Origin of the sequence: Mesorhizobium sp. B3-2-1, from assembly GCF_006439515.1 — a bacterium.
GTDB lineage: Bacteria > Pseudomonadota > Alphaproteobacteria > Rhizobiales > Rhizobiaceae > Mesorhizobium.
On record NZ_VFTI01000008.1, the window covers coordinates 57,672 to 172,230 of the forward strand.

A 114,559-nucleotide genomic window follows, 5' to 3' on the forward strand; every position below is an offset into this window, starting at 1 on the left:
CTCGACGAGGCGAAAATCGAGCTTCTCCATGCTGGCATAGATCGGCAGCACCATCAGCGGCAGGTAGACATAGGCCATGCCGATGAGGATCGCCGTGTCGGTGTAGAGGATCTGGACCGGTGCCGAGACGATGCCGAGCTTGAGCAGGATCGTGTTGACGATGCCTTCGTTGCGAATGATCTGCAGCACGGCGAAGGTGCGGATCAACAGGTTCGTCCAGAACGGGATGGTGATCAGGAACAGCCAGAGATCCCTGGTCTTTTCGCTGCGCGTCGCCATGAAATAGGCCGTCGGGAAACCGAGCGCCAAGGTGGCGAGCGTCGTCACCACCGCGAGCTTGATCGAGCGCCAGACGATGGTGACGTGCGCCGCCGCGAGCGACAGCGTGTCGTCGAAAATATCGCGTTCCAGGAAGACCGATGTCCAGGCGTCGGATGAGAACTGCCATTTCACGTCGCCATAGGCGCCGGGGGTGAGGAACGAATAGACCAGCACGATCAGCAGCGGGCCGGTCGCGGCAAACAGAATGACCAGCAGCGCGGGCGCTGACAAAAGCCAGCGGTCACGGACATCGCGCCGTTCCGCTGCCTTGGCGACTTCTTCCGCGGTCGCCATCAGTCCCTCAGCACTTGCGCGGCGTCGTTGCCGATCATGATGCCGACCTTGTCGCCGCGGTCGAAACCGCAGCCGGCGCTGCGCGTGTTCTGCTGGCGCACGGTGAAGGCCTCGCCGCTGTCGAGATGGACGTGGATATGCGTGTCGGTGCCGAAATAGACGATGTTCTCGACCGTGCCCGACAGGTCGCCCTTGTCCTTCGTCAGCTTGGCATGCTCGGGCCTCACCACCACGGTAGCATTGTCTTTCGGCTGGAAGCCTTCTGCGACGGTCGCCTCGATGATCGCACCGGATTTGAGCGTCGCGCGCGCCTTGCCCTTGCCGGCGCCTGAGATGGCGGCGGTGAGGAAATTGGTTTCGCCGATGAAGTCGGCGACGAAGCGTTCCGCCGGCTTGTCGTAGATGTCCCATGGCGAGCCGACCTGCAGGATCTTGCCCGACGACATCACCGCGATGCGGTCCGACATCGTCAGCGCTTCTTCCTGGTCATGGGTGACGAAGATGAAGGTGATGCCGGTCTCGTTCTGCAGCCGCTTCAGTTCGATCTGCATCTCCTTGCGCAGCTTGTAGTCGAGCGCCGAGAGCGGTTCGTCGAGCAACAGCACTTTCGGCTGCGGCGCGAGTGCCCGGGCCAGTGCCACGCGCTGCTGCTGACCACCCGAAATCTGACCGGTGCGACGGCCGGCCAGCGCTTCCATCTTGACCAGCTTCAGCATCTCGGCGACACGCGCCTTGATCTCGCCCTTCGGCTTGCCCAGCATTTCCAGGCCAAAGCCGATATTGTCCGCGACCGTCATATGCGGGAACAGCGCGTAGGACTGGAAGACGGTGTTGACCGGCCGCTTGAAGGGCGGCAATGGCGCGATGTCCTGGCCGTAGAGCAGGATCTCGCCGGCGGTTGGAAAGTCGAAGCCGGCGATCAGCCGCAGCAAGGTGGTCTTGCCGCAGCCGGACGGTCCCAGCAGCGTGAAGAACTCGTTCTCGCGGATGGATACCGAGACCTTGTCGAGGGCAGCGACCTGCCCCTCACCCGATCCGAAAATTTTGCTGACGTTTACTACTTCAATCGCATTCCGATCCGGTTTGTCCGGCACGATTACGCCTCACTGTTGACCCCGCTCTTGCTGGCGGAGCTTGTCCCCTGTTGGATGTGACCACATGGCCGGTAGGTTGGCAAGCCCGGCATTGAATCACAGTTCAGTCAGTCTTTTAGCCAGCAAGCCTCATGCCATTATCAGGCCTGATAGGTGACCTTGCCGCCGCAGATCGTCGTCACCGGCCGCAGCTTGTGCAGATCGGCCGGCGCCGTCTTCTCGATATCGGCCGACAGCACCACCAGATCCGCCATGTAGCCTGATTTCAGCATGCCCTTGCGGTGCTCGGCGAATTCGGCATAGGCGCCCTCGACCGTGTAGGCGGCGATCGACTCTTGCAGCGAGAAGCTCTGGTCGGGATCGCTTTCTGCCCAGGGTTTGCGCAGTACTGCCGCCTGGATGCCCAGGATCGGGTCGATCGGCGAAACCGGCCAGTCCGAGGCGAACACGACATGGGCGCCGGCGTTCTTCAAGGTCCGCCAGGCATAGCTCAGCGGCCAGCGGTCCGGGCCGATGCGCGACACGGTCGGCTCCAGCGGAAAATCCATGGCGCCCGGCGGATGCGGCGGCTGCATGGAAGCGATGACGCCGAGTTCGGCAAACCGCGGCACATCAGCGGTGGTGGTGACCTCGATATGCTCGACGCGATGCCGGCTGTCACGCTTGCCATTGGCTTTTTGCGCCGCCTCGTAGCCGTCGAGCACGGCACGCACCGCGCCGTCGCCGATCGAGTGCACCGCGATCTGCAGCCCGCGCCTGTCGACGGCGACTGCCAGATCGATGAACTGCTGCGGCGTGAACAGCGGCTCGCCGACCCAGTCGGGCCGATCGGCATAGGGCTCGACCATCACCGCCGTCCAGGAATCGAGCACGCCGTCATAAAACACCTTGACCATGCCCGACGACAGCCACTCGCTGTCGTAGCGCGCTGCCATGACGGACGCCTTGTCGAGCATGTCGAGCGTCATGAAATTCTTGTAGTGGAAGGGGATCTGCACCCGACAGGGCAGGCCTTCCTCGGCCTCGATCTCGGCCAAGAGTTCGAGCTGGTAGAGATTGCCGTCCATGTTCTGGATCGAGGTGATGCCGTGGCGCGCGCACCAGGCGAGCCCACGACGCATGATGTCGCGGTCGCCAGCGCGTTCGGCGGCCGACGGCATCGGATCGGGCTCGCCGCCGGTAGCCAGGCCCAATCGCACACGGCCTTCGCCGGCAAGGTCGAGAACCGGGCCGAAGGCCTCGCCCTCGCGCAATTCGCCATTGGCCAGGCCATCGTCGCCCATGACGATCTCGTTGCCCGGCCCAAGCGTGCGCCCGTTGAGGATGCCGGCCAGTTCTAGCGCCTTGGTGTTGGCCCACATCGTATGATGGTCGGGGGCGGCCATGACGAAAGGCCGGTCCGGCAGGATCGCGTCGAGATGGTGGCGCGTCACCCGCTCGTCGTCGAGCACGGTATAGTCGACGCTCTGCCCGACCAGCATCCGCGCGTCGGGGTGCGTCGCTGCATAGCCGCGGATCGCCTTCTGCAGCGCCTCGAACCCGTGCACCCCGGCCAGTTGCAGATGGGCAAGCTCGGCGGCGCCCGAAAACAGATGCATGTGGGCTTCGATGAAGCCGGGCAGGACCGATCCGCCAAGCGCGTCGATCACCTTGGTGCCCGATCCCTTGAACTCTTCGATGGAGGTGCTGCTGCCGATGGCGATGATGGCGCCGTCCTTGACGGCAACGGCCTCGGCGGCGGGATTGTCACCGTCCATGGTCAGCACACGACCGTTGATGACAATCAGATCCGCACTATCACCCGCACCCGTGACCGACATCGCGACTCCGCGCTTTTGACGACTGACTGAGACCGGCAAAGCTCGCGTCCAACGACCCGCCACACCACGGAGCGGGACCGTCGGATAACGAATGATGCCGGCGCGCTGTCTTCGAAATTCCCCTTGTTATCCCAAGAGACAGCGTGGATAAAGAATGCGACTGATTATTCGCGTTTGTCAACATGCCGGATTTAGAATGTATTGTGGACAGCACGCTCCGCCCGTGTTGGGACCAGGCGGGGTACGAGGGCATCAAGCAGTGAAGCGCAGTCTCGACCGCAAAACCAGGATAGCGCTCGAACCGCGCAAGCAGCCTCGGCAACAGCGATCCAGCAAGGTGGTCGACAGGATTCTCGACGCCGCGCTTATCCTGACGCGGGAGCAAGGAACCAAGACGCCGACGACGCTCGCCATCGCGCAGCGCGCGGGCCTGTCGGTCGGTTCGGTCTACCAGTACTTTCCCAACAAGGAAGCCATTCTTCTGGACCTAGCACGGCGCTGGCTGTCGTCCTTTCCCGAGGTGATCGCTAGGCGCATCAAGGTCGCCGCGCCCACCAACCGCGAAGAGTTTCGGCGCGAAGTGCGCAAGCTCTTCATCGACACGTCGAAGCTCTATCTCGAAAACGCCACCCTGATGCCGGTGATCGAGGCCATCTCAGGCAATGCCGACCTGCGGCCGATCCAGAACGAATATGACGACCAGATCATCGCCCTCTATGCGGCATGGCTGCAGCATGTAAACCCGGCGCTCGAGGGCAAGATCGCCAGCCGGCTCGGCGTGGTGATGATGGAGGTCGGGCATGCCTGCCGGCTCGTGGGGCTGAAGAAGGACCGCAGGACATTCGACCTCATCGAGGACGATGTCGAAACCATGTGGCTCGCGCTGCTGAGCCCCTATCTCAATCTTGGTTGATTTCGCGCTTCGAGAGGAACTTCATGAAGACTGTCTATTCGCCGCTTCACGCCGGCCACGCCGGCCAGATGGAACTGGTTACCTCTGCCATCGTGCCCGGCTTTGAAAAGCCCTCGCGCGCGGAGTTCATCAAGGCGCGCGTCGAAACGGAGAAGCTCGGTCCGATCATCGCGCCGGTCGAGCACGACCTTGCCGCCGCCAAGCGCGTCCACAGGGCCGACTACATCGACTTCCTGCCGACGGTCTGGCCGCAATGGGTGGAATCCGGCTTTACGGGTTCGGCCATGCCCTTCACCTGGCCAACGCGTGGCCTGCGCGGCGACGTGCCGCCCAAGCGCATCGATGCCCTGCTCGGCTACTATTCCTTCGACGGCGGCGCCACTTTCGTCGAGGGCACCTGGGCCGCGATCAAATCATCCTACGACGTCGCGCTGACCGCGGCCGGCCTGGTCAAGGACGGCGAGAGATCGGCCTTCGCGCTCTGCCGTCCGCCCGGCCACCATGCCGGCGCCGGCTTCATGGGCGGCTATTGCTACATCAACAACGCAGCGGTGGCCGCGCAATGGTTCCGTGACCAGGGCGCCAAACGTGTCTCGATCCTCGACGTCGATTATCACCACGGCAACGGCACGCAGGAGATCTTCTATGACCGCGCCGACGTGCAGGTCCTCAACCTGCACGGCGATCCGATGGTCGAATACCCCTTCTTCCTCGGCCATGCCGATGAGCGCGGCGCGGGCGCGGGCGAAGGTTTCAACATCAACTATCCCATGCCCTTCGGCACCAGCTGGGAGGCCTGGAATGCGTCACTGGAAGATGCCTGCGCCAGGCTCGCCGCCTACGCGCCCGACATCGTCGTCGTCTCGCTCGGCGTCGACACCTTCGAGAAGGACCCGATCAGCCAGTTCAAGCTGAAAAGCCCCGACTATCCCAAGATCGGCCGGCGCGTCGCCAAACTCGGCCTGCCGACGCTGTTCGTTCAGGAAGGCGGCTATGCCGTCGAGGAGATCGGCATCAATGCCGTCGGGGTGCTGACCGGCTTCGAGGATCGGTAGATTCGTCGTCCAGAGGAACCAACGGTCCGCACGGAAGACAGACAAGGAAGGGTGGCGTCAGCCGCCCTTTTTTTGCGTCGACCTGGCATTGCATGCGCCCATCGCAAACGCGATGACCGGCCTGCCCGGCTCGACGTCCCGCCCATGGAAAGGCACGGAGATCGGCCCCTGAGTCGCAGGCCGAGTCCATCGGATTCGATTTTGTCAAATCGCGTTTGATGTCGGATTCATCTGCGGGTAGATTAGACCCGAATCAGCCGGTCCTCGGGGGGCGTGGCAACCACCCAAAGTCTCACGTTCCGGACTTCTCCGGCGCCAGACGCGGATGTCTTCGCGTGCCCTGAATGGATTCCGTCTGGTTGGGCGCGGCCCCGCGCCTTGTGTGTGTCTCGTAAAAGTAACGCGTTTTCGGGTTCGGCGGCTGGCTCTCCAGCAACCGGACATCAGCATCGATTCCGGCCAAAAGCAGCAGATGAGCAGTCCCGCCGCGCCTCTTCAATCCGACACATTGGGCTCGCGCCTGACGTCGCGCGGTGATCTCACCAGCTTCTTCATGGAGCTGACCGCCGAGATCGGCGCCGACAGCTACATGCTGGTCGCCATCGTCCATGACCAGGACCGCAACGATGCGCATATCGTCTCGTCGAATTGGATCTTCGACGCCATCGAGTTGATCGGCAAGCGGCTGATCGCAAGCCTTGCCCAAGGACCGCTCACCGCCGCACCCGGTATCCGACCGACACCATTCGTGGCGGCCGAGGCGCCGGATGCCGAGGGGCTGGTCTCGGGCGAAGAGGCCCGGCTCCTCGACGTGCTCGGCCATGCCGAAATCTATTCACTGCGGCTGAATGTCGGCCGTCGGCGCCTGTTCGCCTTGTTCTCGGCGGCGGCGGCCGGCCAGATCGACCAGCCGGCGCTGATGAAGGCGCAACTGAAATGCTGCTACGCGCTCTCGCACATTCCGCAGTTGATCGCCGCCGCGGCCATGCAGGATCCGCTCTCGGACCGTGAGCGCGAATGCCTGTTCTGGGTCTCGGAAGGCAAGACCACCGACGAGGTGGCGGTCATCCTTGGCGTCTCCTCAAACACCGTCAACAGCTACATCACCCACGCCATCCAGAAATTCGCGGCCAGCAACCGCGCGATGGCCATCGCCACGGCGATCAGGAGTGGCATCATTTGAAACACGCCGACATCAAGGATGCCGCGGAAGCCCTTTTCAACGAGCAGCGCAGCCCCTTCGGCGCCTTCTCGCTGGGATCCGAAACACATCACGCCGTCACCATTCCCGATGCGGTGCGCCGCTGCCGCTGGATATCGGTCGACATCAACGCCTCGGCCTTCGGCCTGTTCTTCGTCAGCCCGTCGCCGGAGCGCGACCGGCTGGTCCCGTGCTTTGATTCCGATTATCCCGGCATCGCGGTGGCGACGAAGTTCATTTCAGGCGCCAATGGCGAGGACATCGTTCGCCATAGCCGGATTTCGACCGAGCCGCGCTGGTGGACGGATGATGGCGTGTCGGCCATGGCCGACATGTTCGGCAGTCTCGCCTGGACCGGACAGATGGCGCCGCTGACACCCGGATCGAGCGGCATTGCCTTTCCCGTCCATGCCGATCGCGGTCAATGCGGCCTCGTCGTCTTCCAGGGATCGGAGATCGCGCTGCCGCAGGATGCGCTCTACGAAATCCACGCTCGCTGCTTCTCGCTTTTTGCCGCGGTCGCGCGCATGCGTCCCGGCGATGCCGGCAGAATGCGCTCGATCTCCAAGCGAGAGCTCGAATGCCTGAAGCTGACCGCCAACGGCAACACCAGCGAGGAGATCGCGCGGCTCCTGAAACTGTCGGTGCACACCGCCAACCAGTACCTCACCCAGTCGACCCAGAAGCTCAATGCCGTCAACCGCAATCAGGCAGTCGCCAAGGCGCTGCGGCTGGGGCTTATCGAATAGTAGATGTCGGCTGACGGGAGCGTTTTAAAACGCCAACGGTTCGACTTTGCGGATGCGGGCCTGTTCGATCACAGCCTCCAGCAGCGCCGTATTGTGCTCGGGGTCTTCGCCCGGTTTTTCAAACGACACGTAATTGACCACGACCGTGTTGCCGGCCTCGCTCAGCGTCAGCTGGAAATAGACGGTCACGCCGGGTGGCCTGAGCTCCAGGTCGAGCACGATGCGCGGGCTGCCGCTCCAGTCGACATGCGCCTCGCCGCCATGGCCGAGCCTCAGCGTACCCGGCATGAAGAACAGCTCCACCGCCGAATCGACCAAGTCCGACAGGCAGGCGAAATGCTCCAGCCGAATGAAGGCGATATAGTCGGCGACATCGATCAACCTCAGTTCGCCGACCACCTGTTCGATGGCGCTGGCGACGATGATCTCACGGGATTTTGCGTGCGGTTGCCGGTTCATGAAATCTGTCTGCGCTCAGCCTTTTTCGAGTAGACGATCCGCACCAGTTCGGCGACGGCCTGGTAGAATTGCGACGGGATCACGTTATCGACCGAAACTTGCTTGTACATGGAGCGGGCGAGCGCCACGTCCTCGAAGATCGGGATGTTGTGTTCCTTGGCGATCTCGCGGATTTTCAGCGCCACGATGTCCTGCCCTTTCGCCACCACGAGCGGCGCCGAATCCTCGTCGCGCACATATTTCAACGCGATCGAGAAGTGGGTCGGGTTGGCGATGACAAGCGTCGCGCGCGGCACCGCCGTCATCATCCGCTTGCGCGCCCGGTCTCGCGCCAGCGAGCGCAGCCGCGACTTGACGATCGGGTCGCCCTCGGCCTGCTTGAACTCGTCCTTGACCTCCTGCTTGCTCATGCGCAGGTCCTGCTTCCAGTGGAAGCGCGACCAGACGACGTCGATCGCCGCGATCAGTCCCATGACGAAGACGATCGCCACCAGTATGTCGACGGCGATGCCGCGGATGACGAGACCGAAAGCGACCGGATTGGTGATCATCCCGGCAAGCAGCTTGCGGTGATCCTCCGACAGCGTGAAGGTGAGCACGGCGATGGCAAAACCGACTTTTGCAAGGGACTTCAGGAATTCGACCCAGCCCTGGGCGCCGAACATCCGGTTCCAGCCCTTGACGATCGAGATACGAGACATCTGCGGCCTGATCCGCTCGCCGACGAATTGCGGCATGTTCTGCAGCACCGAGGCACCGATGCCGGCAACGGTCAGCAGCACCAGCAGGCTGAGTACGGCGCGGCCCACTTCCAGCATGACAATCTTGTAGAGCTCGATGACATCGGTCTCGGTGTCCATCGGCCAGGCCTCGGGCTTCTCCAGAAACATCGACAGGAACATGCCGAGCTCGACGATGGCGTCCTTGGCATAGAAGACGGTGAACACCAATATGGCGACAAAGGAGGCCAGGATCGCGGTCTCCCTCGAATGGGGCAACTTGCCCTGTTCGATTGTGTCGCGGATCTTCTTTTCCGTCGCCTCTTCGGTTTTCGAATCCTTGTCGGCGGCGTCGGACATGCCTTAGGCGGCGTTCTGCGTCGAGGGAAGTTCGAAAGCGCCTTCGCGCGACAGCCGGATGGTGGTCGTCACGATCGTCTTGCGTGCCGTCATGATGTCGGCGGCGGGGACACCGTCCGATCCTTGCCCGAGTTCGGCCTCGATCATGCGCCGGGAGCGGGCGCCGATTGCCGACAGCACCGCTTCGGCCAGTGCCGCCGACGTGCCGCGCAGCGCCAGCGTGACAAGCTCGGTCGACAGCCCGTCGAACAAAAGCACGCGCGCCTTCTGGGTCAGCAGCGGCAGGTCGTCGAAAGCGAACAGCCGGGCCCGAACGCCGTCGAGGTCGGGCGTGCCGGCGGCTTCGAGATCCTGCATGACCTCGTCGAGCAGGGGCTTTTCCAGCTCGTTGAGCACGCTGGCGACGCGCGCCTGCCCGGCCGAAGTGTCCTTGGTCGAGGTGTCCGACAGCACGCTGGCGCGCAGCCGGTTCTCGACGATCCTGCTGGCGGCGGCCGGAACATTGGCCATCGTCACCATACGCTTGATGATTTCACCGCGCATCGGCTTCGTCAGCGTCAAGAGCACGCTCGCCGCCGTCTGCGGCGCCAGTTTCGACAGCACCATGGCCGCCGTCTGCGGATGTTCGCCCGCGAGGAAGGCACCCAGCCGCGAGGGTTCGAGCTTTTCGAGATCGGGCCAGATCGGCGGCGGCCCTTCGGGCGCCGCCTCCGGCTTCTTGTTGCCCATGATGGCGCTCATCTCTTCGGGCGAGAGCGACTCGTTGAGGATCGTGTCCATCCTGTCGGCGGAATCGAGCAGGCCCGCGCCCTCGGTGAATTCGGCCTCGAATTCGGCGACGATGCGCTCGAGATCGCTTTGCGGAATGGTCCTGAGCAGCCGGGCGCCCTCGATCAGCGCCTTCAGCTCTTCCTGCTTGAAGAATTTCAACAGGCGGCTGGCGGACGGCTTGCCCATCGCCACCAGTATGGCGGCCGCCTTCTGTGCGCGTGTCAGGGTCGTCAGCGGCGTTGTCATGCCTTTCGCCTCCGCTGCCATCGGCAAGCCCTGCCAGCCATGTCTAGGCGCCCTTCGTGCCGGCGATGATTTCGGTCAGCCTGATGCCGAAGCGCGAAGGGTCGCTTTCGAGCACGGTGATCTCGCCGCGCGCTATTTTGCGGCCGTTCACCACGACATCGACCGGTTCGCCGATGCGGCGGTTGAGCGCGACCGTCGAACCCTTCTGCAGCGCCATCAGATCGGCAACCGCCATCTCGGTGCTGCCGAGGATGATCTGGACATCGACGGGGATGTTCATGATGACGCTTGAATTGGCCGATGCCGCGGCCCTTGCCGCCATCTCGGGGCGCTGCTCTTCTTCGTGCAGGACCCCGCGCAATTCCTCGATGGCACGATCGAGCCGCTCGTCCGGCTGGTCGAGCTCTGGTTCTACCTTGGTCTTGGCCATGCGTCGTCTCCAAAAGCTCAGGCGCGCCCGGCACCAGCCGGCATGAGCCCATCGATGAAATCCTGCCCGGCATCGAAAGGATGCTTGATTCGGACGGTGTAATTCTGTCCCAGTTTGCCGAACTCGCATACGAACAGCGTCTGGCCGCGCGCGCCGAGGCGAGCCCGTGATTGCGCCGTTTCGTCGAAGTCGATCACCTGGCCCACTTCGAGATTGGCGAGGTCTCCGAGCGTCAGCCGCGCCAGCGGCATGGTGGCTTCGAGCGCCACGGTCGAGCGCATCACCTCTTCCGAAAAGCGTGCCCGCCAGCTGGTGCCGTGATCATCCTCGCTGACGCTGGCCGTGCCGTCGCGGCCGGCCAGCACGATACGCTGCGGCATCGTCACCGTGATCGAGCCGCTGTCGACCGGCGTCGAGATGCCGAGGACGATGCGGATCGCGGCGCCGTCGCGCAACACGTGCCGCCTGGCCTCGATGCCCGACATGGCGCGCGGCGCGGGCAGCCGCAATTCGAGCGAGCGCCGTCCCGATCCGTTCAGCGCCTGCGCCACCTCCTGGAACACCATGGTCGAGACATCGGCCTCGATCGGCGACAGGTCGCGCTCGATCGGCGACACCGGCATATCCGGGTCGCCGCCGAACAGCGTCGAGACGATGATTGCGATCGCCGGAGCGTCGATGACGAGGGTCATCGCGTCCGAGGATGCCGGCGAGCCGATAACGGTCATGGCGAAGGTATCGCCGGCGCGCGAACGCGCCTCGGGAACACGGCTGACCTCCACGGCCCTGAGATCAACGGTCACGGGAGCGCCCAGCTCGCTCGAGAGCGCCTTCTGCAGCAGCGGTACGGCCCGTTCGGCCATGGCGCGGCCGGCGTCGATGACCTGGTCGGCCTCGCCGCTGTCGCCGACCAGACGCTCGATGATCAACGAACGCGCTTGCGAGGGGCTGCCCGGACTGGTCATGACAGTTTTGGCACCGGTCTGTCGCGCATCGCTCAGGCGGCCTTCTTCTCGGCGCCGCCGGTGTTCATCGTGCTCTGCTCGACGGCGTCGATAGTCGGCCGTTCATAGGAGGAGATGGTTTTGCGGCCGAACTCGATCGCCACCTGCGGCAGCGCACCGTTCATGTAGGCGAGTAGCGTCTGCTTGACGATGATGTAGAGGCGGTTCTTCTTCTCGCGCACCGTCTTGATCTTGGTGGCGACAGGCCCGACCACCGCGTAGGACAGGAAGATGCCGAGGAAGGTGCCGACCAACGCCGCGCCGATCAGGCCGCCGAGGATTTCCGGCGACTGGTCAAGCGCACCCATCGCCTTGACCACGCCGAGCACGGCGGCGACGATGCCGAGCGCCGGCAGGCCGTCGCCGACCGCGACCAGCGCGTGATAGGCTTTCATCTTGTCGGACTTGATGGTCTGGATTTCCTCGTCCATCAGCGCCTCGATCTCGTGCGAGCGGGCATTGCCGATGATGATGATGCGGCAGTAGTCGCAGATGAAATTCATCAAATCGTGGTTCTTGAGCACGGTCGGAAAGGCCTGGAAGATCGCCGACTCCTCCGGATTGTCGATATGCGCCTCGACCTCGCTGCGCGACTTGGAGCGCAGCTCGCGCATCAGGCTGTGCAGCACGCCGAGCGTTTCCAGATAGTCCTGCTCCTTCGGCACAGCCTGCTTGAAAGCTTCGAGAATGCCCTTGCCGGTATCCTTGACCGTCTTCATCGGATTGGCGACCAGGAAGGTGCCGAGCGCCGCGCCGCAGATGACCACGGCTTCCCATGGCTGGACCAGCACGTGCAGATGCCCGCCCATGGCCATGAAGCCGCCAAGGACGCAGCCGAGCGTCACCACAAGTCCAATCAGAATGCCCACGACCGGTCCTTCCGCATTTCACGTCGGACAAGGGATAGTCCCCGTGCCTTGTGTGAGGCTTGAATCCGAGCCGCCATGGGACCGAAAATTGGCGATTCAGCTTCGCGCAAGGAAGTGAGCTTATTGTGCTGGCATAGCTTCGGCCGGAGGCGCGTCCTTGCTCAGTACCTATACCAGCTACCAGTTGATCACCAAAGACATCAACAAGTCGATCGACCGCATCGAGCAACAGCCGACGGTCGATCGCGATACCCAATATTATCTCGCCAACATCACCAAGGTGAAATCGATCGACGATTTCGTCAACAATGACCGGCTGTTCAAATATGCCATGAAGGCCTACGGTCTCGAGGATATGGACTACGCCAAGGCGTTCATGGTCAAGGCGCTCAAGGAAGGCGTTTCCGATTCCAACAGTTTCGCCAACAAGCTGACCGACAAGCGCTACGCCGCCTTCGTCAACGCCTTCAACTTCGCTGCCAACGGCGCCGATGCGACGATCTACAACAAGGCCCAGCAACTGGTGACGAAGAACTACGCCATACAGGCGCAAATCGCCGGTCTCGATCCGAATTCGGACTATGTGAAGGGCGAGACGACTTACTATCTCGCCAACATCACCAAGGTGAAGTCGGTCGACGACCTTATGTCGAACAGCCGGCTCTACACCTACGCGCTGGCCGCGTACGGCCTCGATTCGGCGACGGAGGACAAGGATCTTATCAAGCAGGTTCTGCAGGGTGGCGTGCGCGACCCCAACAGTGTCGCCAACAAGCAGACGAACCCGGCTTACGCGGGACTGGCCACGGCTCTCAACTTCGAACAGTACGGCGAGAATGCCACCACCATCAATCCAGCGCAGCAGCCGACCGTCGACAAATACATGCGCCAGACGCTGGAAGAGGATGCCGGCCAGACCAATGAGGGCGTGCGGCTGGCACTCTATTTCCAGCGCAAGGCACCCGACATCACCAGTTGGTACGACGTGCTGGCCGACACCGCGCTTGCCAGCGTGGTGCGCACCGCGCTGGGTCTGCCCGATTCCTTCGCCACCGCCGACATCGACAAGCAGGCGCAATTGTTCGGGCAGAAGCTCGACATCTCGGATTTCACGGATCCCGTGAAACTGAACAAGTTCCTGACCCGCTTCACCAGCATGTACGAGATCAACAACCCGACCTCGCCGGCCGTGACATCGATCAGCGTGCTTTTCGCCCAACCGGTCGCATCGGGCATCTCCACCGACCTGATGATGGCCATGCAGAAACTGAAGTTCTGATCATGCGAGACAGTCTCTACGTCGCCCTCTCCGCGCAGATGGCCCTCGAGCGCCGACTCGACACGATCGCCGACAATGTCGCCAACGCCAACACCGTCGGCTTTCGCGCCACGGGGGTGAAGTTCGCGGACGTGGTGTCGGGTGCCGGGCAGAAGTCGGTTTCGTTCGCATCCTCCGGCAAAACCTTTCTGTCGGGAGCTCATGGCTCCATGACGGAGACCGGCAATCCATTCGATTTCGCCATCCAGGGCAATGCCTGGTTCGCCATCGACACGCCGGCCGGCACCGTCATGACCCGCGACGGTCGTTTCTCGATGAACGAGAATGGCGAGCTGATGTCGGTCGAGGGCCATCCGGTGCTCGACGCCGGCGGCGCGCCGATCCAGCTCGATCCCCGCAACGGTCCGCCCAAGGCCGGCGCCGACGGCTCGCTGCGCCAGAACGAACAGCTCGTCGGCTCGATCGGCCTCTACAATTTCGACCCGGGCGAGAATTTCGTGCGCTACGGCAATTCCGGCATTGTGCCCGCACGCACGCCCGAACCGGTCACTGACCGCTCCGACATCGGCGTCGCGCAGGGTTTCGTCGAGGAATCCAACGTCAATCCGGTGCTGGAAATGACCCGGCTGATCATGGTCCAGCGCGCCTTCGAGAACACCGCCGCGCTGATGCGGCAGACCGATTCCTCCACCGACGAGGCGATAAAGACGCTCGGCTCGAAGTCATAGCATGTCGTCAGAGCAGCCATCCATCCGCGCACCCGAAAGACAGCTCCAGCCGGCGCCGCGGGATAGGCTTGCCGCTTTGGAGCGGATTGTCAGGCGCTTCGGCGACAGCGACGGGCTGGTCAAGCGCGGAGGCCTCGTCACGGAAGTCACGCCCACGCACTACAAGGTGCACGGCCTTTCCGATTTCACCAGGCTGGGTGACATTGTCGAGCAGCGCGGCCAGGCCGGCGCGCGCCGCGGCGAGATCGTCAAAATCAGCCGTGACGAGGTTGTGATCGCCCCCTTCGAACGCAGCGCCGACACCGGCATCGGCGATGCCGTGTTCGGCAGGGGTCCACTCGCGGTGGCGCCGCATGCCTCGTGGCGCGGTCGCGCCATCGATGCGCTCACCCGGACGATCGATGGGGGTCCGCCTTTGGTAAGGGGCGACGACATGTCGGCGGCGGCCGCGACACCCGGCGCCATGGCTCGGCAGCGTGTCGGCACCGCCTTCATGACGGGCGTCAAGGTCATCGATATCTTCACGCCGCTCTGCTTCGGGCAGCGCATGGGTGTCTTCGCCGGCTCCGGCGTCGGCAAGTCGACGCTGCTTGCCATGCTCGCCGGCGCCGACGCGTTCGACACCGTCGTCGTGGCGCTGATCGGTGAACGCGGCCGCGAGGTCCGCGAATTCCTCGAGGACACGATCGGCGACAGCATGGCCAAGACCGTCGCCGTCGTCGCCACCAGCGACGAGAGCGCCATGATGCGCCGGCGCGCGCCCGACACCGCCATGCGCGTGGCCGAACACTTCCGCGACCAGGGCCACCGTGTCCTGCTGGTGCTGGATTCGATCACCCGCTTCGCTCATGCGCTGCGCGAGGTGGCGACGGGAACCGGCGAGCCGCCGGTCGCCCGCGGCTACCCCGCCTCGGTCTTCACCGAATTGCCCAAGCTGCTCGAGCGTGCCGGGCCTGGAGCCGAAGGTAAAGGCTCGATCACCGCCATCATTTCCGTGCTGGTCGACGGCGACGATCACAATGATCCGGTCGCAGATTCCGTGCGCGGCATCCTCGACGGCCATGTCGTGCTCGACCGCGCGATCGCCGAACAGGGCCGCTATCCGCCCGTCAATCCACTGTCGTCCATATCGCGACTTGCAGGCAAAGCCTGGAGCGTCGAGCAGCGAGCCCTGGTGACGCGGCTGAAGTCGATGATCTCCCGCTTCGAGGACACGCGCGACATCCGGCTGCTCGGCGCCTATCAGGGCGGCGTCGACGCCGAACTCGACATGGCCGTGCGCCAGGTGCCCCTGATCTATGAGGCGCTGACGCAATCGCCCAGGGACCGTCCGTCCGCCGATTCGTTCTCCGACCTTGCCCGCCACCTCAAGGGAAAGCAGAATGCCGAACCAGGAGACTGAACGCCAGTACACCGAGCGCCTCCTGAACGAGATGATCGCCGAGGCGAACGCCGCGGAGCAGGCTCGAGCGGAGGAGGCCAGGGTCGCCAAGGCAAACGCCGTGGGCGCCATGGCTGCCAGGACCGCGGCTGTTCTGGCCAGGGCCGTCAAACCGGCTCTCCCCAGATCCGAACCTGTTCTTGGTCGGACCGCCCTTTCCTCAACGCATGTGGTTCCCGGCGTCGATGCTCCCGAGATGACGCAGGCAAGCCGCGAATCGCTGATCGATGGCCTGTTCGCCGCCACCGAATGGCCGCAGCCGCCAAAGCCGCAATTCCCCAGACTGGGCAAGAAGAAGGCGGACCGTCGCGCCGACGTCGTCATCGCCGCGCTCGGCATCACGCTCGGCCTGACCTGCGCCCTGTTTCCCTGGTACATTTTCTTCAATCAGGACCAGTTCGGCGTGCAGGCGATCAAGTTCGGCGGCACAGGCACCAATTCGGGACGTGCGGGCGGCGGCGTGGTTGCCGCGCGCAGCGCGCCACTGACAGCCAAGGACGTTCCCAACACCAACGTCGACCTGCTTGCCACCGGCACGGTGCAGGACGATTCCAGAACGGAGCCGCCCGGCGATCAGCCCTTTCCCGCTGACATCGCGAAGTTCCGCATGGTCCATGTCGCCAACGGCCGCGCCATGATCGAGGACGACACCGGCCTGTGGATGGTCCAGCGGGGTTCGACGCTACCGGATTCCAGCAAGGTATCGGCGATCGAACAGCGCAATGGCAAATGGGTCATGCTCACCAGCGCCAACCAGGTGATCGAGCTTTCCAGATAAGGCTGTTTCGGCTTTGCCCCGAGCCGGATCCAAGTCCAAAAAGACGGAGCAAGATGCCGTCCGAAAACCGCCTCATATTTTTCGCTGTCATACTCTAGCGACCGTCCGCAAGGTCCGCGCAAGACTGGCGGCCTAGTCTTTGGGCACATGCCCGGAGATTCCCATGGAGCCCGTTTCCCTTTTCGATCTCGCCGCCAAGCAAGCGCAGTGGCTGTCTGTGCGTCAGTCGGCGGTCGCCGGCAACATCGCAAATGCCAACACGCCGGGCTACACGGCAAACGATGTCGAGCCGTTCGAGAAGGTGCTCGACCGCACCGCGGTGTCGCTCCAGATCACCGAGCCCGGCCATCTCGGCAGTGCTGCCACCAATGCCGGCTTCACCATCAAGCCGCAGGAAGACGATGGCGTGATCATGCCGTCCAAGAACACGGTCGTGCTTGAAGATCAGCTTCTCAAGGCCGGCGAAGTACGCCGCTCCTTCGAGCTCAACACGGCCATCGTCAAGGCATTCCACTCAATGATGATGATGGCGGTGAAGAGCTGACCATGGACGCACTGACCGCAGCCCTCAAAGTCGCAGCATCAGGCCTCGGCGCTCAGTCCGAGCGCCTGCGCGTAGTTTCGGAAAACCTCGCCAACGCCCAGTCGACAGGCACCACGCCGGGTGCCGACCCGTATCGCCGCAAGACCATCAGCTTCGTTTCCGAACTCGACCGGGCCTCCGGCAGCTCGACGGTGGAGGTGAACTCGATCGACCGCGACCCCAGCGACTTTCCCGTCGAATTCCAGCCTGGCAACGAGGCCGCCGACGACAAGGGCTACGTCAAGATGCCCAATGTCAACGTGCTGATCGAAATGGCCGACATGACCGAGGCCAACCGCTCCTACGAGGCCAACCTGCAAGTCGTGAAGCAGGCGCGCGACCTCATTTCAATGACCATCGACCTGATGAGGAACCAATGATCGTCAACGGCATCGGCGCGCTGAACCTGAAGCCTGGGCTGGGCGATACAGCCACCGACCTGCTGCAGGGCGGTGTTGCGTCGGCGGCATCGGGCAACCTCGGCACCTCCTTCGCCGAAGCGGTGAGCCAGGCGGCCTCCAAGACTGTCAGCACCATGCAGAATGCCGAGCAGGTATCGATGCAGGCGCTCAAGGGCGACGCCGACACCCGCCAGGTGGTCGATGCCGTGATGAGCGCCCAGCAGGCGCTGCAGACCGCCGTCGCCATCCGCGACAAGGTCGTCTCGGCCTATCTCGAAGTCAGTCGCATGGGCATCTGAGGAGCAGGCCATGAAAGCACTCGCCATCGCCGCCACCGGCATGAATGCCCAGCAGACCAATCTGGAAGTCATCGCCAACAACATCGCCAACATCAACACCACCGGCTACAAGCGCGCGCGCGCCGAATTCTCCGACCTGCTTTACCAGGTCGACCGCACGCAAGGTGTGCCGAACCGTTCCAACGCCTCGCTGGTGCCGGAAGGCGTTTCGATCGGCCTCGGCGTCAAGACGACCGCCGTGCGCAACGTGCACACCCAGGGCGAGCTGACCAGCACCGGCAACAGTTTCGACATGGCGTTGACCGGCAGGGGCTGGTTCCAGATCGAAGGCGCCGACGGCGGCACGCTCTACAGCCGCGCCGGTGCCTTCAACACCAACGCCACCGGCCAGTTGGTGACCGTGGACGGCGCCAGTGTCATTCCGGCCATCACCGTGCCCGTCAATGCCGTCGAGGTCATCGTCAACAAGACCGGTCAGGTCTTCGCCCGCATCGACGGCCAGACCAACCTGCAGACGCTCGGCCAACTTCAGATCGCCAACTTCGCCAACGAGGCCGGCCTCGCGCCGCTTGGCGACAATCTGTTCCAGGAAACGACGGCTTCCGGCCCGGCCAATGTCGGCGTGCCCGGCGATCCCGGCTTCGCCACCATCCAGCAAGGCTATCTCGAGGCTTCCAATGTCGACCCGGTCAAGGAAATCACCGAGCTGATCTCGGCGCAGCGCGCCTATGAGATGAACTCCAAGGTCATCCAGGCCGCCGACGACATGGCCTCCGTCGTCTCCAAGAACATCAGGTAACGGATGATGGCCATGCCGATCTCCTGCTCCGCATTCCGCCGCGCCGCGCTGACCCTTGCGCTGGTGGCCGGCGGCATGCCGGCTTTCGCCCAGGAATCGGCAGGCCAATCGACGGGTCAGTCGGCCACGCAGATCGCCAGCAACCAGCCTGCCGGCGAGGTCGTGCTGATCCCCAACCGCGTCATCTATCCTGGCGAGACCATCGAACTCGGCGCTCTGAAGCAGGTCACCCTCATCCCGGGCAAGCACAAGCCCGACGCGGTGGCGACCCACGCCGAGGAACTCCAGGGCAAGATCGCCAAGCGCACGCTGCTGCCGGGCCGCTATATTCCTTCCGCCGCCATCCGCGAGGCCTGGCTGGTCGAACAGGGTGCCGCCGTGCAGGTCTTCTTCGTCGCCGGCGGGCTGACGATAACGGCCACCGCCGTGACCTTGCAGCCGGGCTCGGCCGGCGACTTCATCAAGGTTCGCAACAGCGACAGCGGCAAGATCCTCTCCGGCACGGTGATGGCCGACGGCACCATCCAGGTCGGCGCTTCATGATGCGCCCATTTGCCCTTCTGCTCGCGGCGGCACTTGGCCTGCAGCCGGCGCTGGCCGATGGCTTGACGCCCAAGGCCAAGCGCGAAATCGCCGCCAGGAGTGGCGGTGTCTACGACGATCCGGAATATGATCCGGCCACCACTACGCGCATGTTCCGCGTTTCGCCCGGACCGAGTTCGCTGCCGCCAGGCCAGGTCGCCTCGCGCATCAAGGACATCGCGCAACTACAGAGCTCGCGCGACAACCAGCTCGTCGGCTACGGACTTGTGATCGGGCTGGCCGGATCCGGCGACAGCCTGCGCAATTCGCCGTTCACCGAACAGTCGATCCGTGCCATGCTCGAAAATCTCGGCATCGCCACCGAAGGCGGCAGCGCACGCGCCAAGAATGTCGCCGCCGTCATCGTCACCGCCAACATGCCGCCCTATGTGCAATCGGGCGCCCGCATCGACATCGATGTTTCGTCGATGGGCGACGCCACCTCGCTTGCCGGCGGCACGCTGATCATGACGCCGCTGAAGGCGGCGGACGGCGAGATATACGCCGTCGGCCAAGGCGCGGTCATCGTTTCCGGTTTCACCGCCCAGGGTCAGGCCCAGCAATTGACGCAAGGCGTGCCGACCGCCGGCCGCGTGCCGAACGGGGCCATAGTCGAGCGGCAGGTGAAGGCCGAGTTCGACGACCAGTCGACGCTGACGCTGCAATTGCGCAATCCCGATTTTTCGACCGCCATCCGCATCGCCGACGCGATCAACGACTACACCGCCCAGCGCTTCGGCATGCGCGTGGCGGCAGAGCGCGATTCCCGAACCGTGCAGATCAGGCGGCCGAAGAGCGTTTCGGCTGCCCGCTTCTATGCCGAGATCGAGAATCTGGTGGTCGAATCCGACACGCCGGCCCGCGTCGTCATCGACGAGCGCACCGGCACCATCGTCATCGGCAACGACGTCAAGATCTCACGTGTCGCCATCAGCCACGGCACGTTGACGGTGCGCATCACGGAAGCCCCGCGCGTCGTGCAGCCCGAACCCTTCTCCAAGGGCGAAACCGCCGTCGAGCCGTTCACCGCTATCGATGCCAGCCGGCCCGACGCCCGCGTCGCCGTGCTCGACGGACCCGACCTGCAAACCCTCGTTTCCGGCCTCAACCGTCTTGGCGTCAAGCCGGACGGCATCATTGCCATCCTGCAAGGCATCAAGTCGGCCGGCGCCCTGCAAGCCGATCTGGTTCTCCAATAGGCGATGCCGATGATCTCCTCCCTCTCATCCCGTGAAAGACGCAGCTCCCGCACCTTTCTGTTTGCGGCCGCCCTCGCGGCCATGCCTGTCTTTGGCGGCGCACACGCCGACGATACCGTGCGCCAGGTCCTGCCCGGTGCGCAGCCCACGGTCGCGCCGCGGCAATTGACGCGGGAGAAAGCGCCGGACCAGAGCGAGATCGAGCGCTTCTGCTCCAACATCGCCGACGCCGCTCGCGACCGCCGCTATGCCTTGCAGGCGGAGGAGTTGAAACAGCTCCAGGCCGGCATCGACGAACGCATGAAGGCGCTGGATGCAAAGAAGGCCGAATACGAGACCTGGCTGAAGCGGCGTGAAGTGTTCCTGGCCCGGGCCGAGGACGGCGTCGTCAAGATCTATGCCGGCATGAAGCCCGATGCGGCGGCCGAACGCCTGGCGATCGTCAACGCCGACCTCGCCGCGGCCATCCTGATGAAGCTCGATGCACGCAAGGCCGGCGTCATCCTCAACGAAATGGACCAGAAGGCGGCGGCGACGCTCACCGGCATCATGGCCAGCGCAGCCCGAAGGGTAGATCCGTCATGATCCGCAGAATGCTCATCCTGTGCGCGGTCGCAGCACTGTCCGGCTGCGGAACCAACCTCAAGGAGGTCGGCAAGGAACCGGCATTGTCCCCGGTCGGCTCCGGCATAGATGTCGGCAACACCGGCTCGCTGTATAAATACCCGGAAACGCCGCGGCAGCCGGTAAAGAAGTTCTCGCTGTGGAACGACCGCCAGAGCCGACTGTTCACCGACCCGCGGGCGCTGTCGCAAGGCGACATCCTGACCGTCAAAATCAGCATCAACGACCGCGCCAACTTCAAGAACCAGAATGACAGAAGCCGCACCGCCAGTCGGCAACTCGGCTATGACATCAGCGCGCAATGGGACAAGCTCAGCACCGCCGGCAAGGGCTCTGGAGCGCTCAACTCCCAGACGGACACGACTGCCGACGGTGAGATCAAGCGGTCGGAAACACTTGAGCTCAATGTGGCAGCCATCGTCACCGATGTCTTGCCCAACGGCAATCTGATGATCACCGGGTCGCAGGAAGTGCGCGTCAATGCCGAGCTTCGGGTGCTGACCATCGCCGGCATCGTGCGCCCAGCCGATATCGGCGCCGAGAACACGATCCCTTACGAACGTATCGCCGAAGCGCGCATTTCGTATGGCGGACGCGGCCGCATCACCGAGATCCAGCAACCGGCCTATGGCCAGCAGGTCCTCGACCAGGTTCTTCCGTTCTAGTTCTTGGCCTTGTGGGGATTGGAGAGCAAAACACCGTGGCCAATGTCGAACAGGTTCAGCCTCGCAAGGGTCCTTCCCTTGCCATCCAAGGCGCCATGCTGCTCGTGGTGACGGCCGCCGCCATCGGCATGGGCTGGATGTCAGGCGGCTATCTCAAAGGCGTCGATGCACCACCATCGGTGCCGGTTGCGCCTGAAAATGAGGGCAAGGTCGCCCAGGCCGCCGCACAACAGCCGGGCACGGGCCCGACGCTGGTCGCACTGGCGCCGATCACCACCAATATCGCCTCGCCTGCGGATACATGGATCAGGATGGAAGTATCCGTGGTCTATGACACGCCGCAGCCGCCGACCATGGCGGAGGACATTCAACAGGATCTTCTGGCTTTCGTGCGTACCCTGAAGATGCACCAGATCGAAGGTGCCAGCGGCTACCAGCATCTGAAGGCCGACCTCGACGAACGCGCCTCGATCCGCAGTCAGGGGCACGTCAAACAGATTCTTATCAGGACATTGCTGCTCGAATGAGAAAATTCCTTCTTGCCGCGGTACTGATCGGTGCCGCCACCTCCGTCACGGCGGCCCAGCAACTGGACCTTGGCGGCATCGGCAAAGCCGATGGCACCACCGTCGGCTACATCATTCAGATGTTCGGCCTGCTTACCGTCCTGTCGGTGGCGCCGGGCCTGCTGATCATGGTGACCAGCTTCACCCGTTTCGTCATCGCTTTCTCGATCCTGCGCGCCGGCATCGGCCTGCAGTCGACGCCGGCGAACCTCATCCTCATTTCGCTGTCGCTGTTCATGACCTTCTATGTCATGGCACCGACCTTCGATCAGGCGTGGAACACCGGCGTCAAGCCGCTGATGGACAACCAGATCAGCCAGACCGAGGCCTTCGAGAAGATTTCCGATCCGTTCCGGACCTTCATGCTGCACAATGTGCGCGACAAGGACTTCGATCTTTTCGCCGACCTCGCCCGCGAGCGCGGCCAGGTTGTTGCCAAGGAGACGGTCGACCTGCGCATCCTGGTGCCTGCCTTCATGATCTCCGAAATCCGGCGCGGTTTCGAGATCGGCTTCCTGATCGTGCTGCCATTCCTGGTCATCGACCTGATCGTGGCCACCATCACCATGGCGATGGGCATGATGATGCTGCCGCCCACGGTCGTGTCGCTGCCGTTCAAAATCCTGTTCTTCGTCCTGATCGACGGCTGGAACCTGCTCGTCGGGAGCCTGGTGCGCTCTTTCACCTGATCTCCCACGCTCGACATCAGGCACCGCTCGCCCGAGAAACCGGGTGGCGCGAGCATCATCGAATTTTCTCCGAATTATTTTCGATTAACCGTCCAGTTTAGTCCTTTGGTAGGGACTCGCCGCCATAGTCGCTCGCAGATGGCGGGTGACCCAAACGCAACGGTCATTGGCATGATGCCGCTCCGTCATACCGGACAAACCGGTATGCAAAAAACACCTGTAAAAACAAGGTACGAGTAGCTATGGCCAGTATCATGACCAACACCGCCGCGTTGACGGCGCTGCAGAGCCTTAATGCCACGCAGAACAGCCTCGCCACCACCCAGTCCCGCATTTCGACGGGCTATCGCGTCTCCCAGGCTTCGGACAACGCCGCCTACTGGTCGATCGCGACCACGATGCGCTCCGACAACCAGGCCATGTCCACCGTTTCGGACTCGCTCGGCCTCGGCGCCTCGAAGGTCGACACCGCCTACACCGGCATGAGCAGCGCGATCACCACCATCAACTCGATCCAGCAGAAGCTGACCGCATCCTACGGCCAGACCGACGCCTCCAAGGAAAAGACCCAGGTCGAAATCAAGGCGCTTCAGGATCAGTTGAAGGCCTACGCCGATGGCGCGACCTTCTCGGGCACCAACATGCTTTCGGTGTCGACGGCTTCGGGCACGGCAGCCGACGTCAAAGTCGTTTCGGCTTTCAACCGTAGCGCCGCCGGCGCTGTTTCGATTTCGACGATCGACGTCAATGTCGAAAGCATCAAGCTCTATGACGCCGGCGCCGCACCGACCGCCAAGGGCATTCTGGACACAGACCGCCTCGGCGCCACTGGCGCAGCGGTTACATCGGCCTCGGCCCCGACCCTGGGCGCTGCCGCAGCCGGCACCGACACCTATTCGGTCGCCAGCTTGGCCATCTTCTCGGGCACCACGGCCGCCAGCGACAGCCAGATCTCGCAGATGATGACGGTTGTCGACGCCGCGCTCAAGGACATGACGACCGCCGCCACCAAGCTCGGCGCCGCCAAGAGCTCCATCGACCTGCAGAAGACCTTCACCTCGAGCCTGATGGACTCCATCGATCGCGGCGTCGGCCAGCTCGTCGATGCCGACATGAACAAGGAATCGACCCGCCTCCAGGCGCTGCAGGTTCAGCAGCAGCTCGGCGTCCAGGCGCTGTCGATCGCCAACGGCTCCTCGCAGTCGATCCTGTCGCTCTTCCGCGGCTGATCACACTCAACCGGCTACATTAGACCGACGGGCCGCGCCAAAAGCGCGGCCCGTTTTTTTTGCGTTTGCTCCAGCCCCGCGCAACCCTCGTTCCTTAACCCTCCAAAGTCAGCTTTTAACAGGCCGTTAACCATAACGCGCTAGTCATGGTTAACCAATGACTTACAACGGATTGCCGAATCGGCCCGATCGGGGCGGCGGCAATCCACGGGCGGGTCGAGCGGCTCGCGAGGGCAACGCCGGTTTTTGAGAAGACCGGTCTGGAAAAAGGAGCGAGTTTCTTGGCGAGCATCATGACGAACGCTGCGGCGTTGACCGCACTTCAAAGCCTCAACGCCACCAACAAGTCGCTCGAGCAGACACAGGCCCGCATCTCGACGGGTTACCGCGTCTCTCAGGCCTCCGACAACGCCGCCTACTGGTCGATCGCGACGACGATGCGCTCGGACAACCAGGCGCTCTCGACCGTGCAGGACGCCCTCGGCCTCGGCGCCTCGAAAGTCGACACCGCCTATACCGGCATGAACAATGTTCTGACGTCGATCGGCCAGATCAAGACCAAGCTGCTTTCCACCGTCGGCCAGACGGACGCCGCCAAGGCAAAGACGCAGACCGAGATCACGGCGCTCCAGGCGCAGATGAAGTCCTTTGCCGATGCCGCCACCTTTTCGGGTTCGAATTACCTTTCGGTGACGTCCAAGCAGGTCGCCGCGCCGAATGATGGCGTCCAGGCCGACGCCAAGATCGTCTCGTCCTTCAACCGCTCATCCTCGGGCGCCATTTCGCTTGGAACGATCGACATCAATGTCGAGAGCACCAAGCTGTTCGATTCCGGCCTCGCCACCGACGTCAAGAACCAGGGCACGCTCGATCGCCAAACCTCTGTCTACTCGACAGCGGCGGCACAGAGCCAATATGACACCGCTTATGCGACCGCGCTCGCTGGCGGCGCCACGGACATTGCCGCCAACACCGCGGGCCAGGCCGCGGTAAGCCCGGCTGCCACGAAGATCGACAATGTCTCCGCCTACAATCTCGACATCACCGCGGCGGGCGTGACCGACGACATCATCACCCAGATGATCGGCAAGATCGACAAGGTCATGGCCCAGTTGACCGACCAGGCCACCATCCTCGGTTCGGCCAAAAGCAGCATCGACCTGCAGAAGACCTTCACGCAGAGCCTGATGGACTCCATCGACCGCGGCGTCGGCCAACTCGTCGATGCAGACATGAACAAGGAATCGACCCGTCTCCAGGCGCTGCAGGTGCAGCAGCAGCTCGGCATCCAGGCGCTGTCGATCGCCAACAGCTCCTCGCAGTCGATCCTGTCGCTGTTCAAGAACGGCTAGTCCAGCCTTAGCTGACGGGTTACTTCTACTTCCAATTCACGGGCCGCGCCGCAAGCGCGGCCCGATTTCATTTTCGCACAAGCTTCGAGGGCTAGTGTTCCGGCGGACAGTCATGCTGGGAGTCGCTCAATCGTGCCGGAACAGATCCAGAGCATCATCTCGAATCTCCGCGGCTTTGGCGTCAGGCGCCTGGCCATGCTGGCGGGCATCGCCGTCCTGGTGATGGGTGTCATCGGCATTGCCTCGGTCTACCTCAACCGACCGGCCTACGACACGCTCTATGTCGGACTCGACCGCTCCGACGTGAACCAGATCGGCCTGGTGCTGGGCGAGGCCGGCATCGGCTTCGACGTCGGCGCCGACGGAACCTCCGTGCTGGTGCCGGCCGGGACCACGGCGCAGGCACGCATGCTGCTTGCCGAGAAGGGCCTGCCGACCAGCGCCAATGCCGGCTACGAGCTGTTCGACAATGTCGGTGCGATGGGCCTCACCTCCTTCATGCAGCAGATCACCCGCGTGCGTGCGCTCGAAGGCGAGATCGCCCGCACCATCCAGTCCATAGCAGGCATCAAGGCGGCACGCGTCCACATCGTCATGTCCGAGCGCGCCAATTTCCGCCGTGACGAACAACAGCCTTCCGCCTCGGTCGTCATCCGTTACGCCGGCATCGACGCGGAGAAAAGCGCCATGTCGATCCGCCACCTCGTCGCCGCCGCCGTCCCCGGCCTGTCGGCCGACAAGGTGACGGTGCTCGATTCCAACGGCAACCTCTTGGCCGCGGGCGATGATCCCTCCAACACCAGTGCCGCCCGCACGCTCGGCGTCGAGCAGACCGTCGAAGCGCAGATCGGCGACAACATCCGCCGCGCGCTGACGCCCTATCTCGGTCCCGACAATTTCCGTGCCAGCGTCAAGGCCGATGTCAACACGGACACCCGTCAAACGGAGGAGACCATCTTCGATCCGAATTCCCGCGTCGAACGCTCCGTGCAGTCGGTGCGCGCCAATGAGAACAGCAACCAGAAACAGGCTTCGACCCCCGCCAGTGTCGAGCAGAATCTGCCGGAGACCCAGGCTACCGCGACCGAGGGCCCGCAAACCTCGTCGGCGAACGACCGCAAGGAAGAGATCACCAACTACGAGATCAACTCCAAGAAGATAGCCACCGTCTCCAACGGCTATACCGTGACCAAGATGTCGATCGCCGTCGTCGTTAACCAGGACCGGCTGAAGACGATCCTGGGCAAGGACGCGACACCGGAACAGATCGCCAAGCGTGTCGCCGACATCCAGAAGATGGTGAGCTCCGCCACCGGCTTCGACGACAAGCGCGGCGACGTCATCGACGTCTCGGCCGTCGAGTTCATAGACGGGCTGGACGGCGAGGCGGTGCCCCAGGCGGGAATGCTCGATTCCATCGGCCAGCATGCCGGCACGCTGATCAATGCCGGCGCCTTCATCGTCGTGGTGTTCCTGGTCGCCTTCTTCGGCTTGCGGCCGATGGCGGCCGCGTTGACGGCAAAGGCGACGCCCGCCATAGCAGGCCCCAATTTCGATGAAGTCCAGCGCTCTCTGCCGACGCCGGAGGCAGCCGCTTCCGCCGATGCGGGTGCCGCCATCGGTGCCCTGCCCGGCACCCGTGCCGGCGCCACCCCGCTCGACGATCTGCGCCAGAAGATCAGGCCGGCCCCGCAGGAGCGGCTTGCCCGCATGGTCGACATCAACGAGGAACGCACCGCGCAGATCCTGCGCAAATGGGCGGCCCAGGAAGTCGCGGCCTAGACCATGCCCTCAGCAGCCCTCTTCGATCTTCTCCCGGATTTCGGCACCCGCGCGCAACGTGCCCGCCAGCCCCAGGCCGCCGCCGAGCAAAAGCCCGACGCGGCTGCACCGCCGGCCGATATCGGTACGCTGATCGCCGAAGCGGTTGCCCAGGCGGAGGCAACGCTCGGCGAACGGCTTGCCGCGGCCCATGAGGCAGCGCTGGAAGCGGAACGCCAGGCAAATGTCGAGGAAGCGAAGGCCTTTCTCGACAGCTTCGGTGGCGATGTCGGCAAGGCGGTGTCGTCGCGGCTCGACGCCATGGAGGCGCGCGTGACGGATCTTGTCGGCGCCACGGTCGCCCGCATCATCGGCGGCGTTGTCAGCGATGATCTGCGGAAGCGCTCGCTTGAAGCGCTCGCCGGCGCGGTCCGCGACGCCGTTGGAGATGGCGAAGCCGTGCGCATCGCCGTCCGCGGGCCGCTCCCGCTGTTCGAAACGCTGAAGGCATCGCTTCGGCCGCGCGCCGAAAATCTCGACTTCATCGAGGCGCCCGGCTTCGACCTGACGGTCACCATCGACGAAGCCGTGTTCGAGACGCGCATGGCCGAATGGTCGGCAGCACTTTCCGAGGTGTTGTCATGAGCGTCGCCGATGCCGATCATGGTAGGCACGAGATCATCATCGTGCGGCGCGGGCATGACGACCACGACGAAGGTCACCATGGCGGCGTCTGGAAGATCGCCTTCGCCGACTTCATGACCGCCATGATGTGCTTCTTCCTGGTCATGTGGCTGATCAATGCCGCCAACGAACAGACCAAGGCGGCCGTCGCCAGCTACTTCAACCCCGTCAAGCTGGTCGACCGCAATTCGAGCCGCAAAGGTCTGGAGGACCTTGGCGACGGGCCGCACGCGATCGGCACGACGGCGCAAAACCCGCAACAGGCGAAAGACAAGGCCGATCAGGGCGGCAATGGTGAGGCGGGTTCATCTGATCGCAAGCAGGACAAGCAAGAGCCAGAGCAGTCCCAACAGTCAGACGATCATCTGTTCGCCGACCCTTATGCGGTGCTCTCCGAGATTGCCACTGACACCGGCGTCATGCAAAATGTCAGCCAGAAAGGCGATGGCGGCGCGCAGAATTCCGGCCCGGCGACGGGCGCCTCGGGCGGCGCGTCCTACCGCGATCCCTTCGAGCCTGACTTCTGGTCGCAGCAGGTCGCCGTGCCGGGCGCCGAGGCCAGCGCCCAGCGTCCCCGGATCGAGGGCGATCCGCTCAAGTCCGGCGACAAGGCGGCCGAGACACAGGTCGCCAAGGTCAAGGCCGTGCCGCCGGCACCACCCATCAAGGACGCACCGCTCGAGCCCCTGGCCGGGGATGGCAAGGACGCCGCCGCGACAATGGTCAAGACCGGCGATGCCAAGACTGGCGATGCCAAGGCCGGCAACGCCGACGCTGGAGACGACAAGGCCGCGGATACGGCCAAGGCTGGCACGGCCGTCGCGAAGCAGGAGACCACAAAACCCGAGGCGGCGGACAAGGCTCCGACCGCCGCCGCTGTGAAGGCGGCAGCCAACGTCAAGCAGCAGCTCGCCGATGCCTTCAAGCCCGGTGACAAGCTGCATGACGGTGTCTCGGTCGAAGCCACCGACAAGGGTGTCGTCATCTCCATCACCGATCAGCTCGACTTCGGCATGTTCGAGGTCGGGTCGGCGGTGCCGAGCCGTGAACTGGTGTTGGCGATGGAAAAGATCGGCCGCATCGTCAACGGCCAGAAAGGCACCATCAGCATCAACGGCCACACCGATGCGCGACCTTTCCGCAGCGCCAGCTACGACAATTGGCGGCTGTCGACGGCGCGCGCGCACTCCGCCTACTACATGCTCGTGCGTGGCGGTGTCGATGAACGCCGCATCACCGAGGTTGCCGGCTTCGCGGATCGCCAGCCCAAGGATCCGGCAGACCCAATGTCGGCGGCCAACCGCCGCATCGAAATCCTGATGGCGACCGGCGGATGAAGCGGGCGGCGCTGACCAGCCGCCTGACAGGCCTGTTGCTGCTGCTGGCCGCGGCGTATCCGTCGGCGGGCCTCGCCCAGGATACGCTGCAGCCTTATCAGCTGGTACGTTCGTTGCAGCTTGTCCAGGACCGCATCGCGGCCGGCGACCACGCCGCGATGCCGATGCAGGCCAAGCTGCTCGAGATGACCGATGCGCGCTTGCGCGCGGCGGATGCCGACGATTTCAAGGATCCCAGGAATTTTCGCGCGCTCCTGGTCTACGGCATGAGCGGCGGCAATCCGGTGACCGTCGAGGCGGCCGTATCGCGCGCCGCCTCCGATCCGCGGAACCTTGCCATAGCCAAGGGTGTGATCGACTATCTGAACGGCCGGCCCGGCGAGGCGATCGAAGCCCTGAGGCCGATCGACCCGATGGCCCTGCCAGGCGATCTCGGCGCGTTCCTCGCCTTGGTCAAAGGGTCGCTGCTTGCCACGGACCAGCCGGCGCTTGCGCTCACGCTGCTCGATGATGCCAGGCTGCTCAGCCCCGGCACTCTGGTCGAGGAGGCGGCTTTGCGGCGCTCGGTCGGCATTGCCGTGACGCAAGGCGACGCGGCACGGTTCGCGCTTGCCTCCACCCAATATGTCGAGCGCTATCTCTATTCGCCCTATGCAAGCCAGTTCGCCGACTCCTTCGTCTCCGGCGTCATCGCACTGCATATGTCGATCAGCCAGGACAAGCTCGCCGACATCACCTCTATGATGGATCCCGAGCGCGAGAAGGTGATCTATCTGCGCATCGCTCGCCGCGCCGCGATTGACGGCATGACCGACTTGTCGGCCTTCGCCTCGACACGGGCCGAACAGGGTCGCGACGGCAACACCAACCAGGGCGATCCGCGCGCCCTGCTCTATTCCAGCCTGTCCACGGTGACCTCCGATACCATCGAGGATGTGCGCGCCAAACTGGGCAAGATCGACCGCAGCAAATTGTCGGATGGCGACCGCGCCTTGCTCGACGCGGCCCAGACCATCGCCGGCGAAGTGGTGGCGCCGCCTGCCTCCCCTCCGGCCGCAGATCCGGCGCCCGCCCCGGTCGCGCCATCGCCCGAACCCGAGATTGCGGCCGCGTCGCCCACCGATGCCGCCGGATTGCCGCCTGTCGAGGGCGCCGTCTCCGAACAGCCGGCCGTCGCGCCATCCCTGGAAGCGGCAGCGGCTGCGCCGAGCGCACCCACGCCCGCAACCGACGCGGCAACCGTCCTGCCGGCATCTGCACCGGCGACCTCGGCCAGCGCCGACACCACAGACCCGACCGACGCCGCCATGACGAAAACCCGTCGACAGCTAGACCTGATCGACCAGATGCTTGGAGCCGCCCCGAAATGACCCCCAGCCTCGGCCCGGCCCTGCCAGGATTTACCGCCGCGCGCACGGCCGAGCAGCCGGCCGCGTCTGGAAAGAAGGACGACGCCAGCTTCGGCGAGATGGTGCACGGCGGTGCGAACCCTACTCATTCGGAAAAGCAGCCACCGGCCGAGGCAGGCTCTCGCGATCCGCGTTGGAGCAGACTTGCTGCGGACCTTGCTGCAAAGGAAGGTAAGGACGAGCCGATGCCCACGGGCAAGACAAGGACCACGCCAAGCGGATCGTCTGCCGCGAAATCCATGAAGGACGGCAAGGACGCCAGGGCGGACAAGGATGCCGATGCCGACGCGCCGGTCGCCGAACCGGGCGCGACGGCGCTCGACGAGCATCTGTCGCTGCTGATGGCGTTTCATGACCTGCGCCATTTCTCGACATCGGCCAAATCGGCCGACCCGAGCGAAGCAGGACAGGGCGCGGCTGTCGTTGGACAGCTTCCGCCGAAGGCCTATCGGCAGAAATCCGCCGCTGACGGTCTCGAACCCATATCCAAGCCTGAGCGGGTATCGCTCGTCGACGGACCGTTGACCAAACTCGACGGTCAGTTCGTCCGCGACACCCCCGTCGCGCCGAAACACGACAATACCATCGCGGCCGGCCCCCTGCCCGAGGCGCCCGCGGAGGTGCCGGGCGTGAAGACGGAACACGCGCCGCCGCAGCTGAAATCCATCGCCGACCTTCAGTCCTCATTGCGGTCCGAGCCGGGAAGACAACAGTCGGCGGCGGCACGCATCGACGTGGTTTCCGAACGCAGCTTTCCCGCGCCGCCGCAGGCGCCGATGAGCCAGGCAGCCCTCAACGTGATCGGCGCCATTTCAGCCGATGGCGGCCCGAACCAGCCGCTTTCCACGGCTTCCGCGACCGCTCAACTGACGGCCTCTGTTGCCGTTCCGACACATGTGTTGAAGATCGAACTTCACCCGGCCGAACTGGGTATGGTCACCGCCCATCTTCGGCTCTCTGGAGAACAACTGTCGATTGAATTGAAGCCCGAAACACACGATGCCTATCGCCGGCTTTCCAGCGACAGCGAGGCGATCGGCAAGTCGCTGCGCGGACTGGGCTTCGAGGTTGATAAGGTCACCATCCTGCAACCTTCGGTAGCAGCTCCCTCTGCAACCCGGACGGATACAATCGCCTCCGTCAGCGCTGCACCGGGCCGCGATCCATCATCCTTCCAGCCTGGAAATTCCGGCGGCGGCAATAGCGGAGCCGGCGGCCAGCAGTCGGGTCAGCAATCCGCAAGGGGTAACCATCATGAAGCGCAAGCACACGGCCGCGCCGCTTCGCCTTCTCGCGAGCGCGCTGGCGGCGATATCTTTATCTAGCCTCGCGAGCAGCGCTGGCGCCGCCACCAATCCTTGCGAACCCGAGATCCTGCGTGCCGCCGACCGCTATGGCGTGCCCGCCGGTATCCTCTATGCCGTCGGGTTGACGGAAACCGGCAACAAAGGCAGTCTTCAGCCCAACGCATTGAATATAGAGGGGAAAGCAGTCTTCCCGACAAGCCGGACCGAAGCCCTTGCCGCCTTCGCCAACGCCCAGCGCGAGGGTAAGACGCTGATCGATCTCGGCTGCATGCAGATCAACCATCACTACCATGCCTCGCATTTCCGCAGCGTCGAGGACATGCTCGACCCACGCCAGAACGTCGACTACGCGGCCCGCTTCCTGGCCAGCCTCCATGCCCGCCACGAGACGTGGTCGATGGCCGTCGCCCGCTATCATGCCGGTCCCGACAACGATCCGGCGCAGAAGGTCTATGTCTGCAGGGTGATCGCCAACATGGTGGCCACCGGCTTTGGCAAATGGACCGCGAACGCCCGCGCCTTCTGCAACCCCTAAGCGCATTTTCTCCTGCTAATACATCGATCCCCTGACACGAAGCGGGTAGTACGACTTCGTCACGAGTTGGACCGGTAAGCATATCTGGCGGCATGCTAATGCAACCGATGCGATTCCAGACTCCCAAGAAACTAGTTACAAGAAATGATGGTTGTTCAGGATTCCCGCCAGCGGATACGCCTTTCCCCACGGGGCAGATGTGCTGATTCGGAGGCGGGGCCGATGATCGTTATCGTTGACGAGCGAGAGCTCGTGACAGAGGGCTATAATTCACTTTTCGACCGCGAGGGGATCGCCTGCGCCGGTTTCGCGCCGGGCGAATTCGGCGAGTGGGTCAACTCGGCCGCCGACACCGATCTGCGTTCGGTCCGGGCCTTCCTGATCGGCGACTGCCGTGACGGCGCGATCTCGCCGCGCCAGATCCGCGACCGCACCGGAGCTCCGGTCATTGCGCTCAGCGAGCAGCATTCGCTGGAAAACACGCTGCGGTTGTTCGAGAGCGGCGTCGACGATGTCATCCGCAAGCCGGTGCACATCCGCGAAATCCTGGCCCGCATCACCGCCATCCGCAGACGCGCCAGCGAGGACGTCGCCTACACCGAGATCGGGGCCATGCGCATCTTCATGGACGGCCGCGATCCCGAGATCGACGGCCAGCCGCTGCCCTTGCCGCGCCGCGAGCGCCGTATCCTGGAATATCTGGCGAGCAATCGCGGCCGCCGCGTCACCAAGACCCAGGTGTTCAACGCCATCTACGGCATCTTCGACGAAGAGGTCGAGGAGAACGTGGTGGAAAGCCACATCAGCAAGTTGCGCAAGAAACTGCGCGAGAAGCTGGGCACTGACCCGATCGATTCCAAGCGCTTCCTCGGCTACCGGCTCGTGTTCTGATGCGGCACCGCGCCAGCCTCGCGCAAGACAGGACGCGTAGCCTCGAAGCCAGCGGCATGGATATTGCGGAGACATCTCGATGAGCCTCTACGGAATGATGCGGACCGGCGTTTCCGGCATGAATGCCCAGGCAAACCGCCTGTCGACGACGGCCGACAACATCGCCAACTCCGACACCACCGGCTACAAGCGGTCTTCGGCCGAATTTTCGACGCTGATCATGCCGTCGACCGGCGGCGCCTATAATTCCGGCGGCGTCACCACGACGATCCGCCAGGCGGTGAGCGATCCGGGCGTGCTTCAATACACGACCTCGGTCTCCGACCTTGCCGTCAGCGGCGATGGCTTCTTTGTGGTCCAGGACCCGAGCGGCACGCCTTTCCTGACCCGCGCCGGCGCCTTCGTTCCCGATGCCCAGGGCCGGCTGGTCAATGCCGCCGGTTTCCAGCTGATGGCCTACAGCTATGCCAACGGCACGCCGGCGGCGACGGTCAACGGCTTCGAAGGTCTCGAGCCGGTTGTCATCTCCGACCAGGGACTGACCGCGACGCCGAGCACCCAGGGTAATTTCAGCGGCAATCTGCCGGCAGGTGCGACGCCGGTCGCCGCCGGCAACCTGCCCAGCACGAACTCGGCGGGCGCGCAGTACACTTCGAAATCGTCGATGGTCGCCTATGACAATCTCGGCAACAAGAAGCTGCTCGACGTCTATTTCACCAATACCGGTGCCGGCACCTGGGAGGTGGCGGTCTTCGACCAATCGAAGGCGACGGCCGGAACTGGCTTCCCCTACGCTGCCGGCGGTGCCCTGGGCACGGCCAACCTGACCTTCGATACCACGACCGGCAAGCTCACCGGCACCCCGACCGACGTTTCATTCACAGTACCGGGCGGCGCCAGCCTCGACCTCGATCTGTCGAAGCTGACCCAGCTCGGCACCGGCTTCACCGTCTCCGACGCACAGGTCAACGGCAACGCGCCGAGCACCATCGACAAGGTGCAGATCAGCAAGGACGGCACCATCTACGCCCAGTACAAGGACGGCACCTCCAAGCCGCTCTACAAGATTCCGCTGGCCGACGTGCAGAGCCCCGACCAGCTCAAGGCGCTGCCTGGCAATGTCTACGCCCAAGGCACCGACTCCGGTGCGATCCGTGTCGGTTTTGCCAACGAAGGCAAGCTTGGTTCGATCATTTCCGGCGCACTCGAAAATTCCAACGTCGATATCGCGGAGGAATTGACCGACATGATCGCGGCTCAGCGCAGTTACACCGCCAATTCCAAAGTCTTCCAGACCGGGTCCGATCTGATGGACGTCCTCGTCAACCTGAAGAGATAAACCGGGCTCCGCCCGTGAAAGACCAGCATGTCGCTTTCCTCCGCACTGAGCATCGCCCAATCGGCGCTTCTGGCCACCTCGCGGCAGACAAGCGTCGTCACGCGCAACGTGGCAGACGCCGACAATCCGAACTATTCGCGCCGCATCGCGCTGGTCACCAGCACGACGCCCGGCGCGCGTTCGGTTGATGTCCAGCGTGCAGCCAACGACCTGCTGTTTCGCCAGAACCTCGGCGCTCTGTCCGCCTACGCCGGCCAGAACGCGCTCTACGGCGGCATGGACCAGCTCGACGTTTCAGTGAATGGCGTCGACAACGCCTCCTCACCTTCGACCGCCATCGCCAACCTGCAGCAGGCGCTGCAGCTATACGCCACCTCGCCGTCCAACCAGAATCTTGGCTCGAGCGTCATCGACGCGGCCAAACAGGTCGTGCGGTCCCTGAATGAGGGCTCCAAGGCCATTCAGGATTTTCGTACCCAGACCGACGGCCAGATCGATACCGCCGTCAAGGATCTCAACTCGCTGCTCAACCAGTTCCAGGACGCCAACACGGCGGTCATGTCCGGAACCCGTTCCGGCACCGACGTTTCCGATGCGCTCGACCAACGCGACGCATTATTGAAGAAGATCGCCAATTACATTCCGGTATCGACCTTCACGCGTGGCGACAACGACATGGTCATCACCACGGGTGACGGCACGACGTTGTTCGAGACGATCCCACGCGCCGTCAGCTTCGCCCCATCTACGGGCTATGCCGCGGGTGCGGCCGGCAACGCGGTCTACATCGACAACGTACCGGTCTCGGCGGGCAGCGGCGGCAACACCACCGCCAGCGGCACGATTGCCGGCCTGCTGCAATTGCGCGACGGCGTCGCCTCGACCATGCAGAGCCAGCTCGACGAAACCGCCCGCGGCCTTATCACCGCCTTTGCCGAAACCGCACCGTCGATGCCCAACGCGGCGGGCCTGTTCACCTGGTCGGGCGCACCGGCAGTGCCAGCCGCGGGCACGCTCGTCGATGGCCTTGCTGGAACGATCAAGATCAACGCAGCGATGGATCCCAGCACTGGCGGCAACCCGACATTGCTGCGTGACGGCGGCGCCAACGGCGCCGCCTATGTCGTCAACACTGGCGGGGCCTCATACTCCAACCTTCTGGTCGCCTATGGCGACCAGCTCGACAAGCCGATGACGTTCGATCCCTCGGCCGGGATCTCGGCAACCTCCAGCGTTGCCGACTACGCCGCCAATTCGATTGGCTGGTTGCAGGGTGTTCGCCAGCAGGCTTCGACCGCAGCCGACGCCAAGGAAGCCCTGGCACAGCGCAGTGCCGATGCCTTGTCCAACGCAACCGGAGTCAATGTCGATCAGGAGATGTCGCTGATGCTCGACCTCGAGCACACCTATCAGGCATCCGCCCGCATGATGAAGACCGTCGACGACATGATGACGGCTCTGTTGAACGCGGTGGGATAAGCCATGACCTTTGTCTCCTCTGCTGCCCTTACGAATGCCATGCGCTATCAGCAGATGCGCATGCAGGCCGATCTCGTCAAAGCCACGAAGGAGTCCTCGACCGGCAAGGTCGCCGACGTCGGTCTGGCACTTGGTGGGCGTACCGCACAGTCCGTCACCTTTTCGCGCGACCTCGACCGGCTCAACGTCATTGTCGATTCCAACGGACTGGTGGCCGCCCGGCTCTCATCGACCCAGACCTCGCTCGGCCAACTCTCCAACGTCGCGCAGACTTTCCTGTCCAGCCTGACCACCGCATCGTCGGGCGACAACACCGACAGCCTGACCCAATCGACCGGCCAGACAACCATCCAGCAGCTTACGTCGATCCTCAACACCAGCGTCAACGGCGAATATCTGTTCGCCGGCACAAACACCGACGTCAAGCCCATCAACGATTTCACGGCCGCCGGCTCTCCCGCCAAGGCCGCCTTTGACGCCTCCTTCGTCGCCAAGTTCGGCTTCACGCCCAATGACCCGGCCGCGGCCAACATCACCGCGGCCCAGATGGATGATTTCATCACCAACGATGTCACGCCGCAGTTCCTCGGCGCGGGCTGGCAGACCAACATGTCGAACGCGACCGACCAGCAGATCGTCAGCCGCATCGCGCTCAACGAAACCACCGAGACCTCGACCGGCGCCAACAGCGACGGCATCAGGAAGCTTGCCATGGCGGCCGCCTTGGTCTCCAGCCTGATGTCCACCAATATCAGCCAGGCGGCGAAGGACAGCATCGTCGACCATTCGCAGAAACTGGTCGGCGAGGCGCTGAGCGGCATCGCGCAGGTGCAATCCCAGACCGGCATCGTCCAGAAGCGCGTCTCCGACGCCAGCGACCGTATGAAGACGCAGATCGACCTGTTCGAACGGCACATTCTGGATCTCGAAGCAGTCGATCCGGCGGAAGCAGCGACCCGCGTCGCCGACCTGACGCAGCATATCGAGACGTCTTTCGCTCTGACGGCGCGCCTGCAGCAGCTCAGCCTGTTGAATTACCTGACCTGACACCTCTAGCGGAACGGTAGAGCCAACAATGTACCAATTCTCCTACGCCGACGTTCAGAGCACCTCCGTCGCGGACGCCAAGGACCGCGAACGGGAGCTGCTGACCCGCTCGATCGACATGCTGTCGGCCGCCGCCGCGGCCGGTCAGGCTTCGATGGAGGCCGTGGAGGCGCTGCATTTCACCAATCGCGTCTGGACCACCTTCGTCGAGGATCTTGGCTCCAGCGACAACGCACTCCCAAAGGAATTGCGCGCCAACCTGATTTCCATCGGCCTGTGGCTGTTGCGCGAGGCCGAGGACATCCGCCAGGGCCGCACCGACAATTTCGAGGGGCTGATCGAAGTGTCCCAGATCATCCGCGACGGCATTCAATGACCAACACGCTGAAGATCTCGCTGAAGCCCAACGAGAAGATCTACATCAACGGCGCCGTCATCCGTGTCGACCGCAAGGTCACCGTCGAGCTGATGAACGACGTGCAGTTCCTGCTCGAAAGCCATGTGATCCAGGCCGACGAGGCGTCGACGCCATTGCGGCAGCTCTATTTCATCGTGCAGGTCATGCTGATGAACCCCGCTGGTGCCGATGAAGCCCGCGAGATGTTCCGCCGCTCGCTGCCGCTGCTTATTGCAAGTTTCGAAGACGCCGAGATCGGCAGCGCGCTGAAACAGGTCGACCGCATGGTCGGCGAGGATCACATCTACGAGGCCTTGAAGGCGATCCGTTCGCTTTATCCTCTCGAACGCCGCGCGCTTGGCGGCAATGACGATATTCCGGGCGCCGCGCGCCAGCTGGCCGTAGGAGCACGATACTAATGACCGTAGATATGACGACGACGGTACCGGTTGGCGCCAACCAGACCACCACGCAGACCGCCAAGACCGCTGTCGACTATAACTCGTTCCTGAAACTTCTGATCGCCGAGATGAAGAACCAGGATCCGACCAAGCCGATGGATTCGACGCAGTACGTCGCCCAGCTCGCCACCTTCTCGCAGGTCGAGCAGTCGGTGCAGACCAACACCAAGCTCGACCAGATCATGCAGTCGTCGGCGCTGTCGCAGGCCGACGCTCTCATAGGCCGCAACATCACCTCGGCCGATGGTAAGACCACGGGCACGGTGGCGTCGGTGACGCTTGGCAGCAACGGCCTGATCGCAGTGCTGCAGGATGGCACCACGGTCCCCGTCGGCGCGGGCGTATCGATCAAGCCGGCGAGCTAGGCCGACCGCCAACATGAACGAGGCCGACGCACTCGATATCGTCCAGTACGCGGTGTGGACGGTGCTGACGGCATCCGCGCCGGTGGTGCTGGTCGCAATGGCCGTCGGCATCGGCATCGCCTTGATCCAGGCATTGACACAGGTCCAGGAAATCACCTTGACCTTCGTGCCCAAGATCGTCGCCATCATGCTGGTGGTGGCGCTTACGGGCCCGTTCATCGGCGGCCAGATATCGGCCTTCACCAATGTCATCTTCGAGCGCATCCAGAACGGTTTCTGAGCGATTCCAGAAAGGATGCTCGGCGCCTTCCGGCACAGGCGTGTGGCCCTTCGCTATCCCCTTGTTGGACCATGATCTTCCCCGCAAGGCATTCGCCCTTTGCGCCGCGATGCCATAGTTTCGGCAAATCATGCGGGGAAACGGATCACCGCAAGGATCAGCGCGCCGTGGCAGGAACCGCCCATGATTGACGAAAAGCCGGATAGCGAAAGCGTCTCGGCGCTGGCGCCGTTCCGGCATGGCATCTTCCGCGCCGTGTGGGGCGCAAGCCTCGTCTCCAATTTCGGCGGCTTGATCCAGGGTGTCGGCGCCGCCTGGATGATGACCACCATCGCCACCTCGCCGTATCAGGTCGCCCTGGTCCAGGCCTCGACCACCTTGCCGATCATGCTATTCGCGCTTGTCGCCGGCGCCATCGCCGACAGTTTCGACCGCCGCAAGGTGATGCTGGTCGCCCAGACATTCATGCTGGTCGTTTCGGCGCTTCTGACCGCCTTCACCTATTTGGACCTGATCACGCCGTGGACGCTGCTGGCCTTCACCTTCCTGATCGACAGCGGCACGGCGCTCAACAGCCCGTCATGGCAGGCCTCCGTCGGCGACATCGTTCCGCGCAACAAGGTGCCCGCCGCCGTGGCGCTGAATTCCATGGGCTTCAACCTGACCCGCAGCGTCGGCCCGGCCATCGGCGGCATCATCGTCGCGGCTGCCGGTGCGGCCGCCGCCTTCGCGGCGAACGCGGTGAGCTATGTCGGCCTCATCGTCGTGCTGGCACGCTGGAAGCCGGATGTACCGGTCTCGGCCCTGCCGCGCGAGTCATTGGGAGCCGCCATGGGCGCGGGCCTGCGCTACGTCGCCATGTCGCCCAACATCGGCAAGGTGCTGGTCAGGGGCGCGGCCTTTGGCTTCAGCGCCGGCGCGGTGCTGGCGCTGCTGCCGCTGGTGGCCCGCGACGTCGTCAGGGGCGACGCGCTGACCTACGGCATCATGCTGGGCGCCTTCGGCATCGGCGCGGTCGGCGGCGCGCTGATCAGCGTGCGGCTGCGGCAGTTGCTCTCCAGCGAGACGATGGTGCGCTGCGCCTTCGCTGGTTTCGCTGCCTGCGCCTTCAACGCCGCCATCAGCCAGCATGCCTGGCAGACGTCGCTCGGCCTGCTGGTCGGCGGTGCCTGCTGGGTGATCGCGCTATCCCATTTCAACGTGACGGTGCAGATGGCAACGCCGCGTTGGGTGGTCGGCCGGGTTCTCTCGGTCTACCAGACCGCCACCTTCGGCGGCATCGCGCTGGGCAGCTGGATCTGGGGTGTCGTCGCCGATGCGCATGGTGCCGAGACGGCGCTGATCGCCGCGGCCATCGCCATGCTCGCCGGCGGCGCCGTCGGCCTCGTGCTGCCGCTGCCGCAACAGCAGGTGCTCAACCTCGACCCGCTCAATCGCTTCAAGGAACCGCATCTCGCCCTCGACCTCAAGCCGCGCAGCGGCCCGATCGCCATCATGATCGAATATGTGATCCGGCACGAGGACGAGGCGGAATTCCTCGCCACCATGGCCGAACGTGGCCGCATCCGCCGCCGTGACGGTGCCCGCAACTGGACGCTGGCGCGCGATCTCGAAAATCCGTCGATCTGGATCGAGCATTACCACACGCCGACCTGGCTCGAATATGTCAGGCACAACGGCCGCATCACCCATGCCGACGCCATTGTCGGCGAACGCTTGCGGGCGCTGCACTCAGGCGATGAGCCGCCGCGCGTGCGACGCGTGATCGAACGCCCGACAACCGCCGGCACGGCATTGGTGCCTGCCAAGGGACCGATCGAGCACTGACGAGTTCGGAAACCGCAGGCGCGCCTATCCCTCGCCCGACAGGTCTCGCCGCGCCTTTTCGAGTTCCTCGGCATAGCGCCGCATCAAATGGCCCTCGGTCAGAAGCCCGAGCACGATGTGGTCGGCGAAGTCCTCGACCACGGCCAGTTCCTCGGCCCCGGCGCGCTGGAACGTCTCAGCGGCAGTCTGCACGTTCATGCTGGGCACCAGGACGGCATCCTTGTACTGGGCAAGATCGCGCACTGGCACCTCGCCCCCGGAAGGATCGCTGTGCAGTTCGGCCACGATCAGCATGCCGACATATTCGTCTCCCGGGTCGACGGCGATCACGCGCTGGGCCGACCCCAGCGGGAACTCCTTGCGGAAGGCGGCCAGCGTGGTCGACGCCTCGATGGTCTTGATGTCCTCGCGCATCATCGAGCCGACGGTCAGGCTGCGCATCCAGCCGACATCGTGGGCGCTGCGGATCGTCTCGCCGCGCAGGTGGAAGCGCCAGGTAGAGAACGAATAGCCGAAGGTTTCGCGCACCAGAATCGCCGCCATGATCGAAGCGGCCAGCACCACGCCGGTGAGCGTCAGGTCGCGGGTCGATTCCAGCGCCAGGAAGGTCATGGTCAGCGGACCGCCGACGACACCGACGGCAAGCGACGTCATGCCGACGACGGCGGCGACCGAGGGGTCGATGCCGGTCGCCGGCGAGACGAGCGCCATGACACCGGCGAACGCCTTGCCGAGCAGCGCGCCGAGGAACAGCGAGGCGAAGAACAGTCCGCCGCGAAAACCCGAGCCCAGAGAGATGGCCGACGCCGCCAGCTTCAGCACGAAGACGCTGGCCACCACCGCCAGCCCGTAATTCATGGCGAACTCGCGGTGCAGCGCGCCGTGGCCGCTGGACAGGACCTGCGGCGTGATCAGGCCGAGGAGGCCGACTAGGACACCGCCGATGACGGGCCGCAGCGAGGCATCGATCGAAAGCCTGTTGAAACCGCGCTCGATCAGCGTCACCAGTTGCATGATGGCGATTGAGGCCGCGCCGCCGAGCAGGCCGAGCAGAAGGAATGGCACATATTGGCTGGCTGTGAGTTGCGGCAACCCTGAAAGCTCGAGCGGGAACGGTACGCCGCCGAATACTTCCGCCGTCAGCGACGCCGAGACCGCGGCCGTCATGACAGGCGCGACATTGGCGACCGAGTAGATGCCGATGACCAGCTCGAAACCGTAGAAGGCGCCGGTCAGCGGCGCATCGAAGGCGGCTGATATGGCGCCGGCGGCGCCACAGCCGACCAGGATGCGGACATCGTTGCGGCGCAACCGGAAGGCGCGCGCCAGCCGCGAGGCGACACCGGAGCCGACCTGCGTATAGCCGGCCTCCAGGCCGACGGAGGCGCCGAAGCCGCTGGAAATCATCGTCTGCACGACGATGATGAAGGTGTCGGTCAGCGACATGCGCCCGCCATAGAGCGCGTTGGCCTCGATCGGGTCGACCGGCGTGCGGAATTTCCGAAGCCTCAGCCAGACCACCGATATCCCGAGCAGGATGCCGCCGATCGCGGGGATCAGCGCCTGCACTGGATTGCCAAGCGAGAACATGCCCGACAGCCGCCCGCCGGGCTGGACACCGAACAGCAGCCCGTGCAGGTCCTGCACAATCTGGCTCATCGAGGTAACCAGTATGCCGGCCATGACGCCGACAACGCCCGCCATGATGACCACGGCGATGCCGCGCGCCTCCAGGAGAGGGACTGACCTCAAAAGCACCGCGCGCAACCGGCGGGCGTAGACTTGGGGTTGGTTTCTGGAAAGCACCGGGACGGCTCGCCGATATCAAAGGCAAAGGAAGACCCGCCTGATACGCCGGGCGGCACGTCGTGACAACCACAATGCCGACATCAAAGGCGCCAATATGGCCGCGATACCGCCCGATCCGGCTTTTCTCGCCCTGGGAGCGGAAAGCCACCAGCGTCATGCGGTCAGTCCGGTATCGTCAGCGGGCCGCAATCGTCGTCGGCAACAAAGGTCGCCAGCAGTTCGGCCGGCTCGGTGGTGCTGGCATTCTCGGCGAAGAGATGGATCGCTCCGGGTGGCTCGAACCAGGTTTGTCCCTCCGTATAGGTGCCGACGGGGCCGCCCGCCAGTTGCGAACGCAGCGTGCCCTTGAGCACAAAAGCGCTGTCCGAGCCCGGATGCCGGTGTTGGGACGTATAGGCATTTGGAGGAAATGCGACGACGACCGTGGTGATCGACTTGCCGGGCACGTTAGGCAGCCTTTCGCAGGAGACAGGCGTGACGACCGTCTTGGGCCGCGCGGCGGCGGGGCTGCCCTCGGCAGCGCCTTCCATGTTCATACGCGTTTCCATGCCAACCGGCAGCACACCCGTCAAACCCGGACCGGTCCATTTCGCCGCCAGCGCGAACAGAACGGCGACGGCACTGATAGCGATCAGGGACTGGCCAGTGCGCAAACGGGCTAGATTGCTGATCATGTCGACGTCTCCGAGCGGATTGGTTCAGGCGGGCAAGCGGAAATCGGCGCGCCAGCCGAGCTCCTCGGCCGCCTTTCGCGTCGAGACGGCCCCGTTGGGTTCGGCAACGTTGAAGATGCCGGGCGCGCCATTGTCCAACGCGAGCAGCGCCGCATGGGCGGCCGCATCGACATGCAGCGGCGACGCGCCGGCAGCCGTATTCGCTCCCGTTCCCGGGCCATAGAGCTGGCCATACCGCAGGACGATGCCGGCGAATGGTGCGTCGAGGACGGCCGTTTCGAGCGCGATGACCCCGCCGACGCTGATGCCGCGATTGCCGCTCGCGCCGCCATCCAGGGGATCGGCCTCGGCATGCGGCTCGGGACCTGATGCATAGGCCCAGGCGATGCTTTGCGCGACCATGCGCCTGACGCCAGCGGCGGCGGCCGCGGCGACCAGATTGCCTGTGCCCTCGTCGCGAATGCGGGCGTTACGCACGACAGCCTCGGCCATGCGGCTCGGGTCCAGGCCCGCCGGCAGGTCGGTCAACTGGTGGACGACGATGTCGGGTCGGGCAGCAAGCATCGCCTGCATCAGTGCTTCGGCATCGAATACATCCACAACCGCCGGCTCGACGCCAAGGGCCTCCAATCTGGCGGCCTTGTCGGTATTGCGCGTGGTGCCCGTCACCTGATGGCCAGCGGCCAGGAGTTGCGGGACCAGCCGCTGCCCGATGGCGCCGGAGGCGCCGGCGAGAAAAATCCGATAGGCCATCGTCTTCGTCCTTGCTCTGCTTTAATATCAGGGTTCGAATAACATATAAGAGCTCTTACATCATGCGCAAGCCAAATCAGCCTCCGTCGGTTCCAGCTCCGGGCCAAGGCAAACGCGGCGAGGAAGGTTATCTCGGCTATCTCCTGCGGCAGGCGGCCGGCGCGCATCGGCTGAGAGTCGACCGGGCGCTGGCCGACCTCGGCGTGACCCAGCCGCAATTCGTCACTTTGACCATGCTGGCGGCCTATCCAGGCCTCTCCAACGCCGATCTTGCCCGGCTGGCGCTGCTCACCCCGCAAACGCTCAGTGTCATCGTCACCAATCTGGAGCGGGCCGGTTCGCTGGTGCGCAAGCCGCACGCTGTTCATGGCCGCATCCAGCATATCGAGCTCAGCGCCAGCGGAGAGGCGCTGCTGCGGCGATGCCGGGACCGGGTGCATGCGATCGAGAGGCAATTGGCCGACGGCCTGTCGGCGGCGGAGGAACGGGCGGTCAGGCGGTGGCTGGTCGGCGTTGCCACCGCCGACACCGCCGGGACCTGATTGCTTGCTGGCGGCCGGCAAGGATCGGGGCGCCGGACCGCTCAGGTCGGCATGGCTTCGCCGGCCTCGTGGAGCACGAGATTGCGCTCGCCGATGCCGAGCTCCGGCCAGGTCGCACGCCAGTCGGCGATATGCGGCGAGCGGAAATGCGCATCGAGCGCTGTCCTGTCGCGCCATGCCTCGGTGACCCGGATCAAGCCGGGATCAAGCACATCCTGCGCATAGGAATATTCAAGGCAGCCGTCCTCGGCGCGGCTGGCGCGAACCATGCGTTCCATCACCGGCCTTGCCTCGTCGAGCCTGTCGGGCGGCAGTCGGATCGTACCGATGATCAGCAGCATGGATTGTCCTTCGCGAGAGAGTCGATCCGGCCACTCTCCCACCCTCGCGCAAGCTTGGCCAGCTACGCTCGCCGGGCTGTCGCATGCTCGGCAGCCCATGGGTTCGAGGACGAGAATGGCGATCAGCGAAAGCATCCAGCCCGGCGCGGTGGCCAAGAACGGCCGCGATATCTTCTTCGCGCTCGGCATCGTCATCATCCTGGCCGTGCTGTTCCTGCCGATCCCGGCTTTCCTCATCGACATCGGCCTCGCCTTCTCGATCGCGCTTTCGGTGCTGATCCTGATGGTGGCGCTGTGGATCCAGCGGCCGCTCGATTTCTCCTCGTTCCCGACCGTGCTGCTCATCGCCACCATGCTGCGTCTGTCGCTCAACATCGCCACCACGCGCATGATCCTGTCGCATGGCAATGAGGGCACGCACGCCGCCGGCTATGTCATCGCCGGCTTCTCCAAGCTGGTGATGGCCAGCGACTTCGTCATCGGCCTCATCGTCTTCATGATCCTGATCGTGGTGAATTTCATCGTCATCACCAAGGGCGCCACCCGTATCGCCGAAGTCGGCGCGCGCTTCACCCTCGACGCCATTCCCGGCAAGCAGATGTCGATCGACGCCGACCTCTCCGCCGGGATGATCGACGACAAGACCGCGCAGTTGCGCCGCCGCGAACTGGAAGAGGAATCCTCCTTCTTCGGCTCGATGGACGGCGCCTCGAAATTCGTGCGCGGCGACGCCATCGCCGGCCTCATCATCACCGCCATCAACATCGTCGGCGGCATCGCCATCGGCTACATCAGGCACGGCATGGGCATGGGCGAGGCCGCCGACGTGTTCATCAAGCTGTCGGTCGGCGACGGTCTGGTCACCCAGATCCCGGCGCTGATAGTCTCGCTCGCCGCCGGCCTCCTGGTCTCCAAGGGCGGCACGCGCGGTTCGACCAACCAGGCCGTGTTCGGTCAGCTCGGTGCCCATCCGCGCGCGCTCTACGTGGCGGCCGCACTGCTGGTGCTGCTCGGCCTGATGCCCGGCCTGCCGCTGTTCCCGTTCTTCGCGCTCGCCGCCGGCATGGCCGGCCTCGGCTATGTCATTCCGATGCGCCACAACCGGGCCGTCGCCGAGGCCGAGGCACTGAAGAGCCAGGAGAAGGCGACCAAGGCCGAGGAAGAAAAGAATTCGGTCAAGGCCTCGCTCGCCACCGCCGAGATCGAACTCCTGATCGGCAAGCAGCTTTCGACCCGGCTCCTGGTCTCGCATCAGGAACTGGTCTTCCGCATGTCCAAGATGCGCAAGAAATTCGCCCAGCAATACGGCTTCGTCGTTCCTGAAGTCCGTGTCGCCGACGACTTCGCCATCCCGCCGAAAAGTTATCAGATCAAGGTGCATGGCACCGTGGTCGCCGAATATTCGATGCGCGTCGGCGAGATCATGGTGCTGCTCGGCAGCCGCGACATACCCGAAATCCCCGGCGAGGAAATCCGCGAGCCCGCCTTCGGCATGCGCGCCTACTCCGTCATGGAAACCTTCGCCGAGGATTTGAAGCGCGAGAACTTCACCTTCGCCGACAACATGTCGGTGCTGCTCACGCATCTCTCGGAAGTCATCCGCAACAACCTGCCGCAGCTCCTGTCCTACAAGGACATGAAGGCGCTGCTCGAACGCCAGGACCAGGAATACCGCAAGCTCGCCGACGAGATCTGCACCACCCACATCTCCTATCCTGGCTTGCAGGCGGTGCTGAAGCTTTTGCTTGCCGAACGCGTCTCGATCCGCAATCTGCACCTCATCATCGAGGCCATCGCCGAGATCGCGCCGCATGTGCGCCGCACCGAGCAGATCGTCGAACATGTGCGCATCCGCATGGCCCAGCAGATCTGCGGCGACCTCTCGGAAGGCGGCGTGCTCAAGGTGCTGCGCCTCGGCAACCGCTGGGACCTCGCCTTCCACCAGAGCCTCAAGCGCGACGCCAAGGGCGAGGTGCGCGAGTTCGACATCGATCCGCGCCAGCTCGAGGAGTTCGGCCAGGACGCCACCAAGGCGATCAAGAAACATCTGGAAGCCGGCGAGCGCTTCGTGCTGGTCACGGCGCCCGACGCCCGCCCCTATGTGCGCATGATCATCGAGCGCCTGTTCACCACGCTGCCGGTGCTCTCCCATGTCGAAATCGCCAAGGGCGTCGAGATCAGGGTGCTCGGGACCATATCGTGAGCGTTCTCTCGCAGGCCGTCGTCATCGCGGCGTTTCTCGCCTTCTGCCGCATCGGTGCCTGTTTCATGCTGATGCCGGGCCTGTCCAGCGCCCGCATCCCGGTTCAGGTCAGGCTGTTCGTCGCGGTCGCCGCGACCGGCGGCCTGCTCGCCTTCCTGTGGGACAAGATCTTTCCCTTCGTCGATCCGCGCCCGCAGATCCTGGTGCCGATGATCGTCTCGGAGCTGCTGGTCGGCGGACTGATCGGTGCCATGACCAGGCTCTACATGGAATCGCTTCGCTTCATGGGCTCGGCCATTGCCATGCTGATCGGCTATGGCGGCTCCGGCGGACCGGCGATCGAGGAGCCGGAACCGCAGGCGGCGCTTGCCGCCATCATTTCGTTCTCGGCGCTGCTGATGCTGTTCGTCTTCGACTTCGATCACGAGATCGTCCGCGCCCTGGTGACGTCCTACACGGTCGCGCCGGTCAACGTCTTCTTCAACCCGCAGGCAGCGCTGGTCGACGTCACCGACACCGTGTCGGACACGTTCTTCCTGGTCATCCGCCTCGGCAGCCCGTTCGTCGCCTATGCCATTCTCGTCAACCTGACGATCGGCTTCGTCAACAAGCTGACCCCGCAGATCCCGATCTACTTCATCTCCCAGCCCTTCGTCATCGCCGGCGGCATGCTGATCTTCTATTTCGCCATCGGCACCATGCTGTCGCTGTTCGTCGACGGCTTCGTCGACCTCACGCTGGCGAGGTGACATGAGCACGCGCAAGGATCGCTTGAGAAAACTGGTCAAGGTGCAGGAGCAGCTGAAAGCCCTGCACGAAACCCGCCACGCCACCTTCGTCGCCGCGGCAAACGCCGCCGAGACCGAAGCCCGCGAATTGATCGGCCATTTCGACCAGGACAATTCCCTCTCCAGCCTGTTCCCCGATCTCTATCATCGCCGCATCGCCCAGGCCGTCGTGCGCCAGGAGGAGAGCCTGGAAAGCGCAAGGCAAGAAGCCGGCCTCATCGCCGCGGCAAGCGCCCGCACCAACATGGTCGAGCGCGCCTACAAGGACGTCCGCAACCGCGACGAACGCGAGAGATCAGACCGCGAGCGCCTGGACCTGATCGCGCAGAAGCGGGGCGAGGAATAGTGCCGGGGCTCGATCATTGGCCCGAATTCATCAATGTTGCGAAGACAGCCCATCCGCCTGCCGCGGAAATTGTGTTTAACGGTCGACACCCCAAACGTCCGGATTTCGTGCGAAGTACTCGATCAGCATTTCGATGAGGACCCGGACCTTCTGCGCGGGGTGCCGACCCGGCGGTCGGACGACATAAGCGCCTGCCGAAGGTGGAGGATAGCGTGTCATCACCGGAACCAGCGCGCCGGAGGCCACATATTCGTATGTGATGCAATCGGGGAGCCAGGCGATGCCGAGTCCTGCCGCAGCGGCAACGGCAAGCGCCGTAGCGTTGTCGGCCTTGAACCTGCCCTGCGGCTGAACCGTGACGATCTTGTCGCCATCCATGAACTGCCAGGCTTCCGTTCCCTGCATGAGGGCCTGATGGTCGACGAGTTGCTCTACCGTCTCAGGTGAACCGTGCGCTTTGATATAAGCCGGGCTTGCGACAAGCTTTCCGTAGATCGGCCCGATGCGCTTCGCGATCAGGTAGGAGTCCTGAAGATAGCCGACCCGGATCGCGCAATCGAAACCTTCGGAGATCAGATCGACGAAGCGATCGCTGTAGGAGGTATGGATGTGGAGCTGCGGGTGATGTTGCGCCATTTCCGCAAGAACGGGGGCGAAGTGGGTCGGGCCGAAAGAAAGCGGCATCGCAACCCGCAGGCGGCCGCGCAACTCACCAGTGGGGAGGATCGTTTCCCTGGCCGTGTCGATCTCGGCGCTGGCTCGGGCCGCATGGTCCCTGAACGTCATGCCCGCTTCCGTGAGCGCAGCGCCACGGGTCGTTCGTGCCAGAAGCTGGACGCCAAGCTCCGCTTCAACCCGAAAGAGCCGCCGACTGACGATCGATTTGGAGACGCCGAGCCGGCGCGCGGCGGCCGATACGCCCCCTGCATCGGCCACTACGACGAATGTCTGTAGATCTTCAATGTCCATTCCGGCGTTCCTCGTTTCGCAACACAGCTTGCCTCACTATGGCACTACCGCATCACCAAGAGGAACAGCAAATTGCGTCCAGGCAACGCCGCCCGCTGGCGCATGTCTCCCCTGAACCCATTGCCGTCCATGGCAGCAGAGAAAGGAAGTCTTGATGACCCCTCGCAACGGCCTTGATTCGCTTCTTCGTCCTGAAGACTCGGTCCTCGTTCTGATCGATCACCAACCTTATCAGCTCGCAAACCTGAACAGCCACGATCCGCACATGGTGGTCAACAACACGACCGCGCTGGCGAAGCTAGCAAAAGCCTTCAATGTTCCGACCATTCTCACCAGCGTGATCGCGGCGCGCGGTGGACTTCTCTTTAAGCAGATCACCGACGTATTTCCGGACCAGGAAGTCATCGATCGCACCTGGGTGAACACCTGGCAGGACGAGAATGTGGTGAACGTCGTCAAGGCGACCGGCCGCAAGCAGCTGATCATCGCCGGCCTGTGGACCGAGGTCTGCGTCGCAATGCCTGTGATCCAGGCGGCCGGCGAAGGCTGGGACGTGACCGTGATCGCCGACGCGTCGGGCGGCATTTCGAAGGAGTCTCACGAAGTTGCCATCCAGCGAATGATCACGGCCGGCGCGAACGTGATGACCGTGATGGCGCTCGCTGGCGAATGGCAACGCGATTGGGCGCGCACCGAGCATGTCGAGGAGTTGACCGAGATTCTCATCCAGCACTTCGGCGGCAGCGGCATCGCGTATCTTTGGGAGCAGCAGCTTCTCAACACGCCTGTGCCGAGCACGGTGCGCTGATTTGGGGGGGGTGACGAAAGTCTTGAGCGATCCGCTCCGAACAAGCTGATTGCATATCGACTAGCGTCATCCCCTCATGTTCTGCTTCTGGCACTTGGCAGACCCGATTCCCGCCCCTGCGCCTCCCACTCCCCGCAAGCCTGCCACAAGCTTGTTGAGGCATGGTCCGGGCTAAGGAAACCCGGCAAAAGGCGGACCTTCTTGGCGATCTCTCCACCCAGCGACATCGTGATGGATGTCGCCCGAGCTGCCGATCCGATGGATATAGAGGCTGCCCGCGCCGCGCTGACCAAGCGCGCCGGGAGCGTCGCCGGCACGTTTTCGGTCGACACCGCGGCCTCGGTCGATGCCGGCTCGATCCTGTCGCGCGCGACGGCTGACAAGGCTGCGGCGACAGCCGATCCTGCCAAGAAATTCAAGAAGTTCGAGGCGATGGTCTTGCAGACCTTCATCCAGAACATGCTGCCCAAGGATACCGAGGGCGTCTACGGCACGGGTCTCGCCGGCGACATGTGGAAATCGCAGCTCGCCGAGCGCGTCGCCGACGTCATGGCCGATCGCGGCGGCATCGGCATCGCCAAGTCGCTGCTCGCCGACCACTACATGGACGGCAAGCGCAAGGTGCCGATCGGCCCGGTTTCGAACGGACCGGAAAAGACCGAGATCGATCAGCAGACCCGTCTGTCGACCTCGCTCGTCCAGGAATTGCAGCGCAAGGCCGCCAAGTCGATGACCGGCGACGAGACAACCATAAAAACAGACATCAAGATCTAGACTGGGAAACACCATGGCCGACTCTTCCGAATTGACCGCCAACCTGCCAGCGCGCGCGAGCGCGTCGGACGCACCGACCGCCTTTGCACGGCCTGGAAACCTTGCTGCCATCATCGGCCGCATCGAGGAGGTGGTCGAGGAAGAGACCGCCGGCATCCGCACCGACACCGGCTATGACCTCAAGGCGTCGAACGCCCGCAAGAGCCGTTATCTCTACGAGCTGACCCGTGCCATGAAGGGCGGCAGCGAGGCCGAATTCCTCGAGCAGCACCGCGAGGGCCTGACCCGGCTGCGCCAGAAGCTGGCGAAGAACGAGGCCGCCATTCTGGCGCATCTGAGCGCCGTCAACGAAGTCGCCGGCCTGCTGCGCAGCGCCATCCAGCGCGCCGAAACCGACGGCACCTACTCCGCCGGCGAGTTCGGCAGGCAAAAAGGTTAGAGCGCGGCGATGCCGGGCTCGGGATCAACATGATCAAGGTCATCGCCATAGCGGTCTGGATCTGCGCCGCCACGCTCGGCGCGGTGTTCTATTCGTTCCAGGCCGCCGGCGAACGCGGCGTCGGCGAAAAACCCAAGCCGATGCTGGGCGGGTTGGACTACGTCAAGACCGACGTCATTTCGGTGCCGCTGATCCACGATTCGAAGATCGACGGCTACTTCCTGGCCAAGCTCGTCTATACCGTCGAGCCGGAACAGATAAAGAAGCTGTCGATCCCAGCCGAGGCGCTGATTACAGACGAGGTCTACACCTATCTCTACGCCCACCCCCAGATCGACTTCAGCAAGAAGGCGACGGTCGACCTCGATGCCTTTCGCGGCGCCATCCGCGACACGATCAACACCCGTGTCGGCGCAACCCTGGTCCATGAGGTCCTGATCGACCAAGTCAATTTCCTGAGCAAGGATGAGATCCGCGACAACTGGCTGCGCCGGCGGCAGGACGCCGGCACCCCGGCGCCCGAGACTCCCAAGCCGGTCAGCGCGCATTGAGCGATCGGCCATCGGCCCGCTGCCGGCGGTCCCGATAGTGGTCGGCGGTCGGCCCAGTTCCACCAATTCGCGTTGACGTAAACGTCAATCCAAAGCTATATGCGGCAGCGATCATGATCGCCAGTGATGCCGCATGGACTTCGGCTGGACCGAAGTGCCGATGCGTGACGGATGCAACCAGACAGGAGAACAGCGTGAGCGTTCAGGAGATTGCCGAGAAGATCAAGTCGCGCGTGGCCAGCAGCGGGTTCGATCGTTCCGTGAAATTCGACACCGGTAGCGACGGCGTCATCGTCATCGACGGCGCAACCGTCTCGACCACGGATGCTCCCGCCGACTGCACCATCAAGCTGTCGCTCGACGATCTGGATTCTCTGATCGCGGGCGACCTGAATCCGACCATGGCCTTCATGACCGGCAAGATAAAGGTCGAAGGCGACATGACCGTCGCCATGGCGCTGAGCCAGTTGATCGGCTGAACGGACGCAGCCGCCAGAAGCGGCCTTGAAATAGCAAAACGCCGCCTTTTCAGGCGGCGTTTTGTATTGAAGGAGTCGCGCTTAAGCCTCACGCGCCAGGATCTGCGCCTGCGCCTTGAGCTTGCGGCCGGACGCCTTCAGCGTACCCTCGGCACCGTCAAGCGCGCCATCCACCAGTTCCAGCGCCAGCAGGCGGTGCCGCTCGTAAGGCCCCGGCATGGCGAGCGCTCCGGTCCTGGCGGCCGAAAAGCCGAAGCGTCCATAATAGGGCTCGTCGCCGACCAGCAGGATCGCCGCGTGGCCGAGGCGCGCGGCTTCCGCGATCGCATGGCGCATCAGCGCCGAACCGATGCCGGCACTCTTGAGCGAGGGATCGACGGCGAGCGGGCCGAGCAGCAGCGCTGCCGGACCACCCTCACCCAGCGTGACGTCCCATAGCCGCACCGTGCCGGCCACGCCGCCCGAGGCATCGCGCGCGACGAAGGCAAGACCCTCCGAGGGCCGGCGGCCGCGCCGCAGCTTCTCCGACGATTTGGTCTTGCGCTTCGGGCCCATGGCACGATCGAGCAAGGCTTCGCGCGCCGCCACGTCGGCAACGGTTTCGGCGACCATTACGAAGGCCGGCGCATGAGCCACGATTTCAACTGACATTTCCATTTCCGCAATCCTTGGCGAGCGGAGATCTGTTCCACAGGCGAGCCCAAGCGGGCGACGGGCGCCCATCAGGGGTGATCTGAACAGCTCTAGCGAGCTGTCAGATCACGTAGGATCGGAGAGGCTCGAAGCCGTTGAAGGCGACAGCCGAGTAGGTGGTCGTGTAGGCGCCGGTGCCTTCGATCAGCACCTCGTCACCGATGGTCAGCGACAAAGGCAGCGGATACGGCGTCTTCTCGTACATCACGTCGGCCGAATCGCAGGTCGGGCCGGCGAGCACGCAAGGCGCGGTCTCGGTGCCGTCATGCGCGGTGACGATCGGGTAGCGGATCGCCTCGTCCATCGTCTCGGCCAGACCGCCGAACTTGCCGATGTCGAGGAACACCCAGCGCACATTGTCGTTGTCGGCCTTCTTCGAGATCAGCACGACTTCCGACTTGATGACTCCGGCGTTGCCGACCATGCCGCGGCCTGGCTCGATGATGGTCTCGGGAATGGCGTTGCCGAAATGCTTGCGCAGCGCCGAGAAGATCGCCTGGCCATAGGCCTGCGCCGCCGGCACGTCACGCAAATAGCGCGTCGGAAAGCCGCCGCCCATATTGACCATCTTGAGCACGATGCCTTCTTCGGCGAGCGTCGCGAACACCTTCTTGGCGTCGGCCAGCGCACGGTCCCATGCGGTCAGGTCGGTCTGCTGCGAGCCGACATGGAACGACACACCATAGGCGTCGAGGCCGAGGCCCTTGGCATGGCGCAGCACGTCGACGGCCATCGCTGGCACGCAGCCGAATTTGCGCGACAGCGGCCATTCGGCGCCTTCGCCATCGGTCAGCACACGGCAGAACACGCGGGCGCCGGGAGCGACGCGGGCGATTTTCTCGACCTCCTCGACGCAGTCGACCGCGAACAGCTTGATGCCGAGCTGGTAGGCGCGTGCGATGTCACGCTCCTTCTTGATGGTGTTGCCGAAGGAGATGCGGTCCGCCGGCGCACCGGCGTCCATCGCCATCTCGACTTCGGCAACGGAGGCGGTGTCGAAGGACGAGCCCATCGCAGCAAGCAGGCGCAGGATTTCCGGCGCCGGGTTTGCTTTCACCGCATAGTAGATCCTGGAATCGGGCAGAGCCTTCTCGAAGGCGCGGAAATTGTCGCGCACGACATCGAGGTCGACGACCAGGCAGGGGCCGGACGGGCGTCGGGTGGCGAGGAAGTCGAGGATGCGCTGTGTAGCCATCGGGTTTCTCCATCGCGCCTTTCGGCGCGCACAAGGGTGCGGACACGGGCTTTCGGCCTCGCGAACACGCGGTCAAACAAAGGCGGGACGGAAAATCCATGGAACCAGCCGGTGGAGACCCCGGAACCATGAAACGCCGTCTCGCGGCGATGAACCTTGGCCTTGCCCGGCTTCGGTTCGCTTTGTCTGCCTTGGCTTGGATTGGGAGAACCCCGTTCCGCACTGCCGGCAATGAAGGTGTGCCTCTTCAGTAACCCCGGTCTTTGGACAACCGGCAGAGAACCAGAAAGGCCCGCACCGTCGTTGCTTCAAGGTGTCCTCGGTCTGGCGGTTGGCCGCTAAACCGACTGGAGGGGTTGGCTCCAGTTACCTTACCGATTTCCCTCACCATTCGAGGACCGGCGGACACCCACAGGCACGTGCGACTTTGGGCAAGCGCGATATAAGAGCGAAGCATTTCACAATCAATAAAAATCGTGTCTCAGGTTGTAAAATTTCTGGCATCGAACAATGTTGGCGCAACCGTATCCGGATATCGAACGATGACAGGCACGCACGGCCCCTTCAACGCCTTTCTCGACCTTCGACAGATGCCGGTGGCGCATGCCGAGCTTGGGCCGCTGGCCGGGCTGCGGCTGGCGGTCAAGGACATTTACGACGTTGCCGGCTACCGTACCGGTTGCGGCAATTTGCAGAAATTCGCCAAGGGCCACGCCGCGTCGCGCACGGCACCCGCCGTGCAGATGATTCTCGACGCCGGCGCGCGTTTCGTCGGCAAGACCCAGACCGACGAGCTCGCCTTCGCTCTGTTCGGCCAGAACGCGCATTTTCCGTTTCCGGTGAATCCCGCGGCTCCCGACCGCGTCACCGGCGGTTCGTCGTCGGGGTCGGCGGCGGCGGTGGCGGGCAGGCTGGCCGGCATCGCCACGGGGTCCGACACCGGTGGTTCGATCCGCGCGCCGGCAAGTTTCTGCGGGCTGATCGGGCTCCGCACCACGCATGGCCGCATTTCCCTCGAAGGCACCATGCCGTTGGCGCCCAGTTTCGACACGTTTGGCTGGTTCGCCGACGACATCGAAACCTACGAGACCGTCGGCAAGTTGCTGCTCGGCCGCGACCCGCACCAGCATCCGCTCGATCGCCCGCTGGCGCTCGGCTGGCTGGACGAAATGGTCGCCCGGCCGGCAATCGCCGAATATGCGGGAATGAAGGCGCTGGCCGGCGCGGTGTTCGGCACGCCGGCGACGCCGACGACGCGCTTCAGCTCTCCGCCGGATGAACTCTATTGGTGCTTTCGCCGGCTGCAGGCCAGGGAGGCCTGGACGGTGCATGGCGAATGGATCACCAGCGGCGAGCGCGACCTTGGGCCTGGGGTCGAGGAGCGTTTCGGCTTCGGCCGTGCGGTCGACGACCGGACGGCGCAAGCCGAAAAAATGCGCCGGCTGACCTTTCGCGATGAATTGAGCGCCCTGCTCGGCAAGGACGGCTTCCTTGTCCTGCCGACGGTGCCAGGCCCGGCGCCATACGTCGACAGCACACCCGAGCAGTTCCAGGCCTATCGCGAGCGCGCCTTGCATCTTCTGTGCCTGGCCGGGCTCTCCGGCTTTCCCCAAATCACCTTGCCGATCGGCTCGGTCGCTGGCGCTCCTTTCGGCCTGTCGCTGCTTGGCCCTTCCGGCAGCGACATAGCCCTGATACGGCTCGGCCGAAGACTACTCGATGCCGCACGAAAGGCTTGATTCATGGACACATTGACGCGCATGCGCGCCTTCATCGACGTCGTCGAGGCCGAGGGCTTTTCGGCGGCGGCGCGCAAGATCGGCCGCTCCAAGGCACTGCTGTCGAAATATGTGCGCGAGCTGGAGGACGAGCTCGGCGCGTTGCTGCTGAACCGCACCACGCGCCAGTTCTCGATGACCGAGGCCGGCCACACCTACTACCGCCGCGCCTCGGAGATCGTGCGCGAGGTCGACAGCCTGGCCGACGCCGTGCGCGAATCCTCCGGCGACGTGCGCGGCCGGATCAAGCTGTCGGCGCCGCGCACTTTCGCCGACGCGCCGATCGGCCAGTCGCTGATCGACTTCGCCAAGCAATATCCCGATATTGTCCTCGACATCCAGCTCGACGACCGCTTCGTCGATCTGGTCGAGGAAGGCTTCGACCTCGCGGTGCGCATCTCGCGGCTGGAGAACTCGTCGCTGATCGCCAGACGGCTGGCGCCGTTTTCGATCAAGCTCTGCGGCTCTCCCGACCTGATCGCCAGGCACGGCATGCCGACACGGCCCCAGGATCTCGGCCACATGCCCTGCATCGTCGACACCAATGGCCGCGGCCTGAACAACTGGCCGTTCAAGGGCGACAATGGCGATCCGGTGAGCATCGCCGTGTCGGGTCCGATCGAGGTCAACAGCCCGATGGCGGCGCGCGCCGCGGCCTTGTCGGGGCTTGGATTCTGCGTCCTGCCGGATTTCATCGCCGCGCCCGACCTCAAGAGCGGCCAATTGGTGGCGGTGCTGGATGACCGCATCCTGCCCGGCGGCGGCATCTTCGCCGTCTACCCGCATCGCCGCTATCTGCCGGCGAAGGTGCGCGTTTTCGTCGACTTCCTGGTGCAGTGGTTCAGGACGCGCGAGAACGCCTGACCAGCCTCAGTGTGCGTGTCGTTGTCCCGAAACCGCTTCGCACTTTTGGGTGACATGCGCCGGCGGTCCCATTTTCGCCCCCTTTCTGGTAACCTTCGACAACTCTCTCCGAAAGCCAAGGGAATCGCGACCGCGAATGCATTTGAAACGGCACGCAATCATGCTGGCTTCGGCCTTGGCGGCGACCTTTGCCGCGACGGGACCCGCCGAGGTGCATCCGCACGTCTTCGCCGAGGCACGCCTCGACGTCATCCTGTCCCCGGATCACCAAAGTGTGAAAGCGTTGCGTCACCTGTGGCGCTTCGACGACCTGTTTTCGAGTACTGTGATGATGGAGTTCGACAAGAACTCCGACCTGAAGCTTGACGACAAGGAGCTGAAGGAGGTCGCCGATACCGTCCATGCCTCGCTGGCCGAGTTCAATTATTTCCAACTCGTCACGCAGAACGGCAAGGACGTGACGATGGTGCCGCCGCCGCATCTGATGGCCAATTTCGACAACGACCAGTTGATCATCCTATTCGAGTCCGAACCCAAGGTGCCGATCAAGCTGACCGGCACGATCGACATAGGCGTCTACGATCCGACCTTCTACACGGCGATCGACTTCACCGAGGATTCCAACATCACCGTCGAGGGGCTGCCGTCGAACTGCACGAGCAAAGTCGTCCGGCCGGACCCGGACGAGGCGATCAAGGAAAACCAGAAGACCCTGACGGATGCTTTCTTCAACGATCCGACAGGCACCGACATGAGCAAGATCTTTGCCACCAAGCTCGAACTGACCTGTCAGCCAGAAGGATAGATCCGGTGAACCTGATCGGGAACTGCTCGAAACCGTCCCTGCGTCTGGCATTGGGCCTGTTGGCCCTCACCTTTGCCATGATGCATTTCGCCAATGCCGCGCACGCCCAGAGTTCGCTCGGCATCGGCGTCAATGACGGCATGGCGCCGACCACCGGTCCGTTCGCCCATATCCTGATGTGGATCAATCTCAGGCAGCAGGAATTCTATCGCGCGCTGGCGACAGCCATGAAGGCGATGCGCCAGGACAACAGCAAGATCTGGATACTCGTCGGACTGTCCTTCGCCTACGGCATTTTCCACGCCGCCGGCCCCGGCCACGGCAAGGCGGTGATCTCGTCCTACATGGTGGCAAACGAAGTGGCGCTGAAGCGCGGCATCCTGTTGTCCTTCGTCTCGGCGCTGCTGCAGGGCCTGACGGCGATCCTGGTCATGCTGCTTGCATATTTCGTCCTGCGCGGCACCACCATCTCGATGACCGATGCGGCCTGGTTCATGGAGATCATGAGCTTTGCCCTGGTCACCCTCTTTGGCGCCTGGCTTTTGTGGCGCAAGCTGGGTCCAGCCGTCCTGCGCCTGTTTGGCAAGGGGCCAGCCTACAGCCTCTCGGCGGCTCACGCCGGTCATTCCCATGCGGGCGGCCATTCGCATGGCGCCCACGACCATGCGGTGCACGCACATTCCCATGCACTTAACGCGCATGACGTTCACGACCATACACACAGCCATTCGCACGATCATCATGGCCACGGCGGGCATGACCACGACCATGGCGCGCACGATCATGCGCATCACGACCACGCCAGCGGCGAGGTCTGCGAAACCTGCGGCCATTCGCATGCGCCCGATCCGGCGCTGCTTTCGGGTGACCGCTTCGATTGGCGCACGGCCTGGTCGGCGGTGGCGGCGGTCGGCATCCGCCCCTGCTCCGGCGCGCTGATAGTGCTGAGCTTCGCGCTTCTCAACGGGCTCTGGCTCGGCGGCTTGCTGTCGGTGCTGGCGATGTCGATTGGAACCGCCATCACCGTTTCGGCGCTGGCGACGCTTGCCGTGACCGCCAAGAACTGGGCGGTCTATTTCGCCGGTGACGGCCGCATGGGCAACCGCATCCATTCGATCGTCGAGATTGGCGGCGCGGCCTTCGTGTTCCTATTTGGACTGCTGTTGCTGTCGGCGAGCCTGACAGGCACCGTGTAGAGCTGCCCATACCGTTGGATGGGCAAGGCGCACCGCAACTCCTAACCGGGAATCTTGCCGCCGAGCTCATCCTCGATATGGGCTCGGATGATTTCGTCAAAACTCTTCTCGGCGCTGAAGCCAAGCTCCCTTGACCGCCGCGCCTCGAACCGCGTCGGCCAGCCCTTGACGATCGCCCAGATCGTCTCGTCGGGCACCTCGCGGATCAGGCTTACCGCCTTCGATCCGGCGATGCGTTCCAGCGCCTCGATCTGCTCACCGACGGTGACGGCGACGCCCGGCATCGTCAGGTTGCGGCGCGGCCCGACAGCATTGCCGTCGATGCCAGCCGCATGGATCAGGAAATTCACCGCCGAGCGCGGGCTGGCGTGGGTGTGCACGACCGAGCGCGGCACCGGCAGGATCGCCTCCTGCCCGCTCAGCGGTTCGCGGATGATGCCGGAGAAGAAGCCGGAGGCCGCCTTGTTCGGCTTGCCCGGCCGCACGCAGATCGTCGGCAGCCGGATGCCGATGCCATCGAAGAAGCCGCGCCTGGAATAGTCGGCCAGCAGCGCTTCGCTCATCTGCTTCTGGGTGCCGTAGGAGGTCAGCGGCGTCGGGTGGAATTCGTCCGGTATGACATCCGGGAACGGCGCGCCGAACACCGCGATCGACGAGGTGAACACGACGCGCGGCGCGAACCCCGCCAGGCGGATGGCGTCGAACAGCGCGCGCGTGCCGTCGAGGTTGACGCGGTAGCCGAGTTCGAAATTCGCTTCCGCCTCACCCGACACGATGCCGGCGAGGTGGAAGACGACATCAGGGCGCGACGCAACAAGACCTTCTGCGGCGCCTCCTTCGGCAAGGTCACCCATGTGCAGTGCGACGCTGACGCCGTCCATGGCTGGCGCCTGCGGCGGCACGATGTCGTGCAGATCGAGCGCGGTGATCTTCTTGCCGCGCAACGTGCCGTCCTTGGCCAGCCGGGCGATGAGCTTGCGGCCGACCATGCCCGCCGCGCCAGTGATCAGAATGCGCATGTCCGATACCCCTTACTTGTCCCGATTTTTGCGCTGGGTGCGCGCGCGCAGCCAGAACACCAAGAAAAACGCCAGCACGAAGGCGGTGCCGAAGATACCCGCCAGCACGGTCGAATAGTTGCCGAGTGCCAACATCACGGTCGGCAGGTAGAAAACGGCAATGCCGAACAGAAGCATGATCCAGACCGCCGCGATGGCCGCATTGCGCGTGTCACGGTCCATCATGCTGCACCACCGGAGCGGCGGTCGTTCATCGGGCTGAGTTTCAAGGCTGGAGAACTCCTGAGGCAGATCCGACTAATGGTCATCGATCGGACCTAGTGATATTGGCCATGACGCGGGGCCGCATCGTGCTCATGCTCATGATCGTGGTCGTCGCCATCGTCGGCGCACTGGCCGAATTCCGATTCCACGGTGGCATGGCTGATGCCGTGCTCGCTGGCAAGCCGCTTCTTGATGGCACTGACCGCCTGATGCGCATCGACGCCCTCGTCAAGGCAGGCGTGCAGCGTCGCCATGCTGCTCGTGCCGTCGATCGACCAGATATGCATATGGTGCACTTCGCGCACGCCCTTGACTGTTGTCTGGATATCCCCGGCGATCAGGTCGCGGTCGAGGCTTGGCGGCACGCCTTCGAGCAGGACGTGGGCGGCGGCGCGCATCAGTGACCAGGCGGTGGACAGGATCAGCAGCGAGACCAGCACGGACAGGATCGGGTCGATCGGCGTCCAGCCGGTCGCCACGATGACCAGTGCCGCCACGATCGCGGCGGCCGAGCCGAGCAGATCGCCAAGCACATGCAGGATGGCGCCACGCATGTTGAGGTTGTCTCGATCGCCGCCATGCAGCACCAGGAAGGAACCTATATTGACCAGCAGGCCGAGGATCGCCACCACCAGCATCGGTCCGCCCAGCACCGGCGCCGGTGTCAGCAGGCGATTCCATGCCTCGTAGACGATCCACAGCGCGATGACGAAGATGGCGATGCCGTTGGTGTAGGCTACCAGCGTCTTGACCCGGCCGAACCCATAGGTGAGCTGGCCGGTCGCCGGCCGGCCTGCCAGATGGAAGGCATACCAGGCCAGGCCGAGCGCAATGGCGTCGGCGAGCATGTGGCCGGCATCGGCCAGCAGCGCCAGCGACCCCGTAAACAGGCCGCCGAGCGCCTCCGCCACCATGAAGCCCGCGGTCAGGCAGGCCGCGATCAGGACGCGCTTCTTGTCGGTCGAGCCATGCATATGGCCGGCGCCGTGGTCATGCCCGCCGTGATCGTGCCCGCTGTGATCGTGGGTATGCGCCAAATGGCAAACTCCCGTTACGCGCCGAATTCCGCGCGAAAATCTTCCAGGCGGCGCTTTTGCTGGCCATCGGCGTCGAAGTTGGCCGGATCGAGCCAGGCTTCATAGGCCTTGCGCAGAGCCGGCCATTCCTTGTCGATGATCGAATACCACGCGGTGTCGCGGTTTTCACCCTTGACGATGAGATGCTGGCGGAAAATGCCCTCGAACTTGAAGCCGAACCGTTCCGCCGCGCGCTTCGACGGCTCGTTGCGGTTGTTGCACTTCCACTCGTAGCGGCGATAGCCGAGTTCGTCGAAGATGTATTTCATAAACAGGAACTGCGCTTCCGTCGCCGCCGGCTTGCGCGAAATGAGCGGTCCCCAGTAGATGTTGCCGATCTCGATGACGCCATAGGCCGGATCGATGCGCATCAGAGTCTGGCGTCCCGCGATCTTGCCGCTGGCCTTGTCGATGACCGCGAAGAACAACGGATCCTCGCTCGCCTCCACCTTGTCCAGCCAGGGCTGGAAGGCGGTGCGGGTTTGCGGCGGATAATCGGGTAGCCAGGCGAAGCGGCCGTCGACATCGGCTACGGACGACGCTTCATAGAGGCCGTCGCCATGTGTTGCGGCACTCAGCGGCTCGAGCCTGACATAGCGGCCCTCCAGCACCTTGCGCTCGGGCCGCGGGCGCGGCTGCCAATTTTCAAGATTTTCCGACACCAGAAACTCCAATCCGTTTGACTTTTGCGAGCGGACGCTCACAAAAACGCTGCCGCAGAGTAAGAACCACAGGGACGGGAAAAATGCTCCACACGATTTCGGCCTTCGACCGTCTCGGCGAGGAAAACGCCTTTGCCGTGCTGGCGCGAGCAACGGCACTTGCCCAACAGGGCCGCGACATCGTCAATCTCGGCATCGGCCAGCCCGACTTCAAGACGCCGCAGCACATCGTCGAGGCGGCGATCAAGGCGCTGCGTGACGGCCATCATGGCTACACGCCGGCCAACGGCCTTCTGGCAACGCGCGAGGCGGTGGTGCGGCGCACGCTGACCACCACCGGCGTCGAGGTCTCGCCCGAGGCGGTGATGATCATGCCCGGCGGCAAGCCGACCATGTTCGCCGCCATCCTGATGTTTGGCGAACCCGGCGCGGAGATCCTCTATCCCGACCCCGGCTTTCCCATCTACCGCTCGATGATCGAATTCACCGGTGCAACCCCCATTCCCGTGCCGATGCGCGAGGAGAACGGCTTCGCCTTCTCGGCGCAAGAGACGCTGGCGCTGATCACGCCGAAGACCAGACTCCTGATCCTCAACTCGCCGGCCAACCCGACCGGCGGCGTCACGCCCCGGGCCGAGATCGAAAAACTGGTCAAGGGGCTGGAGAAGCACCCCGACGTCGCCATCCTCTCCGACGAGATCTACGACGTCATGACCTACGACGGCGAGACGCATTGCTCGCTGCTCGGCTTTCCCGAGATCCGCGACCGGCTGATCGTACTCAATGGCTGGTCGAAGACCTGGGCAATGACCGGCTGGCGCATGGGCTGGTCGATCTGGCCGAACGGCGACAAGGGCGCCCATCTCTACGACAAGGTGCGCAAGCTGGCGGTCAATTGCTGGTCCTGCGTCAACGCGCCGAGCCAGTTCGCCGGCATCGCTGCGATCGACGGCCCGCAGGACGACGTCGACAAGATGATGCGCGCCTTCGACAACCGCCGGAAGATCGTGGTCGAAGGCCTGAACGCCCTGCCAAACGTCTCCTGCATCACGCCCAAGGGCGCCTTCTATGCCTTCCCCAATGTATCGAAGACCGGCTGGAAGGCCAAGAGGCTCGCCTCGGCCCTGCTCGACGAGGCCGGCGTGGCGCTGATCGGCGGCCCCGATTTCGGCATTCTCGGCGAAGGCTATATCAGGCTTTCCTACGCCAATTCCGAAGAGAACATCCTGCGGGCGCTGGAGCGGATCGGAGCATTCCTGGCGAAGTGAGTTCGAGCGACGCGCTCCAAGCCTTGTCGTTATCAAGCGCGTCTTCGCGACGGTCCAGCCGCAGTCTCGGCGTCGCAGGCATCGCCGCCGCTTGATGACCCGGAGCACATGCAGGCGTTTGATCCAGCGCAAAATGCCGGGCTGCCTGTCGGTGTAGGATGACAATCGTCAGCGATAGGACAATCCCATGCGGAAAGATTTGATGAGGTCACCCACGGCAATCAGCGCGATCCTGGCCCTTGCGCCCGGCGCTGCATGGGCACAGGCACTGCCGGATGCCGACAGGTATGCCTATGGTCCCGGCATGATGTGGTGGGGCGGAGGTTGGGCGATGATTTTCGGTCCGTTGTTCATGATCCTCTTTTTCGTCGTGTTGGTGGCTGCCGTTCTGCCTCTCACTCGCTGGCTGGGCGGGGCGGTTGTAATGCCACCTCATCACCACGCGCTGCCGGGTCGCTCGCCTGTTGACATTCTCAAGGAGCGCTTCGCGCGCGGCGAAATCGACAAGAACGAGTTCGAGGAGCGACGGCGAGTGCTCGGCGATTGATGCACATCGCCCAAAGTGGGCAGCGGCTTCGGCGAATGCATCGAGACAAAAACCTGAAGCGCGTCGTCTGAACCCGTCTCAGCGCGACATGCTGTAGGTGCTTCGCTCGACCAATGCTTGGCGGCTATCCGCGGCCGACAAACGGCATCTTCGTCGCCATCACGGTCATGAACAGCACATTGGCGTCGAGCGGCAAGCTCGCCATGTGAAGCACCGCGTCGGCAACGCGCTGGACATCCATCACCGCTTCGGCGGCGATCGAGCCGTTGGCCTGCGGGACGCCGACGGTCATCGGCTGCGCCATCTCGGTCAGCGCATTGCCGATGTCGATCTGGCCGCAGGCGATGTCGAAGGGACGGCCGTCGAGCGCCAGCGTCTTGGTGAGACCGGTGATGGCGTGCTTGGTCGCCGTATAGGGCACGGAGCCCGGACGCGGCGCATAGGCCGACACCGAGCCGTTGTTGATGATGCGGCCGCCCATCGGCTTCTGCTTGCGCATGGCGCCGAAGGCAGCGCGCGCGCACAGGAACGAACCGGTGAGATTGACGCCGACAATATCGTTCCACACCTCGACCGGGATCTCGTCGATCGGCGTCGACTTGTAGCCCATGCCGGCATTGTTGAAGAGCAGGTCGACGCGGCCGAACGCCTCCGCCACCGTCTCGAACAGATCGTCGACCTCGCCGGCCTTGCTGATGTCGCAGGCAACCGCCAATGCCCTGGCCTCGGTCGGGCCGATCTTGGCGATCGCGGCATCCAGCACCGGCTTGCGGCGCCCGCAGAACACCGTGTTCCAGCCCGCCTTGAGCAATGCCGTGGCGACGCTCTTGCCGATCCCGGTGCCGGCGCCGGTGACGATGGCGGTTTTTTGCTCGGTCATGGCAGTTGTCCTCCGGCGGCGCTGTGCGTGCTCGCCTGATCCACAAGTTGGTTCGAGTGGAGAAGGCATCGCAAATGATGGCGGCGATGGCAAGCGCGGCCACCGGGACGTGCCGTCGAAAAGTGAAACGCGTTTCTCTGGAGAGAACCAGGCGAACGCCGACAAAAAGGGCGGTCATTGGCGACCGCCCTGATCTGAACCGGGCTTGGGAGGAGGAAAGCCGATCCGACTGTGTAGAATCATGCGCTTCCTGAGTTAACGAAAGGTAAACGCCTCCAGGGCCCTCTGTGCCAATCCGGGTTACCAGCGCGGATTGGGTGAAGTACCCTTGGCGGTGGGCACTTTCGCCGCCGAAACCGTTGCCTCGACATGGTCGATCAGGGCATCCGGCAGGCCAAGCCGCCCGGCAAGCAGGTCGAGGTAACCGCGCTCGGCACGCGTGTCGGGGTCGATGGTGAGGCGCGACGCCGTATAAAGCTCGAGCTTCTGCGCATCGGTCCTGGCGCCGGCCACCAACGTGTCGAGGTCGAGCGGGCTCTCCAGCTCCGCCATCAGGAATTTTTCAGCATCGGTGCCGATCCCGGCGAGGCTGAGCTTGCCGGCGATCTTCTGGCGTTCCTCGTCGTCGACATGGCCGTCGGCCTTGGCCGCCGAGATCATCGCCCGCACCAGGGTCAGCGTGAACTCATCCTCGCCTTGCGGCGCCTGCGACGGGTGGAAGGCAGTGTCCTTGGGTGGCGGCAGCAATTCCGGCTCGCCGGCGGCGGGCGCCTGTTCCGGTGCGTTGCCGGCCTTGTAGTTCTGGTAGGCCTTGTAGGCGAGGCCACCGATGGCGGCCAACCCGCCGAGCTTCACCGCGGCACCCGTCACCTGCCGGCCGGCACCGGTCCCAAGCAGCACGGCCGCCAGCGCACCGGCGGCCAGCGGATTGTCCCTGGCCATCTGCACCGCCTGGCCGGCCTTGTCGCGGACCGTGCCGCTGGTGCCGGGAACTTGCGAGCCGAGCAGATCGTCGAGAAGCTTCTTGGGATCGAACATCAATGCCTCCAGGATTTGCCCGGCCGAACGGGCAGGTTTCGAACGCCGAAGACGTAGGTCCCGAAGCTTGACATTGCAATGACAGGCGGCCCCGGTTTGCCCGGCCCCGGCGCCTCGATCAAGATCCGATATGCGGTCCCCTGCCCCGGGCTTGCGCGAGCTCGACCTGCCGCTGGCGCTCTGCGTAGCGCTTGCGGTCCTCATCCGAGCGGGCGTCGAAGCAATGCGGGCACGAAACCCCGGCGGCATATTTCGGCGACATCAGGTCGCTCTCCGTCAGCGGATGGCGGCACGCGCGGCACAATTCCGCTGCGCCCTCCGCGAGGCCTTGCGACACCGAAACCCGCTCGTCGAAGACGAAGCATTCGCCTTGCCAGAGGCTCTGTTCGGATGGAACCTCCTCGAGGTATTTGAGAATGCCGCCCCTGAGGTGGAACACGTCCTCGAAGCCGAGCGACTTCACATAGGCGGTCGCCTTTTCGCAGCGTATGCCGCCGGTGCAGAACATCGCCACCTTGCGGCCTTCGAGATCCGCCCGATGCGCTTCCACCCAGGCCGGGAACTCGCGAAAGCTCGCCGTCGCCGGATCGACGGCGCCCTTGAAGGTGCCGATCGAGACCTCATAGGCGTTGCGCGTATCGATGACGATCGTGTTGGGTTGCGAGATCAGCGCATTCCAGTCGCCCGGTTCGACATAGGTGCCCGCGCTTGCCGCCGGGTCGATAGTCTCGACGCCCATGGTGACGATCTCGCGCTTCAGCCGCACCTTCATGCGGTGGAACGGCATGGCCGCGGCACTGCTATACTTGACCTCGAGGCCCGCCAGTCCGTCGATGGCTTGGATATGTTCGATCAGCGCGGCGATCGCTTCCCCGCTGCCGGCTACGGTTCCGTTGATGCCCTCATGAGCCAGGAGCAGCGTACCCTTGATGCCGCGGCCGCAGCAGAAGGCCGCAAGCGGCGCGCGCAACGCCTCGAAGGCGTCGAGCCGGGCAAAACGGTAGAGCGCGGCGACGCGAACTGGCTGGGATGGCGCGGGCGGTGTTGTCATTGCCTGAGCAACTAGACGCTCGCAGAAGCCGATTCAAGGCGAAACGGGTCGGGCTGCCTGTCATGGCCTTGTCGAGAAAGAACCTTTAAGCTTGATGGCAGCGCGTGACATCGCGCCGCGACCGGTTTCGTGGACAGGGCAATACCCGTCTGCTAATCGGTTGAAATACCCTTCGATGCGGCCCGACAAGGAGAGACAGATGCCCAGCAAGACCGAGAAACTCCTGTCGCTCGTCAATGGCCAGCCAGTCATTCCGGTGTTGAAGATCGCCAACGTCGCCGATGCGGTGCCGTTGGCCCGTGCTCTGGCGCGCGGCGGCTTGCCGGCGATCGAGATTACGCTCAGGACAGCGGATGCGCTCGAAGCGATCCGTCGTGTGGCGGGCGAGGTCGAGGAGGCCATCGTCGGCGCCGGCACCATTCTTGACAGCAAGCAGTTCGACGAGGCAGCCGGTGCAGGCTCGCGCTTCATCGTCAGCCCCGGCATCACCCGTGAGCTTCTGGCTGCCGCCGCCGACAGCGAGGTTCCGTTGCTGCCCGGCGCGATCACGCCCGGCGAGATCATGGCCGCGCGCGAAGCCGGCCTGCGCTTCCTGAAATTCTTCCCGGCCGAACAGTCCGGCGGCATCGCTTCGCTGAAGGCCTTCGCCTCGCCGCTGGCCGACGTCAAATTCTGCCCGACCGGCGGCATCACCGGCAAGAACGCTGCCGACTATCTCAGCCTGTCCAATGTCGTCTGCGTCGGCGGCTCGTGGGTGGCGCCCGACGACATGGTCAAGGCCGGCAAGTGGGACGAGATCGAAGCGCTCGCGCGGGCCGCGAGCAAGCTTCAGCGATAACGCCTGTCGGCTCGGCACGAAAGAGCCCGGCCGACTTTCGCCAACCGGGCCGCATTGCTTTCTTCTCAAGCACAGGTCAGTTGCAGACCCTGACCCTCTCGACCACCCTGTGATGGTGCTGCCAATGCGTGACCACCTTGGTCCTGCAGTGATGCCTACCATGCTTGACGATCAGAGTTTCAGCTTGCGATGGGCCGATCGCGGCCGATGCTGCCGCCACTGCCAGAACCGATGCCAATAGTATCTTCTTCATGAATTTCCTCAGGTTGGAACGTACCCACACCAACTGGGAAACGAGGAAGCGGTTCCGGCTTCACGAGGAGTTCAGCAGCACGTGATCCATCGCCGATGCATCGTGCCTCGGACAGCAAAAAGCCGCGCGGGTCGCCCGGCGCGGCTTCAGCAAGATTGTGGCCTGTTCGTTACTTCGTCTGGAAGCGGGCGACCGACAGGAACTTGACGGCATTGCCGGTGAAGCGGCTGGCGTCGGCCATCTGGTTGCTCGGCTGGAAGCCGGCCGTATAGACCTCGCTCGGCGGCGTATGCACGATGTTGTAGGCGTAGCCCGGCGCGGTCGTCGCGGTCGAAACGGTAGCGACGTTCTCGCCGCTGGTCAGTGCCCAGCGGGCGGCCTGCGGCGCCGCGGCAACCACCACGGCCCTGGGGCCGGGTTTCTGATCGCGGGCGGTGGCCCTGGCCTCCTTGCGGGTCGTCTTCACGCCGGCGCCGATCGCGGCGACCGGATCGGAACCGGCAGGACGGGCGGCAACAGCCTGGCGCGGCGACGCCGCATCGACACCCGACGGATCGTTGAAGGCCGAACGCGGCTCTTCGGACAACGAAGCCACCTGATATTCGGCGGCGGTGCCGACCTGGGCATTGGCTTCGTCGAGCACGGCCTTGACGGCGTCGGGCTTGGTTGGCTCGGGACGCGCTGTCGGCAGCACGGAGAACGCATCCGTCGCGGTCTTGTCCTGGTCAGCCGTTTCGGCCAGCGCCATCAGCACATCCTTGCTGGGCGGCGGTGCGAGATCCGCCGGCAGCGAGTGCTCGGGGCGCCATGTCGGCAGGGGAATGTTGTTGACGGCAACCTGCGCCGGATCGGCGGCAGCGGCTTGCGCGATGGCTGCCGGATCGGACTTGCCGAAAGGCATGTTCGCCGGTGCCTGCGCGGTCGCCACCGCCTGTTCGGTGGTCGCCGTCGCATCCGCCATGGCGAAGGGAACATTCTTAGGCTGTGCGCCGACATCGGCCTTCGGCCGGGGCGCGAAATCGGGCAGCGGGATTTCCTTGGCCGGCAGCGCCGCGATGATCGTCTCCGGCGTGTTCTTCTCCGGCTCCGGAGCCTGCTCGTCGGCAAGCTGAGGAATGTCGGCGCGCTGGGCATTCTCCGGGGCCACGATGGCGATACCAGGCAGGTTGCTGCTCTTGGCGGTCGCGGCCGGCTTCAGATTTCTAGCCTTGGGAGCAGGTGCGGCCGAAGCGGTCTCCACGTCGGCGCTGTCGTCGGCCTCGTCGGCGCCACCGCCGCCGAACAAGGCAGAGAGGAACCCGCCGGATTTCTTGCCGCTGCCGCCGGCGCTGGCCATTTCGATATTCGGTGTGCCGGAACCCTTGCGCGATTGATAGGAGGCCAGCGCCTGTTCATAGCCGGGCAGCGGCCGGCCGTCGCTCGGCACATGCAGCGTCTTGCCATTGGGGAACAGGCTGACCAGTTCCTGGCGGCTGATGCCGGGCCAGTGGCGCACATTGCCGACATCCATGTGGACGAATGGCGAACCGGAGGTCGGATAATAGCCGACGCCACCGCCCTGCATCTTGAGGCCGATATTGCGCAGCTTCTTCAGCGGCACGCCGGGAATATAGAAATCCATCGCCTTGCCAAGCATATGCTGGCTCTTCTCGGCGACACCGCGGCTGCGGCTGCGCAGCATCGAATTGGTCGATGGCGAACGGTAGCCGCAGACAACCTGGATATAGTCGGTAGCACCGCTTTCGCGATACGCTTCCCAGACCAGATCCAGCAGACGCGGGTCCATCTTGGTGGGTTCGTTGCGGCGCCAGTCGCGCAGGATGATGTTGATCTTCCTCAGGCCCTCGGGAACGTAGCGGCCATTGCGCTTGTAGACGATCTCCGCCTTCTCGTGCGTGTGGAGGTGGTAGAGCTTCAGCGAACGAACTTCAGCCTGGGCGCCCGTGGCAGCCGCGGCAACAAAACCAAATGCGACAATCACCGCCGCCAACCATCTCGGCCAGACGCTCAAATGATAGTGCCGCCCGTTTTTGAGTCGTTCGATTCTGTTCAAATCAAAAGGCCTTGCAGGCTGCCGTTTGTCCCCGGATTTGCCCAAACGGACGTGTCGTTATCACATCCGAATATCGATCCTAATGGTTAATCATCGCTTATTGAAGCCGAAATGCGGTAACACGGTGGCGATATCCCGTCAAAAATTGTCCCCAAGGTTTCTTGGTAAACCGCTGGTTTAGATCATGTTTTCCGGCTTTGGCCGAACACGATCTGTTACCGCCGGCCTTAATGCGTGAACACTGCCCCGTCGATCGCAGCCTCCGGCCCGCCATAGTCCGGGGAGGCACTCTGTCAGCTGATATAATGACGAGGGAAACTGGTCCCGGCCTTGCGGCTCAGGAAGCAAGCCTGTCGACGCGGCCGGTTTCCGGGTCGATGCCGTATTCCTTGAGCTTGCGGTAGAGCGTCGAGCGGCCGATGCCGAGCCGGCGGGCGACCTCGCTCATCTGGCCATTGTAGTGATCGATGGCGAGCTTGATCATTTCGAGTTCGACATCGGCCAGCGCACGCACATTGCCGCGCTCGTCGAGTGCCCGCAGCATGCCGAAGCGGGGCTGCGCCCCGGCCGGCTGCTCGCGCACGGGAGCGGTCTCGTCGGACACGACGTCCTCATCGCGCGGCGCCAGCGGCGGCGCGGCGCCGCCTGCTTCGAACGTGTCGTCCGCGTCAAGATTGACGGTGCCTTCCACCTGCGCCCGGATCTGCGGAAAATCGTCGGCGGTCAGCACATCGCCTTCGCACAGCACCGAGGCGCGGAAGACGGCGTTTTCGAGCTGCCGGATATTTCCGGGCCAGTCATAGGCCTGCAGCACCGCGAGCGCCGCCGCCGAAATGCCCTTCAGCCGATGGTGCGGGTCGGCCGGCGCCACCTTTTCCATGAAATGCGTGACCAGATGGGGAATGTCGTCGCGGCGGTCGCGCAGCGGCGGCACGAAGATCGGGTAGACGTTCAGCCGGTAGAACAGATCCTCGCGGAACTTGCCGTCCTTGACCTGCTGCAGGAGGTTGCGATGCGTCGCCGAAATCAGCCGGATGTCGACCTTGACGGTCGAGCGGCCGCCCACGGGATCGACCTCGCCCTCCTGGACGGCGCGCAATAGCTTGACCTGCACGTCGAGCGGCAGGTCGCCGATCTCGTCGAGGAACAGCGTGCCGGAATGCGCCTCGACGAATTTGCCGGTGTGCTTGTCAGTGGCGCCGGTGAACGACCCTTTCTCGTGGCCGAACAGGATGGACTCCACCAGATTGTCGGGGATGGCGCCGCAATTGACCGTGACGAACGGTTTCGAGCGACGGTCGCCGCTACCTTGGATGGCACGCGCCACCAGTTCCTTGCCGACGCCGGATTCGCCCTCGATCAGGATCGGGATGTTGGAGGCCGCCGCTTTCTGGCCGAGGCGTATCACCCTGTCCATGGCCGGACTGTGGGTGATCATGTCCCTAAAGGTCAGCAGCCCGCCGCGCTTGCGCGACGTGCGCTTGACCTCACCCTCGACCGCTTCGACCTTGAGCGCATTGGAAATCGAGGCCTGCAGCCTGTCGGGCGAGGCCGGCTTGACGACGAAATCGAAAGCACCGTGGCGCATCGCCGAAACCACGGTTTCGATACCGCCCTGCGCGGTCTGCACGATGACCGGCACGCTGATGTCGCGCTCGCGCATCGCCTTCAGCACGCCGATGCCGTCGAGACCGGGCATGACCAGGTCGAGGATCACAACCGAGACGTCCCGGGCGCCAGGCCCGTCGAGAACTTCGAGGCCGGCAGCACCGCCATCGGCGACGATCGCGGTATGGCCGAACCGCGTCACCGCCGCCTCGAGCAGCCGGCGCTGCACGGGATCGTCATCGACTATGAGTATGGAACCTGTCATGACTGTCTTGGTTTGCCCGCGCCCGAAATCCCCATGGATCATCTTGGCACAGGGTTCTAAATAAGGTTTCAAAAAACCCGGTGAACGAATTCCTTAGGATTTGACCGGCTTCTCCATTCCCTTGATCCTGGCTTCCCAATTGCGGCCACTTGATTCAAAGCCGGCCACTCGATTCAAAAAGCCGGTTTCTTGATCCAAAAAGAAGGTATGTCGATGCGCATGATGTTTGATCGGCGGATTGCGGCGCCAGCGTCCGGTCAGGGCGCGGCCGGGCTTGGCGATCTGCCGGAATGGAACCTCGCCGACCTTTATGCCGGCATGGACGTGCCGGAACTGAAGCGCGACATTGCCAAAGCGGCTGCCGACGCCATCGCATTCGAGGCCCGCTGGAAAGGCACGCTCGCCGCCGAGGCCGGGCGCGGCAGTGCCGGCAGGCTGGGCGAGGCCCTTGCCGCCTACGAGGCGCTCGAGGAACTGATCGGCCGCATCGTCTCCTATGCCGGCCTCGTCTATGCCGGCAACACCGCCGATCCGCAGCGCGCCAAGCTCTATGGCGACGTCCAGGAGAAGATGACCGACGCCAGCGCGCATCTCCTGTTCTTCGCGCTCGAACTGAACCTGATCGAGGATGCGGCGATCGAAGGCGCGCTGGCCGGCGACCCCGCCTTCGGACATTACCGCCCGTGGGTGCTCGATCTGCGCATGGACAAGCCCTACCAGCTCGAGGACCGCGTCGAGCAGCTTTTCCACGAAAAATCGATCACCGGGCGCGGCGCCTGGAACCGCTTGTTCGACGAGACGATGACCGATCTTCGCTTCGATATCGATGGTGAGGAATTGACGCTGGAGCCGGCCCTCAACCGTCTGCAGGATGCCGATGGCGACGTCCGCCGGCGTGCCTCGGAGGCGCTGGCCACGACCTTCCGCAAGAATTTGCGCACCTTCACGCTGATCACCAACACGCTGGCCAAGGATAAGGAAATTTCGGACCGCTGGCGCGGCTTCGAGGACATTGCCGATTCACGCCACCTCGCCAACCGCGTCGAGCGCGGCGTGGTCGATGCGCTCGCCTCCGCGGTGCGCGAGGCCTATCCGCGCTTGTCGCACCGCTACTATGCCATGAAGGCGCGCTGGCTCGGCATGGAGGTGATGAACCACTGGGACCGCAACGCGCCCTTGCCGGAGACGCCGCAGGCGGTGATCGGCTGGGACGAGGCCAGGAACACCGTGCTGTCGGCCTATCACCGCTTCTCGCCCGAGATGGCCGAGATCGCGCGCACCTTCTTCGACCGCAACTGGATCGACGCGCCGGTGCGCCCAGGCAAGTCGCCGGGTGCCTTTGCCCACCCGACCGTACCATCGGTTCACCCCTATGTGCTGCTCAACTACATGGGCAAGCCGCGCGACGTGATGACGCTGGCGCATGAACTCGGGCACGGCGTGCATCAGGTGCTGGCCGCCGGCCAGGGCGCACTGATGGCCCCGACGCCGCTGACGCTGGCGGAGACGGCATCCGTCTTCGGCGAAATGCTGACCTTCCGTTCGCTGCTCGAGCGGACCACCGACCGGCGCGAGCGCAAGGCCATGCTCGCCCAGAAGGTCGAGGACATGATCAACACGGTGGTGCGCCAGATCGCCTTCTATGAATTCGAGCGCAAGGTTCATGCCGAGCGCCGCAACGGCGAACTGACCTCCGACAGGCTCGGCCAGTTCTGGCTGGAAGTGCAGGCCGAAAGCCTCGGACCGGCGATCAAGTTGCGCGAGGGCTACGAGGTGTTCTGGACCTACATCCCTCATTTCATCCACTCGCCCTTCTATGTCTATGCCTATGCGTTCGGCGACTGCCTGGTGAACTCGCTCTATGCGGTCTACCAGAATGCCGAGCGCGGCTTTCAGGACAAATATTTCGAGATGCTGCGTGCCGGTGGCACCAAGCATCATTCGCAGCTTCTGGCGCCTTTCGGCCTCGACGCCACCGACCCTGCCTTCTGGCAGATCGGGCTCGGCGTGATCGGCGGCCTGATCGACGAATTGGAAACGCTGGACGATTGAGACGCCTCTCGCCCGGCAAGAACAGTTTAGCCCGAATGCATGTTTGGACCGTGCTATTCTTGCCCTAAATATTTGTTCTTGAAGAACTCTCCACGGACGTTTTCCCATAGCTTTCGGCAAGCTCTATGGTAGCTTTCCCTTCAAGCTCAGCCGGAGCGCATGCGGATCGGCGAGGAAAAGTCCCGGCCGGCCGTGCGCTCAGGCGAACGCGACAACGGCCGTTGGCCATGGGCAGGCAAAGCCGATCGCCGACAGCTCGAACCGAAGCCGGCTGTTTCGCGAATCTGCGGAACCATCGAGTAGTCCATCGCCGAAGGTCATGACCCTGCGGCAGACGGATCTGACTGGAGAGAGATAATGGGCACTTTTTTCTACATGCTGCTGGCGTTCCTGGTAGGCGTGTTGGTTGGCTGGTTCATCTGGGGGCGTTTGCGTGGTGAGCTCGACGGTCTTCGAGGCGACCTCGATCGCACCCGCGGCGAGCGCGACAAGCTGCGCGCCGACAGCGATCGCCTGACCGGCGAACTCAATGCATGCGGCAAGACCCGCTCCGACCTCGAGCGCCAGTTGCGTGAGGCGCAGGCCTCGTCGGGCGCCGGCGGAGCAAAGGCGTCAAGTCCGGCACCAGCAGCCGTGATGTCGACGCCTGCCGCTGCCAAATCCACTCCGGCTGCAGCCAAGCCGGCCGCGGCGAAGGCCGCCCCGGCAAAGGCGGCGCCGAAGCCCGCAGCGGCCAAAACTCCAGCGAAGACCTCGGCCGCTCCCAAGACAGCGCCCGCCGCCAGGAAGGCCGCAACGGCAGCAGCCAAACCGGCGTCGGGCAAGCCCGACAATCTGCGCCGGCTGATTGGCATCGGCCCGGTCAACGAAAAGCTGCTCAAGGCGCAAGGCGTCACCACCTTCGCCCAGATCGCCGCCTGGACATCAACCGACATCAAGCGGATCGAGGATGTGATGAACTTCGACGGCCGCATCGCGCGCGAACGCTGGATCGAGCAGGCCAAGCTGCTCGCCGTCGGCAACGAGGCCGAATTCGCCAAGCAGTTTCCGACGGCCGGAACCGCCAGCAACACCTGAACGATGGCACAGAGACCTTGTGAGCGGCGGCGGCCTTGGCGCCGCCGCTTCTTTTTTGCCGACAAGCTTGGATCCGGCCAAGGTCGGCTTTGAGGGACAGGGTGCCGCTCTCTCGATTGCGCGCGCCCGGCCCCCCATATAGAGCGATCGTCGGCTACATCGATCCCGGTTCCCATGTCCCTGCCCGCCGCAATTTTCCGCAACGACGAAAGCGCGCGCCAGCTCGTTTTCGAGCGGCCGGCCGATATTATCGTCGCGCATGAGGCCAAGGACTTCCCGGCCGCGCTGCAAGCGGCGCAGGCCGCGCACGACGCCGGCAAATGGCTGGCTGGTTATTTCTCCTACGAGGCCGGTTACCTGCTGGAGCCGAAACTCGTTCCCCTGCTCCCGGGCAGGCGCCGGACCCCGCTGGTCTGCCTCGGGGTCTTCGATGCCCCTCATAAAGAGGCGGTGCCGCCGCGAAGCACGCCCACCAACGGCCCGATATTCGACGCAAGGGCGACGTGGTCGTTCGAGGATTACCAGAAGCGGTTCTCGCGGCTGCACCAGCACATCAGGCAAGGCGATTGCTACCAGGGCAACCTGACTTTTCCGGTGCACGCGCAATGGTCCGGCGATCCGCTCGGCGCCTTCGACGCGCTGACCGAACGCCAGCCGGTGAAATATGGCGCGCTGGTCGCGCTCGGCGACCCGATCGTTCTGTCGCGCTCGCCCGAACTGTTCTTCGAGATCGATGCCGCCGGGATGATCGAAACGCATCCGATGAAGGGTACCGCACCGCGCGGCACAACAGGCGACGAGGACGAACGGCAGAAGAATTTCCTGCGCAACGACGAGAAGAACCAGGCCGAGAACCGGATGATCGTCGACCTCTTGCGCAACGACATATCGCTGATCAGCGAGGTCGGCACGCTGGAGGTACCGGAATTGTTCCGCATCGAGACCTACCCGACCGTCCATCAGATGGTGAGCGACGTCAGGGCCAAGCTGCTGCCCGGCCTCGGCATACGCCAGATTTTCGCGGCGCTGTTTCCCTGCGGCTCGATCACCGGCGCGCCGAAGATCCGCGCCATGGAGATCCTGCATGATCTGGAAGGCACGCCCCGCGACGTCTATTGCGGCGCCATCGGCTGGATCGCACCCGGCGGCACGATGCGCTTTTCCGTTGCGATCCGGACCATCTCGCTCTTTGCCAGCGGCGAGGCCGTCTACAATGTCGGCGGCGGCATCGTCTTCGATTCGGTCGCACAAGAGGAGTATCAGGAGTGTCTGCTCAAAGCCCGCTTCGCGACGGGGACGCCGCCGGTTTCGAGCTGATCGAGACCATGCGCTGGGAACCCGCCTCGGGCTTCCTGCGACTCGATCGCCATCTCGCGCGCCTTTATGGCTCGGCGGCGGAACTGGGGTTCAGCTATGATCCGCAAGAAGTCGGCGAAGCCCTGAGCGGCGCGGTCGACCGATCACCCATCGCCATGCGCACGCGGCTCGCTCTGTCGCGCAATGGCGAGGCCAACGCCTCGGCGCAGCCCTATGAACCCCTTGCCGCCGACAAGGTGTGGGCGCTGCGGCTGGCACGGACGAGGCTCGATTCGAGCGACATGCTGCTGCGCCACAAGACCAGCCGGCGGCAGCTCTACACCCATGCCCGCTCCGAATATCTCATCACCCAGGCCGACGAGGTGCTGCTGGCCAATGAGCGCGGCGAGATCTGCGAAGGCACGATCACCAATGTCTTCGCCGATTTCGGCGATGGCATCCTGGCGACGCCACGGCTCGATTGCGGCCTGCTGCCTGGCGTATTGCGCGCCGTGCTTCTGGATGAAGGCCGCGCCAGTGAAGCGATCTACAGCTTGGATGACCTCAAATCCGCCAAGGCGCTGTTCGTCGGCAATTCGCTGCGCGGGCTGATCCCCGCCAGGCTGTCATGACCCAAGCCCGGAGAATACAATGTTCGTCGTGTCGCTGAACTACAAGGTGCCGCTCACCGAGATCGACCGCTTGGCGCCAGGCCATATCGAGTGGCTGGAAGCCTGCTACGCCGAAGGCATCTTCGTTGCGTCCGGGCCCAAGCGGCCAAGAACCGGCGGCATCATCATCGCACGCTGCCCCCGCGAAGTGCTCGATGCCAGGTTGGCAGCCGATCCTTTCGCCCAGGCGGGCGCCGCCGACTACGACATCACCGAATTCACGGCGCGGATGACCGCCGCCGGCTTGGGCTCGTTCAAAGAGGCATGAGTTTCCGGCAACCCACCCATACGCCCTATGACGGCTCATCGAAACTCTTCACCGTCGGTCTGAAGCCGATGGAACCCGCGAACTGGATCGAGGTGGACGGTCACCTGCTGCCCTATCTCGCCGAGAAGCGCCGGCTCTATCGCGAAATCCCCGAGCGCGTCTTCGTCGAGGAGGATGGCACGCGCGCTGCCCAGCAAGAGGTGCTCGACTTGCTCGGCGCCTACCTGCTGGAAAGATTTCCCGACATCCACCGGCGCAGCGACGCGGGCGTTGCGGTCGCGGGCGCGACGAGCCATCCCGCAGTCCCGTCCAGCCTCGCCGGCGCTCCCTTGGTCGCCGCCTCGCTGCTGGTCCAGGAAGACCTGATCCTCATGCGCCGGGGCGAAGACGGCTGGCGTCTGGCCGCGGGTTCGCTGTGCTTCCCCTCATCCTGGTCGCTCACCGAGAAATTCGGCAAGCCGCTGCAGCAGATCCACGAGCCGGTGCCGGGCTTCGGCCCGGGCACGAGACCGGCCGATCTCATCAACCGGATGTTCGACGGCCTGCAGGGCCAGGCCGTCGAGCGCTACAACTGGTCGATCCAAGCAGGCGATGCGCTCTACCATCCGCTGTCCAATGTCGAGCGCATCGACCGCGCCACCAGCCGGCCGACGCGTTTCCCCGATGGTGACGTGAAGGCGCATGCCTTCATCCGCGTCGAGCGTCAAACGCTGCGCAAACTGCCCGCCTCGCGCGATATCCTGTTCACCATCCGCATCCATCTCGACCCGCTCGCCGTGCTGGCGCGGCATCCGGACCGGGCGACGCTGGCTGCGTCCTTCGCTGCCCAGCTCGAAGCGCTCGACATCGCCCAACTCGACTACAAGGGCCTGACGTCGGATCGCGATCGGCTGACCGCTGCCCTTAACCACATGGCTAAAGACGCGTAGTCGCGGGTTGGCGGTTTTCGCTGGTTTATGACAATGATCTGTGATGTAGCGCATGGCCGTTGGGCGAAAATGCCCGGCTTTTGCACGTGGTTGCTCGGCTTTTGCACGTAGTTGCCCAGCTTTTGCACGCAGTTGAAGGAGTGCTCGATAAAATGGCGAATGAAAACTGGCCCGTTTACGGTGAGATCACCGGCCCCGTGGTGATGATCGGCTTTGGTTCGATCGGACACGGAACGCTGCCGCTCATCGAACGCCATTTCAAGTTCGACAAGTCGCGCATGACGGTCATCGACCCGCGCGATACCGATCGCAAGCTGCTCGACGAGCGCGGCATCACCTTCGTCCAGGAAGCAGTGACCGAGAAGAATTACAAGAAGCTTTTGACGCCGCTGCTGACCAATGGTGGTGGCCAGGGCTTTTGCGTCAACCTGTCGGTCGACACCGGCTCGGTGGACCTGATGCGGCTCTGCCGCAAGCTCGGCGTGCTTTACATCGACACCGTCGTCGAGCCCTGGCTTGGCTTCTATTTCGACGCCAAGGCCGACAATGCCAGCCGCACCAACTATGCGTTGCGCGAGGCGCTGCTCAAGGAAAAGCACGACCAGCCGGGCGGCGCCACCGCCGTCTCCACCTGCGGTGCCAATCCCGGCATGGTGTCCTGGTTCGTCAAGCAGGCGCTGGTCAATCTCGCCACCGATCTGGGCATGGAGTTCTCCGAGCCCGCGCAGGAAGACCGCGAGGGCTGGGCCAAGCTCATGAAGAAGGCTGGCGTCAAGGGCATCCACATCGCCGAGCGCGACACCCAGCGCACCAAGAAGCCCAAACCGATGGATGTGTTCTGGAACACCTGGTCGGTCGAGGGCTTCATCTCGGAAGGATTGCAGCCGGCCGAGCTCGGCTGGGGCACGCATGAGACCTGGATGCCGAAGAACGGCAAGAAGCACAAGCACGGTTCCAAGGCCGCGATCTACCTGGAGCAACCCGGCGCCAACACCCGCGTGCGCTCCTGGTGCCCGACGCCGGGACCGCAATATGGTCTGCTGGTGACGCACAACGAGGCTATCTCGATCGCCGATTTCTTCACCGTGCATTCCAAGAAGGGGAAGGTTCAATACCGCCCGACCTGCCACTACGCCTACCATCCCTGCAACGATGCGATGCTGTCGCTGGACGAGATGTTCGGTGCCGCCGGCAAGCCGCAGCCGGTACACCACGTGCTCGACGAGAACGAACTGGTCGACGGTGTCGACGAACTCGGCGTCCTGCTCTACGGCCACGACAAGAATGCCTACTGGTACGGTTCCCAGCTGTCGCTCGCCGAGGCGCGCAAGCTGGCCCCCTATCAGAACGCCACCGGCATGCAGGTCACCTCGGCGGTTTTGGCCGGCATGGTCTGGGCGCTGGAAAATCCGGCCGCCGGCATCGTCGAGGCCGACGAGATGGACTACAAGCGCTGCCTGGACGTGCAGTCGCCCTATCTCGGACCGGTCAAGGGCTATTATACCGACTGGACGCCTCTCGACAGACGCCCGGGTCTCTTCCCGGAGGACCTCGACCGCAGCGACCCGTGGCAATTCCGCAACATCCTCGTCCGATAGCATCACCCGGACCATGCGCCATTGCCTTGCAATCGCCCGGAAATCGGGCGATTGAAGGGTGCGGCCTGGGGTGGCGATGTGCGTCCGTTGGACGCTTACAGCATACCCCAGCACTTTGGACGTTCGCGTCGCGCTTCCAGAAATCGGCCCGATTTTTGGACCGACGCGTTTGGAGAGGATTTCATATGACGATTGCGCGCAAAGTTCTTTCGATGGGCATGGCGGGTGCCCTCGCCTCGATGCTTGCTGCCTGTGCCACCAGCGGCCCCGACCAGCCGCCGATGGCTGCCGCGCCGAAAGGCGTCGAAGGTTCCTGGATCGATGCCAAGGGTACTGGCCTGTCGACCTTCACCGGCGGCACCTTCACGACCGTCGCCACGGACACGGGACAGAAGCTTGCCGATGGCAGTTACACGATGACCGGCGCCACGTCGGTGCAGATCAACGGCACCTCGCTGATCCGCCAAACCCCGGTGAGCTTCAATTGCCTGATGGTGTCGACCAGCCAGCTCAACTGCACCAGTTCCGCCGGCCAGAATTTCGTGCTGACGCGGCGCACCTGAACCTGGCGAACGTTCCAGTCACAAAGAACGGCGGCCGCTTGGTCGCCGTTTTTGTGCCGGCAATCCCTCGCCTTTTGCGCCCGGAAATACCCCGGGTTTTGCGCCAGCAAATACCACCGGCATTTCCGCTTGCGTCGGCCCGAACGCGATGGGAACATGATCGAAACGCTGGCTGTAATATCCCAGTCAAGCAAGGGCGTTAGACGCCTCTGATCAGCCTACCGGGAGACGTAGATGAAGAAGCTTGCCGCCATTGCCGCCATTTCCGCGTCGACGCTTGGCCTGTCGGCCGGCGCATCCTTTGCCGACTACACACTGAATATCCTGCACATCAATGACTGGCACAGCCGCATCGAAGGCAACAACAAATATGAATCGACCTGCTCTGCCGAGGAGGAGACCAAGGGCGAATGCATCGGCGGCGCCGGCCGGCTGATCACCGCCATCGCCCAGGAACGCAAGAAGCTGGAAGGCCAGAACGTGCTCTTGCTCAGCGCCGGCGACAATTTCCAGGGTTCGCTGTTCTACACGACCTACAAGGGCAAGGTCGAAGGCGAGTTCCTCAACGACATGAAGTTCGACGCCATGGCGCTCGGCAACCATGAATTCGACGACGGCGAAGCCGCCCTTGCGCCCTTTCTCGACATGATCAAATTCCCGGTGCTCGGCGCCAACGTCAAGGCAAACGCGCAGTCCAAGCTCGGCGACCGCGTCAAGCCATCTATCGTCGTCGAGGTCGGCGGCCAGAAGATCGGCATCATCGGGGCCGTCACCAACGACACGCCCGAACTCGCCTCGCCCGGCCCCAACATCACGATTGAGGACGACGTCAAATCGATCACGGCCGAGGTCGAGAAGCTCAAGGGAGAAGGCATCAACAAGATCATCGCCGTGACCCATATCGGCTACAACAGGGAACGCGACGTCATTGCCAAGATCCCCGGCATCGATGTCGTGGTCGGCGGCCACAGCCACACGCTTCTGTCCAACACCGATCCGAAGGCGGCTGGCCCCTACCCGACGATGGTCGACAATCCGGACGGCTACAAGGTGCCGGTGGTGCAGGCGGCGTCCTATTCGAAATATCTCGGCGAGTTCAAGGTGGTGTTCGACGACAATGGCGTCGTCAAATCGGCGAGCGGCGACCCGATCTATCTCGACAAGTCGATCACGCCCGATCCCACGGTGCTCGCCCGCATCAAGGAGCTCGGCGCACCGATCGAAGCGCTGAAGAACAAGGAAGTGGCCGAGACGACCGACGTCATCGACGGCAGTCGTGAGAGTTGCCGCACCAAGGAGTGCGCGATGGGCAACCTCGTCTCCGACGCCATCCTCGACCGCGTCAAGGGACAGGGCGTCGAGATCGTCATCTCCAACGGTGGCGGCCTGCGCGCCTCGATCGACAAGGGCACCGTCACCATGGGTGAGGTGCTGACCGTGCTGCCGTTCCAGAACACGCTGGCGACCTTCCAGATTTCCGGCAAGGATCTGGTCGCCGGGCTCGAAGGCGGTCTCAGCCAGATCGAGGACGGCGCCGGCCGCTTCCCGCAGGTGGCGGGCCTCAAATATTCCTTCGACAAGTCGATCGCGCCCAATGCCGGCCGTGTGAAGTCGGTGGCGGTGATGGAAAACGGCACCTGGACGCCGATCAATCCCGACAAGGACTATCTCGTCGCCACCAACAACTATGTCCGCCAGGGCGGCGATGGCTACAAGGTCTTCGCCGAAAAGGCCAAGAACGCCTACGATTATGGCCCTGGCCTCGAACAGGTCGTTGCCGACTATCTCGGCGCCCACCGGCCCTATACGCCGAAGCTCGAAGGCCGCATCACTGAGATCGCCGCGACGACTGCGGCAGCTCCCGCCGCCGAGCCGGCCAAGCCTGCCGAACCAGCAAAGCCCGCGGAGACTGCAGCACCGGAACCGGCCGAGGCCGCCAAACCGGCTGCACCGGCGATGCCTGAACTGCCTGCCAGCTCAGGCGATATCGCCAACACGCCGCCAGCCATATCGACGGAAAACCCGCCACCGGCACCTGCCGAGCCGGCAAAGCCTGCCGAGACCGCTCCCGCGCCGGTCGCTCCCGCCGCGGCGACACCCGCGCCCGCCGAGCCGGCAAAGCCCGCTGAAGCCGCACCGGCCACAGGCAGCCATGTCATCGTTAACGGCGATACCTACTGGGATCTGGCGAAGAAAGCCTATGGCGACGCGACCAAGTGGAAACTCATCTATGAGGCGAACAAGGATCAAAGGCCGCATCGGCTTGTGCCGGGCGCGACCCTGACCATCCCGGCGAAGTAACGTCATTTCGCTTTCAGCAGAAACACCCGCCGGGGAAACCTGGCGGGTGTTCTGTTTCCGGCCGGAAAGGCGGTATGGTGCGGCCAGACGCGGCATTGAAAACCGGCGCGCCATCGCTAGTTTCACGCCGTGTCCGGAGAGCCCTTATGACGCCTGACAATGTTGTCGACCCCAAGACGATCAAGCCGGTCGGCCCGACGGCGGGACACGCGCCGGCCAAGGCTGGCAAGGTCGGCGTCATGCTGCTCAATCTCGGCACGCCCGACGGTACCGAATTCAAGCCGATGTGGCGGTATCTGCGGGAATTCCTGTCCGATCCGCGCGTCATCGAACTCAACAAGGCGATCTGGTATCCGATCCTCTATGGGCTGGTGCTGACCAGGCGACCGAAGAAGTCGGGCGCCAACTACGCCCGGATCTGGAACCGGGAGAAGAACGAGTCGCCGCTGCGCACCTACACCCGTGCACAAGGTGAAAAACTGGCCGAGGCGCTACGAGACCTGCCCGATGTCGTCGTCGACTGGGCGATGCGTTACGGCAACCCTTCGACATCGAGCGTCGCCGAAAGGCTGGTGGCGCAAGGCTGCGACCGCATCCTTTCATTCCCGCTCTATCCGCAATATTCGGCGACGACGACCGCCACAGCCAACGACCAGCTGTTCCGGGCGCTGATGAAGATGCGCGCGGCACCTGCCGTCCGCAGTGTGCCATCCTACTATGCCGTGCCGGTCTACATCGAGGCGCTCGCCAGTTCGATCGAACGGCATCTGGCGACGCTCGATTTCGAACCGGAGGTGGTCATCACCTCCTATCACGGCATCCCGAAACCCTATTCCGACAAGGGCGATCCCTATCGGGCGCATTGCCTGGAGACGACGCGGCTGCTGCGCGAAAAACTCGGCTGGGACGAGAGCAAGCTGATCACCACCTTCCAGTCGCGCTTCGGCGCGCAGGAATGGCTGCAGCCATATACCGACAAGACGGTGGAGAAACTGGCCAAGGACGGCGTCAAATCGATCGCCATCGTCAATCCCGGCTTTTCCGTCGACTGCATCGAGACGCTGGACGAGATCGGCCGCGAAGCAGCCGAGACCTTCCATCATGCCGGTGGCGAAAACTTCGCCCACATCCCATGCCTCAACGACAGCCCCGAGGGCATGGGGGTGATCGAAGCGATGGTACGCCGCGAACTGTCAGGCTGGGCCTGACACCGGAACAACACAAGCTCCGAGGCGTTGAGCAGCGCCTCCGGAGAATTCGATGCTCCGCAAACTCGACCTCAGGACCGGCCAGCCCGTCTGGTCCGCCTATCGCGCGCCCGCGGTGCCGACAGGCAGTCTCACTCGGGACGTCAAGACCGATGTGCTGATCATCGGCATGGGCATCAGCGGCGCCATGATGGCCGAGACGCTGACAGCGGACGGTCACTCCGTAATCTGCATCGACCGGCGTGGGCCGCTGAAAGGATCGACAGCGGCAACCACGGCGCTGGTGCAGTTCGAAATCGACCAGCCGCTTTCGGTTCTGTCGAGGATGATTGGCAAGGCCCAGGCACGGCAGGCCTGGCGACGTTCGAGGCTGGCCATTTCCAATCTCGCCGCCCGCATCGAAGAGCTCGGCATCAACTGCGGCATGAGCCGCACCGCATCGCTTTATCTGGCCGGTACCGTGCTCGACCCATCGGAATTGCGCGAGGAAGCCGAGGCGCGACGGCGAGCCGGCATCGCCGCGACCTATCTGACCCCTCGGCCGCTCGCCGAGGCGTTCGGCATCGACCGCAGCGGCGCCATCCTCAGCCATGGCAATATCGCGCTCGACCCGCGCAAGCTGACGGCCGGGTTGCTGCTCAGGGCTCGGGAGCGCAAGGCACGTCTCTATGCGCCGGTCGAAGCGGCAGCGATCAAGGACAGCGCCGACGAGGTGGTCGTGGCAACGAGGGACGGCCCCGCCATCACGGCATGGCACGTTGTCCTGGCCACCGGTTACGAACTGGTCGACATCGTGCCGGCGGCCGCCCATCGGGTCATATCGACATGGGCGATCGCGACCCGCCCGCAACCGCGAAAGCTCTGGCCGGGTGCGGCGTTTATCTGGGAAGCTTCCGATCCCTATCTCTACGTCAGGGCAACGGCCGATGGCCGGGTCATATGCGGCGGCGAGGACGAGGATTTCATCGACGAGACGCAGCGCGATGACCTGATCGGCGACAAGAGCGCACGCATCGCCGCAAAACTAAACCTGATATTTCCGCATCTGGACGTCAGCCCCGAATTTTCCTGGACCGGCTCCTTTGGCACCACGACGTCAGGGCTGCCCTATATCGGCGCCATTCCGGGGCATCCTCGCATCCATGCCGTGTTGGGATATGGCGGCAACGGCATCACCTTCTCGCGGATCGCTGCCGAGATCGTCTCGGCGTCGATCGACGGGCTTGAAGACACGGATGCAAGCCTGTTTGCCTTCAACCACTGAGTGTGTAACCGCAAACAATCCCTCATCACCTGATTGTAACGCTACTGAAATACACTTAAGTCTTTGGTGAAGTCGGCTGTGCGGGAATGGCTTGCGCGGCCTGCTTCTGAGGGAGAGCCAAATGGATTTCAGTGGTTTCGATATTGCGGTCGTTGTTTTGGTCGCGCTTGTCGTGCTGGTGCTGTTCAAGGGCATCAAGACAATTCCGCAAGGATACAACTATACCGTCGAACGTTTTGGTCGTTATACCAAGACACTGAGCCCCGGCCTCAATCTCATCACGCCCTTCGTTGACCGGATCGGCGCCAAGATGAACATGATGGAGCAGGTGCTCGACGTTCCGAGCCAGGAGATCATCACCCGCGACAACGCCATCGTCGGTGTCGACGGCATTGCTTTCTACCAGATCCTCAATGCGGCGCAGGCCGCCTATCAGGTTGCCGGCCTGCAGAACGCCATCCTCAACCTGACGATGACCAACATCCGTACCGTCATGGGTTCGATGGACCTCGATGAGCTGTTGTCCAACCGCGACGCCATCAACGAGCGCCTGCTGCGCGTCGTCGACGAGGCGGCACACCCATGGGGCATCAAGATCACCCGCGTCGAGATCAAGGACATCAACCCGCCAGCCAACCTGATCGAATCGATGGGCCGCCAGATGACCGCCGAGCGCAACAAGCGCGCGCAGATTCTGGCCGCCGAGGGCCTCAAGCAGTCGCAGATCCTCGAAGCCGAGGGCCGCAAGGAAGCCGCCTTCCGCGACGCCGAGGCGCGCGAACGCTCCGCCGAAGCCGAAGCCCGCGCCACCCAGGTGGTGTCGGAAGCGATTTCCAAGGGCGACGTGCAGGCGCTGAACTACTTCGTCGCCCAGAAATACACCGAGGCCCTGACCAGGATCGGTTCGGCCACCAACAGTAAGGTCGTGCTGATGCCGCTGGAAGCCTCGTCGCTGATCGGCACGCTTGGCGGTATCGGCGAAATCGCCAAGGAAGTGTTCCGCAGCGAAGGCACGACCGGCGCGCAGCGGCAGGCGGCACGTCCGCCGGTAGTCCGCCCGAGCGAGAATTGAGATCGTAGGAGGTTACTCCCATGCTCGATCGCATCGTTTCTGAACTCGGGCCGTGGAACTGGATGGTCCTGGGCTTCGTGCTGCTGGTGGTAGAGGTCATCGCGCCGGGCTTCTTCATGCTTTGGATCGGCATCGCCGCCCTGGTCATCGGCGCGGTGTCACTGCTGATCTGGGATGCCGCCATCTGGACATGGCAGGTCCAGGTGCTGCTATTCCTCGTGCTGTCACTGGTTTCAGCCTTTGTCGGCAAGAAACTCATGGGCGGACGCGACCAGCCGAGCGACCAGCCGCTGCTCAACCGCCGTGGTGCGCAGATGATCGGGAAGATGGCGACGCTTGCCGAACCGATCCGCGACGGCCGCGGCCGCATCAAGCTCGGCGACACGCTGTGGCGCGTCTCCGGCCCGGATTTGCCCGCCGGCACCCAGGTGCGCGTCACCGCCGCTGCCGACACCGATCTGGAACTGACGGTGGAACGGGTCTGAGTTTCCAGGCCGCCAATACCTGAATAGCACCGGCGCAAGATGTGTTGAGATTCAGGTCAGGCCGAGTCGAGAACGACGGCTTTCGAGAACCGGAGCGGAGCGTACTTCAGTAGGTGAGCACCGGCCTACGCCGGCCGAAGCCTTGCCACGATCCCTCATGAGTGCTTCGGCCGGCGAAGGCCGGAAGCGCAGAAAGCCGCCGTTCGCAGGCCGGCTTCACCTGAATATCAGCGCACCTTAGGCTGCGCCGATGCGCAACAGGTCATGGAAATGCACCACGCCCAGCGGCATGTTGTTCCTGGTCACCACCAGCGCGCCGACATTGTGCTCGTTGAGCAGCGCGATCGCCGTGCCTGCGAGCGTCTGCGGGTCGACCGTCTTGGGCGTGCGGGTCATTACCTCGTCGACGATGACATCGGCTAGGTTGCGGTGCAGGTTGCGCGCGACATCGCCGTCGGTGATGATCCCCGCCAGTTCCCCATTCGCCTCGACGATCAGCACGCAGCCGACCTTCTTCTGTGACAGCGTCATCACCGCTTCCGGCATCTTGGTGCCGAGCGCGGCCAGCGGCATCTGGTCGCCGACCCGCATGATCTCGGACACCATGGTCAGGTTGGCGCCGAGCTGGCCGCCGGGATGGAAAGTGCGGAAATGGTCCGGCGTGAAGCCGCGCGCCTCGAGCAGCGCAATCGCCAGCGCATCGCCGATGACCAGCTGCAGCAGCGTTGATGTCGTCGGTGCCAGGCCATGCGGGCAAGCCTCGGGGGCGCGTGGCAAGAGCAATACCACGTCGGCCGCGCGCGCCAGCGCCGACGTCTCCCCGGAGGTCACGGCGATGAGCGGAATGGAGAAGCGCCGGGAATAGGCGACGATGCCCATCATCTCCTTGCTCTCGCCCGACCATGAGATGGCGATGATGGCGTCGTCCCTGGCGATCATGCCGAGATCGCCATGGTTGGCCTCGACGGGGTGGACGAAGAAGGCCGGCGTGCCGGTCGAGGCCAGCGTCGCCGCGACCTTCGAACCGATATGGCCGCTTTTGCCGACACCGGTGACGATGAGCCGGCCCTCAATCTTCGAGATCATTTCGACGGCCTGGGCAAAGGGTGCTGCCAGTCCGTTCTCGAGCGCGTCGGCAAGGGCCGCGATCCCGGCCTGTTCGGTTGCCACGGTTCTCAGCGCCGATTCGATCGACGCTTGCCTGTCCAAGGGCTTCTTTTCCAGGGATTTCGCATGCATGGATGATGCGATTAGCGCTTTGCCGCCCGCCTGTCCAACGGAAATGGCCCCGCGTCTGTTGCTCAAACGCCGTGCGATCGATTGGGACAACGACAAGCGCAAGAACAGGAAGCTCAACGACGGTCGTAAGACTCCCAAATCGGCGTTCGAGGCCCATGGCGCGCACGGCCTCAACCCTCCGTTAACCATCCGCATTTACGGTTCGGTAAGTATGGCGCGCATGCGCCGCGCAAGCAGTGGTGGCGATGTCCGGGGTCCAGCCAGAAAAATTGAGAGGACGACAGGGCAAGGCGGTCTGTGCGTTGCTGCTGGCGACCAGCATCCTTGCCTTGCTGCGTCCCGCGCCGCTCCATGCCCAGGAAACGGAACTGCGTGGAGAAGTGTCCGAATCGGCGATCCTGTCCGACCAGCAGCGCAAGGCGAGAAGCCTGGTTCTCGCCCAGCAAGCGGCGGCCAACGCTGCCGCGCAGGACGATGCGCCGGCGCGTACCTATCTGCCGGCCAGCGCCGGGGCCGTGCCTGACGACACGGACGCCGCGAACTCGACCACCAGCGTCTTCGACCCGCCCCAGGCGGTCGAGGAGGCCTCCGCCGACACGCCAGCGCCGCCCAAGCCACGCCGCACTTCGACCGCCAGGCAGAATGCGCCTGACAAGGCAAAGGACAAGGCCGCCGACCAGTCGAAGAAGAAAAAGACCACCAAGGCGGCTACAGATCCAACCACCACCGCCACGACTGCCACCACGGCGACGACGGACGACACCGACAGCAGCGCGGCGGACAAGGAAGCGGCCAACCGCCGTGCACTCACGATCGACAGTGTGGACAGGCAGAAACTCGATGCCGGCGCCGAGCGCACCGCCGCAATCGAGGGCCAGAACAAGAAACCAGAGGATGATCCGTTTTCCGCCACCGGCGTCAAATGGGGCTCCTTCGTCATCCGGCCGACCATCGAACAGGGGCTGACCGCCACCACGAACGGCGATTCGAGCAGTGCCGGTACATCGGCGCTGCTGTCCGAGACGGCGCTGCGCTTTACCGCCGCTTCCGACTGGCGCGAAAACTCCGCGACCATCGACGGCTATGGCATTTTCCGCGAAACCGTGTCGGGCTACCCGGTTCACGATGCGCAGGGCCGCATCGAAGGCCAGCTCAATGTCGACCTCGACAAGGAATTGCGCGCCATCGCCAAGCTCGGCTACGAAGCCGTGCCGGAATCCGCGTCTTCGCCCGATGCCATTGCCGGCGTCAGCACCCAGCCGCTGCGGCAGACGATCGACGGCAGCATCGGCGTCGAGAAGGCCGTCGGCAAGATGCAGTACACGTTGACCGGGGCGATCACACACGACTTCTATGGTGACGCCAAGCTCTCGGACGGCACCTCGCTGTCGCAGAAAGATCAGGACAACACGCTCTACACCGCAACCTTGCGCACGGGCTACGAGATATCTCCGGCGCTCACGCCCTTCACCGAAATCGAGGTCGGCCGCCGGGCCTATGACCAGCGCATCGACAATGAAGGCTTCGAGCGCTCCTCGACGCGGCTTGGCGCCCGCGCCGGCCTGCAACTCGACATGGGTGAAAAGCTGTCGGGTGAATTCTCGGCCGGCTGGCTCAGGGAAGCGATCGACGACAAGAACCTGGAAGCGATTTCGGGGGCCACCGTCAATGCCGATCTCAAATGGTCGCCGCAGCGCGGCACCACGATCGGCCTAACCGGCAAGACCACCGTCGAGACCACGACCACGTCGGGCGAAAGTGGCGATATCCTCTACTCCGGACGCCTGACCGGCGAACGCGTGATCCGATCCAATCTCACCGCGAATGCGGCTTTGGGCCTGGATTGGCGCGATTATGTCGGCATCGACGGCCACGACAGGATATTGAGCGCCGAGGCCGGGCTGACCTGGTGGCTGAACCGCTATGCCGGCCTCACCAGCCGGCTGAGAACCGAAAAGCTGACCAGCAACCTGCCCGGCCGCGACTACACCGCCAACAGCATCTACCTCGGCGTGAAGGTGCAGCGCTGAAGGCGTATGAGCTTCGTCATCCTGGGGCGTAGCAAGGAGCGAAGCGACGCGGCGCAGACCCCAGGATCCATGCCGCGATTTATGGGTCGCCTCCGCGATGGTAGGCCTGGGGACATCGTTCCGGACCGCTACACTCTGGGTCTATGTAACGGAATGGATCCTCGGGTCTCCGCGACGTCGCTACGCTCCTGCTTTGCCCGAGGACGACGAAAATGGGGCCTAAAATGCCGCCCCGCGGCGCTCCGATGGCTGCATCTCGTCGAGCAGCGTGCGGATGACGCCGGCCATGCTCTGGTTCATGTCGTTGCGCCACAGCGCGAAGGCGACATTGGCCTCGACAAAACCTTCCGGCGACCCGCAATCGAAGGTGCGGCCCTGATAGTGGTAGCCGTAGAAGGCCTGCTGCTTCTCCAGCTTCAGCATCGCGTCGGTGAGCTGGATCTCGTTGCCGGCGCCCTTCTCCTGTCCTTCCAGAATCCCAAATATTTCCGGCTGCAGGATGTAGCGGCCGTTGATGTAGAGGTTGGACGGCGCCGTGCCGGTCTTCGGCTTTTCCACCATTTCGGTGATGCGGAACCCGTGATGCGTGTCTTCGCCGCGCCCGACGATGCCGTATTTATGGGCCTCCGCCGGATCGCATTCCTGCACGGCGATGATGTTGTTGCCGGTTTCCTCGTAGAGCTCGACCATTGCTTTCGTGCAGCTCTTCTCCGACTGCATGATCATGTCCGGCAACAACAGGGCGAAAGGTTCGTCGCCGACCAGTTCGCGCGCGCACCAGACGGCATGGCCGAGACCCATCGGTACCTGCTGGCGGGTGAAGCTGGTCTGGCCCGGCAACGGCTGCAGTCGTTGCAGTCGGGCAAGCTGCTCGTCCTTGCCGCGCTGTGCCAGTGTGTCATAGAGCTCGAACTGGATATCGAAATGGTCCTCGATGACCGCCTTGTTGCGGCCGGTCACGAAAATGAAATGCTCGATGCCCGCCTCGCGCGCCTCATCGACGACATACTGGATGACCGGCCTGTCGACGACGGTCAGCATCTCCTTGGGAACAGCCTTGGTGGCCGGGAGAAACCGCGTGCCGAGACCGGCGACCGGGAAAACTGCCTTGCGAACTCTCTTCATACTTTCAATTATCCGTTTGCTGGCCCGCACCGCAATCCCGTCTCGCGACATTTTCACGCCGGAATCGAAGATTACTGGGCGGGTGAGGGAAACTTCCACCGGTTAAAGCATCGAGGTGTCTTTTCGTTCCAGGCGACACCTATGGTAAACCAATTCCTAACCCGGTTCGGCGATGAATGGTCTTTCCTGAGACAGAGAAGGAGGAAAAGATGTCCGTTCGCAATGCCGCAAAACGTTTTACCAGCGCCATGACGGCAGCTAGCCTCTCGCTCACTTTGCTCATCCCCACCGGGCCGGCTTTCGCCGACGCCGGGTTCCGGCAATGGGTCGCCGGCTTCCGCGCCACCGCCGTGGCGGGCGGCGTTTCCGGCGCTATCTACGACCAAGCATTCAGCGGCATCAAAGAAGCCGACCCGGTAGTGTTGGAAAAGGCTCGCACGCAGCCCGAATTCACCGCCCCCGCCTGGGATTATTTCGACAACCGCGTCCATGACCAGTCCGTCGCCGTCGGGCAGCTGATGGCGAAAAAGTGGAAGCCTTGGCTGGACAGGATCGAGGCAAGGTTCGGCGTCGACCGGTACGTTCTCCTGGCCATCTGGTCGATGGAATCCAACTATGGCGAGATCCTCAAGCGCGACGACATCATGCGCAACGTCATCCGTTCGCTGGCGACTTTGGGTTATGGCGACGCGAAACGTTCGAAATACGCTCGCACCCAGTTGGTCGCGGCCCTGAAGATCCTGCAAACCGGCGACATCGACGAGAGCCATCTGATGGGCTCCTGGGCGGGCGCCATGGGCCAGACCCAGTTCATCCCGACCAGCTACCAGCATTATGCCGTCGACATGGACGGTAACGGCAAGCGCGACATCTGGAATTCCATTCCCGATGCGCTGGCGACATCAGCCAACCTGCTCAAGAAGAATGGCTGGCAGGCCGGAAAGACCTGGGGCTACGAAGTCACGTTGCCGGCAGGCAAATTGCCGGCCGGATCCAAGACGCTGGCGCAATGGCAGGCGCTCGGCGTGGTCCGCGCCAGCGGCAAGCCGTTCAAGAGCCTCGCCGACAAGGCGACGCTGAAAGTGCCGGATGGCCGTGGCGGGCCGGCCTTCCTGATGATCAGGAATTTCTCGGTCATCAAGGCCTACAACAATGCCGACAAATACGCGCTCGCCGTCGGTCTGCTTGCCGATGAGATCGCCGGCGGCAACGGCCTGGTGCAGGATTGGAACCGGCCTTTCACCAAGCTCAGCTTCGAGGAACGGCAGGAGTTGCAGAAGCGACTTTCCCAGCATGGCCTTTATGATGGCAAATTCGACGGCAAGATCGGCGACGGCTCGAAGACGGCCATCATGGCCTATCAGGCAAAGGTCGGCTTGACCCAGGATGGCTATCCGAGCTTGGAAGTGCTGAAATGGCTCAGGCGGAAATAGAGCCTGACGTATTGAGTAGGGAGGGAACGATTGGTGTGGCCTGCGCGCGTCGGGGCGTTCGTTCGTCGCATGCCGGTGCTGGTCCTGGCCTTCGCCGTGCTCGCCATTGCCGTGGCCGGCGCCGTCCATGCCCCAGCCATGGCGCAGGAGCAGCCGCAGCAGAGCCGCGGCTGGTCGTTGCGCGACCTCCTGTTTCCGCGCCGCAGCGAGCGGGTCGAGCCGCCGCAGGACATTCAGCAGGCGACGCCTAAGCCGAAGAAAAAACCGCGTGCGCCTCGCCCGCCAGCGGAGCCGGCAACGCCCGTGGTCGAAAAAGCGCCGGACGCCCGCACCGTGCTGGTGGTCGGCGACTTCATGGCGGCGGGCCTCGCCGAGGGTCTGGACGACGCCTTCGCCGAGAATACCGGTGTCAGGATCGTTGTCCGCAGCAATGGCTCGTCAGGCTTCGTGCGCGACGATTTCTACAACTGGCCCGAACAGATCAAATCGCTGATCGAAACCGAAAAACCCGCCGCAGTGGTCGTCATGCTGGGGTCTAACGACCGCCAGCAAATGAAGGTCGGCGACGTGCGCGAGCAGCCCCGCTCCGAGAACTGGACCAAGGAATACGAACGCCGCACCGATGAGTTCGGCAAGGCAATCGCCACCGCCAAGGTGCCTTTCCTGTGGGTCGGCATGCCGGCCTTCCGGGTGCCGAAGATGACCTCGGACATGCTGGCCTTCAACGACATCTACCACAAGGCGGCCGAAAGCCACGGCGGCGAGTTCGTCGATGTCTGGGACGGCTTCGTCGACGAGAACGGCGCCTTCATCACCAACGGCCCCGACATGAACGGCCAGCCCGTGCGGCTGCGCGCCGATGACGGCATCAACGTGTCCAAGGCCGGCAAGCGCAAACTCGCCTTCTACACCGAAAAGCCGCTGCTGAAGATCCTTGGATTGGCCGCGCCAGGAAGCGTGGCGCCGGCCGTCGCGCCGGCGGGCGCACCCGTCGAAGCACCTGCTCCGGCGGCCGCGCCCATCGTCATCGATCGCACCCAGCCCATGCTGCTCAGCGATCCCGCGCTCGACGGCGGCACGGAATTGCTCGGCGCCGCCCCGCCGCCGAAGGCCAATCCAGCTCTTCCCGGGGAAAGGCTGATGATCGAGGGCAAGGCGCCGGAGGCTTCGCCGGGCCGCGCCGATGATTTCTCCTGGCCACCGAAGGCAAGTTCGGCAGCCGCTGCGGCGGCCGATACCACGACGGCGATCAGCCCTTAACGCGGCAGAACGCTCGTCCCCATCAGCGCCTCGTCGATCGAGCGTGCCGCCTGGCGACCTTCGCGGATCGCCCAGACGACCAGCGACTGGCCGCGGCGCACATCGCCCGCCGCATAGAGCCGGTCGACGCTGGTCTTGTAGTCGCGGTCGTTGGCCTCGACATTCCTGGAACGGCGGCTGTCGGTGGTGATCTTCATCTCACCCTCCAGTTCCGCCGCAACGCCCGCCATAGCCGGGCCGGCAAAGCCGATGGCGATGAAGGCGAGATCGGCGCGGATGACGAATTCCGTGCCGGGGATCGGCTTGCGCTTCTCGTCGACCTCGCAGCACTTGACGCCCGTAAGCTGGCCTTCCTCGCCGATGAATTCGAGCGTCGCCACCTGGAATTCGCGTTCGGCGCCCTCGGCCTGCGAGGACGAGGTGCGCATCTTGGTCGCCCAGTAGGGCCAGACGGAGAGCTTGTCTTCCTTCTCGGGCGGCTGCGGACGGATGTCGAGTTGGGTGACGCGCACCGCGCCCTGGCGGAAGGCGGTGCCGACGCAGTCGGACGCGGTATCGCCGCCACCGACGACGACGACATGCTGGCCACCGGCGATGATCGGATGCGACGGCCATGCCACGGACTGGATCGGCTCGCCGCCGACGCGGCGGTTCTGCTGGACCAGATAAGGCATCGCGTCATGCACGCCGCCGAGATCGTCGCCTGGAATGCCGGCCGCGCGCGGTGTTTCCGAACCGCCGCAATAGAGCACCGCATCATGTTCGGCGAGGAGTTCCGCGACGGGCTTGTCGACGCCGACATTGACGCCGCAATGGAAGATGACGCCCTCGCCCTGCATCTGTTCGATGCGCCGGTCGACATAGTGCTTCTCGATCTTGAAGTCCGGAATGCCGTAACGCATCAGCCCGCCGGGGCGGCTCTCGCGCTCATAGACATGCACGTCGTGGCCGGCGCGGCCAAGCTGCTGGGCGGCCGCCATGCCGGCCGGGCCGGAGCCGATGATGGCGACACGCTTGCCGGTCTTCTTCTCCGGCGGATAGGGCCTGATATGGCCGGTCTCATAGGCCTTGTCCGCGATCGCCTGCTCCACTGTCTTGATGGCGACCGGAATGTCCTCGAGGTTCAGCGTGCAGGCTTCCTCGCAAGGTGCCGGACAGATGCGGCCGGTGAACTCCGGGAAATTGTTGGTCGAGTGCAGGTTGCGGATCGCGTTATCCCAATCCCTGTTGTAGACGAGATCGTTCCAGTCCGGAATCTGGTTGTGGATCGGGCAGCCCGTCGGCCCATGGCAGAATGGAATGCCGCAATCCATGCAGCGCGCGGCCTGTTTCTCGACCTCCTTGTCCGACATCGGCAGCGTGAACTCGCGAAAGTGCCGGATGCGGTCGGAAGCAGGCTGGTACTTGTGCACCTGCCGGTCGATTTCGAGAAAGCCTGTTACCTTGCCCATAGTCCAGTTCCTGCTGTCCAGATGGTGCGGTTTTCGCCGCACCCGTTAACCTCTTGAGGCAGCCATGGCAACCTTGCACCCGAGGTCAAACTGACGATGAAGGGGCCGGGAAGCCTGGGCTCCCCGGCAATTCTCAAAAATCTATTCGGCCGCGACGCCCATGCGCATGCGTTCCATCTCGATCAGGGCCCGGCGGTATTCGACCGGCATGATCTTGCGGAATTTCGGCCGGAAAGTCGTCCAGTCGTCGAGGATCTCGCGGCCGCGCACCGAACCCGTATAGTGCACGTGGTTCGAGATCAGCTGGTAGAGTCGTTCCTCGTCATGGCTGGTCATGTCGCCGGACACGTCGACGCGGCCCTTGTGGTCGAGGTCGCCGCCATGGTGCAGCAGCTTTTCCATCAGGTCGTCTTCTTCCGGCACCGGCTCCAGCTCGACCATAGCCATGTTGCAGCGCTCGGCGAAATCACCCGCCTCGTCCAGCACATAGGCGACACCGCCCGACATGCCGGCGGCGAAGTTACGGCCGGTCTTGCCGATGACGACGACGACGCCGCCGGTCATGTATTCGCAGCCATGGTCGCCGACACCTTCGACGACGGCTGCCACGCCCGAATTACGCACCGCGAAACGTTCGCCCGCTACGCCGGCGAAATAGGCCTCGCCCTCGGTCGCGCCATAGAGCACCGTATTGCCGACGATGATGGAGTCGGCCGCGACGATCCTGGCTTCCTGCGGCGGCCGGATGACGATGCGTCCGCCCGACAGGCCCTTGCCGACATAGTCGTTACCGGCGCCGACGAGTTCGAACGAGATGCCCCGCGCCAGGAACGCGCCGAACGACTGGCCCGCGGTTCCGGTAAGCTTGACCTGGATCGTGTCCTCGCGCAGGCCCTTGTGCTTGAAGCGCTTGGCCACTTCACCCGACAGCATGGCGCCCGTCGAACGGTCGACATTGCGGATGTCGACTTCGATCTTGACCGGTTGCTTCGCCTCCAGCGCGGGCTTGGCCAGTTCGATCAGCTTGCGGTCGAGCACATCGTCGATCGGGTGCTTCTGCCGTTCGGTCCAGTGCACCGCTTCGTGTGGCGCGTCGGGCTTGTAGAACATCTTCGAGAAGTCGAGCCCGCGCGCCTTCCAATGCTGGATCACGTCGCGCTTCTCCAGAAGGTCGGCGTCGCCGATAATCTGGTCAAGATGGGTAAAGCCCATTTCGGCGAGCAGCGCCCGCACCTCTTCCGCCACGTAGAAGAAGAAGTTGATGACGTGCTCGGGCGTGCCCTTGAAGCGCTTGCGCAGCACCGGGTCCTGCGTCGCGACACCGACCGGGCAGGTGTTGAGATGGCACTTGCGCATCATGATGCAGCCGGCCGCGATCAGCGGCGCGGTCGAGAAGCCGAATTCGTCAGCGCCGAGCAGCGCGCCGATGATGACGTCGCGCCCGGTGCGCAGGCCGCCATCGACCTGCAGCGCCACGCGTGAGCGCAGGCCGTTCAGCACCAGCGTCTGGTGCGTCTCGGCAAGGCCCATTTCCCACGGGCTGCCGGCGTGCTTGAGCGAGGTCAGCGGCGACGCGCCGGTGCCGCCATCATAGCCCGAGATGGTGATGTGGTCGGCGCGCGCCTTGGCAACGCCCGCCGCGACCGTGCCAACGCCGACTTCCGACACCAGCTTGACCGACACGTCGGCCGCCGGATTGACGTTCTTCAGATCGTAGATCAGTTGCGCCAGGTCCTCGATCGAATAGATGTCGTGGTGTGGCGGCGGCGAGATCAGGCCGACGCCCGGCGTCGAATGCCGAACCTTGGCAATGGTCGCGTCGACCTTGTGGCCGGGCAACTGGCCGCCTTCGCCGGGCTTGGCGCCCTGAGCCACCTTGATCTGCATGACGTCGGAATTGACGAGATACTCGGCCGTCACGCCGAACCGTCCCGAGGCGACCTGCTTGATCGCCGAGCGCTCAGGGTTCTTGCCGCCGCCGGGCAGCGGCAGGTAACGGTCGGCCTCTTCACCGCCTTCGCCGGTGTTCGACTTGCCGCCGATCTGGTTCATGGCCCGCGCCAGCGTCGTGTGAGCCTCGCGCGAGATCGAACCGAACGACATCGCCCCGGTCGAGAAGCGCTTGACGATGTCGGCCGCCGGCATCACGTCGTCGAGTGCGACCTTCTTGCGGCCGGTCTCATCCGCCAGCCTGATCTTGAACAGGCCGCGGATGGTCTGGGCGCGCGCCGTCTCGCTGTCGATTTGCGCCGAATAATCCTTGAACGTCTCCCACGATCCCTGGCGCACGGCATGCTGCAAGGTGGCGACCGCGTCGGGCGACCACATATGCGCCTCGCCGCGCATGCGGAACAGATATTCGCCGCCGACCTCAAGGCTGTTGCGCAGCACCGGATCGCTACCGAAACCGTCCGTGTGGCGGCTGACGGTTTCGCCCGCGACCTCATCCAGTCCGACGCCTTCGATCAGCGTGGCGGTGCCGGTAAAGTATTGCTGCACGAAATCGGTCTTCAGCCCGATGGCGTCGAAGATCTGCGCGCCGCAATAGGATTGGTAGGTCGAGATGCCCATTTTGGACATCACCTTGAGGATGCCCTTGCCGATCGACTTGATGTAGCGCGACACCACTTCGTAGGCGTCGACCTCTTCAGGCAATTCGCCACGCTTGTGCATGTCGAGCAGCGTGTCGAAGGCGAGATAGGGATTGATCGCTTCCGCGCCGTAGCCGGCAAGACAGCAGAAATGATGCACCTCGCGCGGCTCGCCGGATTCGACGACCAGGCCGACCGCGGTGCGCAGCCCCTTGCGGATCAGGTGGTGGTGCACGGCGGCTGTCGCCAGCAGTGCCGGAATGGCGATACGGTCCGGTCCGAGCTGGCGGTCGGAAAGGATGATGATGTTGTAGCCGCCGGCGACCGCCGCCTCCGCCCGCTCGCACAGCCGGTCTATGGCGCCCTGCATGCCCGCGGCGCCCTCGCTCGACCCATAGGTGATGTCGATCGTCTTGGTGTCGAAACGGTCCTCGGTGTGGCCGATGGAGCGAATCTTCTCGAGGTCGCCATTGGTCAGGATCGGCTGGCGCACCTCGAGCCGCTTGCGGCGCGAATTGCCGACCAGGTCGAAGATGTTCGGCCTCGGTCCGATGAAGGACACCAGGCTCATCACGAGTTCCTCGCGGATCGGGTCGATTGGTGGGTTGGTGACCTGGGCGAAATTCTGCTTGAAATAGGTGTAGAGCAGCTTCGACTTGTCCGACATCGCCGAGATCGGCGTGTCGGTGCCCATCGAGCCCACCGCTTCCTGACCGGTGGTCGCCATCGGCGACATCAGCAGCTTGGTGTCTTCCTGGGTGTAGCCGAACGCCTGCTGGCGATCGAGCAGGCTGACATCCTTGCGCAGCGCGCGCGGCTCGACCGGCTTCAAATCTTCCAGGATGAGCTGCGTATTGCCAAGCCAGGTCTTGTAGGGATGCTTGGTCGCGATCTCCGACTTGATCTCCTCGTCGGGGACGATGCGGCCCTTGGCCAGGTCGATCAGAAGCATGCGGCCGGGCTGCAGCCGCCACTTCTGCACGATCTTCTCCTCCGGCACCGGCAGCACGCCGGCTTCCGAAGCCATGATGACGCGGTCGTCATCGGTCACGATGTAGCGTGCCGGGCGCAATCCGTTGCGGTCGAGCGTGGCGCCGATCTGGCGTCCGTCGGTGAATGCGACCGCCGCCGGCCCGTCCCAAGGTTCCATCAACGCCGCATGGTATTCGTAGAAAGCCTTGCGGTCGGCATCCATCAGCTTGTTGCCGGCCCAGGCTTCCGGGATCAGCATCATCATCGCGTGGCTGAGGCTGTAGCCGCCCTGGAACAGGAACTCGAGCGCATTGTCGAAGCACGCCGTATCCGACTGGCCATCATAGGAGATCGGCCAGAGCTTCGAAATGTTGTTGCCGAACAGTTCGGAATCGACAGACGCCTGGCGCGCCGCCATCCAGTTGTTGTTGCCGCGCACGGTGTTGATTTCGCCATTGTGCGCGACCATGCGATAGGGATGCGCCAGCTTCCACGACGGGAAGGTGTTGGTCGAGAAGCGCTGGTGGACGAGGATCAGCGCGGTCTCGAAGCGCGGATCGGTCAGGTCCTTGTAGTAGGCCCCGACCTGATAGGCCAGGAACATGCCCTTGTAGACGATCGTGCGCGCCGACAGCGACACGCAATAGGCGCCGATGTCCTTGTTGTCGTTCTCCGCGTAGATGCGGCCCGATATGACCTTGCGCAGCAGGTAGAGCCTGGCCTCGTATTCCTCGTCCTCGGTGATGTCAGCCGTGCGGCCGATGAAGACCTGGCGGTGGAACGGCTCGGACGCGACGATGTCAGCCGCCTTCGACAGCGACGAATTGTCGACCGGCACGTCACGGAATCCCAGCAGCGGCAGCCCTTCGGACTGCGCCGATTCCGCGATGATTTCTTCGACATGGGCGCGAAGGATGGCATCTTGCGGCATGAACCAGTGTCCGACGCCATACTGGCCTACCGGTGGCAGTTCGATACTTTGGGCCGCCATCTCCTCACGGAAAAAAAGATCCGGAAGCTGCACCAGCACGCCGGCGCCATCGCCGACCAGCGGATCGGCGCCGACGGCGCCGCGGTGCGTCAGGTTCTCGAGCACGGCAAGCCCGTCCTTGACGATCTGATGCGACTTCACGCCCTTCATGTTGACGATGAAGCCGACGCCGCAGGCGTCATGCTCGTTGCGCGGATCGTAGAGACCCTGGGCGGTCGGGCCGCCGGTGGGCGCACGATTTTTGGTGGAGGTATTTTTGACGGCGGCCGCTTCCGTCTGCGCGGCCTGGCCGTTCGTCGCAGAGAGCGTCAATTCCGTCATCGTCCTATCCTCCGTTCCGCGCCACTTGGCATTGGTCAGCCTGTGGGCGCTGGTTTGCCTTGGCGAGCACTTGGGCTCGCCCTTCATCCTTGCGGCACGTCTTGCGAAATCGCCGAACCAGGCGGCACGCCGCTGGTTCACATCCGGTATCGTACAGGCCAGAGCCGGTCCGTCCACCTGTCGCTCGCGGCAAAAGCCGGAGTGGCCTAAAGGATACGCCAATCCAGTCTGTTTTGTGCGACAAAATAAGACAGCACTACTGTCCTAAATTTTTATGACAGAAATCCAGAACCCATACAAGACCGATTCACAAAAAACTTGGCCGCGCCGCGACACAAAATTTCGTGACGCGATCGCAAAACGTAAGCTTCGGTCTCTGGAGGCGCCGCCAGCCCGACACTGGCTTTACCCGTTTTCTTGTGTCTGGCTCTTGCGGGCGGGTCATGAAACCGGTCAAGGTCCCAGCAATTTCCCCAGCACAGGCAGACGCATGTTCTTCGCTTCCGACAATTGGGCAGGCGCCCACCCAAGCATTGCAGCCGGCCTTTCGGCCCATACCGCCGGCTTTTCGGCCGCCTATGGCGATGGTGCCCTCGACCAGGCCGTCTATCAGCGCTTCAGCGAGATTTTCGAACGCGAGGTGGCCGTGTTCTTCGTGGCGACAGGCACCGCCGCCAATTCGCTGTCGCTGACTGCCTATAACAAGCCCGGCGGCATTTCCTTTGCCCACCGCGAATCGCATGTCATCGAGGACGAGTGCGGCGCGCCGGAATATTTTTCAGGCGGCTCGCGGCTTCACGCCGTCGACGGCCCGCTGGGCAAGATCGAGCCACACAATCTGGACAGGGCGATCGGCCGTTTCGCCGGCGAGGTGGTCCATTGGGGCCGGCCGATGGCCGTCTCGATCACCCAGTCGACCGAGGTCGGCACTATCTATGGCCTGGACGACATCGACGCGATTGCGGCCATCGCCAAACACCATTCCGTGCCGCTGCACATGGACGGCGCCCGCTTTGGCAACGCGCTGGCCGCGCTCGACACCACGCCGGCAGAAATGACCTGGAAACGCGGCGTCGACATCCTGTCCTTCGGCGGCACCAAGAATGGCTGCTGGTGCGCCGAGGCGATCGTGCTGTTCGATCTCGACCGCGCCAACGAATTGGCCTTTCTGCGCAAGCGCGCCGCACAGCTGTTTTCGAAGTCACGTTTCGTCGCGGCGCAGTTCGAAGCCTATTTCAAGGACGGGCTGTGGCTCGACACCGCCAGGCATGCCAACGCCATGGCAGCGCGCCTGGCGGCGGCCATCGAGGATTCGGCCACGGCCAAGCTGGCCTGGCTGCCACAGGCCAACGAAGTTTTCGCGGTGATCAAGAAAGCGGAAGCCGAGAAGCTGCAGGCGGCCGGCGCGACCTTCTACGACTGGCACAGGCCGCACGGCTTTGAAGGCCATATCGGCGAGGACGAACTGCTCTATCGCTTCGTCACCAGCTTTGCCACGACCTCGGAGGAAGTCGACCGCTTTGGCCAGCTGATCGCCGGATAATCAGCCTTCGCGACAACAAAAAAGCGGCGCCTTTCGGCGCCGCTTTCCGTCTCGGGAGGAGACTTTAGACTTTAGGCAGCGGTCTTGGCCTCGATCTGCTTGGCCTTGGCCGGAGCCGAGGTGATCGCGATCTTGCGCGGCTTCAGCTCTTCGGGAATGTTGCGCTTGAGGTCGACGAAGAGCAGGCCGTTCTTCAGCGCGGCGCCGACGACTTCAACGTGATCGGCAAGCTGGAAGCGGCGCTCGAAGGCCCTGGAGGCAATGCCGCGATAGAGCAGCTCGGAGCCTTCGCCGGTGCCCTCGTCCTTGCGCTCACCCTTCACGGTCAGCACGTTGCGATGGGCTTCGATGGAGATCTCGTCATCCGAGAAGCCGGCAACCGCCATCGAGATGCGGTAGGAATCCTCACCGGTGCGCTCGATGTTGTAGGGCGGATAGGTCTGCGCGCCATCGGGCTGCGCAAGCGAATCGAGCATCGTGAAGAGACGGTCGAAGCCGACGGTCGAACGGTAAAGCGGGGAAAAATCAACGTGACGCATGATGTGTTCTCCTGTTGAGCAACATGGTTTGCGTATGGCCGGTGCGAAACCCGTGAGCGGCGTTTCGGGAGGACCAGCGACCCCAACATTGGCGGCCGCAATACACATCTGGGGAGCGCTCAAGAGCATTTCAAGTTTCGATTGACGGCAAAAAAATTGAGGCCGCGTGCCTTTGATGAACGGCAGATGAACCGGCGCTTCGGCGCCCGTTCAGACAGCCGCCGCTAAAGTGACTTTCAAGATCAAGGATTGGCGGCGCCGGATTTGCAGAGGTGCCGCATCGAGGCCGAACCGGGTGTTAACGTCCCTTCCTCCCGGATCGACAGGGGCCGGAAGCGCGCTCAAAGCCGCTTCCGGCCCTCCCCGCTGCAGGCCTCCATAACCCGGATTTGCTTTGCTTTTGATGTGTGGGCGTCTATCACCTTGAGGCCAGCCGCGAAGGGCTGGCGCGCCAAGACGCCGAGCACAAAGCGCCGAATGACGGATCTCCTCCACGACACACCCCTTTTTCACGAAGTTGAGGGCAATCCGCGACCGGAAAACGCCACGGGTGGCTTTTTCACCACGCGCGACGGCAAGAAGATACGTTATGGCCTGTTCGCAGCGGTGGCGCGTCCAATCCGCGGCACCGTGGTGCTGCTCGGCGGCCGCAACGAGTGCATCGAGAAATATTTCGAGACCATCCGCGATCTTGCCGCGCGGGGCTTCGGCGTCGCCACCTTCGACTGGCGCGGCCAGGGCGATTCCGACCGGCTGATCCGCGATCGCCAGCGCGGCTATGTCAGGTCGTTCCGCGACTATACGGCCGATCTGGAGCAGTTCTTCGAGGAGATCGTGCTGCCGGACTGCCGTGGACCCTATTACATCCTCGCTCATTCCGCCGGGGCGGTAATCACGCTGCTTGCCGCGCCATCGATGGTGAACCGCGTGCGGCGCATGGTGCTGATCGCGCCATTCCTGACATTGCCCGACCTGCCGGTCTCGATAGGGACGGTCCGCCGGGTCTGTTCGATTTTCTGCGCCCTGGGGCTCGGCCGGCTCTACGCCGCCTGGGGTCCACGGCCGAGACACACGCTGCCCTTCGAGGTCAACAAGGTGACATCAGATCCGCAGCGCTATCGCCGCAACACGCGCATCTATGAAGAATATCCGCAACTGGCGCTTGGCGGCCCGACGGTCCGCTGGCTGCAGGCGGCGGCGAAGGCGTCGGAAGCCATCAGCGACCCCGACTTCATGGCCCGCATTCAGGTGCCGCTGCTGATCATCGCCGCCGGCGCCGACCAGGTCGTCTCGACCAAGGCGGTGGAAAAATATGCGAGAAACCTGCGACTCGGTTCGCTGTTGATGATCGATGGCGCCAAACACGAAATCCTGCAGGAAGTCGACCTCTACCGCGAACAATTCCTCGCTGCCTTCGACGCCTTCGTCCCCGGTTCCGACGACCCGACGGCCTGACGGGCACCGCGGCCCTTCCAGGGCAAGGCTAGAGCAATTCCAGGAAAAGTGTGTAACGGTTTTCCGTCCGGAATTGCGTGAAAACAAAGAGTTAGAGCGGTTTGGCGATTCTATCAAACGCTGAACCGCTCTAGCGTCAACAAAGAAGCCTATCAGCCGCGCAGGGCGGCCATCGCGGCGGCATGAAGCTCCGGTGTCGCCGCCGCAAGAACATCGCCGCCATTCTCCGCCGGCCCGCCATCGAAAGTGGTGACGACCCCGCCGGCTTTCTCGATGATCGGGATCAGCGCCACGATGTCGTAGGGCTTCAATCCAGGATCGGCGACGATGTCAACGCTCCCCGAGGCGATCATGGCGAAGGCATAGCAATCGGCGCCATAACGGGCGAGCTGTATCTGCTTCTCGAATGCGTCGTAGCGCGTGCGTGCCTCGCCCTTGAACAGCGCCGGCGTGGTGGTGAACAGCGTCGCCTCATCGAGTTTTGTCGTCTTGCGGGTCGACAGTTTTCGCGGCCCCCCCGGTCCCTCGTAGTGCGAGCCGGACTCGTTGGCGTAGAACAGCTCGCCGGTGAAGGGCTGCGCCATCATGCCAGCGACCGCATCGCCATCGACCGTCAGCCCGACCAATGTCCCCCATACCGGCAGGCCGGAGATGAAGGCGCGCGTGCCGTCGATCGGATCGATCACCCAGACATGCCGGCTGGAGATGTTCTCGCTGCCGTGCTCTTCGCCCAGGATGCCATGGTCGGGATACTCGGCCGATATCAGCGCCCGGATGGCGCGCTCGGCCTCGCGGTCGGCCTCGGTGACCGGGTCGAAACTGCCCTTCTCTTTGTTGGCGACCGCGCCTTGGGCGCGAAAGCGCGGCAAGGTCTCCGCCGCCGCCGCTTGTGCGATGCGGCGCATGAAATCGATGCTGATGTCCAACTGATTCTCCCGCATTGCAGCGCGCCCGAACCGGGCTCTGCCGCCCGTCAAAACAAGCTTGTTTATCGATTTATCGTCGCGATAGCTGTTGCCGGAATGTCACTCCAACGCCATCGAGAGGCAATTTCCACATCACTGTGAATTAAAAAAGCCTGAACGTCCTTGACATTTGTGCGCTGCACAATACCCTCATCCTCGGACAGGGTTTCCTGTCCATGCCCTCCTTGGGCGTTTCCTCCCTAGACTTCGACCGTATCGTGCAAACGATGCGGTCTTTTTTTCACCGCTCCGGAGCCTGCCGCCCAAAAAACGGCAAAGGGTTTTGGGCACGCATGAGACAAGGCGTGATCTTCACTCCGCGGCCAGCGGCAGGTCGATGAAATGATGGTCCGGCATCGCCATCAGGTCGGCTGAAAACCGCGTCAGATCGTCGGCCAGCGCGTCGAAGCCGGCGGCCTTCTCGAATGTTCGCTCATTCATGTAGAGCCCGCGATTGACCTCAATCTGCAGCGCATGCAGGTGACGCGCCGGGCGGCCATAGTGTTCCGTGATGAAACCGCCGGCATAAGGCTTGTTGTGAGCAACGGTATAGCCCATCGCGGTCAGCAGCCCGATCGCGGTTTCGGTCAAGGCCGCGGTGGCCGAGATGCCGAAACGGTCGCCGATGATGAAATCCGGCCGCAGCCCGTTGTCTCCGACGCGTATGCTCGCCGGCATCGAATGACAATCGATCAGCACGGCAAAGCCGAAACGGGCGTGGGTCCTGGTCAAAAGCCGCTTCAGCGTTTCGTGATAGGGCTTGTAGACGGCCTCGATGCGGGCAATCGCCTCGGCGAGCGGCAAGCGGCCCGCATAGATGTCGAGCCCCTCGCCCACCAGCTTAGGCACGGTACCGAGCCCGCCGGCGACACGCGCGGAGCGGATGTTGCAGAAGGACGGCACCGGCTCGGCGAACATGCGCGGGTCGAGTTCCCACGGCTCGCGGTTGACGTCGAGATAGGCACGCGGGAAATTCGCCGCCAGCATCGGCGCGCCCAGCGCCACGGCGCCGCCGAACAACTCGTCGACATAGCAATCCTCCGAGCGGCGGATGGCATTGCGATCGAGCCTCGCCATGGCAAGGAAGCGTTCGGGATAGTAGCGACCGCTATGCGGTGAATTGAAGAGGAAGGGGACGCGCTGCTCGGCGCCCGAACGGATTTCGAAGGGTGGAAAGACCGAAAAATCCTCGGCTGCCGTCTTCAATTTGAACGAACCCGAAAACACCAGTGCATCATGACACGAAACTGCCACCTTGCCGGCCGCATGTCCAGCATTTCAGCGGTCGTGCCGCTGGGCAAATGTGGGTCAGGCGCGTCCGCGTTCACTTGATGTTTACTCTCACCTCCTCATATACAGGATGGTTAACGGGACTGCCCCACGGCAGTCTCTGGCGGGTGATTCGGACAGGATATCATGGCACGCATTCTTCTGGCGGAAGACGATGACGATATGCGTCGGTTCCTCGTCAAGGCGCTGGAGCGCGCCGGCTACCAGGTCAGCGATTTCGACAACGGCGCCAGCGCCTATGAGCGGCTGCGCGAGGAACCGTTCTCGCTGCTTCTGACCGACATCGTCATGCCGGAGATGGACGGCATCGAATTGGCACGCCGCGCCACCGAGATCGACCCCGACCTCAAGGTCATGTTCATCACCGGTTTCGCCGCCGTCGCGCTGAACCCGGATTCCAAGGCGCCGAAAGACGCCAAGGTTCTGTCCAAGCCCTTCCACCTGCGCGATCTCGTCAACGAGGTCGAGAAGATGCTGCAGGCGGCCTGAGCCACCTTCCGCAAGCCGCCGGCGTCAGTTCCACAGCCGCGGCGAGACGACGTGTTTTTCCTCTTTTCCTGCTATTGACGCGCCGGACCAAAAATGGTGTATGCGCGGCTTCGGATGGGCGTGTAGCTCAGCGGGAGAGCACTGCATTGACATTGCAGGGGTCACAGGTTCAATCCCTGTCACGCCCACCATCCAACCCAGACATTCGGCCCTTGCATCACGGCGCTCCCGTCTTGGCGCTCACCGGAATGGACGACGGCAGATTCGATCGCGAAACTCGTTTAGACGCCCGCGACGGCACACAGGCTTTTCATCCGCGACATGGCAAGGTCGGGATCAGCCAGCAATCCGGCCTGGTCGGCGAGGCGAAAGACCTCTGCATAATGGCGGATGCCGCGCGCCGACTGCATGCCGCCGACCATAGCGAAATGGTCCTGGTGGCCGTTCAGCCAGGCCATGAAGACAATGCCGGCCTTGTAATATTCGGTCGGCGCCTCGAAGATTTTTCGTGACAGCGGCACGGTCGGCGCCATCAGCGCGTCATAGCCGGCACGATCGCCATCAGCCAGCTTCGCCAGCGCGGCATTGGCAACCGGCGCGATCGCGTCGAAAATGCCGAGCAGTGCGTGCGAGTGCCGCTTGCCGTCTCCGGCGATCAGTTCGGGATAATTGAAGTCGTCGCCGGTAAACATCAACACACCGTCCGGCAGCCGGTTTCTGAGCGCCACCTCCCTGCCGGCGTCCAGCAGCGATATCTTGATGCCTTCGACCTTGCCGGCATGGCGCTCGATGATGGCGACCACCGTATCGAGCGCGGCCTCGAAATCGTCGCTGCCCCAATAGCCCTTCAAGGCCGGGTCGAACATATCGCCCAGCCAGTGCAGGATGACCTTGCTCGAGGCCTGGCCCAATATGCGGTCGTAAACCAAGGCGTAGTCGTCCGGCCCCTTCGCCACGGCCGCCAGCGCGCGGCTGGCCATCATGATCGCCTTGCCGCCCTGGCCTTCGATGAAAGCGAACTGCTCCTCATAGGCGGCGATCACATCGTCCAGTGTCCTGGCCGACGCCGGCACGAGGTGGTCGGTTCCGGCGCCCGAGGCGAGATCGCCAGCGACGGTCCGCGCCTCCGCGATTGAACGGCGGATCAATTCCTGCGCATTTGTCCAATCGAAGCCCATGCCGCGCTGCGACGTGTCCATCGCCTCGGCGATGCGGAAGCCGAGCCGCCATAGATGATGACGAAACGCCATCGTCCTGTCCCAGTCGACAACCGGCCGCGACCATGGATCGGTCATATCAAGGGGGTCGGCGACGACATGCGCGGCGGCATAGGCGATCCGCGAAAACCGTGCGCCGATTACCGGTTGGACCGGCCGTCCGGCAAGCGCGTAGCGGGCGCTGCGGTCACCTTCGCCAGGCAAGACAATGTCCATCGATCTCTCCCTTCGCAGCGCCTATTAAATGGAACGTTCCAATAAATCAAGAACCTTTAGGATTCGAAGTGACCCGCCAACCAATGCTGCGTTGCAACACAAGACCCCTTGGATGGCAAACTGTTGGACCACGTATGACCGCGTCGTCTGATTGAGAAAAAATCCCGATTGACTCATCCATGGAGCATAGATTAGATCGTTCCAATAAATTCGATTGAGAAAACCGGGGAGGATATCTGGATGGCCAGCCGGGCCAAGGCGACGATCTTCGACATTGCCCGCGAGGCGGGCGTGTCCAAATCGACCGTGTCGCTCGTGCTCCAGGGCAGCGGGCTGATCCGTCCCGAGACCGCGGTCAAGGTGCGCAAGGCGATCGAGGATGTCGGCTATGTCTACAATCGCGGCGCCGCCAATCTGCGCAAGGCCCATTCCAACGTCATCGGCATGGTCATCAACGATCTCACCAACCCGTTCTTCGCGGAACTGGCGGTGGGCATGGAGCGTGTTTTCCAATCGGCCGGTATCGTGCCCTTCATCGCCAACACGGCCGAAAATCCGGTGCGCCAGGAAGAAGTACTGAAGTCGCTGATGGAACAGGGCGTCGCCGGGCTCATCGTTTCCCCGGCGCGCGGCACCACGCCAGGAGCGTTCCGGCGGCTGGAAATAGCCGGTCTGCCGATTGTCTTCGCCATGCGCCGGCTGCCTGAAAGCCGCATTCCGGTGATTGCTCCCGACAATCATCGGGGCGCCTATCTCGCCACCGCTCATCTCATTGGCAAGGGGCACCGCCGGCTGGCGTTCTTCGGCGGCTCGTCCGACCTGGTGGTCTATCATGAGCGGCTGGGCGGCTTTCGCGAAGCCTGCGAAACGCTCGGCATCGACGCCCGCGACGCGCTCATCATCGAGGGCGAGACCAACCGCAAGGGCGGCATGGCCTGCCTGGAAACGTCGCTCGCAATGGTCGAGCCGCCAACCGCGGCGCTCTGCTTCAACGATGCCGTCGCCTTCGGCGTCATGCTGGCGCTGCGCAAGCGCAGGCTCGAGCCCGGCCCGGATTTCGCCGTCGTCGGCTTCGACGATGTGGTCGAGGCCGAGCACTATATGCCGCCGCTGACCAGCGTCGCGGTGGACTCCGCCGGTCTCGGCGAACGCGCGGCCCACGTCATGATCAAGTTGATCCAGTCGCGCACCACGCGCGCTGAGGACCATATCGGCGCCGTCAATCTCGTGGTCAGGGAAAGCTGCGGCCCAGATCGCCGCACGCGAAACAGGCCTACGGCAACGGGAGCCGCGACATGAGTGTCAAATGGGGGCTGATCGGCGCCAGCACGATCGGCCGGCAATTCATGATCGACGCCATTCGCGCGCAAGAGGGTGGCGAGATATCAGCGGTGATGAGTTCCAACCCGGACCGCGCCACGGCCTATGCAAGGGAAAATGGCATTCCGGCCGCCGTATCGAACCTCGATGCCTTGCTCGGATCCGACATCGACGCCGTCTACATCTCGACCACCAACGAACTGCATCTCGAACAGGCACTCGCCGCGATCAAGGCGGGAAAACATGTGCTGTGCGAGAAGCCGCTGGCGCTGACCAGCGACGACGCGCGCAGGATGGTCGTTGCGGCCAAGGCCGCGGGCGTCGTGCTTGGAACCAATCATCATCTGCGCAATGCCGGCGCTCACCGCGCCATGCGCGAGGCTGTTACCGCAGGTCGCATCGGCCAGCCGATTGCCGCGCGGGTTTTCCATGCCGTCTACCTGCCCGAAAACCTGCAGGGTTGGCGCATCGCCAGGCCTGAGGCGGGCGGCGGCGTGGTGCTCGACATCACCGTACACGATGCCGACACGCTGCGCTTCGTGCTTGGCGACGATCCGGTCGAGGTTTCCGCTTTTACGCAATCCGCCGGTATGGCCGGCAGCGGGCTGGAAGACGGCGCCATGTGCATCTGGCGCTTCAAGTCGGGCCTCATCGCGCAATCGCATGAGGGATTCACCACCAGATTTGCCGATACCGGCTTCGAGGTGCACGGCTCGCAAGGGTCGCTGATCGCCCGCAATGTCATGACGCAAAAGCCGGTGGGCTCAGTCCTTCTGCGCACCGCCAGCGGCGAGGAAGAATTGAGCTTCGACCGCGAGAACCTCTATGTCAGGTCGGTGGACCGGTTCCATGCCGCGATCCGTGGCGATGACCAGCCCTCCGCCACCGGAGAAGACGGCATCTGGTCGCTCGCATCAGCCGAGGCGGCATTGCAATCGGCCAATTCCGGCAAGGCCGTCAAGATCGACCCGAAACTCGGGAGCATGAATTGAGCAAGGTCGTTTCATCGGCGCAGGCAGCCAGCCTGATCAAGGACGGCATGGTCGTCTCGGTGTCCTCGTCGAGCGGCCTCGGCTGTCCGGATGCCGTGCTCGCCGCCATCGGCGAACGCTTCGACAGCGAGCGCCATCCGAAGGACATCACCACGCTACACCCAATCGCCGCCGGCGACATGTATGGCATCAAGGGCATCGATCATCTGGCCAAGCCGGGCCTTTTGAAGCGTACGCTGTGCGGCTCCTATCCGTCCGGCCCCTCCTCCGCCGAGCCGCCGCGGATCTGGAAGATGATCGGCGACAATTCCGTTGCCGCCTATAACGTGCCATCCGGCATCCTGTTCGACATGCACCGCGAAGCCGCCGCCAAGCGGCCGGGCGTGCTGACAAAGGTCGGCCTCGACACTTTTGCCGACCCGCGCCACCAGGGTTGCGCCATGAACGCCGCCGCCGGCGAGCCGATCGTGTCGGTGCAGCAATTCGACGGCGAGGAATGGCTCTATTTCCGCGCTATCGTGCCCCAGGTCTCGATCATCCGCGCCACCACGGCGGACGAGCGCGGCAACCTGACCTATGAGCACGAGGGCGCGTATCTCGGCGGCTTGGAACAGGCGCTTGCCGCCCGCAACAATGGCGGCATCGTCATCGCGCAGGTCAAGCGCGTCGTCGAGAATGGCACGCTGAAGCCGCATGATGTGCGCGTGCCCGGTGTGTTGGTCGACCATATCGTCGTCGCGCCGGATCAGTTGCAGACGACGCTGACGCCTTACGATCCGGCGATTTCTGGTGAAATCTTCCGGCCGCTGTCGAGCTTCCGCAATGCCGAGATGAACGTCCAGAAGGTGATCGCGCGCCGCGTCGCCATGGAGCTCCGCGATGGCATGGCCGTCAACATCGGCTTCGGCATCTCGGCCAACGTGCCGCGCATCCTTCTGGAAGAAGGCCAGCACGGCAAGGTCACCTGGGTGATCGAACAGGGCGCTGTCGGCGGCGTGCCGCTTCTCGACTTCAAGTTCGGCTGCGCCTCCAATGCCGAGGCGATCATGCCCTCGCCGCACCAGTTCATCTATTTCCAGGCCGGCGGCTTCGACGCTTCGCTGCTCTCCTTCCTGCAGATCGACCGCCACGGCTCGGTCAACGTGTCGAAGCTTTCGGCGCGGCCGCACGTCACCGCCGGGGCCGGCGGCTTCGTCGACATCACGTCGCGGGCGAAGAAGATCGTCTTTTCCGGCTTCTTCAATGCAGGGGCCAAGCTGTCGCTCGCCAATGGCGGCATCCGCATCGACGCGGAAGGCAAGGTCAAGAAAGTCGTCGAGGCGGTCGAGCACATCTCCTTCTCCGGCAAGCGCGCCGTCGCGCAAGGACAGGACATCACCTACGTCACCGAGCGCTGCGTCATGAAGCTGACATCAGATGGGCTGATGGTGACGGAACTGGCGCCGGGCATCGACCTCGAGCGCGATGTGCTTGGTCAAGCCGAGATCCCGCTCAATGTAGCCAACGACCTCAAGGTCACGCCGGCCGCGCTCTACCAGGATCGGCCGATCGGCCTGTCGCTCAATGGTGGCGCCTCGCTCGGAGGCGCGCATGGCTGAGCGCCTCGTCACCTTCGAGCAGGATGGCGCGATCGGCATCGTCACCTTGCGCCGGCCCGAAAAGTTCAACGCGCTCGACATTCCGATGCTGCGCGCGCTGGAAGCGGCGCTCGATGAGGCGGAAAGCGCCGAGGATGTGCGCGTCGTGCTCATACGCGGCGAAGGCAAGGGTTTTTGCGCCGGCGGCGATGTCGAGGCCTGGGGCGGCATGAACGCCGCCGATTTCCAGGTGCAATGGGTGCGCTACGGCCACCGTGTCTTCGACCGGCTGGCACGGCTACGCCAGCCGACCATCGCGGTCTTGTCTGGCCATGCGCTCGGCGGCGGGCTCGAACTGGCTGTCGCTTGCGACTTCCGCGTCGCGGAAACGCAGGTGAAACTCGGCTTCCCCGAAACCTCGATCGGCGTCGTCCCCGGCTGGTCCGGCACGCAACGCGCGGTGCGTCGCTTCGGCGCCCAGACGGTGCGTCGCATGGCGCTTGGCGGTGAGATCTTTCTGGCGACGGAAGCGCTTGCGCTGGGTGTCGTCGACCGCGTCGTCGAAACCGGCAAAGCGTCGGATGAAGCCAAGACATGGGCTGAAAAAATCGCCGAACGCGGGCCGCTGGCGACCGAAGCCGCCAAGCTGATGATCGCGGTGGCGGAAGGCGAGGAAAGTGCAGCTGCAACGGAAGCCTTGGCCAGCGGCTTCATAGCGCTGACCAGCGATCTCAAGGCCGGTGTCGGCTCCTTCAAGACCAAGCAGAAGCCCGTGTTTTCGCGTTCCTAGGACAGAGTGGAAATCACATGAATGCACCTCTCAAGATTTCCATGCCTGCCGAGGCCTCTGCGGCCCCCAAGGCATACAAGCTGCTGATCGACGGCAAGCACGTCGATGCCCGCGATGGCCGCATGCTGAAACGCAAGAGCCCCGGTCACGGCTTCACCGTTTCACACTATGCGCAGGCAGGTGCCGCCGAAGTGGAAGCCGCGATGCAGGCGGCGCACAGGGCGTTCGAGACCGGTCCCTGGCCGCGCATGAAGACGGCCGAGCGTGCCGCGATCCTGCTCAAGACGGCCGACCTGATCGAGGCCCGGCTGGAAGACATAGCGCGGCTCGATGCACTGGAATCCGGCAAGCCGATCGCCCAAGCGCGCGGCGAGATCGGCGGCGCCGTCGACATCTGGCGCTATGCAGCTTCGCTCGCCCGAACGTTGCACGGCGAAAGCTACGCCAATCTCGGCGACGCCATGCTGGGCGTCGTGCTGCGCGAGCCGATCGGTGTCGTCTCGATCATCACGCCGTGGAACTTCCCGTTCCTCATCGTCAGCCAGAAATTGCCTTTCGCGCTCGCAGCCGGCTGCACGGCGGTGGTCAAGCCGAGCGAGATGACCTCGGCCTCGACCTTCCTGCTTGGCGACATCCTGCTCGAAGCCGGCGTTCCCGCGGGCGTCGTCAACATCCTCGCCGGCCTCGGCGCCGATGTCGGCGCGCCGATGGTCAGCCATCCCCTGGTCGAGATGGTTTCGTTCACCGGTTCCACCCGCGTCGGTAAGATGACCATGGCGGCGGCCTCGAATTCCCTGAAGAAGGTCTCGATGGAACTCGGCGGCAAGAACGGCCAGATCGTGTTCCCCGATGCCGATCTCGAGGCGGCCGCCGACGCGGCGGTGTTCGGCGGCTTCTTCAATGCCGGCGAATGCTGCAATGCCGGCAGCCGGCTGATCGTGCACGAGGCGATCGCCGATGATTTCCTGGCCGCCGTGAAGGCGTTGACCGCCAGGGTAACGGTGGGCGATCCGCTCGATGACAGGACCAAGGTCGGCGCGATGATTTCGTCCGACCATCTGGCCAGGGTGACCGATTACGTGGCGGCGGCCGCGAGTGACGGCGGCAGCATCTTCAGCGGCGGTCGGCAGCTCCCCTCCAATGCCGGCCAATATCTCGATCCGACGATCTTGCGCGACGTCACCGAAAACATGGCCGTCGCCCGCGAGGAAGTGTTCGGGCCGGTGCTCTCGGTGCTGACCTTTGAATCGATTGAGAAGGCGTTGCACATCGCCAACAACACGCCCTATGGTCTGTCGGCGGGTGTGTGGAGCGCCAGCATCGACACCTGCATGTCGGTGGCGCGGGGCGTGCGTTCGGGGACGGTCTGGGTGAACACGTTCATGGAAGGTTATCCAGAACTGCCGTTCGGCGGCTATAAGCAATCGGGCTTGGGCCGCGAACTCGGCAAGCGCGCCGTCGAGGACTATACCGAGGAAAAGACAATCCAGTTTCATCGCGGCCAGCGCACCGGTTGGTGGGTCGGCTGAGTTGGGAAGAACCCGGTGGCCTGCCACCGGTCGTGTAATGCAACAAGGGAGGAAGTACATGTTGCGCAAACTGCTTATCGGAACGGCTCTTGCGACAAGCTTTGTGTTCTCGGCCCACGCCGCGGACGTCAAGGAAGTACAGATGCTGCATTGGTGGACGTCAGGCGGCGAAGCGGCGGCCCTCAACGTGCTCAAGCAGGATCTGGCCAAGGAAGGCTATGCCTGGAAGGACGTGCCGGTGGCCGGCGGCGGCGGCGATGCCGCCATGACCGCGCTGAAGGCGATGGTCGCGGCCGGCAACTATCCGACCGCCTCGCAGATGCTCGGCTACACCGTGCTCGACTATGCCGCGGCCGGCGTCATGGGCGACCTCACCGAGACGGCCAAGAAGGAAGGTTGGGACAAATCGGTTCCGACCGCCCTGCAGAAATTCGCCGTCTATGACGGCAAGTGGGTCGCCGCTCCGGTCAACGTCCACTCCGTCAACTGGCTGTGGATCAACAAGGCGGTGATGGACAAGATCGGCGGCACCGAGCCGAAGACCTTCGACGACTTCGTGGCATTGCTCGACAAGGCCAAGGCGGCCGGTGTCACTCCGCTCGCGCTTGGCGGCCAGAACTGGCAGGAAGCCACCATGTTCGATTCCGTCGTGTTGTCGACCGGCGGGCCGGAATTCTACAAGAAGGCGATGAACGACCTCGACGACGCGTCGCTTAAGTCCGACACGATGAAGAAGTCGTTCGACAATCTCGCCAAGCTCGTCACCTATGTCGACCCGAACTTCTCGGGCCGCGACTGGAACCTCGCCACCGCCATGGTCATCAAGGGCGATGCGCTGGTGCAGGTCATGGGCGACTGGGCCAAGGGCGAGTTCCACGCCGCCAAAAAGACCCCGGGCACCGACTTCCTCTGCTACCGCTTCCCGGGCACCGACGGCTCGGTGATCTACAACTCCGACATGTTCGGCATGTTC

Annotated in this window: 109 protein-coding genes and 1 tRNA gene (2 of these 110 only partly in view); 77 read left to right on the forward strand and 33 right to left on the reverse strand. The window is 63.8% G+C overall.

Translation table 11 applies throughout. The features are described 5' to 3' along the window. The 3 genes from FJW08_RS10665 to FJW08_RS10675 form a co-directional block, all read right to left on the reverse strand. A protein-coding gene (locus tag FJW08_RS10665) for an ABC transporter permease (RefSeq protein ID WP_140755880.1) crosses the window boundary here: on the reverse strand, positions 1-615 show its 5' portion. Its footprint begins 306 nt before the window's first position; the window shows 615 of its 921 coding nt (coding positions 1-615); it begins with the start codon at positions 613-615; its stop codon lies off the left edge, out of view. Continuing rightward, positions 615-1,709, reverse strand: a complete 1,095-nt coding sequence (locus FJW08_RS10670) for an ABC transporter ATP-binding protein (RefSeq protein WP_140810498.1) — start codon at positions 1,707-1,709, stop codon at positions 615-617. The genes FJW08_RS10665 and FJW08_RS10670 overlap by 1 nt, the downstream gene beginning before the upstream one ends. Positions 1,710-1,849: 140 nt before the next feature. Then, positions 1,850-3,529 carry an amidohydrolase gene (locus tag FJW08_RS10675; protein WP_140810499.1) on the reverse strand — a complete coding sequence of 560 codons (1,680 nt, stop codon included), beginning with the start codon at positions 3,527-3,529 and terminating at the stop codon, positions 1,850-1,852. Positions 3,530-3,788: 259 nt separating this feature from the next. Here FJW08_RS10675 and FJW08_RS10680 point away from each other — a divergent pair, with 259 nt between their 5' ends. The 4 genes from FJW08_RS10680 (at position 3,789) to FJW08_RS10695 (ending at position 7,447) form a co-directional block, all read left to right on the forward strand. Continuing rightward, on the forward strand, positions 3,789-4,442 hold the full coding sequence (locus FJW08_RS10680; protein WP_140810500.1) for a TetR/AcrR family transcriptional regulator: 654 nt from the start codon (positions 3,789-3,791) through the stop codon (positions 4,440-4,442). A 23-nt stretch (positions 4,443-4,465) separates the two neighbouring features. Beyond that, positions 4,466-5,497: a histone deacetylase family protein gene (locus FJW08_RS10685; RefSeq protein ID WP_140810502.1), complete on the forward strand. Its 1,032-nt coding sequence runs from the start codon at positions 4,466-4,468 to the stop codon at positions 5,495-5,497. A 472-nt stretch (positions 5,498-5,969) separates the two neighbouring features. Further along, a complete protein-coding gene (locus FJW08_RS10690) occupies positions 5,970-6,680 on the forward strand; it encodes a helix-turn-helix transcriptional regulator (protein ID WP_140755890.1) in 711 nt (236 codons plus the stop codon). Further along, positions 6,677-7,447: a helix-turn-helix transcriptional regulator gene (locus FJW08_RS10695; RefSeq protein WP_140810503.1), complete on the forward strand. Its 771-nt coding sequence runs from the start codon at positions 6,677-6,679 to the stop codon at positions 7,445-7,447. Before FJW08_RS10690 ends, FJW08_RS10695 begins: the two co-directional genes overlap by 4 nt. Before the next feature lie 24 nt (positions 7,448-7,471). Here FJW08_RS10695 and FJW08_RS10700 read toward each other — a convergent pair whose 3' ends face one another. Genes FJW08_RS10700 through motA form a run of 6 tightly spaced genes read right to left on the reverse strand, consistent with a single transcriptional unit; the run spans position 7,472 to position 12,305 of the window. Further along, entirely contained in the window at positions 7,472-7,906 is a 435-nt protein-coding gene (locus FJW08_RS10700) for a hypothetical protein (protein WP_140755894.1), read from the reverse strand. Then, the gene (flhB, locus tag FJW08_RS10705) at positions 7,903-8,985 is read right to left on the reverse strand and encodes a flagellar biosynthesis protein FlhB (protein ID WP_140810504.1); all 1,083 of its coding nucleotides are present in this window, start codon (positions 8,983-8,985) and stop codon (positions 7,903-7,905) included. Before flhB ends, FJW08_RS10700 begins: the two co-directional genes overlap by 4 nt. Before the next feature lie 3 nt (positions 8,986-8,988). Continuing rightward, the gene (locus FJW08_RS10710) at positions 8,989-10,002 is read right to left on the reverse strand and encodes a flagellar motor switch protein FliG (RefSeq protein WP_140810505.1); all 1,014 of its coding nucleotides are present in this window, start codon (positions 10,000-10,002) and stop codon (positions 8,989-8,991) included. 43 nt (positions 10,003-10,045) lie between these two features. Then, on the reverse strand, positions 10,046-10,432 hold the full coding sequence (fliN, locus tag FJW08_RS10715; protein ID WP_140755900.1) for a flagellar motor switch protein FliN: 387 nt from the start codon (positions 10,430-10,432) through the stop codon (positions 10,046-10,048). Between the two features lie 17 nt (positions 10,433-10,449). Then, a complete protein-coding gene (locus tag FJW08_RS10720; protein WP_140810506.1) occupies positions 10,450-11,397 on the reverse strand; it encodes a FliM/FliN family flagellar motor switch protein in 948 nt (315 codons plus the stop codon). Positions 11,398-11,429: 32 nt separating this feature from the next. Continuing rightward, positions 11,430-12,305, reverse strand: coding sequence for a flagellar motor stator protein MotA (gene motA, locus FJW08_RS10725; protein WP_140810508.1), 876 nt, complete (start codon positions 12,303-12,305; stop codon positions 11,430-11,432). Positions 12,306-12,462: 157 nt separating this feature from the next. Between motA and FJW08_RS10730 the strand changes: the two genes are divergently transcribed. From FJW08_RS10730 to FJW08_RS10880, 31 genes are all read left to right on the forward strand, one after another. Beyond that, a complete protein-coding gene (locus tag FJW08_RS10730) occupies positions 12,463-13,584 on the forward strand; it encodes a DUF1217 domain-containing protein (protein WP_140810509.1) in 1,122 nt (373 codons plus the stop codon). Between the two features lie 2 nt (positions 13,585-13,586). Then, positions 13,587-14,312: a flagellar basal-body rod protein FlgF gene (gene flgF, locus FJW08_RS10735; protein WP_140810510.1), complete on the forward strand. Its 726-nt coding sequence runs from the start codon at positions 13,587-13,589 to the stop codon at positions 14,310-14,312. Position 14,313: 1 nt separating this feature from the next. Next, a complete protein-coding gene (gene fliI, locus FJW08_RS10740) occupies positions 14,314-15,714 on the forward strand; it encodes a flagellar protein export ATPase FliI (RefSeq protein WP_140810511.1) in 1,401 nt (466 codons plus the stop codon). Next, a complete protein-coding gene (locus tag FJW08_RS10745; protein WP_140810512.1) occupies positions 15,695-16,531 on the forward strand; it encodes a hypothetical protein in 837 nt (278 codons plus the stop codon). Before fliI ends, FJW08_RS10745 begins: the two co-directional genes overlap by 20 nt. A 163-nt stretch (positions 16,532-16,694) precedes the next feature. Further along, positions 16,695-17,075 carry a flagellar basal body rod protein FlgB gene (gene flgB / locus FJW08_RS10750; protein WP_027144748.1) on the forward strand — a complete coding sequence of 127 codons (381 nt, stop codon included), beginning with the start codon at positions 16,695-16,697 and terminating at the stop codon, positions 17,073-17,075. A 2-nt stretch (positions 17,076-17,077) separates the two neighbouring features. After that, positions 17,078-17,494, forward strand: a complete 417-nt coding sequence (gene flgC, locus FJW08_RS10755) for a flagellar basal body rod protein FlgC (protein ID WP_127275715.1) — start codon at positions 17,078-17,080, stop codon at positions 17,492-17,494. Beyond that, a complete protein-coding gene (locus FJW08_RS10760) occupies positions 17,491-17,814 on the forward strand; it encodes a flagellar hook-basal body complex protein FliE (protein ID WP_181182895.1) in 324 nt (107 codons plus the stop codon). The genes flgC and FJW08_RS10760 overlap by 4 nt, the downstream gene beginning before the upstream one ends. A gap of 10 nt (positions 17,815-17,824) precedes the next feature. Beyond that, positions 17,825-18,613 (forward strand): flagellar basal-body rod protein FlgG, encoded by a 789-nt coding sequence (gene flgG / locus FJW08_RS10765; RefSeq protein ID WP_140810514.1) that lies wholly within the window; start codon positions 17,825-17,827, stop codon positions 18,611-18,613. Positions 18,614-18,619: 6 nt separating this feature from the next. Continuing rightward, entirely contained in the window at positions 18,620-19,156 is a 537-nt protein-coding gene (gene flgA, locus FJW08_RS10770; protein WP_181182896.1) for a flagellar basal body P-ring formation chaperone FlgA, read from the forward strand. Then, positions 19,153-20,394 (forward strand): flagellar basal body P-ring protein FlgI, encoded by a 1,242-nt coding sequence (locus FJW08_RS10775; protein ID WP_140810516.1) that lies wholly within the window; start codon positions 19,153-19,155, stop codon positions 20,392-20,394. The genes flgA and FJW08_RS10775 overlap by 4 nt, the downstream gene beginning before the upstream one ends. A 3-nt stretch (positions 20,395-20,397) precedes the next feature. Continuing rightward, on the forward strand, positions 20,398-20,979 hold the full coding sequence (locus tag FJW08_RS10780) for a MotE family protein (protein WP_181182897.1): 582 nt from the start codon (positions 20,398-20,400) through the stop codon (positions 20,977-20,979). Beyond that, positions 20,976-21,683 carry a flagellar basal body L-ring protein FlgH gene (flgH, locus tag FJW08_RS10785; protein ID WP_140810518.1) on the forward strand — a complete coding sequence of 236 codons (708 nt, stop codon included), beginning with the start codon at positions 20,976-20,978 and terminating at the stop codon, positions 21,681-21,683. Before FJW08_RS10780 ends, flgH begins: the two co-directional genes overlap by 4 nt. Before the next feature lie 35 nt (positions 21,684-21,718). Further along, complete coding sequence (locus tag FJW08_RS10790) at positions 21,719-22,210, forward strand: flagellar basal body-associated FliL family protein (protein WP_140810519.1); 492 nt, start codon at positions 21,719-21,721, stop codon at positions 22,208-22,210. Further along, on the forward strand, positions 22,207-22,938 hold the full coding sequence (fliP, locus tag FJW08_RS10795) for a flagellar type III secretion system pore protein FliP (protein ID WP_140810521.1): 732 nt from the start codon (positions 22,207-22,209) through the stop codon (positions 22,936-22,938). Before FJW08_RS10790 ends, fliP begins: the two co-directional genes overlap by 4 nt. A 242-nt stretch (positions 22,939-23,180) precedes the next feature. After that, the gene (locus FJW08_RS10800; protein ID WP_140755928.1) at positions 23,181-24,167 is read left to right on the forward strand and encodes a flagellin; all 987 of its coding nucleotides are present in this window, start codon (positions 23,181-23,183) and stop codon (positions 24,165-24,167) included. A 281-nt stretch (positions 24,168-24,448) separates the two neighbouring features. Then, positions 24,449-25,519, forward strand: a complete 1,071-nt coding sequence (locus FJW08_RS10805; RefSeq protein WP_140810522.1) for a flagellin — start codon at positions 24,449-24,451, stop codon at positions 25,517-25,519. A gap of 132 nt (positions 25,520-25,651) precedes the next feature. After that, positions 25,652-27,301 (forward strand): flagellar basal-body MS-ring/collar protein FliF, encoded by a 1,650-nt coding sequence (fliF, locus tag FJW08_RS10810; RefSeq protein ID WP_140810523.1) that lies wholly within the window; start codon positions 25,652-25,654, stop codon positions 27,299-27,301. Between the two features lie 3 nt (positions 27,302-27,304). Then, on the forward strand, positions 27,305-27,925 hold the full coding sequence (locus FJW08_RS10815) for a hypothetical protein (RefSeq protein WP_140810524.1): 621 nt from the start codon (positions 27,305-27,307) through the stop codon (positions 27,923-27,925). Further along, entirely contained in the window at positions 27,922-29,301 is a 1,380-nt protein-coding gene (locus FJW08_RS10820) for a MotB family protein (RefSeq protein WP_140810525.1), read from the forward strand. The genes FJW08_RS10815 and FJW08_RS10820 overlap by 4 nt, the downstream gene beginning before the upstream one ends. After that, entirely contained in the window at positions 29,298-30,671 is a 1,374-nt protein-coding gene (locus FJW08_RS10825; RefSeq protein ID WP_140810527.1) for a chemotaxis protein MotC, read from the forward strand. The genes FJW08_RS10820 and FJW08_RS10825 overlap by 4 nt, the downstream gene beginning before the upstream one ends. Next, positions 30,668-32,035 carry a flagellar hook-length control protein FliK gene (locus tag FJW08_RS10830; RefSeq protein WP_140810528.1) on the forward strand — a complete coding sequence of 456 codons (1,368 nt, stop codon included), beginning with the start codon at positions 30,668-30,670 and terminating at the stop codon, positions 32,033-32,035. Before FJW08_RS10825 ends, FJW08_RS10830 begins: the two co-directional genes overlap by 4 nt. Then, on the forward strand, positions 31,965-32,552 hold the full coding sequence (locus FJW08_RS10835; RefSeq protein WP_181178322.1) for a transglycosylase SLT domain-containing protein: 588 nt from the start codon (positions 31,965-31,967) through the stop codon (positions 32,550-32,552). The genes FJW08_RS10830 and FJW08_RS10835 overlap by 71 nt, the downstream gene beginning before the upstream one ends. Positions 32,553-32,774: 222 nt before the next feature. After that, positions 32,775-33,443: a response regulator transcription factor gene (locus tag FJW08_RS10840; RefSeq protein ID WP_015315897.1), complete on the forward strand. Its 669-nt coding sequence runs from the start codon at positions 32,775-32,777 to the stop codon at positions 33,441-33,443. A gap of 79 nt (positions 33,444-33,522) precedes the next feature. Beyond that, positions 33,523-34,782, forward strand: a complete 1,260-nt coding sequence (locus FJW08_RS10845; protein ID WP_140810529.1) for a flagellar hook protein FlgE — start codon at positions 33,523-33,525, stop codon at positions 34,780-34,782. A gap of 27 nt (positions 34,783-34,809) precedes the next feature. Then, on the forward strand, positions 34,810-36,261 hold the full coding sequence (flgK, locus tag FJW08_RS10850) for a flagellar hook-associated protein FlgK (protein ID WP_140810530.1): 1,452 nt from the start codon (positions 34,810-34,812) through the stop codon (positions 36,259-36,261). Between the two features lie 3 nt (positions 36,262-36,264). Next, positions 36,265-37,308 carry a flagellar hook-associated family protein gene (locus tag FJW08_RS10855; RefSeq protein ID WP_140755946.1) on the forward strand — a complete coding sequence of 348 codons (1,044 nt, stop codon included), beginning with the start codon at positions 36,265-36,267 and terminating at the stop codon, positions 37,306-37,308. 28 nt (positions 37,309-37,336) lie between these two features. Further along, positions 37,337-37,684, forward strand: coding sequence for a flagellar biosynthesis regulator FlaF (gene flaF, locus FJW08_RS10860; protein ID WP_140755948.1), 348 nt, complete (start codon positions 37,337-37,339; stop codon positions 37,682-37,684). Continuing rightward, complete coding sequence (gene flbT / locus FJW08_RS10865; RefSeq protein ID WP_140810531.1) at positions 37,681-38,124, forward strand: flagellar biosynthesis repressor FlbT; 444 nt, start codon at positions 37,681-37,683, stop codon at positions 38,122-38,124. The genes flaF and flbT overlap by 4 nt, the downstream gene beginning before the upstream one ends. Next, positions 38,124-38,531, forward strand: a complete 408-nt coding sequence (gene flgD / locus FJW08_RS10870; RefSeq protein ID WP_140755952.1) for a flagellar hook assembly protein FlgD — start codon at positions 38,124-38,126, stop codon at positions 38,529-38,531. The genes flbT and flgD overlap by 1 nt, the downstream gene beginning before the upstream one ends. A 13-nt stretch (positions 38,532-38,544) precedes the next feature. Next, complete coding sequence (gene fliQ / locus FJW08_RS10875) at positions 38,545-38,811, forward strand: flagellar biosynthesis protein FliQ (RefSeq protein ID WP_013893193.1); 267 nt, start codon at positions 38,545-38,547, stop codon at positions 38,809-38,811. A gap of 183 nt (positions 38,812-38,994) precedes the next feature. Next, a complete protein-coding gene (locus tag FJW08_RS10880; protein ID WP_140810533.1) occupies positions 38,995-40,638 on the forward strand; it encodes an MFS transporter in 1,644 nt (547 codons plus the stop codon). 24 nt (positions 40,639-40,662) lie between these two features. Here the strand turns inward: FJW08_RS10880 and FJW08_RS10885 are convergent, their stop codons facing one another. The 3 genes from FJW08_RS10885 to FJW08_RS10895 form a co-directional block, all read right to left on the reverse strand. Then, entirely contained in the window at positions 40,663-42,444 is a 1,782-nt protein-coding gene (locus FJW08_RS10885) for a chloride channel protein (protein ID WP_140810534.1), read from the reverse strand. 164 nt (positions 42,445-42,608) lie between these two features. Next, a complete protein-coding gene (locus FJW08_RS10890) occupies positions 42,609-43,121 on the reverse strand; it encodes a cupin domain-containing protein (protein ID WP_140810535.1) in 513 nt (170 codons plus the stop codon). Between the two features lie 24 nt (positions 43,122-43,145). After that, positions 43,146-43,874 (reverse strand): NAD(P)-dependent oxidoreductase, encoded by a 729-nt coding sequence (locus FJW08_RS10895; protein ID WP_140810536.1) that lies wholly within the window; start codon positions 43,872-43,874, stop codon positions 43,146-43,148. Positions 43,875-43,936: 62 nt separating this feature from the next. On the opposite strand from FJW08_RS10895, the gene FJW08_RS10900 reads away from it, so the two are divergent. Then, the gene (locus tag FJW08_RS10900; RefSeq protein WP_140810537.1) at positions 43,937-44,416 is read left to right on the forward strand and encodes a MarR family transcriptional regulator; all 480 of its coding nucleotides are present in this window, start codon (positions 43,937-43,939) and stop codon (positions 44,414-44,416) included. A 41-nt stretch (positions 44,417-44,457) separates the two neighbouring features. Here the strand turns inward: FJW08_RS10900 and FJW08_RS10905 are convergent, their stop codons facing one another. Continuing rightward, positions 44,458-44,757 carry a putative quinol monooxygenase gene (locus tag FJW08_RS10905; RefSeq protein ID WP_140810538.1) on the reverse strand — a complete coding sequence of 100 codons (300 nt, stop codon included), beginning with the start codon at positions 44,755-44,757 and terminating at the stop codon, positions 44,458-44,460. 115 nt (positions 44,758-44,872) lie between these two features. Between FJW08_RS10905 and flhA the strand changes: the two genes are divergently transcribed. Genes flhA through FJW08_RS10920 form a run of 3 tightly spaced genes read left to right on the forward strand, consistent with a single transcriptional unit; the run spans position 44,873 to position 48,094 of the window. Then, positions 44,873-46,960, forward strand: coding sequence for a flagellar biosynthesis protein FlhA (gene flhA / locus FJW08_RS10910; RefSeq protein WP_140810540.1), 2,088 nt, complete (start codon positions 44,873-44,875; stop codon positions 46,958-46,960). Further along, positions 46,957-47,709, forward strand: a complete 753-nt coding sequence (gene fliR, locus FJW08_RS10915; protein WP_140810541.1) for a flagellar biosynthetic protein FliR — start codon at positions 46,957-46,959, stop codon at positions 47,707-47,709. The genes flhA and fliR overlap by 4 nt, the downstream gene beginning before the upstream one ends. 1 nt (position 47,710) lies before the next feature. Continuing rightward, positions 47,711-48,094 carry a hypothetical protein gene (locus tag FJW08_RS10920; protein WP_140810543.1) on the forward strand — a complete coding sequence of 128 codons (384 nt, stop codon included), beginning with the start codon at positions 47,711-47,713 and terminating at the stop codon, positions 48,092-48,094. A 75-nt stretch (positions 48,095-48,169) separates the two neighbouring features. Here the strand turns inward: FJW08_RS10920 and FJW08_RS10925 are convergent, their stop codons facing one another. Beyond that, positions 48,170-49,063, reverse strand: coding sequence for a LysR family transcriptional regulator (locus FJW08_RS10925; protein ID WP_140810545.1), 894 nt, complete (start codon positions 49,061-49,063; stop codon positions 48,170-48,172). 154 nt (positions 49,064-49,217) lie between these two features. Between FJW08_RS10925 and FJW08_RS10930 the strand changes: the two genes are divergently transcribed. From FJW08_RS10930 to FJW08_RS10950, 5 genes are all read left to right on the forward strand, one after another. Next, positions 49,218-49,871 (forward strand): hydrolase, encoded by a 654-nt coding sequence (locus FJW08_RS10930; RefSeq protein WP_140756470.1) that lies wholly within the window; start codon positions 49,218-49,220, stop codon positions 49,869-49,871. Between the two features lie 231 nt (positions 49,872-50,102). Further along, entirely contained in the window at positions 50,103-50,645 is a 543-nt protein-coding gene (locus FJW08_RS10935) for a rod-binding protein (protein ID WP_140756472.1), read from the forward strand. 13 nt (positions 50,646-50,658) lie between these two features. Continuing rightward, positions 50,659-51,084, forward strand: coding sequence for a hypothetical protein (locus FJW08_RS10940; protein WP_140755974.1), 426 nt, complete (start codon positions 50,659-50,661; stop codon positions 51,082-51,084). Between the two features lie 29 nt (positions 51,085-51,113). Beyond that, complete coding sequence (locus FJW08_RS10945; RefSeq protein ID WP_140810547.1) at positions 51,114-51,635, forward strand: hypothetical protein; 522 nt, start codon at positions 51,114-51,116, stop codon at positions 51,633-51,635. Between the two features lie 194 nt (positions 51,636-51,829). After that, positions 51,830-52,114, forward strand: coding sequence for an SCP2 sterol-binding domain-containing protein (locus FJW08_RS10950; RefSeq protein ID WP_027144782.1), 285 nt, complete (start codon positions 51,830-51,832; stop codon positions 52,112-52,114). Between the two features lie 81 nt (positions 52,115-52,195). Here the strand turns inward: FJW08_RS10950 and FJW08_RS10955 are convergent, their stop codons facing one another. Next, positions 52,196-52,771: an N-acetyltransferase gene (locus FJW08_RS10955; RefSeq protein WP_140810549.1), complete on the reverse strand. Its 576-nt coding sequence runs from the start codon at positions 52,769-52,771 to the stop codon at positions 52,196-52,198. A 97-nt stretch (positions 52,772-52,868) separates the two neighbouring features. Then, positions 52,869-54,002: an ornithine/lysine decarboxylase gene (odc2, locus tag FJW08_RS10960; RefSeq protein ID WP_140810551.1), complete on the reverse strand. Its 1,134-nt coding sequence runs from the start codon at positions 54,000-54,002 to the stop codon at positions 52,869-52,871. A 542-nt stretch (positions 54,003-54,544) separates the two neighbouring features. Here odc2 and FJW08_RS10965 point away from each other — a divergent pair. From FJW08_RS10965 to FJW08_RS10980, 4 genes are all read left to right on the forward strand, one after another. Continuing rightward, complete coding sequence (locus tag FJW08_RS10965) at positions 54,545-55,741, forward strand: amidase (RefSeq protein WP_140810552.1); 1,197 nt, start codon at positions 54,545-54,547, stop codon at positions 55,739-55,741. 3 nt (positions 55,742-55,744) lie between these two features. Further along, positions 55,745-56,644 (forward strand): LysR family transcriptional regulator, encoded by a 900-nt coding sequence (locus FJW08_RS10970; protein WP_140810553.1) that lies wholly within the window; start codon positions 55,745-55,747, stop codon positions 56,642-56,644. Positions 56,645-56,780: 136 nt separating this feature from the next. After that, entirely contained in the window at positions 56,781-57,449 is a 669-nt protein-coding gene (locus tag FJW08_RS10975; RefSeq protein WP_140755986.1) for a DUF1007 family protein, read from the forward strand. Positions 57,450-57,463: 14 nt separating this feature from the next. Beyond that, positions 57,464-58,645: a nickel/cobalt transporter gene (locus FJW08_RS10980; RefSeq protein WP_140810619.1), complete on the forward strand. Its 1,182-nt coding sequence runs from the start codon at positions 57,464-57,466 to the stop codon at positions 58,643-58,645. Between the two features lie 41 nt (positions 58,646-58,686). On the opposite strand, the gene denD is transcribed toward FJW08_RS10980, so the two are convergent. From denD to FJW08_RS11000, 4 genes are all read right to left on the reverse strand, one after another. Further along, on the reverse strand, positions 58,687-59,664 hold the full coding sequence (gene denD / locus FJW08_RS10985) for a D-erythronate dehydrogenase (protein ID WP_140810554.1): 978 nt from the start codon (positions 59,662-59,664) through the stop codon (positions 58,687-58,689). 12 nt (positions 59,665-59,676) lie between these two features. Next, entirely contained in the window at positions 59,677-59,889 is a 213-nt protein-coding gene (locus tag FJW08_RS10990; protein ID WP_140755990.1) for a hypothetical protein, read from the reverse strand. A 92-nt stretch (positions 59,890-59,981) separates the two neighbouring features. Next, positions 59,982-60,965 carry a cation diffusion facilitator family transporter gene (locus FJW08_RS10995; protein WP_140810556.1) on the reverse strand — a complete coding sequence of 328 codons (984 nt, stop codon included), beginning with the start codon at positions 60,963-60,965 and terminating at the stop codon, positions 59,982-59,984. Between the two features lie 14 nt (positions 60,966-60,979). Next, a complete protein-coding gene (locus FJW08_RS11000; RefSeq protein ID WP_140810557.1) occupies positions 60,980-61,666 on the reverse strand; it encodes a GNAT family protein in 687 nt (228 codons plus the stop codon). A gap of 83 nt (positions 61,667-61,749) precedes the next feature. On the opposite strand from FJW08_RS11000, the gene FJW08_RS11005 reads away from it, so the two are divergent. Next, positions 61,750-62,934 (forward strand): pyridoxal phosphate-dependent aminotransferase, encoded by a 1,185-nt coding sequence (locus FJW08_RS11005; RefSeq protein WP_140810558.1) that lies wholly within the window; start codon positions 61,750-61,752, stop codon positions 62,932-62,934. A gap of 187 nt (positions 62,935-63,121) precedes the next feature. After that, on the forward strand, positions 63,122-63,481 hold the full coding sequence (locus FJW08_RS11010) for an SHOCT domain-containing protein (protein ID WP_210241181.1): 360 nt from the start codon (positions 63,122-63,124) through the stop codon (positions 63,479-63,481). A gap of 124 nt (positions 63,482-63,605) precedes the next feature. Here the strand turns inward: FJW08_RS11010 and FJW08_RS11015 are convergent, their stop codons facing one another. From FJW08_RS11015 to FJW08_RS11025, 3 genes are all read right to left on the reverse strand, one after another. Beyond that, positions 63,606-64,361, reverse strand: a complete 756-nt coding sequence (locus FJW08_RS11015) for an SDR family oxidoreductase (protein ID WP_140810559.1) — start codon at positions 64,359-64,361, stop codon at positions 63,606-63,608. A gap of 300 nt (positions 64,362-64,661) precedes the next feature. After that, positions 64,662-65,399, reverse strand: a complete 738-nt coding sequence (locus tag FJW08_RS11020; protein WP_140810560.1) for a tellurite resistance TerB family protein — start codon at positions 65,397-65,399, stop codon at positions 64,662-64,664. A 118-nt stretch (positions 65,400-65,517) separates the two neighbouring features. Beyond that, positions 65,518-66,450 (reverse strand): rhodanese-related sulfurtransferase, encoded by a 933-nt coding sequence (locus FJW08_RS11025; RefSeq protein ID WP_140810561.1) that lies wholly within the window; start codon positions 66,448-66,450, stop codon positions 65,518-65,520. Between the two features lie 199 nt (positions 66,451-66,649). Here FJW08_RS11025 and FJW08_RS11030 point away from each other — a divergent pair, with 199 nt between their 5' ends. Further along, entirely contained in the window at positions 66,650-67,288 is a 639-nt protein-coding gene (locus FJW08_RS11030) for a 2-dehydro-3-deoxy-phosphogluconate aldolase (protein WP_140810562.1), read from the forward strand. Positions 67,289-67,710: 422 nt separating this feature from the next. Here FJW08_RS11030 and FJW08_RS11040 read toward each other — a convergent pair whose 3' ends face one another. Both FJW08_RS11040 and FJW08_RS11045 read right to left on the reverse strand, forming a co-directional pair. After that, the gene (locus FJW08_RS11040) at positions 67,711-69,522 is read right to left on the reverse strand and encodes a DUF882 domain-containing protein (RefSeq protein ID WP_246682303.1); all 1,812 of its coding nucleotides are present in this window, start codon (positions 69,520-69,522) and stop codon (positions 67,711-67,713) included. A 409-nt stretch (positions 69,523-69,931) separates the two neighbouring features. Next, complete coding sequence (locus FJW08_RS11045) at positions 69,932-71,467, reverse strand: sigma-54 dependent transcriptional regulator (RefSeq protein ID WP_140810565.1); 1,536 nt, start codon at positions 71,465-71,467, stop codon at positions 69,932-69,934. A gap of 213 nt (positions 71,468-71,680) precedes the next feature. On the opposite strand from FJW08_RS11045, the gene FJW08_RS11050 reads away from it, so the two are divergent. From FJW08_RS11050 to FJW08_RS11110, 13 genes are all read left to right on the forward strand, one after another. Further along, a complete protein-coding gene (locus FJW08_RS11050) occupies positions 71,681-73,519 on the forward strand; it encodes a M3 family oligoendopeptidase (protein ID WP_181182898.1) in 1,839 nt (612 codons plus the stop codon). Between the two features lie 357 nt (positions 73,520-73,876). Beyond that, on the forward strand, positions 73,877-74,596 hold the full coding sequence (locus FJW08_RS11055) for a proton-conducting membrane transporter (protein ID WP_140810566.1): 720 nt from the start codon (positions 73,877-73,879) through the stop codon (positions 74,594-74,596). Positions 74,597-74,770: 174 nt separating this feature from the next. Beyond that, positions 74,771-75,913, forward strand: a complete 1,143-nt coding sequence (locus tag FJW08_RS11060; protein ID WP_140810568.1) for an aminodeoxychorismate synthase component I — start codon at positions 74,771-74,773, stop codon at positions 75,911-75,913. Next, a complete protein-coding gene (locus FJW08_RS11065; RefSeq protein ID WP_140810569.1) occupies positions 75,862-76,524 on the forward strand; it encodes an aminotransferase class IV family protein in 663 nt (220 codons plus the stop codon). The genes FJW08_RS11060 and FJW08_RS11065 overlap by 52 nt, the downstream gene beginning before the upstream one ends. Before the next feature lie 19 nt (positions 76,525-76,543). Next, complete coding sequence (locus FJW08_RS11070; protein ID WP_140810570.1) at positions 76,544-76,831, forward strand: YciI family protein; 288 nt, start codon at positions 76,544-76,546, stop codon at positions 76,829-76,831. Beyond that, positions 76,828-77,760: a DUF3445 domain-containing protein gene (locus FJW08_RS11075; protein WP_140810571.1), complete on the forward strand. Its 933-nt coding sequence runs from the start codon at positions 76,828-76,830 to the stop codon at positions 77,758-77,760. Before FJW08_RS11070 ends, FJW08_RS11075 begins: the two co-directional genes overlap by 4 nt. A gap of 152 nt (positions 77,761-77,912) precedes the next feature. Next, a complete protein-coding gene (locus FJW08_RS11080) occupies positions 77,913-79,358 on the forward strand; it encodes a homospermidine synthase (protein WP_140810572.1) in 1,446 nt (481 codons plus the stop codon). A 185-nt stretch (positions 79,359-79,543) separates the two neighbouring features. Continuing rightward, on the forward strand, positions 79,544-79,921 hold the full coding sequence (locus FJW08_RS11085) for a hypothetical protein (protein WP_140756023.1): 378 nt from the start codon (positions 79,544-79,546) through the stop codon (positions 79,919-79,921). Positions 79,922-80,155: 234 nt separating this feature from the next. Beyond that, positions 80,156-82,222 carry a bifunctional UDP-sugar hydrolase/5'-nucleotidase gene (locus tag FJW08_RS11090; RefSeq protein ID WP_140810574.1) on the forward strand — a complete coding sequence of 689 codons (2,067 nt, stop codon included), beginning with the start codon at positions 80,156-80,158 and terminating at the stop codon, positions 82,220-82,222. A gap of 146 nt (positions 82,223-82,368) precedes the next feature. Beyond that, a complete protein-coding gene (gene hemH, locus FJW08_RS11095) occupies positions 82,369-83,430 on the forward strand; it encodes a ferrochelatase (protein WP_140810575.1) in 1,062 nt (353 codons plus the stop codon). A gap of 52 nt (positions 83,431-83,482) precedes the next feature. Then, a complete protein-coding gene (locus FJW08_RS11100) occupies positions 83,483-84,694 on the forward strand; it encodes an FAD-binding oxidoreductase (protein WP_140810576.1) in 1,212 nt (403 codons plus the stop codon). 121 nt (positions 84,695-84,815) lie between these two features. After that, positions 84,816-85,766, forward strand: a complete 951-nt coding sequence (locus FJW08_RS11105) for an SPFH domain-containing protein (protein ID WP_127278883.1) — start codon at positions 84,816-84,818, stop codon at positions 85,764-85,766. Positions 85,767-85,786: 20 nt separating this feature from the next. After that, positions 85,787-86,251 (forward strand): NfeD family protein, encoded by a 465-nt coding sequence (locus FJW08_RS11110; RefSeq protein ID WP_140810577.1) that lies wholly within the window; start codon positions 85,787-85,789, stop codon positions 86,249-86,251. 237 nt (positions 86,252-86,488) lie between these two features. Here the strand turns inward: FJW08_RS11110 and FJW08_RS11115 are convergent, their stop codons facing one another. Beyond that, positions 86,489-87,490, reverse strand: coding sequence for a KpsF/GutQ family sugar-phosphate isomerase (locus FJW08_RS11115; protein ID WP_140756037.1), 1,002 nt, complete (start codon positions 87,488-87,490; stop codon positions 86,489-86,491). Between the two features lie 245 nt (positions 87,491-87,735). Here FJW08_RS11115 and FJW08_RS11120 point away from each other — a divergent pair, with 245 nt between their 5' ends. After that, entirely contained in the window at positions 87,736-89,520 is a 1,785-nt protein-coding gene (locus FJW08_RS11120; RefSeq protein ID WP_181182899.1) for an outer membrane beta-barrel protein, read from the forward strand. A gap of 219 nt (positions 89,521-89,739) precedes the next feature. Here FJW08_RS11120 and galU read toward each other — a convergent pair whose 3' ends face one another. Then, complete coding sequence (galU, locus tag FJW08_RS11125; protein WP_181178348.1) at positions 89,740-90,654, reverse strand: UTP--glucose-1-phosphate uridylyltransferase GalU; 915 nt, start codon at positions 90,652-90,654, stop codon at positions 89,740-89,742. 200 nt (positions 90,655-90,854) lie between these two features. On the opposite strand from galU, the gene FJW08_RS11130 reads away from it, so the two are divergent. Continuing rightward, the gene (locus FJW08_RS11130) at positions 90,855-92,078 is read left to right on the forward strand and encodes a lytic murein transglycosylase (protein ID WP_140810578.1); all 1,224 of its coding nucleotides are present in this window, start codon (positions 90,855-90,857) and stop codon (positions 92,076-92,078) included. Between the two features lie 30 nt (positions 92,079-92,108). Further along, positions 92,109-93,338 carry a DUF459 domain-containing protein gene (locus tag FJW08_RS11135; protein WP_140810579.1) on the forward strand — a complete coding sequence of 410 codons (1,230 nt, stop codon included), beginning with the start codon at positions 92,109-92,111 and terminating at the stop codon, positions 93,336-93,338. Here the strand turns inward: FJW08_RS11135 and FJW08_RS11140 are convergent. Beyond that, positions 93,335-94,789, reverse strand: a complete 1,455-nt coding sequence (locus FJW08_RS11140) for a glutamate synthase subunit beta (RefSeq protein WP_140810581.1) — start codon at positions 94,787-94,789, stop codon at positions 93,335-93,337. The genes FJW08_RS11135 and FJW08_RS11140 overlap by 4 nt on opposite strands. Before the next feature lie 141 nt (positions 94,790-94,930). Continuing rightward, complete coding sequence (gltB, locus tag FJW08_RS11145; RefSeq protein ID WP_140810582.1) at positions 94,931-99,664, reverse strand: glutamate synthase large subunit; 4,734 nt, start codon at positions 99,662-99,664, stop codon at positions 94,931-94,933. Between the two features lie 490 nt (positions 99,665-100,154). Here gltB and FJW08_RS11150 point away from each other — a divergent pair, with 490 nt between their 5' ends. Beyond that, positions 100,155-101,207: a low specificity L-threonine aldolase gene (locus tag FJW08_RS11150; protein WP_140810583.1), complete on the forward strand. Its 1,053-nt coding sequence runs from the start codon at positions 100,155-100,157 to the stop codon at positions 101,205-101,207. A 71-nt stretch (positions 101,208-101,278) separates the two neighbouring features. On the opposite strand, the gene FJW08_RS11155 is transcribed toward FJW08_RS11150, so the two are convergent. Next, positions 101,279-101,746, reverse strand: coding sequence for an Hsp20 family protein (locus FJW08_RS11155; protein ID WP_027142918.1), 468 nt, complete (start codon positions 101,744-101,746; stop codon positions 101,279-101,281). A 477-nt stretch (positions 101,747-102,223) separates the two neighbouring features. On the opposite strand from FJW08_RS11155, the gene FJW08_RS11160 reads away from it, so the two are divergent. Then, on the forward strand, positions 102,224-103,201 hold the full coding sequence (locus FJW08_RS11160; RefSeq protein WP_140810584.1) for an alpha/beta hydrolase: 978 nt from the start codon (positions 102,224-102,226) through the stop codon (positions 103,199-103,201). A 152-nt stretch (positions 103,202-103,353) separates the two neighbouring features. Here the strand turns inward: FJW08_RS11160 and hisN are convergent, their stop codons facing one another. Together hisN and FJW08_RS11170 are read right to left on the reverse strand one after the other, a co-directional pair. Then, positions 103,354-104,127, reverse strand: coding sequence for a histidinol-phosphatase (gene hisN, locus FJW08_RS11165; RefSeq protein ID WP_140756053.1), 774 nt, complete (start codon positions 104,125-104,127; stop codon positions 103,354-103,356). 351 nt (positions 104,128-104,478) lie between these two features. Next, the gene (locus tag FJW08_RS11170) at positions 104,479-105,420 is read right to left on the reverse strand and encodes an N-formylglutamate amidohydrolase (RefSeq protein WP_140810585.1); all 942 of its coding nucleotides are present in this window, start codon (positions 105,418-105,420) and stop codon (positions 104,479-104,481) included. A gap of 162 nt (positions 105,421-105,582) precedes the next feature. Here FJW08_RS11170 and FJW08_RS11175 point away from each other — a divergent pair, with 162 nt between their 5' ends. After that, the gene (locus FJW08_RS11175; RefSeq protein ID WP_006199474.1) at positions 105,583-105,945 is read left to right on the forward strand and encodes a response regulator; all 363 of its coding nucleotides are present in this window, start codon (positions 105,583-105,585) and stop codon (positions 105,943-105,945) included. 116 nt (positions 105,946-106,061) lie between these two features. Further along, positions 106,062-106,136 (forward strand) — tRNA-Val (locus FJW08_RS11180). 90 nt (positions 106,137-106,226) lie between these two features. On the opposite strand, the gene FJW08_RS11185 is transcribed toward FJW08_RS11180, so the two are convergent. After that, positions 106,227-107,378 (reverse strand): dihydrodipicolinate synthase family protein, encoded by a 1,152-nt coding sequence (locus tag FJW08_RS11185; RefSeq protein WP_140810587.1) that lies wholly within the window; start codon positions 107,376-107,378, stop codon positions 106,227-106,229. Between the two features lie 240 nt (positions 107,379-107,618). On the opposite strand from FJW08_RS11185, the gene FJW08_RS11190 reads away from it, so the two are divergent. The 6 genes in view from FJW08_RS11190 to FJW08_RS11215 are tightly spaced (at most 58 nt apart) and all read left to right on the forward strand, a layout consistent with a single transcriptional unit that may run on beyond the window. Continuing rightward, on the forward strand, positions 107,619-108,677 hold the full coding sequence (locus tag FJW08_RS11190; RefSeq protein ID WP_140756059.1) for a LacI family DNA-binding transcriptional regulator: 1,059 nt from the start codon (positions 107,619-107,621) through the stop codon (positions 108,675-108,677). Next, positions 108,674-109,690, forward strand: coding sequence for a Gfo/Idh/MocA family oxidoreductase (locus FJW08_RS11195; protein ID WP_140810588.1), 1,017 nt, complete (start codon positions 108,674-108,676; stop codon positions 109,688-109,690). The genes FJW08_RS11190 and FJW08_RS11195 overlap by 4 nt, the downstream gene beginning before the upstream one ends. Further along, positions 109,687-111,288, forward strand: a complete 1,602-nt coding sequence (locus FJW08_RS11200) for an acyl CoA:acetate/3-ketoacid CoA transferase (protein ID WP_140810589.1) — start codon at positions 109,687-109,689, stop codon at positions 111,286-111,288. The genes FJW08_RS11195 and FJW08_RS11200 overlap by 4 nt, the downstream gene beginning before the upstream one ends. Beyond that, entirely contained in the window at positions 111,281-112,057 is a 777-nt protein-coding gene (locus FJW08_RS11205; RefSeq protein ID WP_140810590.1) for an enoyl-CoA hydratase/isomerase family protein, read from the forward strand. Before FJW08_RS11200 ends, FJW08_RS11205 begins: the two co-directional genes overlap by 8 nt. Before the next feature lie 17 nt (positions 112,058-112,074). After that, the gene (locus FJW08_RS11210; RefSeq protein ID WP_140810591.1) at positions 112,075-113,586 is read left to right on the forward strand and encodes an aldehyde dehydrogenase family protein; all 1,512 of its coding nucleotides are present in this window, start codon (positions 112,075-112,077) and stop codon (positions 113,584-113,586) included. Between the two features lie 58 nt (positions 113,587-113,644). Continuing rightward, on the forward strand, positions 113,645-114,559 hold the 5' portion of the coding sequence (locus tag FJW08_RS11215; RefSeq protein ID WP_140756069.1) for an ABC transporter substrate-binding protein. It continues 339 nt past the right edge of the window; only the first 915 of its 1,254 coding nucleotides appear in the window; the start codon lies at positions 113,645-113,647; its stop codon lies off the right edge, out of view.

What these genes read in the sequence shown, in the direction of transcription:
- flhA (WP_140810540.1), top strand. Translation starts at nt 44,873, where the DNA reads ATGGCGATCAGCGAAAGCATCCAGCCCGGCGCGGTGGCCAAGAACGGC.
- flgD (WP_140755952.1), top strand. Translation starts at nt 38,124, where the DNA reads ATGACCGTAGATATGACGACGACGGTACCGGTTGGCGCCAACCAGACC.
- FJW08_RS11015 (WP_140810559.1), bottom strand. Translation starts at nt 64,361, where the DNA reads ATGACCGAGCAAAAAACCGCCATCGTCACCGGCGCCGGCACCGGGATC.
- FJW08_RS10925 (WP_140810545.1), bottom strand. Translation starts at nt 49,063, where the DNA reads ATGGACATTGAAGATCTACAGACATTCGTCGTAGTGGCCGATGCAGGG.
- FJW08_RS10780 (WP_181182897.1), top strand. Translation starts at nt 20,398, where the DNA reads ATGCCGATGATCTCCTCCCTCTCATCCCGTGAAAGACGCAGCTCCCGC.
- FJW08_RS11130 (WP_140810578.1), top strand. Translation starts at nt 90,855, where the DNA reads ATGTCCGTTCGCAATGCCGCAAAACGTTTTACCAGCGCCATGACGGCA.
- FJW08_RS10710 (WP_140810505.1), bottom strand. Translation starts at nt 10,002, where the DNA reads ATGACAACGCCGCTGACGACCCTGACACGCGCACAGAAGGCGGCCGCC.
- FJW08_RS11025 (WP_140810561.1), bottom strand. Translation starts at nt 66,450, where the DNA reads ATGACAACACCGCCCGCGCCATCCCAGCCAGTTCGCGTCGCCGCGCTC.
- hemH (WP_140810575.1), top strand. Translation starts at nt 82,369, where the DNA reads ATGACGCCTGACAATGTTGTCGACCCCAAGACGATCAAGCCGGTCGGC.
- flgB (WP_027144748.1), top strand. Translation starts at nt 16,695, where the DNA reads ATGGAGCCCGTTTCCCTTTTCGATCTCGCCGCCAAGCAAGCGCAGTGG.
- FJW08_RS10820 (WP_140810525.1), top strand. Translation starts at nt 27,922, where the DNA reads ATGAGCGTCGCCGATGCCGATCATGGTAGGCACGAGATCATCATCGTG.
- flbT (WP_140810531.1), top strand. Translation starts at nt 37,681, where the DNA reads ATGACCAACACGCTGAAGATCTCGCTGAAGCCCAACGAGAAGATCTAC.
- FJW08_RS11150 (WP_140810583.1), top strand. Translation starts at nt 100,155, where the DNA reads ATGTTCTTCGCTTCCGACAATTGGGCAGGCGCCCACCCAAGCATTGCA.
- FJW08_RS11060 (WP_140810568.1), top strand. Translation starts at nt 74,771, where the DNA reads ATGTCCCTGCCCGCCGCAATTTTCCGCAACGACGAAAGCGCGCGCCAG.
- flgC (WP_127275715.1), top strand. Translation starts at nt 17,078, where the DNA reads ATGGACGCACTGACCGCAGCCCTCAAAGTCGCAGCATCAGGCCTCGGC.
- FJW08_RS10685 (WP_140810502.1), top strand. Translation starts at nt 4,466, where the DNA reads ATGAAGACTGTCTATTCGCCGCTTCACGCCGGCCACGCCGGCCAGATG.
- FJW08_RS10800 (WP_140755928.1), top strand. Translation starts at nt 23,181, where the DNA reads ATGGCCAGTATCATGACCAACACCGCCGCGTTGACGGCGCTGCAGAGC.
- FJW08_RS10760 (WP_181182895.1), top strand. Translation starts at nt 17,491, where the DNA reads ATGATCGTCAACGGCATCGGCGCGCTGAACCTGAAGCCTGGGCTGGGC.
- FJW08_RS11160 (WP_140810584.1), top strand. Translation starts at nt 102,224, where the DNA reads ATGACGGATCTCCTCCACGACACACCCCTTTTTCACGAAGTTGAGGGC.
- flgF (WP_140810510.1), top strand. Translation starts at nt 13,587, where the DNA reads ATGCGAGACAGTCTCTACGTCGCCCTCTCCGCGCAGATGGCCCTCGAG.
- FJW08_RS11100 (WP_140810576.1), top strand. Translation starts at nt 83,483, where the DNA reads ATGCTCCGCAAACTCGACCTCAGGACCGGCCAGCCCGTCTGGTCCGCC.
- FJW08_RS11195 (WP_140810588.1), top strand. Translation starts at nt 108,674, where the DNA reads ATGAGTGTCAAATGGGGGCTGATCGGCGCCAGCACGATCGGCCGGCAA.
- FJW08_RS11050 (WP_181182898.1), top strand. Translation starts at nt 71,681, where the DNA reads ATGCGCATGATGTTTGATCGGCGGATTGCGGCGCCAGCGTCCGGTCAG.
- fliN (WP_140755900.1), bottom strand. Translation starts at nt 10,432, where the DNA reads ATGGCCAAGACCAAGGTAGAACCAGAGCTCGACCAGCCGGACGAGCGG.
- gltB (WP_140810582.1), bottom strand. Translation starts at nt 99,664, where the DNA reads ATGACGGAATTGACGCTCTCTGCGACGAACGGCCAGGCCGCGCAGACG.
- FJW08_RS11155 (WP_027142918.1), bottom strand. Translation starts at nt 101,746, where the DNA reads ATGCGTCACGTTGATTTTTCCCCGCTTTACCGTTCGACCGTCGGCTTC.
- FJW08_RS10815 (WP_140810524.1), top strand. Translation starts at nt 27,305, where the DNA reads ATGCCCTCAGCAGCCCTCTTCGATCTTCTCCCGGATTTCGGCACCCGC.
- FJW08_RS10930 (WP_140756470.1), top strand. Translation starts at nt 49,218, where the DNA reads ATGACCCCTCGCAACGGCCTTGATTCGCTTCTTCGTCCTGAAGACTCG.
- FJW08_RS11045 (WP_140810565.1), bottom strand. Translation starts at nt 71,467, where the DNA reads ATGACAGGTTCCATACTCATAGTCGATGACGATCCCGTGCAGCGCCGG.
- FJW08_RS10940 (WP_140755974.1), top strand. Translation starts at nt 50,659, where the DNA reads ATGGCCGACTCTTCCGAATTGACCGCCAACCTGCCAGCGCGCGCGAGC.
- FJW08_RS10955 (WP_140810549.1), bottom strand. Translation starts at nt 52,771, where the DNA reads ATGGAAATGTCAGTTGAAATCGTGGCTCATGCGCCGGCCTTCGTAATG.
- odc2 (WP_140810551.1), bottom strand. Translation starts at nt 54,002, where the DNA reads ATGGCTACACAGCGCATCCTCGACTTCCTCGCCACCCGACGCCCGTCC.
- flgA (WP_181182896.1), top strand. Translation starts at nt 18,620, where the DNA reads ATGGCCATGCCGATCTCCTGCTCCGCATTCCGCCGCGCCGCGCTGACC.
- FJW08_RS10845 (WP_140810529.1), top strand. Translation starts at nt 33,523, where the DNA reads ATGAGCCTCTACGGAATGATGCGGACCGGCGTTTCCGGCATGAATGCC.
- flgG (WP_140810514.1), top strand. Translation starts at nt 17,825, where the DNA reads ATGAAAGCACTCGCCATCGCCGCCACCGGCATGAATGCCCAGCAGACC.
- FJW08_RS10895 (WP_140810536.1), bottom strand. Translation starts at nt 43,874, where the DNA reads ATGGCCTATCGGATTTTTCTCGCCGGCGCCTCCGGCGCCATCGGGCAG.
- flgH (WP_140810518.1), top strand. Translation starts at nt 20,976, where the DNA reads ATGATCCGCAGAATGCTCATCCTGTGCGCGGTCGCAGCACTGTCCGGC.
- FJW08_RS11205 (WP_140810590.1), top strand. Translation starts at nt 111,281, where the DNA reads ATGGCTGAGCGCCTCGTCACCTTCGAGCAGGATGGCGCGATCGGCATC.
- fliQ (WP_013893193.1), top strand. Translation starts at nt 38,545, where the DNA reads ATGAACGAGGCCGACGCACTCGATATCGTCCAGTACGCGGTGTGGACG.
- FJW08_RS10830 (WP_140810528.1), top strand. Translation starts at nt 30,668, where the DNA reads ATGACCCCCAGCCTCGGCCCGGCCCTGCCAGGATTTACCGCCGCGCGC.
- FJW08_RS10825 (WP_140810527.1), top strand. Translation starts at nt 29,298, where the DNA reads ATGAAGCGGGCGGCGCTGACCAGCCGCCTGACAGGCCTGTTGCTGCTG.
- FJW08_RS11090 (WP_140810574.1), top strand. Translation starts at nt 80,156, where the DNA reads ATGAAGAAGCTTGCCGCCATTGCCGCCATTTCCGCGTCGACGCTTGGC.
- FJW08_RS11005 (WP_140810558.1), top strand. Translation starts at nt 61,750, where the DNA reads ATGCTCCACACGATTTCGGCCTTCGACCGTCTCGGCGAGGAAAACGCC.
- FJW08_RS10920 (WP_140810543.1), top strand. Translation starts at nt 47,711, where the DNA reads ATGAGCACGCGCAAGGATCGCTTGAGAAAACTGGTCAAGGTGCAGGAG.
- flaF (WP_140755948.1), top strand. Translation starts at nt 37,337, where the DNA reads ATGTACCAATTCTCCTACGCCGACGTTCAGAGCACCTCCGTCGCGGAC.
- FJW08_RS10975 (WP_140755986.1), top strand. Translation starts at nt 56,781, where the DNA reads ATGCATTTGAAACGGCACGCAATCATGCTGGCTTCGGCCTTGGCGGCG.
- FJW08_RS10965 (WP_140810552.1), top strand. Translation starts at nt 54,545, where the DNA reads ATGACAGGCACGCACGGCCCCTTCAACGCCTTTCTCGACCTTCGACAG.
- FJW08_RS11210 (WP_140810591.1), top strand. Translation starts at nt 112,075, where the DNA reads ATGAATGCACCTCTCAAGATTTCCATGCCTGCCGAGGCCTCTGCGGCC.
- fliI (WP_140810511.1), top strand. Translation starts at nt 14,314, where the DNA reads ATGTCGTCAGAGCAGCCATCCATCCGCGCACCCGAAAGACAGCTCCAG.
- denD (WP_140810554.1), bottom strand. Translation starts at nt 59,664, where the DNA reads ATGCGCATTCTGATCACTGGCGCGGCGGGCATGGTCGGCCGCAAGCTC.
- FJW08_RS10840 (WP_015315897.1), top strand. Translation starts at nt 32,775, where the DNA reads ATGATCGTTATCGTTGACGAGCGAGAGCTCGTGACAGAGGGCTATAAT.
- FJW08_RS11175 (WP_006199474.1), top strand. Translation starts at nt 105,583, where the DNA reads ATGGCACGCATTCTTCTGGCGGAAGACGATGACGATATGCGTCGGTTC.
- FJW08_RS11185 (WP_140810587.1), bottom strand. Translation starts at nt 107,378, where the DNA reads ATGGACATTGTCTTGCCTGGCGAAGGTGACCGCAGCGCCCGCTACGCG.
- FJW08_RS10880 (WP_140810533.1), top strand. Translation starts at nt 38,995, where the DNA reads ATGATTGACGAAAAGCCGGATAGCGAAAGCGTCTCGGCGCTGGCGCCG.
- FJW08_RS10945 (WP_140810547.1), top strand. Translation starts at nt 51,114, where the DNA reads ATGATCAAGGTCATCGCCATAGCGGTCTGGATCTGCGCCGCCACGCTC.
- FJW08_RS10890 (WP_140810535.1), bottom strand. Translation starts at nt 43,121, where the DNA reads ATGATCAGCAATCTAGCCCGTTTGCGCACTGGCCAGTCCCTGATCGCT.
- FJW08_RS11010 (WP_210241181.1), top strand. Translation starts at nt 63,122, where the DNA reads ATGCGGAAAGATTTGATGAGGTCACCCACGGCAATCAGCGCGATCCTG.
- flhB (WP_140810504.1), bottom strand. Translation starts at nt 8,985, where the DNA reads ATGTCCGACGCCGCCGACAAGGATTCGAAAACCGAAGAGGCGACGGAA.
- FJW08_RS11105 (WP_127278883.1), top strand. Translation starts at nt 84,816, where the DNA reads ATGGATTTCAGTGGTTTCGATATTGCGGTCGTTGTTTTGGTCGCGCTT.
- FJW08_RS11055 (WP_140810566.1), top strand. Translation starts at nt 73,877, where the DNA reads ATGGGCACTTTTTTCTACATGCTGCTGGCGTTCCTGGTAGGCGTGTTG.
- FJW08_RS10835 (WP_181178322.1), top strand. Translation starts at nt 31,965, where the DNA reads ATGAAGCGCAAGCACACGGCCGCGCCGCTTCGCCTTCTCGCGAGCGCG.
- FJW08_RS10675 (WP_140810499.1), bottom strand. Translation starts at nt 3,529, where the DNA reads ATGTCGGTCACGGGTGCGGGTGATAGTGCGGATCTGATTGTCATCAAC.
- FJW08_RS10690 (WP_140755890.1), top strand. Translation starts at nt 5,970, where the DNA reads ATGAGCAGTCCCGCCGCGCCTCTTCAATCCGACACATTGGGCTCGCGC.
- FJW08_RS11030 (WP_140810562.1), top strand. Translation starts at nt 66,650, where the DNA reads ATGCCCAGCAAGACCGAGAAACTCCTGTCGCTCGTCAATGGCCAGCCA.
- FJW08_RS10700 (WP_140755894.1), bottom strand. Translation starts at nt 7,906, where the DNA reads ATGAACCGGCAACCGCACGCAAAATCCCGTGAGATCATCGTCGCCAGC.
- FJW08_RS11020 (WP_140810560.1), bottom strand. Translation starts at nt 65,399, where the DNA reads ATGTTCGATCCCAAGAAGCTTCTCGACGATCTGCTCGGCTCGCAAGTT.
- FJW08_RS11140 (WP_140810581.1), bottom strand. Translation starts at nt 94,789, where the DNA reads ATGGGCAAGGTAACAGGCTTTCTCGAAATCGACCGGCAGGTGCACAAG.
- FJW08_RS11120 (WP_181182899.1), top strand. Translation starts at nt 87,736, where the DNA reads ATGTCCGGGGTCCAGCCAGAAAAATTGAGAGGACGACAGGGCAAGGCG.
- FJW08_RS10970 (WP_140810553.1), top strand. Translation starts at nt 55,745, where the DNA reads ATGGACACATTGACGCGCATGCGCGCCTTCATCGACGTCGTCGAGGCC.
- FJW08_RS10935 (WP_140756472.1), top strand. Translation starts at nt 50,103, where the DNA reads ATGGATGTCGCCCGAGCTGCCGATCCGATGGATATAGAGGCTGCCCGC.
- FJW08_RS10855 (WP_140755946.1), top strand. Translation starts at nt 36,265, where the DNA reads ATGACCTTTGTCTCCTCTGCTGCCCTTACGAATGCCATGCGCTATCAG.
- FJW08_RS11070 (WP_140810570.1), top strand. Translation starts at nt 76,544, where the DNA reads ATGTTCGTCGTGTCGCTGAACTACAAGGTGCCGCTCACCGAGATCGAC.
- FJW08_RS11080 (WP_140810572.1), top strand. Translation starts at nt 77,913, where the DNA reads ATGGCGAATGAAAACTGGCCCGTTTACGGTGAGATCACCGGCCCCGTG.
- FJW08_RS10990 (WP_140755990.1), bottom strand. Translation starts at nt 59,889, where the DNA reads ATGATGGACCGTGACACGCGCAATGCGGCCATCGCGGCGGTCTGGATC.
- FJW08_RS11190 (WP_140756059.1), top strand. Translation starts at nt 107,619, where the DNA reads ATGGCCAGCCGGGCCAAGGCGACGATCTTCGACATTGCCCGCGAGGCG.
- FJW08_RS10775 (WP_140810516.1), top strand. Translation starts at nt 19,153, where the DNA reads ATGATGCGCCCATTTGCCCTTCTGCTCGCGGCGGCACTTGGCCTGCAG.
- FJW08_RS11085 (WP_140756023.1), top strand. Translation starts at nt 79,544, where the DNA reads ATGACGATTGCGCGCAAAGTTCTTTCGATGGGCATGGCGGGTGCCCTC.
- FJW08_RS10900 (WP_140810537.1), top strand. Translation starts at nt 43,937, where the DNA reads ATGCGCAAGCCAAATCAGCCTCCGTCGGTTCCAGCTCCGGGCCAAGGC.
- FJW08_RS10745 (WP_140810512.1), top strand. Translation starts at nt 15,695, where the DNA reads ATGCCGAACCAGGAGACTGAACGCCAGTACACCGAGCGCCTCCTGAAC.
- FJW08_RS11115 (WP_140756037.1), bottom strand. Translation starts at nt 87,490, where the DNA reads ATGCATGCGAAATCCCTGGAAAAGAAGCCCTTGGACAGGCAAGCGTCG.
- flgK (WP_140810530.1), top strand. Translation starts at nt 34,810, where the DNA reads ATGTCGCTTTCCTCCGCACTGAGCATCGCCCAATCGGCGCTTCTGGCC.
- FJW08_RS10720 (WP_140810506.1), bottom strand. Translation starts at nt 11,397, where the DNA reads ATGACCAGTCCGGGCAGCCCCTCGCAAGCGCGTTCGTTGATCATCGAG.
- FJW08_RS11075 (WP_140810571.1), top strand. Translation starts at nt 76,828, where the DNA reads ATGAGTTTCCGGCAACCCACCCATACGCCCTATGACGGCTCATCGAAA.
- FJW08_RS11110 (WP_140810577.1), top strand. Translation starts at nt 85,787, where the DNA reads ATGCTCGATCGCATCGTTTCTGAACTCGGGCCGTGGAACTGGATGGTC.
- fliP (WP_140810521.1), top strand. Translation starts at nt 22,207, where the DNA reads ATGAGAAAATTCCTTCTTGCCGCGGTACTGATCGGTGCCGCCACCTCC.
- FJW08_RS10905 (WP_140810538.1), bottom strand. Translation starts at nt 44,757, where the DNA reads ATGCTGCTGATCATCGGTACGATCCGACTGCCGCCCGACAGGCTCGAC.